This is a genomic window from Brevibacillus sp. FW306-2-1A-C05A (assembly GCF_058781555.1).
This window is the reverse complement of record NZ_JBYSWV010000009.1, coordinates 1-111,163: the sequence shown is the minus strand read 5'-3', so window position 1 is coordinate 111,163 and position 111,163 is coordinate 1. Positions and strand designations below refer to the sequence as shown.

Genomic DNA, 111,163 nt, shown 5'->3' with positions numbered 1-111,163 from the left:
CTCTTTAGCTGCATAATCTAGGCGTCGGCCGCCCGGTCGGCGCTTTTTGCGGTAGACAGACAAAGGTGGCTGAATAGGGAGTTTTCCAAAATATCCAAAAATATGTTGCCATGCCCCACTATGATTCTATAAAATTTTTTTAGACGGAAGTTCATTCGAGCGTGTACAGACAGGAGTGTGTGACGATGGACGAGATTCGCCCTGTTTCTCGAAACGATATTGACGAGGTAGTCAGAATAGCCGCCATGGCCTATCCGGGAAGCAACCTCCTGGGGACGGAAAGCAGACAGCAGTTCGCAGAACGCGTCAAAAGCACGCTGGAAAATGACCCGAATGTCAGCTATCACGGGTGCTATCGGGATGGTCGGCTCGTAGGGATCATGAAGTGGTACGACCTTTCCATGTATGTGTACGGCATCCCGCTGCTGACGGGGGGAATCGGTACGGTGGCCGTGGACCTGCTGCACAAAAAGGAAAAGGTCGCAAAAGTGATGCTGCATGGATTCCTCTCGGCTTATCGGGAGCGGGGGATTCCGCTCGTCTCGCTCTATCCGTTTCGTGTCGATTTTTACAAGCAGATGGGCTTTGGCGCAGGCAGCAAAATCTATCAATACAAATTCAAGCCGGCGAGCCTGCCCTATACAGGCAAGGAACAGATCGTGTACTTAAAAAAAGAAGACAAGGAGCAGGTGCTGGCCTGCTACCAGCGCGTTGCCCGGCAGACGCACGGGATGATCCGGCGGACGGAGCGGGATATCGACAGCCTCTTGAACGTGCCGGAAAAAGTCGTGGTCGGCGTCCAGAAAGAAGGCAAGCTGACAGGCTATATCGCCTTCCAATTTGAAAGCGCTCACGCGGAAAACAAGATTTACAACAACCTCGTGGTCAAGGAGCTTTTGTACGAGTCGCGCGAATCGCTGGCCCAGCTCCTTTCGTTCCTGCACAGTCAGGCAGACCAAATCCAGCGGATCGTCTTGACGACGCCTGACGAAGATTTTCACCTGCTCTTGTCTGACCCGGGAAATGGCACCGACAGGCTTTTGCCCGGCGTCTACCATGAGAGCCATGTCTCGGGAGTCGGGCTGATGTACCGGGTGATTGACGTGCCGGGCTTTTTCCGCCAGCTCGCCGAGCATCGCTTTGGCGCAGAGACAATAAGCTTGCGCCTGACCGTGCGCGATTCGTTCCTGCCGGAAAACGAAGGGACGTGGCTGGTGCAGTTCCAGCACGGACAGGCTCATGTCGCCCGCGATGGACAAGCCGACGTGTCGGTCGAACTGGACATTTCCGATTTCTCCTCGCTCGTGATGGGGGTTGTCCGTTTCAGCAAGTTGTACGAGTACGGAATGGTCGAGCTGGACGATACAGCTTTCTTGCCGCAGTTGGATCGGCTCTTTTCCTCCGCGCAGAAGCCGCAGAGTATGACCGCTTTTTAATTTTGGAATTGTCATTATTTTGCCACGAATGGTAATCTTATTTTGCTCCTCCCCATATCTTGGTAACAAATGGGGAGGGGGCGGAACTTATGATTTATTTTACCATGGTCATCTTTTTTGCTTTTTTGCTGGTTGTCTGGTTTGTGATAAAGCTCCTCTTTCGATTGGAAAAGCGCGACTCGATCGAGTATGACCAAAGAGAGCTGTGGGAACAATTTGGCACAAAGTTGCAGGAAATACGGCACAAGAAGCAGAAAAAATAAGCGAGGCGTCAGCTATAACGACGCTTGTTTTTCTTTTGCGGCATAAGCGCTTCCAGTCGATGGCGACGCTTGCGAATAAGCGGCAGAGGCAAGCTGGTGCCGGACGCGTAAAAGCGCTTCACTTGACTGTTTGGCCGAAGTACAATGTAAAGGAAGATGGGGACAATGGCAGGTAGACCAGAGGGCAATCGACGCGAACATTTCAGACTGAAGCTGGAGTATCCCCTCTGTGCGGACATGACTATTGTCCTGGTAAAAGGAAGAACCATGGAAATTGGTAGTTCGAAGGTATTGGTTCAGGATATCGGGGCAAGAGGATTGTGTTTTTTGTCTCACCTCAAAATGCCTGCCAGCGATCAGCTCGTCCTGCAGTTTGAGATGAAGCTGTGCGCAGTCCCGCTGAAAATATACGGACATGTGGTGCGCTCCCGCTTGTGGGAGCAGGCGTTTTATGAATATGGGGTTTTTTTCACGATGGACGAAATCCGGCATCTGGAGGTCAGTCGATTGGTGAACCGGCTGGCGATTCGCTATCGGCAAAATCGGGGAATAACAGAGGGAAACTATTGGAAGGGTGATCGGCAAGCCTTCCTGCGAGAGCTTGCCCTCGTCAGCCAGACTTTGGAGACGATAAAAGCATAGCGGAGGCGATAGACAAAAAGCTCCCTTGTTTGCGCAGTTGCGCGGCATGGAGCTTTTTTCTTTTGACATAAAACAAACATAGTGTTAAATTGCCTATAATAAAACAAACGAATTGAGGATGTGTTTGATTTGAACGTGATGGAACAGTTTTGGAACGCATCTTTGCAGGAAGCCAAGCAAGGGTTTGTGGAGCGGACGCACGATTACTTGTGCCTGCTGTGTGGGGAGCAAGTGGAAAAAGGCATCATTTACCCGGTCGACGGCGCCCTGTTCGAAGCGTCTCGCTATATGCGCCACCATATCGAGCAAGAGCATGAATCGGTGTTTGCCCATCTGAGCGGGCTGGACAAACGGCTGAGCGGGCTTTCCGACCATCAGGCAAGCCTGCTGCGTCTGTTTTTTGCCGGCAAGTCAGACGCCGAGGTGCAGGCGGAGCTGGGCATTGGCAGCGCTTCTACGATCCGCAACCATCGCTTTGCGCTAAAGGAAAAGGAGCGGCAGGCAAAAGTGTTTTTGACGCTGATGGAGCTGCTGCGCGAAGCGGATCAGGACGGCCCGCCTGCTGCCGCGAAAAAGGGGAAGCCGCAAAAGCAGGAGGAAGTCCAGGTGGAGTCCGGCTCTGCCGAGTATGAAGCGATTTTGCAAAAATATTTTCCGCAAGGGCGAAGCCATGCTCTGGACCGGATTCCGCGCAAGCACAAGCACAGGCTCGTCGTTTGCCGCGAAGTCGCCAAGCACTTTGCGCCGGACAAAATTTACAGCGAGCAGGAAGTCAATGACATTTTGCAAGCTGTCTGCGCCGATTACGTCACGCTGCGGCGGTATTTGATCGATTACGGCTTTTTGACCAGAGAGGCAGATGGCAGTGCCTACTGGCGCACGGATCAGGACAGCGGCGAAGAGGCGCAGGAGGAGAAGTCTGCGAATCGCAAGCAAGCGCTCAAGCAGATGTACAAAGAAGTCAAAAGCGAAGCGGGAGTCTACCAGATTCGCAACAAGGTGAACGGCAAAATTTTGGTGGCGAGCAGCGCGAACTTAAAAACGATCAACGGGAAAAAATTCATGCTGCAGCACGGCTCGCATCCGAACCGCGAACTGCAAAAGGAATGGAACGAGCTGGGGGCGGACGCGTTCGAGTTCGAGGTGCTGGAAGTGCTGAAGCACCAGGACGACCCGAATGTAGATGTCAAGGATGCTTTGGAAAAACTGGAAGAAAAATGGGTGGAGAAGCTCGCTCCGTACAACGAGCGCGGCTACCATCAGGAAAAGCGGATGTAGTGGGGCCGATCAGCAGCAGGCTGCCTTTTTGCGGGCGGCCTGTTTGCCGTTTAGTCGTCCAGCAGGCGAAAGCGCTCCAGATGGTCGCAAAGCCCTGTCCGCTGCAAAATCTCTTTTTGTCTGGGCCCGATCAGGTCAAAGTGGGGAAACGGCTGGCGTTGGTGGATATAGGCGGGATTCAGTCCGTTGGCGGTGCACCAGTCCGCCAGCTTTTGCGTGTCGGCGCAGCCTACCTTTGTCACCGTCTTGATCCCGGGAAAGCGCGGGTCCAGCCAGTAATGAGTCAAAAAAGCGATTTCCCCGCGCAGTACGGCCTGTTTCCATTGGTGCAACTCGGCGCGTGAAATGCCAAATGCCACGAAGGCTCCTCCTCTTCTTTTCCAGCCGGCTCGCCAACTGGTCGTTCCCCCTATTATAACAAAAAGACAGCTTCTGTCCGGCGCGAGACGGAAGCTGTCTTTTTGGGTTTGCAACCAAAGCTTAGCGCACTCCTGGCGGGAGGGAAGGAGGAATGTAGTTCAGTTCTTCATCTGCCGTGATGTAGTCAGTATTGACCATGAGCAGCAAGTAGCGCTTGCCTGTTTGCGGGTCGCTGAGGATGATGTGGTCGCGCCCGGCTGTCTCCAGCACGCCGCGGAAAATTTTGGCGTTCCATTGGCTGTTGTTTTCAAACGTTTGGTAAACCGTAATCACTTTGCCGCGATTCATGCGCAAAATGTTTTCGATGTACGATTCTTCCATGACTTGCCCAGGCGTGTAAGGCGTGCCGGGGATCAGCGCGCCGCTTGGCTGCATAGGAACCAATTGCGGCTGCTGTTGCTGCATCCCGTAGGGAAACTGGGTGGAAGGATACATGTCATACCCGTATGGATAAGGTTGGTAGGGGATTTGCTGACTCATGATGAACTCGCTCCTTTATCTATCTGCTAGTAAACGCGCGGACAATCCTCTCGTGAGGGAACGTAGAAGCAGTGCGCCTTGTAACGCCCGGAATTCGCCTGATTCCACCAGGTAGGGGGGCAGTTTCCGGTCGGGCGGTAAAACCAAAGCGCATTGGTGGCGGGACGGGTTCACTCCCCGTTAATTGTGCGCTGGGCCAAACGTCTTTCCCGATCGCGGGCGCGCTGGTAAAAGTACGGTTTTTGGACGGCTTCATACCCGCCGGGAGATTGGTACACCATATCGCGCATCGTCCGAATGTTTTTAAAATCGAGGCAGTTGGCGAGAATGCGGTTCACGCCGACGTTGCCGACCATGAGCATGCCCAGCTCGCCTTCTCCTTCGGCTTCAGCGCGGATCAATCGGGCAAGCATATCGACGTCATTACTGTTCGCTTTGATGACGGCCATTGCTTCACCTCCTCCTAAAACTCACAATGACAATATATGGGCGTATAACAGATCGGTGAATGTTCCTACGAATTTTTTCGCAGCAAGGAAGCTTCCGTTGACGTTAACGTAAACGGGAGGTAAAATATGGTTAGTCAATTATTTCTGAATATTTAAAAAGTGTCGTGAAGGAGCAGGCGTACATGAACAGAGAAGCCGACGAAAAGCGAACATCATGGTCGATCTCTGATCTTGCCCAAGAATTGGATGTCAGCACGAGAACGATCCGCTACTACGAGGAAGTCGGCTTGATTTTGCCGGCGCGAACGGAGCGGGGAATCAGGTACTACAGCCGCCAGGACCGGGCCAGGCTGCGCTTGATTTTGCGGGGAAAGCGCTTCGGGTTCTCCCTGGAGCAAATTCGCGAGATGATCGAGCTGTTTGGCGAGGACCGCAGCGGACGCGCCCAGCTTTTGCGCGCGATTGAGTACGGCAACCAGAAGCTCGCGGAGATTGATGAAAAAATCAGGGAGCTGGGTCAACTGAGGGAAGACATTCTCGCCTACAAGCGAGGATTCGAACAAAAACTGCTGGAAGAACATGGGGAGGGAAAACGATGAACGTATCAGCTTTGCTTGCTGCCAACGGACGCAAATATCCCGACAAGCCTGCGCTTGTTGCGGGAGAGGTGGAAGTTACTTTTTCCGAGTGGAACGAGATCGCAAGCAGGTGGGCTTACCGCTTGAGACAGCAAGGGGTCGAGCCGGGCGATCGCGTCGTGCTGATGCTGCCGAACTGCCCGGAGTTTGCTTTCTTTTACATAGCCGTCATTCGCTGCCACGCGCTTGTCGTGCCGATCAATGCGCGGTCGACGAAGGAAGAGGTGCGCTATATTTGCGAGCACGCACAGGCAAAAGCGCTGATCGTTCACGAAGCTCTCGTCCATGCCGTCAATGAGTGGATCGAAGAGGAGCCAGGGCTGATCGCGATCAAGACGGGGAACAGCCAGGGAGCGTGGGTAGGGACCGCGGCCTGGGAGACGGAAGAAGACGTCCTGACGCGGCTGGATGAATTTGCGATCAACCCGGACGCTCCCGACCTGACGGAAGACAGCGAAGTCAGCATTTTGTACACGTCAGGCACGACCGGGCGGCCAAAAGGTGTGCTCTATACGCACAGAAGCTTGCTGACCGTCGCCAAGATGATGGCGATCGAGCTGTCGATCCAGCATCGTTCGCGGATTCTCCAGCTCATGCCGCTCAGCCATTCCGCACCGCTGCATCTGTTCTTCATCTCGGGGCTGATGGTGGGAGCGACGCAGGTGATGGCGCTCACCTTTTCTCCGGAGCTGCTTTTGTCGCTCGTGCAAAAACACCGGATTACGCATTTCTTCGGGGCGCCAGTTGCGTACTTGCTGACGATGAAGCATCCCGAGTTTGCCAAGTACGATTTGTCGTCGATCGAATATTGGATGTACGGCGGCGCTCCTTTGTCCAAGGAAATGGCTACGCAGATGGAGCAGGCATACGGGCGGGACAAACTGGCGTGCGTCTACGGCCTGACCGAAGCCGGGCCTACTGGCACGCGCTTGCTGCATCGCGAGCACCCGGACAAGGTGGGCAGTGTCGGGAACCGCGGCGTTTTGTTTGCCGAAGTGGAAGTCGTGGATGAAAACGGCCTTCCCGTCCCGGCGGGTACCCCCGGCGAAGTGCGCGTGCGCGGCGAAGGCTCGATGAAGGGCTACTACAACACCCCCGAAGCGACCATAGAGACGCTGCGCGACGGCTGGATTTACACGGGGGACATCGGGCGCTTCGACGAGGACGGCTTCCTGTGGATCATCGACCGGAAAAAAGACGTCATGATTACGGGCGGGATCAATGTTTACCCGAAGGAAATTGAACAACTGCTGGAGCGCCATCCGGCGATTGCCGAAGTGGCCGTCGTAGGCTTGCCGCATCCGGAGTGGGGCGAGACGGTGACCGCCTATCTGGTGCTGCGCCCGGACGTGGACGCGAACCGCGATTGGCTGGCGGAGGTGCGCGGCTTTTTGAGCGGCCATCTCGCCGATTACAAGCTGCCGCGGCAGGTGGCAGTCATTCCTCAGTTGCCGAGAAATACGAGCGGAAAAGTGCTCAAGCACGTCTTGCGCGATTCGACCTCGGAAAAGGAAGTGGAGCTGACATGAGCGAGCTGCAAGCGAAAATCGACCAGCGCCGGTACAGTGACAACATCCCTCATCCGCGCCCGGGCAGCGAGCAAAACTTTTTCGCCGCCGATCCAAATCTTCATTATTTGCTCCAACGCTATTTGCCTGCCGCCATGCACGAGTGGGCGACACAGCAACTGCATTGGCTGGGAGCACAAGCGGCGGGGCCATTGGAGGAGCGGGCCGCCTATACGGATCGGGAAGGCAAGCCGCGCCTGCGCAAATACAACCGGCTGGGCGAGGACGTCTCGGAGATCATCACGAACGAAGGCTACAAGGAAACGGTGGCGGACGTGTACGGAGCGGGGATTGTCAGCTATTTGTACCACGACATTCCGGAGCTTGGACGCAAGGCGCCCTACAGCTATTCGTTCTTGATGGGCTATCTCGTCAGCCAGACCGAGCCGGGCTTTTATTGCCCTGTCACGCTCACGATGTCGGCGGCGTACTTGATCGACCGCTACGGAAGCGACGCGCAGAAAAAGCAGTATCTCAGCGGACTGACCTCGCGGGATCGCACCCGGTTGTACGAGGGCGCGACCTGGCTGACGGAGCGCCAGGGCGGCTCGGATGTGGGAGCGAATCTCACGGTGGCGAAGCCCGTGGAGGGGCAGTCTGGCGTCTATCGGCTGACAGGCGAAAAGTTTTTCGCGAGCAATGCAGGGGCGATGGTCGCCACCGTGCTGGCGCGAATCGACGAGAGCAAGCCGGGCACAAAAGGGCTGGGACTGTTTCTCGTCCCGTGGCTCAAGCCGGATGGGACGCGCAATCAGATCGAGGTGCGGCGCCTGAAGGATAAGCTCGGCGTGAACGCGGTGCCGTCTGCCGAGATCCTGCTCCATGGAGCGGAAGGCTACTTGATCGGCCAGCCGGAAAACGGCTTCAAATACATGGCGGAGGCGCTTAACCTGTCGCGCATTTGCAACGCGGTGGCATCCATCGGCATTATGCGTCGGGCGCTGTACGAAGCGAAATATTACGCGAGCCAGCGCCGGGCATTCCAAAACCCGATCGACCAATATCCGATGGTCAGAGAGATGCTGGTCAGCCTGCTGCTCGATACGGAAGTGAGCACTGGCGCGGTGTTTGACATGATTGCCGTGTACGACCGCCTGCAGGATGGCTCGGGAAGCCGCGAAGACATGGCGCTCGCCCGGCTGCTGATTCCTTTGCTGAAATACCGGACCGGAGAGGAAGCTGTCGAGGCCGCCCATGCGGCGATCGAGATTCACGGCGGCAACGGTTTTATCGAAGAGTACGTTACGCCGCGCCTGCTGCGTGACGCCCAGGTTTTGACGGTCTGGGAGGGCACGTCCAACATCCTCGCCCTGGACATTTTGCGCGTCATGCAAAAAGAAAACAGCCATGTCGTGTTCGCCCGGCTGCTGCGCTCCCGTAGCGAAGGCTGGCGTCACGCCTTTTCACAGCCGTTTGCCGAGCTATTGCAAGCAGAGCTTGCGGTTTTGGAGGAAAATATCGCCTATCTTTTCCGGCAGTCGCCTGATTATGTGACATATAAATTGAAGGCGCTCGCCGACCACATGATCGACCTGTACGCGCTCTCCTGCATCGTCAGCGAGGCGGAGGACCAGGTGGCCAAAGACAACAACGCGCGCAAATACGTGCTGGCAAAGCTGTATGCGCAAAAGCATTTGACGCCAAAAGCAAAGCGCGGCATTCAAGGCGACGAACTGCTGGACGTCCAGTTTTTCCGCGAGCTGCTGGACTGCGAGCCGATCCCGGTGGAAGCGCTCCAGCAGCAGACGGCCTTTGCTTCCGCTACCTGAAAAAACAAGCGAAAAAACGCCCGGGCAGTTGCACATGGCACGCCCGGGCGTTTTTGGTTGTCACGACAGCTTTTCAGGCATAGCGTTTTCGGCGCTTGTTCCAGATGAACCAGCCGATCGCCACAAGCGCGGCGGCGCCCAGCAGAGTGACCTCCAAGTATTCATCCAGCAGCACTTTGGCATGCTTGCCGTACAGGTGAAACAAGGTTCCGATCAGAAAAAATTTCAAGCCCCGGCCGACGATGGCAAAGAGCATGAGTTTTGTCAGCGAGTAGTTGAACACGCCGCTCAGCACGGTAAACACCTTGAACGGAATCGGAGTAAAAGCGCCGATCAGCACGGCAGCGTCCCCGTTTTTGGCGAATTTCTCGGTGGCGACCACGACCCATTTTTCCGGAAGCAGCTTTTGCAAAATCGGTTTGCCGAGCCATTTGCCGAGCAAAAAGCCGATCGGCGCGCCGAGAATCGAGGCGGTAAAGGCCACGGTCGCAAAGCGGAGCGCTGAACCGGGGTCGAGCAGACTCATCGCAATTTGCATAAAAAAGGGAGGAATCGGACTGATGAACGAATCCAAAAATGCCATGCCAAAGAGTCCCCATATTCCATATTGCATGAACAGTTGTGTGATTTGATCGAGCATGAGCATCTCCTTAGGACGTTTCCTCTCGGGTTTCCATTATACAGGAAAAAATCGCATTTCAGTAGTTAGGATATGCCGCTTTGTCCAAACACAGACCGCCAATTGGCTGATCCAACAGTAGGGAATACGTTTTTCTACGCCGGGGGGTTACGTTTTCCTGGCGTCTTCTCGCTTTGGGGAGATTCGTCCTGCGCGATTCGGCCCGGAAGAAGAGGAGGCGGGTGGTAAAGAAGTCCCTCGCTTTTTCATTGACGATAGGAAAGAATATCCATTAGTATAGAAAAGAAGGACATACAGTATTGGAGGAACCCATGAAGACATTGGGATCGGGGAAAGTCGTTTTTTATGCGCCGGATGGAACCAGCTTGCAGTTGACGGGAGAAATTGACGTGCGCGGAGATCGGGTAGCCGTGACGGAAATCATTTACTTTAACGGCCAGCCGAATGGCGCGCGCGAAACCAATCTGCCACTTTCGCAAACCGTCATTTATTGGGAACCGGAAGTGTATGAGCAGATCGGATATGAATGATACCTATAGCAACAGAAACGGACAGCCCTGCTTTTGGCGGGGCTGTTTTTCGTCGTACCATCGTCGCGCCCTGTTTGTGCCAGCACCCCGAACTATAGCCGTTATGTCCCGATTGTGATATCATGTGGAATGGAATTTACGTAAGGTACGAGGAGTGATCCTTATGATCGATGCTATATTGGAACGTGCCCTTGCCGGAGAACGACTGGGCCTGGAAGACGGCCTCGCTCTGTTTGCCAGCAATGAAATTGAGAAGATCGGACACTACGCCAATCTGGTGATGCAAAAGCACCACCCAGAGCCCATTGCCACGTTTGTCATCAGCCGAAATGTGAACTACACGAACATTTGCGATACGTATTGCCGCTTTTGCGCTTTTTACCGTCGTCCCGGTTCAAGCGAAGGCTATGTATTGCCCAGAGAGACTATTTTCCAAAAGATTCAGGAGACAATTGACGTCGGCGGCACGGAAATCTTGATGCAGGGCGGGACCAACCCGGATCTGAAGATCGACTATTTCACCGACCTGCTGCGCGCGATCAAGCAGCGCTTCCCGCAAATTACGATGCACTCCTTGTCGGTAGCGGAAGTGATTAAAATCGCGGAAGTTTCCAACATGACGGTCGAAGACGTGCTCAAGGAACTGAAGGCCGCAGGGCTGGATTCGTTGCCGGGAGCGGGCGGAGAAATTCTCGACGACCGTACCCGCCGCAAAATTTCCCGCCTGAAAGGCTCGTGGAAAGAGTGGATCGACACGCAAAAAGCTGCTCACCGCATCGGTTTGCCAGGTACGGCGACGATGGTCATCGGCTTCGGCGAGGAAATGGAGGAGCGCGTGCTATCCCTGATGCGCATTCGCGAAGCACAGGACGAGACGCAAGGCTTCAAGGCGTTTATCGTCTGGACGTTCCAGCCGGACAACACGAACATGAAAGCCGTGAACAACACGCCGGAGGAATACCTCAAGACGCTGGCGATCAGCCGACTGATGCTGGACAACTTCGAAAATCTCCAGGCTTCCTGGGTGACGATGGGTCCAGAGTACGGCCAGCTTTCCCTTTCCTACGGGGCAAACGATTTCGGTCAGACGATGATGGAAGAAAACGTCGTCTCGGCAGCCGCATGTACCTACAAGGTGAACACCAACCAGATTCTCGAACTGATCCGCGGCGCAGGCAAAATCCCGGCGCAGCGCAACACCCAGTACGACATCTTGCGCGTGTTCAAGGACGGCGAGATGGCGGAAAGAGATTTTGTGATGCAAAACTAAATGAAAAAACGTTCAGCAACACGCTGCCAGATCGTCTTTTCGCAAGAGCGGAACAGACGATCTGGCAGCGTGTTTTTCTATCCCCACGGACAACTTCCAATCCCCGGTTTCCAATCGTTTAAAAGTATATCGCCCATAAAGGGACATATACTGTAACTACAATTGCGGTTGGGGGGATGAAAATGCAAACGTTTCGCGTCTTGCTGGAGAATGTCCCTGAGCATAGTGGCACGTATCGCGTTATCGTAAATGAGATGATGGAGCGGGTCAATACTGCCCCGGTGCGCATTACATACAAGGAGCAGGAACAGGACGACTACTGCACGTTCCTTTTTCAAAGCTGGTGCGAAGAGGAATACGATGCGCAGACGATAGAGTGGGCGAGAGCTTTTGTGGCATTGACATTGGCGGAGTGGGTGACGCAGGTCAAAGAGCCGGCGATCATGCAGGAAATGGCTGCCGATCTGTTGGCGGCGGAGCAGATGGAAGAAGAATGGCCGGAAATTTTTCCCTACATTGAGCGCATGTGCCGAGAGATCGAGCTGGACGGACGCGAACTGCTGGCCGCCACGACTCGAAAGGCAAACGTCTACCGCAAAGCCTTTTTATACTTGGAGCAGGAGCGAACTATCAACGTATTGGGGTTCGTCAGGTTCCGGCTGCAGGAGCATTGGAATGAACTGTTCGAGCTGGTCGAATCGGGAATCGACGAATATTTGGAAGACAAGCAATACCAGGAATTTGTCGAGCTTCTGCGCTATTTTATCGCCGTACAGGAAGTGAAACAGGAAGTGGTCCATGTTGTTCCTAGTGTGGACAAACCTTTCCATCTTTATGACAAAAAGGGAGACCGCCTTTGGCTGGAACAGCTCGATTCCGTGCTGAGCATGGACGAACAAAAATGCCGCGATGAAGATTACTTGGTCAGCGCGCTGGTTACACTGGCACCGGAGAGCATCGTTCTGCACATGGCCGGGGAGAAGCCGGGGCTTGTGCAAACGATCCGCAGCATTTTTGACAGCAGGCTCATCACCTGCCATTCCTGTTCGTTATGCCTTGGGCAAAGACGTGTACTTGACGGGAACAATCCGACTAAACTATAATTAGCAGCAACAAGAGTGAATATCGCTTACAAATACGATGAGAAGGACATGGACGATATCGAGATCGCTCTAGAGAGGCGGGCCTTGGCTGGAAGCTTGCTGCGAGACGATATGGATCTACCCCCTTCGAGTAGCAGCCGGGAACGAAGCGTACGCTTTTACTAACGGCTTGCCGGTTCCATACCGTTACCATGTCAATGAGGAGTTTGTTTGGGCATCCGTTTTGCACGGCCCGTTTTGTAAAAACAGACTTGAATTAGGGTGGTACCGCGAGAATACACTCGTCCCTTCTGGGATGGGTGTTTTTTATTTTCTCAAAAACAACAAACAGGAAGGAAGAATCCAAGGTGGCACAAATTAACGTAACGTTCCCGGATGGAGCAGTCCGTCAGTACGAAGCTGGGATCACCATCGAAGAGATCGCAGGCTCCATCAGCGCGAGCCTGAAGAAAAAAGCAGTAGCCGGCAAAAAAGACGGCAAAGTCGTGGATCTGTACACGCCGCTTGAGGATGACGCAGCAATTGAAATCGTGACCCTCGATTCGCCGGAAGGCTTGGAAGTTTACCGTCACAGTACCGCTCACTTGCTCGCCCAGGCAGTAAGACGCCTGTACGGCAGCGAAGTCAAATTCGGGATCGGTCCTGTGATCGAAGACGGCTTCTACTACGACATGGACATTCCGGTCTCGCTCTCGCCAGAAGACTTGGGCAAGATTGAGGCGGAAATGGAAAAAATCGTGAAGGAAGACTTGCCGATCCGCCGCAGAGTCGTCAGCCGCGACGAGGCGACAAGAATTTTCCAAAACCTCAACGACCATCTGAAGCTGGAACTGATCCGCGACTTGCCGGCGGATGCGACGATCACCCTGTACGAGCAGGGCGAATTTTTCGACCTCTGTCGCGGCCCGCACTTGCCGTCCACTGGCTACATCAAAGCGTTCAAGCTGATGAGCGTGGCAGGTGCATACTGGCGCGGAAAAGCGGAAAACCAGGTGCTGCAGCGCGTCTACGGTACCGCTTGGCCGAAAAAAGCGGATATGGACGAATATCTGCACTTCATCGAAGAGGCGAAAAAGCGCGACCACCGCAAACTGGGCAAAGAGCTGGAGCTGTTCATGTTCTCCGAGGAAGCGCCTGGCATGCCGTTCTACCTGCCAAACGGCTTCACTGTCCGCAACGAGCTGGAGCAGTTCTCCCGCCGCCTGCAACAGCTTGCCCAATACACAGAGGTGCGCTCGCCGTTCCTCATGAACGAGCGCCTCTGGAAAGAATCCGGTCACTGGGATCACTACAAGGAAAACATGTACTTCTCTGAAGTCGACAACGCGACTTACGCCTTGAAGCCGATGAACTGCCCAGGACACATGCTCATTTACAAAAACGCAATGCATTCCTACCGCGACTTGCCGATTCGCTATGCCGAGTTCGGCCAGGTTCACCGCCACGAATATTCCGGCGCGCTGAACGGCATGCTGCGGGTTCGCACCTTCTGCCAGGATGACGCACACGTATTCGTCCGCCCTGACCAGATCGAGAGCGAAATCAAAAACATGATTAAGCTGATCGACAAAATCTACAAAGTGTTCGGCTTTGAATACAGCGTAGCACTTTCGACTCGCCCGGAAGATTCCATGGGCTCCGACGAGCTGTGGGAAACAGCGGAAAGCTCCTTGAAAAAGGTGCTGGAGCAACTGGAAATGCCGTATGAAATCAAGGAAGGCGACGGTGCGTTCTACGGACCGAAGATCGACTTCCAAATTACCGACGCGCTGAAACGCCGTCACCAATGCGGAACCATCCAGCTCGACTTCCAAATGCCGGAGAAGTTCGACCTGACTTACGTGGGCCAAGACAACGAAAAGCATCGTCCGGTTGTCTTGCACCGTGCGATGTACGGCTCCATGGAGCGTTTCATCGGCATCCTGATCGAGCACTACGCAGGCGCATTCCCTGTCTGGTTGACTCCAATCCAGGCGCGCTTGATGAACATCAGCGAGGTGCACATTCCGTACGCCGAGCAAGTCAAAGAAAAGCTGCAACAAGCTGGCATCCGCGTAGAGCTGGATGCGCGCAACGAAAAAATCGGCTACAAAATCCGTGAAGCGCAAGTGCAAAAAATCCCGTACATGCTGGTTATCGGGGAAAAAGAAGTGACAGACGGCACTCTGTCTGTACGCAGACGGGGAGTAGGCGATGAAGGCGCCATGACCGTTGATGAGTTCGTGGAAAAAATCCGCGCCGAAATCAACGAAATGAAGTAAAGCAAAAAGGGCAGTTCTCACCCGAACGGTGGGAACGGCCCTTTTGTTTTTGGCGAAAACGGTGGCGACAACTGCTACAGCTCATTTTCCAGACGGGTAAGCAGTGTTACGACTTCATGGGACGCCCGTTGAAGCTGCTCGTACGCTTCCTGGGCGCCGGCGAGATCCTCGGCCTGGTATTTTTCCACTGCCTGCTTGGCGTAAAAATGTACTAATTTGTGCGGCTCCTCCAGCTTTTTGAATGTCGGGTTGTTGCGCACAAGCGGCGGCAAGTCGCTGTAGTACCACGTCCCCAGTCGGCAGTGATGGTGCGAGGCCATTTCTGCGGCGACCAGGTTTTCCAAACCAAGGAACATGTTGTAAATTTTCCATTTCCACAGCAAATGATCCGTTTTGGCCACGCGCACGATGTCTTTGTAGCTCAATTTGACATTGATCGTAAAGAACGTCTTGCGGTACTCATCCATTTTCCGGCTCAGTTCGAGAATGATTTGCGCGGTGTCTTTGGCGATTTGCTGCGAATGTGTGCTCAGGTCAAAAATCGTGGAGTTGCGGTGGGCGATATCCGTGACAGAAGAAGCCTGTTCCTCGGTCATGGCGGCAATTTGCGAGGTGGATTGGCTGATTTCCTGCATGGTGGACACAATCTTGTTCAGGGCGACATCGGCGAACTGGGCTTCCCCGACGCTGCGCTCCACCAGCTTGCTCGTGCTGTCCATCTGCTCCGTCACTCGCTTCGAAACTTGTTGCAGCGACTCCATGTTGTCTGTGATCCGGCTGATCTGTTCTTTTGTATGCTCGGCCAGCTTGCGCACCTCAGTGGCTACGACTGCAAAGCCGCGCCCTTGCTCTCCGGCCCGGGCGGCCTCGATACTGGCGTTCAGCGCGAGCAGGTTGGTCTGCTCGGCGATTTCCCGAATGATGCGGATGACGTCCTGTGTCTGATGAATCTCCTGATTGAGCTGGTTTACCCTGCTCATGACCTCGACAAAGACGTGGCCCACCTGGCGGATGTCGCCGAGAGCGGCATTGATGATCTGTTTGCTCTGTTCAGCGGATTGCACCGCTTCGTCTGTCCCTTCCGCGACTTTGACCGCGTGGTTGGCGACTTCCTGAATCGAGGCGCTCATTTCTTCCGTTGCGGCGGTGACGCTGTGGCTTTCCTCGATCTGCTCGTCCATTCCCGAGATAAGCTGCTTCGTCGTGTCGAGCTGGGTCATATGGTTGAGCATGCCGGAGATGCCGAACAAAAACGATTTGAACGTCTCTTCCATATACACTTCCACAATCAGTTGCTGATCGAATGCTGCCAATTTTTGCACAGCGGTGACCATTTTCATCATCTGATGCGGCTGATTGCTCCATTTTTCCATCAAAATCGTGGTCATGATCTGAATCAGCAGATGGTGTGCAGAAATAAAATGATCGGCTGTCAGATGAATGCGGCTGTGAACTTGCCCGATGACAATTCTCGTTTTCACGTACTCATGGTTGACTTCTGCTGTGAGAAACTGCTCCAGGTGGACCTCCAAAGTTTTTTTCAACCGCTCCAGGCTGGAGTTGTCGAGGATGATCTTCTGGAGGTGGGGAACGTTAGTGATCGACTGGTAAAACTTGGATACGATCTCTGCTTTAAAGGGGTAAAGCGTGGTAGCAGCCTCTTTGACGTGCGCCAATGTATCCTGATCCACGCCCAAAAAAGACAGGCGCTCTTTCACGCGTTCGCCCACTTCGGTAATGTCAGTTGCGTGGGAAGCTTTCACATACTCATTCCATGGCTTTGCTTTCTTTGCAAAAAATTGCATGCAGACCTCCGAATTTTACATTTTATTGTTTTACTCAAAAATTGAGAAAGAGGGGGCGATTGCCATTGCTGCAGCTTGCCGTTTCTGAGCAGTGGACAAGGCCTTTGTTCTGGGATAAAATAAACCGACCCTACAACGAAAATAGGGTCGGTTGCACTACTCGCTCCCAGCCATTCAAGTGCCCACATACAAACGGCTGATCTTCGCTTTCCTTATTGAAGAGGAATATATAGAGCATAATATATAGTCATATTATCCTATGTTTATACAAAAGGGAATAGTCAAAAAAAACGGTTTGCACATTGGCGTGCACCGGGTCATTTTTCCGATTTTCATCGGCTTGCGACCGCTTTTGCAACAGCGAAAAGTGCAGGAACAGGAGCCGTTCGCAGGCGGAATATGGTACGCTAATAAAAAGCCGGAATCGCATGTTGGACATCAATACGAGACAAACTGGAGATAGAGTGGCATGCCAGGCTCAGCCAGGAAAAGGAGGGTGACCACCAGTGCTAGAGCAGATGCAAGTACGTGACACACGAAAGCGTCCTCTCCGTGATCTGCGCATTTCCGTGACAGACAAATGCAATTTTCGTTGCCGGTACTGTATGCCGGCTGAAATTTTCGGGCCGGAGTTTGAATTTTTGCCGCAGCACAAACTGCTGTCATTTGAAGAAATTACCCGCTTGACCCAAATATTCACAGCGCTCGGCGTGCGGAAAATCCGGATTACGGGCGGAGAACCGCTCGTGCGCAGGGATTTGCCTGAATTAATACGAATGATTCGAAAAATAGAGGACGTTCACGATATCGCCATGACGACCAATGGCTCGCTGCTCGCCCGCCATGCCCAGGCTTTGAAGGAAGCCGGGCTTGATCGCGTCACCGTCAGCCTCGACAGCCTGGACAACGAGCGGTTTGGCATGTTAAACGGCAGAGGCTATCCGGTGGATGCTGTGCTCGACGGGATTCGCGCGGCGGCGGAAGCGGGACTCGGGGTGAAAATCAACATGGTCGTCCAGCGCGGTGTCAACGACCAGGACATTTTGCCGATGGCCCGTTATTTCCGCGAGCAAGGCCATACGCTGCGCTTCATTGAGTTCATGGACGTAGGCAACAGCAACGGCTGGAAGCTCGATCAGGTCGTGCCTTCCAGCGAAATCGTCCGGATGATCGACGCAGAAATGCCGCTCGTCCCGGTCGAGGCGAACTACTTCGGCGAGGTCGCTTCGCGCTACCGCTACGAGGGGAGCGATCAGGAGATTGGGCTGATCTCGTCGGTGACACAAGCCTTTTGCTCTACCTGTACGCGGGCGCGGCTGTCGGCAGAGGGGAAAATGTACAACTGCCTGTTCGCCTCCGCCGGCTATGACTTGCGCGAGCCGCTGCGCAGCGGGCGAAGCGACGAAGAAATCCAGGAGCAGATTCGCGCGATCTGGGAAAAGCGCGACGAGCGCTATTCGGAAGAACGGCTGGACGAAACGCCGGGGCTGCAAAAGCGTCCGAAGGTGGAAATGTCCCACATCGGAGGATAAAAAGCGATAAGCCTTGACAAAGACAACTCTACCTTGTATTATAAGTTGCGTGTATAAACACTTCATACTTCGAGAACAAGCAGAGGCGCCCAGCTTCTCACCTGGGTCGACGTCCGACACGACTGTTGACAGGTAACTCTTATGCAAAGATCCTTGGATCTGATGAAATTGCTTAGGTGAGATATGTGCGGGCGCAGATGCGTTCGCACATTTTTGTTCCTTCTCGAAATTGACGGAGGTGGCAAGTATTAGCAAGGATCAAATGTTAATCAACGAAGCGATCCGTGCCCGTGAAGTCCGTTTGATCGGCGCTGACGGGAGCCAATTGGGAGTCGTACCCTTCAGGGAAGCGTTGCGCATTGCCCAGGAAGCCGAACTGGATCTGGTAAACGTTGCTCCGACAGCCAAACCGCCTGTATGCCGTATCATGGACTACGGAAAGTTCAAGTACGAGCAGGCGAAAAAGGAGAAAGAAGCACGGAAAAACCAGAAGATCATCGAGCTGAAAGAAGTGCGTTTTTCTTCTAACATCGAAGAACACGATTTTCAAACCAAGCTTCGCAACGTCCGCAAGTTCTTGGAGGATCACCACAAGGTGAAGTGTACGATCCGTTTCCGTGGACGTGAAATCACCCACTCCGAAATCGGGCTTGGCGTTATGGAGCGTGTAGCTGCTCAGTGTGAAGATCTCGCTACGCCTGAGCGTAAACCGAAGATCGAGGGCCGCAGCATGATTATGATTCTGGCTCCGAAAGCGGAAAAGTAAGATAGTAGTTTAGACAGGAGGACTTTTCAGATGCCTAAAATGAAAACCAACAAGGCTGCTGCAAAACGTTTCAAAAAGACTGGAAGCGGCCAATTGAAGCGCGACCGCGCATTTGGTAACCACATGTTCGCCAACAAAACGACTAAGCAAAAGCGCCACCTGCGCAAAGCTGCACTCGTTTCCAAAGGCGATCAAAAACGCATGGAGCAAATGCTCACTTACCTGTAAGTTTTCGCATCATTACACACATTACGCAGCATGAGCTCCCTAAGCGCCTAGCAGTAGGCCGCCATGCTGGAAAGACCAGGAGGAGTTTAGTATGCCAAGAGTAAAAGGTGGCATTGTTACACGCCGTCGTCATAAGAAAATCCTGAAGCTGGCGAAAGGATACTTCGGTTCCAAACATCGCCTGTTTAAATCCGCTAATGCGCAAGTAATGAAATCCCTGCTTTATGCATACCGCGATCGTCGTCAAAAGAAACGCGACTTCCGCAAACTGTGGATCACCCGTATCAACGCGCAAGCTCGCCTGAACGGTCTGTCCTACAGCCGTCTGATGCACGGCCTGAAAGTGGCTGGCATCGAAGTGAACCGCAAAATGCTGGCTGACCTGGCTGTGAACGACAAAGCTGCGTTCAACGAACTGGCAGCAGTTGCAAAAGGCAAACTGAACGCGTAAGCACATACGCAAAAAGCAAAGCCGATCTTTCCTGGTGGGGAAGGTCGGCTTTTTTTGCTTGTCGGAGAGGCTCTCCCCTATGAATGAACATCCGAAAAGCGCAAGGGCAGCAAGGAAACGCCATCGTTTTTTTAAAGAAAATGGACAACGGGCGTAGAGGCGGCTCCGTCTCAGGTTGGAGCAAAAAACAATCTCCCGTCCGTGTCGAGAGGATGGCTCCCTGCCGTACAATAAAAAGCGTCAAAGGAAAACATTGGATAGGAGAGAGTAGAGATGAAAAAACAAAAGTGGATGGTAATGATGGGTGCAACTGCGGTGGTCTGTTCGGCGCTGTTCGTTCCGGGAGCGTTCGCCAAAGAAAAGGATGATGCCTACGTAGCACCCGTCGTCTTCATCACAGGAGCACCGGCGGCACAAAATGTAGACCAGGCGAATCTCAACACGATTCCGACAGGCAGTTCGTTTATTTTCCCGGCAGCAAACAGTGACTCTGACAAAAAATAAGAGGGAGCAATCCGCGAGGAGCGATCGGGCTACAGGTCTGGTCGCTCTTTTCGTTTCTTTCGGTGCCGTCGCGGCAGTTTTGTCAGCAGGACGAATCGCCACTTCCTGCCTCCCGACATATGATGGTGGGGGAATCCTAGCAGGAAAGGAGTTTCGCTGATGAGCAATCGCCAGAGGATGGCGGACGAAGAGCTGCAAGTGTGGGCGTACCGGATGGAAGCCAAATCCCCGCAGGATGTGCTTGTTCTGGCGGTGGAACACTTCGCAGGCAACCTCGTCCTCGCCTCAAGCTTCGGTGCCGAGGATGTCGTGCTGATCGACATGCTGCACAAACTGGCCCCGACGATACCTGTTTTTTATCTCGATACGAACAAACATTTTCCCGAGACGTACGAGACGCGCGACAAGCTGGAGGAGCGGTACCAGACGAAATTTATCCAGGTGCTGCCCCAGATGACTCTGGCTGAGCAGGAGAAGAGCCACGGAGACAAATTGTGGGAGACAGACCCGAATCTGTGCTGCCAAATCCGCAAAGTAGAGCCTTTGACACGGGTGCTGTCCGGCTACGACGCCTGGATTACCGGCATTCGCCGCGATCAGGCGCCTACCCGCGCCAATGCGAAAAAAGTGGAATGGGACGATAAATTCAAGCTGGTGAAGTTCAACCCGCTCGCGGACTGGACGATGGACCAGGTGTGGGCATATATACACGCGAACGATGTCCCCTACAACCCTTTGCATGACCGCAATTATCCAAGTATTGGCTGCAGTGTTTGCACCCGGCCTGTCCAGTCAGGGCAGGACCCGCGCGCGGGCCGCTGGGCCGGCTTTGACAAGACCGAATGCGGCCTGCACAAGTAAGGGAACAAAAGGGAGGACACGCTATGCATACGATCTCGCCACACGGTGGGACGCTGATTGAACGGCTGGAAAGTCAGCCGGAAGCGATAACCAGAGCCGCTGGCAAAAAAGCAATCGTGGTCGATCAATGGACGTTGTCTGACATAGACTGCCTCGCCATTGGCGCCTTTTCCCCGCTGACAGGCTTTCTTTGCGAGGACGACTACCATTCCGTCGTGGAGCGGATGCGGCTCGCAGACGGGACGGTTTGGCCGCTGCCCGTGACGCTGGCAGTCGATGCGGCCGAGCACGCGGACATCGAGCCGGGGGATGCGGTATGGCTGCGCGGCGAAGATGGCGAAGACTACGCCATACTCCAGGTGCAAAGCCTCTACCAGCCCGATAAAGCCCGGGAGGCAAGACAAGTGTTTCGGACAGCGGACCGGGCGCATCCGGGAGTGAAAAAGCTGATGGAAAAACCGGGGCTGTACGTGGGCGGTCCGGTGCATGTGCTCAAGCGGCCGCAGCCCGAGCGGTTTGCCGAATATTATTTGACGCCGCGCGAGACGAGAGAGCTTTTTTCCCAAAACGGCTGGAAGAGCGTCGTCGGCTTCCAGACGCGCAATCCCGTCCACCGGGCGCACGAATACATTCAAAAGGCGGCAATGGAAATCGTCGACGGGCTTTTTCTCAACCCGCTGATGGGGGAAACCAAGTCAGATGACATCCCCGCGCAAGTGCGGATGAAAAGCTACCTCGCCCTGCTGGAAAACTACTACCCGAAAGAGCGCGTGCTGCTCGCGGCCTTCCCGGCGGCGATGCGCTACGCAGGTCCGAGAGAAGCGGTATTCCACGCGCTCGTCCGCAAAAACTACGGCTGCACGCACTTCATCGTAGGCCGCGATCACGCGGGCGTGGGCGATTACTACGGGACATACGACGCGCAGCACATCTTCTCTGCATTTGCGCCAGAGGAGCTGGGCATCCAGTTGCTGTTTTATGAGCACAGCTTTTATTGCACAGCCTGCCAAGGAATGGCGACGGCCAAGACGTGCCCACACGCTGCAAGCGAGCATCTGACGCTGTCCGGGACAAAAGTGCGCGCGCTTTTGCGCAGCGGCCAGACCCCGCCGCCGGAATTTACCCGTCCCGAGGTGGCGCAAATTTTGATCGAGGGACTTCGCGACAATCTGTAAAACAAGTTTGCGAACAAAAGGGAAGGGCGGGCATTGCCGGTCCGTTTCCTTGCCCGAGAAAGGGGACAAGCCGAAAGAAAATGTATCCGCTTTCACGCAAAAACCGCGCCGTTCCGGCATTTTCTACTGAGCATCCGTTCGGACGAAAGTATAGTAAAATCTTTTTGTTTTCGTTGACACCCCCAAAGTGCCTAGCTATAATCAGACGTAACACTTTATTTTCTGACAACAACAATATTAGAAATATTGTTATAATAGCAGGCTATGACGAGGATGGTGCGCGTCTCCCCTTTTACAGAGAGCCCTGGTTGCTGAGAACGGGCATAGGGTACGCTGCATTGCTCACCTCTGAGCTGTTTTGCTGAAATTTGCCTCGTGCAAAAAGTAGGGAAAACCGATTGACACCCGTTAGCGTGTTACAGTCCGCATTTGCTGTGACTGGCTGAGATCGGCTGACCGCGAGGCGCCGATAAAGTTGGGTGGTACCGCGAACCCTTTCGCCCCAAAAGACATGGAAACCGAACCGTGTCGGGGCGAAAGGGTTTTTCTATGTGTCCATAGGTATTTTTTATAGCTGCTTTAAGAAGTGGGAGGAGGAGAGGAAAATGAGTGTTGAAATGGCCGAATTGCAGAAAAAGAACGGCATTCCACCGATTCAGTTCGGGGAGGAAGTGACAGGAGCAGAAACGCTTCTGCGCTGTCTGATCCTGGAGGAAGTCGAATACATTTTCGGCTACCCAGGCGGAGCGGTGCTCCCGATCTACGATTCCTTGTACGGGAGCTACTTCAAGCACATCCTGACTCGCCATGAGCAGGGCGCGATCCACGCAGCAGACGGATACGCCCGCGCTACTGGCAAACCGGGCGTATGCATCGCCACTTCCGGTCCGGGGGCGACCAACCTCGTAACCGGAATTGCGACAGCCCAGATGGACTCGGTTCCGCTGGTGTGCATCACCGGAAACGTAGCCCAGTCGCTGATCGGAACCGACGCGTTCCAGGAAGCGAACATTACCGGAATCACCATCCCGATTACGAAGCACAGCTACTTCGTCCGCGATGTCCGCGAGCTTCCGCGCATCGTGAAGGAAGCGTTCCACATCGCTTCTACAGGTCGTCCGGGCCCGGTCCTCATCGACATTCCAAAAGATGTGGCCAACGCGAAGGCGCCGTTCACTTATCCCGACAAGGTCGAGATTCGCGGCTACCGCGACACGCTCGTGCCGACAGACGAAGAGGTGCAGACATTTGTTGACGCGATTGGCGAAGCGAAGCGCCCGGTCATTTTGGCAGGCGGCGGCATCATCGCCGCAAAAGCCGAAGCAGAGCTGCTCGCTTTTGCGGAGAAGACGCGCATCCCGGTTATCAACACGTTCATGGGGCTGGGCGGTTTCCCGGGCACGCACGAATTGGCGCTCGCCATGCCGGGCATGCACGGCAGCTACACAGCCAACCAGGCGCTGCTCAATGCGGACTGTGTCATCGGCCTCGGCGCTCGCTTCGATGACCGGATCACGATGGGACGCACCAAGGAGTTTGCTCCGAAAGCCCGCATCGTCCACGTCGACATCGACCCTGCCGAGCTGGGGAAAAACGTCGAGACAGCCGTCACTGTGGCAGGCGATGTGAAAAGCACCCTGGCCAAAGCGATTCCGGTTGCCCGCAAATGCGATTCCGAGGCGTGGATCAGCCAGTTGAGGGAATGGCAGGCACAGTATCCGTACAAGTACAAAAAAGACGGCGACGTACTGAAGCCGCAAGCGGTCATTGAGCTTCTGTACAGCTCCACAGATGGGGAAGCGATCGTCACGACAGACGTTGGACAGCACCAGATGTGGACAGCACAATACTACAAGTTCAAGCACCCGCGCTCCTTTATCTCTTCCGGCGGCCTCGGCACGATGGGCTTTGGCTTCCCGGCAGCGATTGGCGCACAGATCGCGCACCCGGATCGCACGGTAATCGCCGTAGTGGGCGACGGCGGCTTCCAGATGACCAACCAGGAGCTGGCGATCGTCTCCCAGTACAACATTCCGGTGAAGGTCGCGATTGTGAACAACCAGTGCCTGGGGATGGTTCGCCAATGGCAGGAGCTGTTCTACGACAATCGCTACAGCCAGATCGACCTGACGTGCAGCCCGGATTTCGTCAAGCTGGCGGAAGCGTACGGCGTCAAAGGCTTGCGGGCCACCACTCCGCAAGAGGCAGAAGCCGTTTGGGCCGAAGCGCTGCGCCATGATGGGCCAGTCGTCGTGGACTTCCGCGTCGCGCAGGAAGAAAACGTGTATCCGATGGTAGCGTCGGGCGACACATTAGATCAGATGGAATTGGGGGACGACTAGGATGCAAACACATACGATCGCCGTACTCGTCAACGATCACCCCGGCGTATTGACCCGAGTCGCGACCTTGTTCGGGCAACGCGGCTTCAACATCGACAGCATCACGGTGGGAGGAACAGAGGAGCAAGGGCTGTCCCGGATGATTATTACCACCGGAGCGGATGACCGCCAGATTCAACAACTGATGAAGCAATTGCAAAAGCTGATCGACGTCATCTCGGTGACGAACCTCAGCGAAAACCCGTACGTTTCCCGGGAGCTGGCGCTTATCAAGGTGAGCGCATCACCGAGCCAGTTGGCCGAGTTGAACGGGATTGTCGAGCCGTTCCGCGCCGCGATCGTCGATGTGGGACCTACCTCGCTGATCGTGCAAGTAACGGGTGACACCGAAAAAATCGACGCGCTGCTTGTGCTTTTGCAAAGCTACGGGGTGCTCGAACTGACGAGAACAGGATCAGTAGCGATGGCGCGCAGTATTGTTCCAGCAACAGCCGCAGCAACGGTTTAAATTGCAAAATTCAGAATAGGAATTCAAACTAAACATAATTTTAGGGAGGCTACACAAATGGTAAAAATGTATTATGAAGCAGACGTAAACAAAGAGGTACTGCGCGGCAAAACAATCGCCATCATCGGCTACGGCAGCCAGGGCCATGCGCAAGCGCAAAACCTGCGCGACAGCGGCTATAAAGTAGTAGTAGGTCTGCGCCCAGGGAAGTCTTGGGACGTAGCGGCAAAAGACGGCTTCGAAGTGTTGACAGTGGCCGAAGCAACCAAACGCGCTGACGTGGTGCAAATCCTCATGCCAGACGAGCGCCAGGCGCAAGTGTACCGCGACGAGATCGCGCCAAACCTGAAATCCGGCGCAGCACTCTGCTTCTCCCACGGCTTCAACATCCACTACGCGCAAATCGTGCCGCCTGCTGACGTAGACGTTATCATGTCTGCGCCAAAAAGCCCGGGTCACCTCGTGCGCCGCGTGTACCAAGAAGGCTTTGGCGTACCTGGCCTGATCGCGATCTACCAGGATGCGACTGGCAATGCAAAAGACCTCGCACTCGCATACTCCAGCGGAATCGGCTGCACAAAAGCAGGCGTGATCGAAACGACTTTCCGCGAAGAGACAGAAACAGACCTGTTCGGGGAGCAAGCAGTATTGTGTGGCGGAGCAAGCGAGCTGGTAAAAGCAGGCTTCGATACGCTGGTAGAAGCAGGATACGCGCCTGAGATCGCCTACTTCGAGTGCCTGCACGAGCTGAAGCTGATCGTCGACCTGATGTACGAAGGCGGTCTGGCTCGCATGCGCTACTCCATCAGTGACACGGCTGAGTACGGTGACTACAGCACAGGCCGCCGCATCATCACAGAAGAAACGCGCAAAGAAATGAAAAAAGTGCTGGCTGAAATCCAAGACGGTACATTCGCTCGCAACTGGATCCTGGAAAACCAGGCAAACCGTCCTGGCTTCACTTCCCGCCGCCGTCTGGAAGCAGAGCACGGCATCGAGGTAGTCGGACAACAACTGCGCGGCATGATGTCCTGGCTGAACAAAGAAACGAAAAAAGAAGAAGCGAAAATCGGGCAATAAGGACCCGTATAGAGAGACATATATAATGTAGGAAAAAAAGTGGAGGTGAAAAGTTCATGCGGACCATTGAGATTTTTGATACGACATTACGCGATGGGGAGCAGTCTCCGGGCGTCAACATCAGCACGAACGAAAAGGTGGAGATCGCCCTTCAACTGGAAAAGCTGGGCGTAAACAGAATTGAGGCTGGCTTTGCGGCTGCTTCCCCAGGCGACCAAAAGTCTGTGGCCGAAGTGGCGAAGCGGGTGAAAAACTCCACCGTCGTAAGTCTCGCACGTGCCGTCAAAGACGACATGGATAAGGCGTACGAAGCGCTGCGCAACGCGCAAAACGCATCCCTCCACGTCTTTCTTGCAACGTCTCCGATCCATCGCCAGTACAAACTGAACATGAGCAAGGAGCAGGTCCTTGCTCGTGCGGTGGAGGCGGTCACCTATGCGAAAAAATACTTCACAGAAGTACAGTTTTCCGCAGAGGATGCGGCGCGGACAGAGATCGACTTTTTGGCCGAGGTAGTGGAAGCGGTCATCAAGGCAGGCGCGACAACCGTGAACATTCCGGACACCGTCGGCTACATGACGCCGTACCAGTACGGCAACATTTTCCGCGAACTGAAAAAGCGCGTGCCAGAGACAGAAGGAATCCGCCTGAGCTGTCATTGCCACGATGACCTGGGCATGGCTGTCGCAAACAGCTTGGCTGCCGTGGAAGGCGGAGCTACACAGGTAGAAGGTACGATCAACGGGATCGGCGAACGCGCAGGCAACGCGGCGCTGGAAGAAGTGGCGCTCGCACTGGAGACACGCAAGGACTATTACCAGGCGACAACCAAGCTTCATCTGAAGGAAATTGCGCGGACCAGCCAGCTCGTAAGCCGTTTGACAGGAATGATCGTGCCGGGCAACAAAGCCGTCGTAGGCGCGAACGCTTTTGCCCACGAGTCCGGCATTCACCAGGACGGCGTCTTGAAGGAAGTCACCACCTACGAAATCATTCGTCCGGAGTCGGTCGGCTTCAAGTCGAACAAACTGGTGCTCGGCAAGCACTCTGGCCGTCACGCGTTCAAGGAAAAGCTGGTGGAACTGGGCTACCACCTCGACCAAGAGGAAGTCAATGCCGCCTTTGCCGCCTTCAAGGCATTGTGCGACAAGAAAAAAGAAATTACGGACGACGACATTCTTGCCCTGATCGATACAAAAATGGTTCGCGGTGCCGAAGCGTTTCAGCTCGAATCGGTGCAGCTCGCCTACGGCAACATTTCCGTGCCGACGGCAAGCGTCCGCCTGAAGCGGGCTGACGACTCGGTCGTCGAGGAAGCGGCGATTGGCAACGGCTCCGTCGATGCGATCTACAAGGCGATTGACCGCGCCACAGGCGAAGAAGTCACCTTGATCGACTACAAAATTCTCTCGGTCACGCACGGACAGGACGCGCTCGGCGAAGTGTTCGTCCGCCTCCAGCAAGGCGAGCTGACCGTCACTGGCCGCGGAGTCAGCACAGACGTGCTGGAAGCGAGCGCGATCGCCTACGTGCGCGCGATCAACAAAATTTTGGAGCGCCGCGGGGAATCCGTGCCAGTCGCTGCAAACTAGAACAAAACGGATTGGATAGGAAAAAAGAAACCAGCAAGGAACGAAAAACCATTACAGAAAAGAAAAGCGGGATAAACGATGAAGAAAAATTATCGCATCGCCGTTCTTCCTGGTGACGGTATCGGACCAGAGATCATGCAGGAAGCAGTCAAAGTCCTTCAGCTTGTAGGAGAGCGCGAAGGCGTCACATTTACGTGCGAGGAAGGCCGGATCGGCGGAATCGCCATCGACACCGACGGAACTCCGCTGCCGGAAGCGACCGTCAAGCTGGCGAAGCAGGCCGATGCGGTGCTGCTCGGTGCAGTAGGCGGCCCGAAGTGGGATCAAAATCCGGGGCACCTTCGCCCGGAGACAGGACTTTTGGGGATTCGCAAGGAGCTTGGGCTGTTTGCCAACATTCGCCCGGCGACGATGCACAGCTCGCTCGTCGAAGCTTCTACGCTCAAGCCGGAAGTGGTGTCCGGCGTAGATTTGATCGTGGTGCGCGAGCTGACCGGAGGCATTTACTTCGGGGAGAAAAAGCGCTACGACGGTCCGAACGGCGAAGTAGCCGAAGACCAATGCATTTACACCGAAGCGGAAGTCGAGCGGATTATCCGTGTAGGCTTTGAGATCGCTCGCAAACGCCAAAAGCGTCTCGTGTCTGTCGACAAGGCGAACGTGCTGGAAAGCTCCCGCCTCTGGCGCAAGGTAGCAGAGCGGGTAGCGGCCGACTACCCGGATGTCGAGCTGTCCCACCAACTGGTCGACTCGTGCGCGATGCAACTCGTGCGCGCTCCGAAGCAGTTTGACGTCATCGTGACGGAAAACATGTTCGGCGACATTTTGAGCGACCAGGCCGCGATGCTGACAGGCTCGATCGGCATGCTGGCCTCGGCAAGTCTGGCAGCGGGAAGCTTCGGGCTGTACGAACCGGTGCACGGCTCCGCTCCTGACATCGCCGGAAAAGGCATTGCCAATCCGCTGGCAACGATCCTCTCTGTCGCGATGATGCTCCGCCTCTCGCTCGGCATGGATGAGGCTGCGGCGGCAGTAGAAAACGCCGTCTGGTCCGTCCTCGAAGCGGGACACCGCACAGGCGATATCGCGGCAGATCCGAGCAAGGCGATTGGCACAGTAGCAATGGGCCAACTCGTGCGCGACGAGCTGTCCCAACAATGGCAGCCTAAGTAAAAAAAGCAAAAAAGAACCCTGCCACGGCGTCCAGATGGACAGCGGCAGGGTTTTTGCGCGTTCAGCCGATGGTGATTGAGCCATTTTGGCGAGCGAAAATACGCCCTCTGCTCTCGCCGGCATACGGGCGTATCGTTGTCTGGCCCCCGATAATATTACCGCAGCAGCGCAGCTCCCAAGCGATGCAGCCAATGCTTCAGCTCCCGTTCCTCCATCGGAGCGAGCGGGAAGCGCACAGCCGGGCGGCGCTTCGTGTCAGCAGGCTCGTCGGCTACGCGGAACGCATGGCCGCAGGTCAGCTCCAGACCTTCTTCGCGCAGGATGGCGACGACTCTTTCTTCCAGCTCGGTCGCGTTTGCGGTCGGCGTGCCCCACTCGATCCACGTGTTGAGCCCGCCCGTGATCGGGTACATGCGCGCGTGGGCCGGGAGAGCGTGGTTCTTTTCCTTCCACAGCCGCAAAAAGCGGGATTGGAACAGTGCGCGGCGGTCCGCCAAATACACCTCGGAAAACCACGGATCGTCGAGCAGCCGGACCGCTGCCTCGACGACGAGCAAGGACGGCTCTGCTCCGGTCATGGACACGATCTGCCTGTAGCGTTCCAGTTCCTCTTCGCTAAAATCGGCAGGCAGCATCAGGACTCCTAGCTGCAGGTCGCGCGCCAATGTTTTCGACAGAGAGTGCAGGTAGTACACCTCGACAGGGCTTTTTTGCTGAAAAGCCATCTCGTAGATCGGCTTGCTCGGCTCCTCGAACCAGAGGTCGCCGTAGTGGTCGTTTTCCACGATGCGCACGCTGTGCCGTTCAGCCCAGGCGAGCAACTCTTCCTTGCGCTTCAACGAGTAGCTGATGCCTGTCGGGAAGTGGTAGTGCGGGTTGATTAACAGCCAGTTGGCCGGGTAGTGCTCCTGTTCGGCATCGAGCGCTTCGATGCTGACTCCTTCTTCGTCCAGGCGGATCGGGCGGACGGTGATCCCGCACTGGCTGAGCAGGCGCAAAAAGACCGGGTAGCTGTATTCCTCTACGTAGACGACATCGCGCGGATTCATGACACGCTGCGCGAGAAAGGCGAAGCCGCTGGTGCTGCGGTTGAACAGCAGCACGCGCTCGGGCGAGTGCGGCAAGCCGCGTCTCTTCAGGTGATCGGCGAATACTTTGGCCGCCTGTGTCCGTCTGATTTTCTTTTGCGCGGAAGGCTCGTCCAGCACGGTCAAACTGTCGTAAAAAGCGCCGCGCAGCCGCTTGACCAGCTCTTCGCCAGGGCGGGGCGAGGAGTCAGCCAGCGAGGCAATCGGGATGTCGGTCAACGGCAAGCGGCTTTCCAGACGAGCTTCCTTTGCGAGCGTCGTCAGGTAGTAGCCTTTGCCGTGCACGGCTTCCAGCCAGCCTTCCAGCGCGAGATGGTCGTACGCCTTTTTCACGGTTTCCAGCGAGCAGCCGCTGACGGTTTTCATGTCCCGCAGCGAGATCAATTGTTGTCCGTCTACAAGAAAGGCCCCGCGCAGAATAGCCGTTTTCAGTTGGTCGGCTAGCTGCACATAAATCGGCGTATGGGATTGCTTGTGAAAATGAAACGAAAAAAATGGGCGTTCTGCCATCCGGGTACGCCTCCTTGTCTGTCAAAAATAACTGTCACCAGCATTATATCGAAAACAGCGTCTTCTAGGGTAGAAGAAGTGAAGAAATCGTTGCAAAAGGACGGTTGGCAAGACCCGTGCCGAGAGAAAATGGTAGAATAAGAGAAACAAGCCAGCAGAAAATGAGGGAGATCACGATATGAGCACACAGGAGCACAAGGCGCTGTCACCAAAACAGGTGACGTGCATGGTCATTACCGTTTCCGATACGCGAACCGAAGAGACGGACAAGAGCGGACAATTAATGAGGCAACTATTAACCGAGGCAGGGCATCACGTCGCCCTCTACCAGATCGTCAAGGACGAGCCTGCCGAGGTGACTGCCGCGATTGAAGCGGGAATCGCGCATCCCGAGGTGCAAGTCATCCTGCTCAACGGCGGGACAGGCATCTCGCCGCGAGACAACACGTTCGAAGCCGTCTCCGGTTTGCTGGAAAAGGAAATGCCCGGCTTCGGCGAGCTGTTTCGGATGCTGAGCTATACGGAGGACATCGGGTCGGCGGCCATGCTCAGCCGCGCTGTGGCGGGCACCAGAGGGGGAAAAATGATCTTTTCCACGCCTGGCTCGACTGGGGCAGTCAAGCTCGCGATGAATCGGCTGATTGTGCCTGAGCTGGGGCATGTCGTGCGCGAACTGAATCGCTGAGCGGGGCCGGGCCGGATTTGCCGTGCTCTGGCCTCGTATGGTACTGTTACGAAAGGAATCGCCCGGTTGGACGCCAGACCATCGTTTGCCTGATGGTTTTTTTCGTCGCCGGATTTTGTGCAAGGAGAGTAGACCCATCCATGAAGATTGTACTATCGACCTTAAATGCCAAGTTCATCCACTCCTCGCTGGCCTTGCGCTATTTGCGCAGCTACGCCCAGAAAGCTTTTCCGGGCATCGAGCTGGTGGAGTACACGATTAACGATGTGACGCTCAACATCGTCGCAGACATCTACAAGCGACAGCCCGATATCGTCGCTTTTTCCTGTTATATCTGGAACATTCGCGAGACGCTCGATGTGATCCGCAATCTGAAAAAAGTATGCCCCGACGTCGCTGTCATTCTCGGCGGGCCGGAAGTGACCTACGACGCGGACGAGTGGATGAAAAAGCATCCGGAGATTGACGTGATCGCCATCGGAGAAGGGGAGCAGACTTTTTTGGAGCTGCTGCAAGCCTATCAGGAGGCGAAAGCCGAGGGCAAGCCTCCTCGCCTGCGGGATGTAGCGGGAATCGCCTATCGCGACGACGAGTACGTTCGTTTTTCGGCACCGAGAGCCCAGATTGAAGAGATGGATACGATTCCGTCGCCCTATGCGGATCATCTCGACGAGCTGAACAACCGCGTCGTCTATTTCGAGGCATCCCGGGGGTGTCCGTTCAAATGCCAGTACTGTCTGTCTTCCATTGAAGACGGGGTGCGCTACTTCAGCCTGGAGCGGGTCAAGGAAGACTTGCTGCGGCTGATTCGCCACGGTGTGAAGACGATTAAATTCGTGGACCGCACGTTTAACATCAATAAAAAGTATGCAATGGAGATTTTCCAGTTCCTCATCGACAACCACAATGGAACGGTGTTTCAATTTGAGATTACGGCCGATATTTTGCGGGCGGACGTGCTCGACTTTTTGACTGAAAACGCACCGCCGGGCATTTTCCGCTTCGAAATCGGCGTCCAATCCACCAACGACGAGACAAACCGCCTCGTACAGCGGATTCAACGCTTCAACCGTCTGGCCAGAACCGTGACGCAGATCAAGGAGTCGGGCAAAATCGACCAGCACCTGGACTTGATCGCAGGCTTGCCGGAGGAAGACTACCAGTCGTTCCGCAAGACGTTCAACGATGTGTTCGCCCTGCGCCCGGAGGAGTTGCAGCTCGGCTTTTTGAAAATGCTGCGCGGGACCGGAGTGCGAGCGCGTGCCGCCAACCACGGCTACGTGTTCATGGATGAAGCGCCGTACGAGATTTTGGGCAACAACGTCCTCTCGTTTGCGGACATGCAAAAGATCAAGCGGGTGGAAGACGTCCTGGAAAAATACTGGAACGCACACCGGATGGACCTCACGCTGGAGTGGCTGTTGGCGAATCAGTTCGAGACGCCGTTTGACTTCTTCCAGACGTTTGGCGACTATTGGGAGCAGCAGGGCTGGAGCCGCATCGGCCATCAGCTTGAAGATTTGTTTTTGCGACTGCAAGCTTTTTTGCAGCACGAGAACGTGGAGGGGCTTCGGCATGTGCAGAGCTTGATGAAGTTCGATTACTTGCGCAACCAGAAGCATCGTCCGCGCAAGCTGTGGTGGGAGGACGTCCTGGACAAAGAGGCGATGCAAAAGACGTACGCCGCCATCTACGAGCAGCGCGACCGGCTGCGCGAAGACTTTGCCGCGCATGCCGCTCTGGAAAAAGACTATTTCAAGCACACGGTAACGGCGAAGGTGACGTTTGACATTGAGACGTGGCTGAGAACCGGGGAAGTTATCGAGGGCGATTTTACGCTGGTCGTGTACTATCCGTATAAAAAGGAAGATAAGAACGATTTTGCAGTCGTGAATCAGGAGGTACATGCTGCCGGCTGATCGCAGGGAAAGCGAAGCAGCACGAGCTTTCACGGGGAAGGAGGGAGCGCGATGACGTGTGCCTTTACGACAGCGGCTATCCGCTTGCTCGCGAGCCATGCGGATGCCAAGAACGCCGGGCCGATGGAGCGGTACATGAAAAATCAGTTTCCTTTTTTGGGGATCAAGGCTCCGCTGCGCCGCGAGCTGTCCAGACAGTTGTTTCGCGAGCACGGCATCCCGCAAGACTGGGAGCAGGTCGTGGCGCGCTTGTGGGCATTGCCTGAGCGCGAGTACCAATACGTGGCAATGGATCTGTTGGCAAAGACGAAAAAGCAACTGACACCCGAGCACCTGCCGCTTGTAGTCAAGTGGATTACAACGAAGTCGTGGTGGGATACGGTCGACTATCTCGCCGCACATACAACAGGCACGCTTTTTTCCCGCTACCCCGAGCTGATCCGCCCGAACACGACTGACTGGGTCAAAGGCGATAATATGTGGCTCGCGCGGACGGCGCTCCTGTTTCAGCTTTCTTACAAGGCCAAGACGGATCGGGAGATGCTTTTCGCCTTGATTGAGTCCTGTGCGGTTTCCAAGGAGTTTTTTATCCAAAAAGCAATCGGCTGGGCTTTGCGGGAGTATGCCAAGACAGAACCGGAAGCAGTGCGTGGCTTTGTGGAAAGGACTGTGCTGTCGAACCTGAGCAGGCGGGAGGCGCTCAAGCATCTTGGCTGATGGACGGGCTGTTTTTGTCCGTGATTTCTTCGCTTGATAAAAATGGTTCATCTATTGCAAAATAGACAAGTACCTTTTTACGTGTTTGTACGTAATAACTAAGAGTCACATACTGCACGAGAGCCGCTGCCAGCCTGCGCAAGATTTTGCCGCCAGTGGCGAAGATAGGGGATTTTGCCTCATGGAAATCAACCTGCTGATGTCAATCATAGAGCAATACGGTTACGTCGCGATTTTTTTCCTGCTCTGGCTGGGAATCGTCGGCTTGCCCATTCCGGATGAGCTGGTCGTGGCGACCGGAGGCTTTCTCGCCTCGATCGGCCTTCTGGACCCGTTTTACTCGTTTTTGGCCGGGTACATGGGCGTTGCCTCCGGATTGACCATCGGTTTTTTGTTGGGAAAATACTTCGGAAAGCCGATCCTGCAATGGCTGTCCAAAAGCGAAAAGATGCGGCACGCCGTCGAGCGGTCCACGGGCCTTTTGGAGAAATACGGGGCGACGGCTTTGTGCATCAGCTACCTGTTCCCGGTTGTTCGCCACGTCGTTCCGTATTTGGTGGCGCTGGGCGGCATGACGTATCGCCGCTACGCGCTGCTTTCGTATCCGATCGGGCTTGTCTGGACCATCGCGTTTTACTTCCTCGGCTACGTGTTCGGAAACAACGTGGAGGCGATTATCGGGATGATTCGCCAGTACGGCTTCTACGCCTTGCTGGTCATCGTAGTCGCGCTGGCCGCCTGGCTGATCGTGCGCAAGGTCATCGTCAGCAACCGGGCGTTTCGGGCAAAAGGAGAGTAGGCGATGAGACATGAGCAGGTGGCAATCCACAGGCGCAATCGCAATCTGGTGCTTGCGGCCGGATGGCTCCTCGTCCTTGCGGGGTATTTCAGCTACGAGGCGATCGTCGTGGCTGCGGGCGCCCTCGTTTTGAGCGGCTATGCCTGGTTTTTGATGCGTGCGGACAAGCGTCTGGCGAAAAAGAAAAGCTGGCGGATTCCCGAGGCCAGTCTCCTTTTGGCCGCTTTTCTCGGCGGAGGGCCAGGCGCATTGGCGGGGATGCTGATTCATCGCCACAAGACCCGGCACGCCTCCTTTTTGTTTTGGGTCCCACTGTTTTGTATGTTGCAAATTGCGCTGGTCGTCTGGATCGGCCGACAATAAAGCAAGAATCTCGTGAGCAACGATGGCGCGAGGTTCTTTTTTTGTTTGGCTGCTTGCAAAAAAAGATTACTGTCAGAAAACTCTGAATTGTATATTGCGCATTTCGGGAATCAAGCCTATAATAAGAAATGTAGTCAACATTATCGAATATCGTTCGATAATATCGAACGAAGAGGAGGAACATGAGCGAGAAGTTTATCCAATCGGTAGATCGAGCCATCGACATCCTGGAGTTGTTTTCTCTCACCGAGCCGGAGCTGAGCGTCAAGGAGATCAGTGATCGCCTGAAGCTGTCGAAAAGCACGGTTCATGGCTTGATGAAAACATTGGAGCACAGGGGGTACCTGGAACAAAAGCCGACCGATCAAAAGTACAAGCTGGGGCTGCGCCTGTTCGAGCTGGGAAATCTGGTCGGCAGCGGAATGGAGCTGCGCAATCTCGCCTATCCGATCATTCAGAGCCTCGTGGCGACGCTGCAAGAGACGGTTCACCTGGTCGTGCTCGACAAAGACGAAGTGGTGTACGTGGAAAAAGTCGAGGCGCCTGCTTCTCTGCGGATGTACTCCATGCTCGGAAAGCGCGCTCCCTTGTACTGTACGGGGGGAGGGAAGGCGTTGTTCGCCTATTTGGACGAGGCGACTGTCGATCGCATCTTGCAACAAGCAGATTTGAAAGCGCTTACCCCTTTTACGCTGACCGACCCGGAGGCGATCAAGCGGGAACTGCAAAAAATTCGCGAGCAAGGGTACGCGATTGACGACGAAGAGATCGAGATCGGCTTGAAATGCGTAGCCGCACCGATTTTCAACCACGAGGGGAAGGTGATCGCCTCCATCAGTTGTGCCGGGCCCAAGCACCGTTTCTCCGACGACAAAATGAAGACGTTCATTCAGCAAGTCAAGCATGCCGCACTGGCGCTTTCCAGGCGGTTTGGGTATCGAGGCTGATGGGCAAAAAAAGAGACTTCCCTCTTGTTGGAGCAGTTTTCAAGCGGCCACCCGAAAACACCACAGGGAGAAGTCTGTACAGAACCATTCGTCAACCATACCCAAACCCCTGCCGCCTGTTCGAAGAAATGTGCCGTTTTGCCAGGGAGAGCTGCTGCTTTTGCCGCCCCCGGCCGACGATGACGTTGTTTTGCAGCAAACCAATCCAAACCAGCCAAAGGAGCGTGTCGTATCATGAGCACCATCACCAAACCGGTCAACATCTGGAAGTTTATCGAGGAAAACAAGGACAGTTTGAAACCGCCAGTGAACAACAAGGTCGTCTGAAAAATGCCGAACTGATGATGATGGTGCTGGGCGGCCCGAACAAGCGCCGCGACTTCCACGTCGACCCGTCCGAAGAAATTTTTTACCAGCTCAAGGGCGATTGCTACGTGGAAATCATCAACGCCGAAGGCAAGCGGGAGGTAGTGACGGTGCGCGAGGGGGAAATGTTTCTCTTTCCAGCGAATGTCCCGCATTCCCCGCATCGCGTGGCAGATACGATCGGCCTGGTCATCGAGCGCAACCGCGATCACGGCGAGCTGGAAGACCTCGTCTGGTTCTGCGAAAAATGCGACCACGAGATGCATCGGACACGCGTGCAGTTGACAGATATCGAAAAGCAAGTAAAAGAAGCGATTCATGCGTTCAATGGCAGTGAAGATTTGCGGACATGCAAAAACTGCGGGCATGTAGCATCCGAGGAAGTGAACGAATGGCAGCCAGAATAGACTTCCACACGCACATCATCCCGGCTGATCTGCCTGACTTTTCGCAAAAATACGGCGGGGACCGCTGGCCGATCCTGCAGCCGACCTGCTCTTGCGGCGCCAACATCATGGTAGGCGGCAAGCTGTTTCGGGAAATTACCGACCAGTGCTGGGACCCGCAAAAGCGGATCGCGGACATGGCAGCGGAAGTCGTCGACATGCAGGTGCTGGACCAAGGCTGGAACGTCTGGCCGCATCTGCGCGTGACAGAGCAGCCGCCAAGCTTCTATACGAAAAACTTTTACTTCGACTCGCTGAGTTACGAGCCGCTGAACATCCGGCTGTTGCTCGAACGGTTCGGCCACGAAATGCGCGACACCGTTTATTGCGAAGTAAAGCAGATGGACGAGGCGGCGATTCGCCAGTCTGTTTTGGAGATCGTCGAGCAGGTGCAAGCGTACGTTCCCGGCTATCGGCTGAAGCAGGAGCCGCTGTTCGAAGAAAATCGCGTGACCGTATTTCTGGAGGTCGAAGGTGCGGGAGACTACTTCCCGCCCTACGCTGGCAATTTGGACATCATGACGGCTGCAGCTGTGCGGGTGGGAGAAGAGGTCGCCCGTCATCTTTTGGATGGGAGAGGGGTAAGCCTTGGAACAAAATAGCGATCGACCAATCAAAATGACAGAAGTTTGCTTGCGCGACGGCAGCCACGTCGTCGCCCACCAGTTCACGCGCGAGCAGGTGCAGGCCGTCGCCCGAGGGCTGGATGAGGCAGGCGTTCCTTACATCGAGGTGAGCCACGGAGACGGTCTGGGCGGCTCGACGATCCAGTACGGTCGCTCGCTCGTCGACGAAATGGAGCTGATCGAAGCGGCGGTCGCTTCGTGCAGGCAAGCAAAAGTCGCGGTGCTGCTCATACCGGGCATCGGCACGGTGCATGAGCTGAAAGAAGCGCAAAAGCGCGGGGCGGGACTTGTCCGGGTAGCCACGCATGTGACCGAAGCGGACGTCTCGGCGCAGGAGCGGGCAACGCGCAGACAGAGGTGTTGATCGCGGTGCTCGATCGCATGGGCGTCGATCTCGGCATCGACCTGTACAAACTGATGGATGTCGCCGAAGACATCGTCGGTCCAATCATGCCGCATCCGCAGGAAATCCGCAAAGGCAGTCTCGTCATGGGCTATGCGGGAGTGTACTCCAGCTTTTTGTTGCATGCAGAGCGGGCGGGCAAACGCTTCGGCGTCGATCCGCGGGATATTTTGCTCGAAGTCGGCAGACGCAAAGCCGTCGGCGGGCAGGAAGACATGATTATTGATGTGGCGGCTGAGCTGGCGAAGCTGCAAAGGGCGGGGAGATGACAAATGGCAGTGACGCAGGAAGTACAGAGAGAGATGGTCGAATATTTACTTGCGGCATACCGCGAGTGGCGCGAGGTGGAGAAGCTGACAGCCCGCTGCCCCGATTTGCCCATTGCGACGGCCTATGAGCTTCAGCAGCAACTGATTGCGCGCATGGAAGCGGATGGCGAGCGCTGCATCGGCTTGAAGCTGGGCTTGACCAGCCGGGCCAAGCAGCAGGTGATGGGCGTGCACGAAGCGATTTACGGCTACTTGACGGACGGGATGCTCGCGCTGGAGTGGGAGCCGCTTTCCTACCGACGCTTCATCCATCCGAAGGCCGAGCCGGAAATCGCGTTTTTGCTCGGGGACGATCTGGCGGGCACAGCCGTTACGAAAACTTCCGCTTCACCCTCCCGGACGTCGTGGCGGACAATTGCTCCTCTTCGGCTTTTCTCGTCGGCAGCAAATGGGTAGCGCCCGACGAATACGATCTCGCCCTGGCCGGTGTGGTCATGAGCAAAAATGGCGTCATACAAACTACAGGCTCTGGAGCGGCCGTGCTCGGTTCGCCCGCAGCGGCGATGGCCTGGGCTGTCAACAAGCTGGGCGAGCGCGGCCTGGGCTTGAAAAAAGGCCAGATCGTCCTGTCCGGCGCGATCACGGAAGCGATTCCGTTCGAGCCGGGGGATGTCATTACGGTCACTGTCGACGGCCTCGGCAGCGTCTCCTTTGGCTGTCAGGCATAGACAGCCAACACGGGCAGCGACTTTTCGGACTGTCGAAAAAGACAGAGGTGGTTTTGATGCCGATTGTACAGGTGTCCATACTGGAAGGGCGAGACAAGGAACAGATCAGGCAAATGATCGAGGGAATTACCCAGGCTGTCACTGCCAGCTTGCAAGTAAAGCCGGACCAGGTCCGCGTGCTGGTAACAGAGCTTCCCCCTTCCCACTGGGGCGTGGGGGGAGTCACAAAAGAACAAACCCGTTTTCTGTAACGGAAATTTCAAGGAGGTTACGATGGCTCAATCATCCATTCCACTCAGCAAAAACTACGCGCAGCAACTGGATGCCCAGGACGAGTTGGCGAAATACCGCGAAGAGTTTTACTTGCTGCCTTCGATGTACCTGGATGGCAATTCCTTGGGACTGATGTCCAAACGAGCGGAGAAAAGCTTGCAGGACATTTTGCAGTCGTGGAAAGAGCTCGGCATTGACGGGTGGACAACCGGCGAGCATCCGTGGTTTTTCCTGCCAGAAAAACTGGGCGAAATGAGCGCATCTCTCGTCGGCGCGGAGCCCGAGGAAGTAATCGTCACAGGCTCGACCACGGTCAACTTGCACCAGCTCGCCGCCACCTTTTATCACCCGGAAGGTAAAAGAACGAAAATCATCGCGACCGAGCTTGATTTTCCGACAGACATTTACGCCTTGCAAAGCCAAATCAAGCTGCACGGCCTGGACCCAGAGAAAGAGCTGATTCGCATCGCTTCGCGGGATGGCCATCTGATCGAGGAGGACGACATCATCGCCGCCATGACCGAGGAAGTCGCGCTCGTCATCTTGCCGACCGTGCTCTATCGCAGCGGACAGTTGCTCGATATCGAACGGCTGACCAAAGCGGCGCACGAAAGAGGCATCCTCATCGGCTTTGACGGCTGCCACTCGGTCGGAGCGATCCCGCACTCCTTCAGCAAATGGGGAGTCGACTTCGCTTACTGGTGCAACTACAAATACGTCAACGGCGGCCCTGGCAGCGTCGGAAGCCTGTATGTCAACCGCAAGCATTTTGGTAGAGTGCCGGGCTTGACTGGCTGGTACAGCTCGAAAAAAGACAAACAGTTCGATATGGAGCACACGCTGGATGTATGCGAGACGGCAGGCGCTTATCAACTGGGCACACCGCATATGCTGAGCGTCGCACCATTAATCGGCTCGCTGGAAATGTTCCAGGAAGTGCCAATCGAGAAGCTGCGGGAAAAATCGTTGAAGCTGACCCGCTACATGATGGACTTGATCGAAGTGGAGCTGGCAGGCATGGGCTTTGCCATTGCCAATCCGCAGGAAGACGAGCGCCGCGGCGGCCACGTCAGCCTGGAGCACGAAGAAGCCGTCCGGATTTGCAAGGCGTTGAAGGAGAGCGGCATCATCCCTGACTTCCGCGCTCCGAACATCATTCGCCTCGCTCCGGTTGCTTTTTACAACACGTACACCGAGGTGTGGGAAAGCGTGCAGGTGCTAAAAGCGATCATGCAAGAAAAACGGTACGAAAAATTCGAGAACAAGCGCGGTGTTGTCGCCTAGTCGCTTGGGCAAAGGAGTGTGCGCAATTGTCAAAGCAAAACCATTTTCAGGACATCATGGAGCGTGAAAAAGGGCTGCAGCGCGGGTTAACCACCCGCCAGCTAGCCATGATTGCCATCGGGGGCGCAATCGGTACCGGGCTGTTTTTGGGAAGCGGGATGGCGATTGGCTTTGCCGGGCCGAGCGTGATCGTCAGCTATTTGATCGGGGCGGTCATCGCGCTTTTGCTGATGGGCTGCCTGGCTGAAATGACCGTCGCGCATCCGACGACAGGATCGTTCGGCGCTCACGCGGAGCGCTACGTCAATCCGTGGGCAGGCTTCTCCGTCCGCTACGCCTATTGGTTCAGCCTGGTCTGCGCAGTCGGCACCGAAGTGTCCGCGATGTCTGTCTACATGAAATACTGGTTCCCTGATGTGCCGGGCATCGTCTGGATCGTCATTTTCTCAGCCGTACTCCTTTATGTAAACGCTACCAGTGTGAACCTGTTCGGTACTGTCGAAGACGAAAAAACAGGCAGGGGGGAATATTCATTGAAAAAGAAACAGACGAAGCGGGTGGTCAGTGCATGGCTTGCCACTGCGCTCGCAGCAGGTGCGCTTTTTCCACTGACGGCAGTGGATGCAGCCGGGGCAACCCAGACCAACAGCTTTGTTGGCAGGCCACGTTTGACCTGAACGGCCGCCGGTATTTGTACGACTACGAGACGACGATGTACAACGTGTACGACATTACTGACCCGCGCAAGAAGGCGGCAAGTACGGGTATGCGGCCATGGGCGGCTACGGCTTCTTGGTGGTTGACATCAGCGACCCGAACAACATGAAAGCCGTGTCCCACATTGACATGCCGATGAGCGTGAGCGGAACCGGAGGCGACAACATCGACGTGACCAAGGTCGAGACGACGGGAATGGTCTACTACAGCGGCTATGCGGCGATTCAGCCGGGCACGCCTAGCCAGACCGTGATGCCGTATGCGTTCTACAACGCGGGTGTGCAAGTGTTTGACCTGAAAGACCCGAACAAACCGACGATTGGCGCTTACTTTGTGCCGAAAATGTCCGGCGAGTATTTGCGCAACGACGGCAGCGGTTTTGAGCAGAGCGAGCATTCCAACCCGGTGCACAGCATTTTCGTCGAGTGGGACCGCAACCTGATCTGGGCCTTCTCCAACCACGGCATTTACGTTCTTTCCACTCCGCTGCTGGGAGAGCCGGTAAAAGGCTTGCCCGCAAGCAAACAATAAGTCGAGCGCAGCTATATGAGAGAGGTCCGACATCTGTCGGGCCTTTTTCGTTTCTTCGCATAAAATGGGTTTTCATTTCCTTTCTTGGGCACACTATCCGTACTCGAAATCGCATGCCCACGATCTAGGAGGGGAAAGCGTTGAGCCAGTTTTGGAAAGCGTGGCAAAAGCGGAAGGAAACCCTTCAGGAGAAGGCGTTACACCATCATGCCGATCGAAGCATGGAAAGTGTCTCGGATATAGAGCTTTCGCTGGATGTGGATGAAAACATCATCATGATCGAGAAAGAGCTGGGAAAATGCGACGACCTGGTCGTCCGCCGCTTTCGCGACAAGCGCGACACCGATTGCGCCATCGTTTTTCTCGACGGGATGGTCGAGCGCAACATCATCAGCGAGTTTATCATTGTGTACATGTCCGATCCGAAAATTCCCGACGACCTCCCGGCATCCAATGAGCTGGAGTCGACGGACGGGCTGAGACAGGTCATTCGCAACATCTTGTCAGGAAGCGCCGTGCTCATGCGCAATGGCGACAACAAAGCGTATTTGAACAACACGCGGGGCTGGGACCGCCGAAGCGTCGACGAGCCGCAGACCGAGTCTGTCGTGCGCGGGCCGCGGGACGGCTTTTGCGAGACGCTCTCCGTCAATTCCGCCTTGATCCGGTTTCGCCTGAAAGACCCGAACCTGAGAGTGCACCATATGGTGATCGGCCAACGGACGCAGACAGATGTTTACGTCATGTACATTGATGGCCTGGCCCATCCGCCGATGGTGCAAGAAATGCTGGCGAGATTGGAGAAAATCAACGTCGATTCAATTCTGGAGAGCGGCTACATCGAGCAACTGATTCAGAACCGCCGCTGGTCGCCCTTTCCGCAGATTCAAAATACGGAGAGGCCGGACAAGGTCGTGGCAAACTTGCTGGAAGGCAAGGTGAGCATTCTGGTGGACGGAACGCCTTTTGCCTTGATTGCCCCGGCGGTTTTTTCCCAGTTTTACCAAAGTCCAGAGGATTATTACGAGCGGTTTTACATCGCGACGTTGCTGCGATTTATCCGCATTATCAGTATTACGATTGCGCTGCTGTTGCCTTCGCTCTACATCGCCTTTAGCTCGTTTCATCCTGAGATGATTCCTTCCCGGCTCGTCATCGCGATGGCGGCAGGGAGATCGACGGTGCCGTTTCCTTCGCTGGTAGAGGCGCTGTTCATGGAGCTGGCGATTGAGATTTTGCGGGAGGCGAGCGTCCGGCTGCCAGGGCCAATCGGACCTACGATCGGGATCGTCGGGGCGCTGGTGGTCGGGGAGGCAGCCGTATCCGCGGGTCTGGTCAGCCCTGTCATGGTTATCATCGTGGCGGTGACGACCATCGGTTCCTTTGCTTCGCCCAGCTACAGTGCGGCGATTGCCATTCGGATGCTGCGCTTCCCGGTCATGCTGCTCGCAGGAATGTTCGGCCTGTACGGAATCATGCTGTTTTTGATCGTCATCCTGATTCATTTGTCATCGCTCAAGTCGTTCGGCGTGCCCTACATGTCGCCGCTTAGCCCGTTGAATCTGAAGGGGATGAAGGATTTGTTCATCCGTGCGCCCCATCACTTGTTGAGAACTCGCCCGACGATGTTTCACATCCAGGATGAAATCCGCATGAGAGAGGATGAAAAACCGTGAGCAGGCAGGACGTGAGCAGCCGACAACAAACGTTTTCCTTGTGGCAGCAGACGTCCTTGATTACCAGTACGCTGATCGGCGTAGGCATTTTGACATTGCCGCGTTCCACCTCAGCCATCTTGTATGAAGCGGGCTGGATGTCGCCTGTATTCGGTTCCGTCATTGCCTTTGTGTCTGTCTGGATGATCGCAAAGCTCAGCCAGCGTTTTCCGGGAATGACCTTCGTCGAGTACAGCACGATCGTCTGGGGGGCCAAAAAAAATTCGCGGCTGGGCAAGTGGCTCAGCTTCCCCTGGATTCTCGCCTATCTCGGCTTCATGTACCTTGCGACCGGGCTTGTCTCCCGCATCTTTGGCGAAGTCGTAGTGACTTCCGTTTTGCTCGACACACCGCTGGAAGTCATCATTATTACCATGTTTGCGCTGGCATTCATCCTCACGTTGCACGATCTGGATGTCGTGGCCCGGATCAATGAGCTGTTGCTGCCGCTCGTTTTGCTCCCTGTGCTGTTCATTGCGCTCGCCTCGTTTCAAAAAGCGGAGTGGAACAATCTGCTGCCGCTTTTTCGAGCGACCGGCCCGTCGCTGCTCAAGGGAGCTTACGAAGCGGTCTACTCTTTTTCCGGCTACGAAATCATGCTCATTTTTTTCGCCTACGCGCACGAAAACAAGAGCAAAGTAAAAGCTGGTTTTTACGGCATCGCGATCACGCTGGTCGTCTACACCTTGATCGTAGTGGCGGGCATCGTCGTCTTCGGCTACGAGGAGCTGCAGCGTGTAGCCTGGCCAACCTTGGAGCTGGTGAAGACCACAAAGGTGCCGGGACTGATTTTGGAAAGGCTGGAATCCGCCTTTCTGGCCGTGTGGGTAACGGCTGTTTTTACTACCGTGGCCAACGCCTACTACGCTTTCATTTACGGCTTGCGCCAGTTGTTCAACAGAGGGATGGGTTTTCAGCGAATCCTCTCGGCAGTCATGTTCATCCCCCTTTACTTTATCGCGCTGTGGCCGCAAAACATCGTAGAACTGTTTCGGATCAGCTCCTATTTGGGCGTTTACAGCCTCATCCTCAATTTGGGGATCCCTATTCTCTATTTGACAATGCTTTTCATCCGGGACCTGGGGCGAAAACAAAAGGAGAGGAATGCAGATGGCTAAAGGATGGCTTGGGCTGGCAGTTCTGTGCGTGTGCGTCTCTCTTTTGACGGGCTGCTGGGACAGAAGGGAGCTGGAGGAGCGCACTTCCGTACTTGCCATTGCGGTAGATATGGTAGAGGGACAAGAAGAGTTGTACAGATTGACTGTGCAAATTCCGATCCCGATCAAGATCGCCGGAAGCAGTGGACAAGGCGGCGGCGGAAATGCCGATGCGGTCAAGATCATGAGCGTGACGGGCCGGACGATTCTCGATGCCAACAACAATCTGCAAATTCGGCTGAACCAGAAGCTGTTTTTGGGCCATACCCGCGTGCTTGCCGTCAGTGAAGAAGTAGCGAGAAAAGGCATCGGCGACATTATGGACAGCTTTCGCCGGGAGCCGCAAATCCGCCGCCTGATGTGGCCGATCGTCGTCAAGGGGGAAGCGGCCACCTTGCTCAAAATCAAGCCGCAGCTCGAGCAAGTCCCCGTCGTGTTTCTGATGGACCTGATCGAAAACGGAGCGAAGATGGGCACGATTCCCGATCAGACGCTGGGAGACTACTTCAACCAGACCTCGAACAAGACGATGGAGCCTTTTCTCAACTACGTTCAGGCGAGCGCGACCGAGGTACGCTGGAGAGGCGTGGCCGTCTTTCGCGGGCACAAAATGGTAGGGACGCTCAACGAAGTGCAGTCGTGGTCGTTTTTGCAACTGCGAAACGAAGAGCGCGGGGGCGATGTCGTCATCCCGCTGCCCGGTACGGACAACGGCTATGTGACATTCCGGCCTCACTTTGTCAAAACGAGACTGGATTTGAAAGGAAGGAACAACAAAGGGGCGCTTGCCGCGATGTTTTCCTGCGAGCTGCAGGGAGATATCGTGGAAGTGACCGCCAATACGAACATGTCCCCGGAAGTTTTCATCCAGAAAATGCAGAGCTTGATTAAAAAGGAGATGGAGGAACGGGCGAAAAAGCTGTTTCACCAGTTGCAAAAGGAGTACAACAGCGACATTTTGAGGCTCGGGCTGGCGCTTCGAGCGCACCACTACCGGGATTACTGGGAGAAGCACGACTGGAAGAAGGATTTTAAAAATTTTCCAATTGGCGTTGACTATACGATCAAAATTCGCCGTTTAGGTATGGAAATGCAATAGGAGCCGATAAAGATGGGAAATCAAAGGGGCAACATCAGTACATGGCAACTAATCGCAATCCTGATTAGCTCGATGATCGGGGTGGGAATCCTTACCTTACCGCGTACCGCCAGCACGGAACTGCAGGAAGTGGGCTGGCTGGGGCCTCTCGTTGGCGGGTTGATTGTGGTTATCCCTCTTATGGCGATCATCTATTTGAGCAGGCAGTATCCAGGACTGACCTTTGTAGAGTACGGCCCGCTCGTCTTTGGCGGCCATCGGCACCCGTGGTTGGGAAAAATTCTCAACATCCCGTGGGTGCTTTTGTACCTCCTGTTTCAATTTTTGAATACGGCGATGGTCGCCCGCGGGTTTGGCGAGGTCATTGTCACGTCTGTCCTGCTGGACACGCCCCTTGAAGTGATTTTGCTGACTTTGCTTTTGATCGTCTTGTACTTGTGCATGCACGAGTTCGAGGTGCTGGTCAGGGTCAACGAGCTGTTGTTTCCGATCATGTTTGTGCCGATCCTCATCATCCCGTACGTGACGATCAACAGTGCGAACTGGTACAATCTGCTGCCGCTGCACATTGATTCATGGCAGGGAGTGGCCAGCACCGCGATTGGAACGTTTACGATGTACACGGGATTTGAGCTGATGATGATCTACTTCGGGCTGGCGATGCCGGGAGCGCGGATTTCGCTGGCGGCCTGGAGCGGGTTTGCCTTCACGATCGTGTCGTATGTGCTGACCGCTGCGGCGGGCATCGTGGTGTTTGGCTACGAGGAGTTGCAGCATCTGATCTGGCCGACGCTGGATATGGTCAAAACCGCGCAACAAACCGGCTGGTTTCTGGAACGGATAGAGTCGGCTTTTCTCACGATCTGGATGGCGTCCGTGTTTACGACGTTCGGCAACATGTACTACTCGATGATTTTCGCCACTCGGCTGTGGTTGAAAAAAGGGATCCGCTTTCAGCGCATCATCGCGCTGATCTTCTTCTTCCCGCTTTTTTACGTCGCGTTGTGGCCGCAAAACATCGTCGAATTTTTTGCCTACGCCCAAAAGCTGACGTATTTCAGCTACTTGCCAACGGTGCTCTTTCCGATTTTGCTGGCTGTGCTTCAGTTGATTCGTTCGCGCTCCTCGCAGCAGGTGGCAGAAGACAAAAAGGGAGAGACGTAGTGGCGTCTCTCCCTTTTGCTCGTGTTCGGTTGGCTTTCCAATTAAATCGGCTTTTCCGCTTGAGCGGGCAGATGGGAAGCGATAGTTTCGACCATCTCCTGGCGGGAGGAAGCATCGCTGTTTTGCCACAGCACTTCAAACAGGACGCCGAGACCAGGCAAGGTTTTTTCCTGGCCGCTTGCGATCGCATCGCTGATCGTTTCTTCTACCGCTCCGGAATCCGAGCCTTGCATTTTGTACATGATCGCTTGACGCAAATTGAGCGAGGCAATGTTCATACCTTAGCCAGCACCTCTCTTGTGAGAATAAATTCATGAGTTAGTATTTGTCTTCGCCGGATTGCTCATACCCCTTTGTCGCGAAGCGATTTCATTGGACACGGGCATCTTTTGGTTTCGCCTGTGCAAAGCTACGCTGTCTAATGCTATAATGCAAGTTATTGGATATAGGATCGAAGGAGAAGATCAGCATGTCAAAACAGTTTGCCATCATCGGAATGGGCCGTTTTGGTTCCAGTGTTGCCAGGACGCTGTACGAGATGGATTACGAAGTCATGGGCATTGATGAAAACGAAGAGCGCATCAATGAAAATATTCAGTATGTCACCCACGCTGTCGCGGCTGATTCGACAGATGAACGCGCCTTGAAGGAAATCGGCATTCGCAACTTCGACGTAGTGGTCGTGGCGATCGGGGTCGACATTCAGGCGAGCATCCTCACTGTCTTGACGCTGAAGGAGCTGGGCGTGAAAAAAATCGTCGCCAAAGCGCAAAATGAGCGGCACGGACAAGTGCTGTACAAAGTAGGGGCCGACCGCGTCGTTTTCCCGGAGCGGGACATGGGCGTGCGTGTGGCGCACAATCTCATCTCCGCAAACGTCCTCGACTTTATCGAGCTGGCGGAGGACTACAGCGTGGCAGAGGTCGTCGTATCGTCCAAGCTGGTCGGGCAAAACTTGAGACAGCTAGACATCCGCAGAAAGTACGAGGTCAACGTCATCGCGATCAAAAGCGGGGACAAATTCAACATCGCTCCAAGCCCGGATGAAGTGATCCAGTACGGAGACGTTCTTGTTGTAATCGGAAACAACAAAGACTTGAAAGCATTTGAGGAGCGGGCATAACGATGGCACATGAAATCATTACTTCAGTTCAAAATCCGCTGGTGAAAAGACTGCACCAGTTGCTCGATAAAAAAGGCCGGGAGGAGCAGGGACGCTACCTCGTCGAAGGCGCGCATCTGGTGGAGGAGGCGCTGAACAGCGGGGCGGAAGTGACGACCATCCTGTACGATCAGGAGCGCAGCCTCGATCCCGCCTGCCAGCGGGCATTGGCGAACCATCCCCAGGCTACGCAAGTAATCGCGGCGTCCGCTGCGGTTTTGGCCAAGCTGTCGGAAACGAAATCGCCGCAAGGAATCGTCGCGGCAGTGAAGAAGACGGCGAGTCAGTGGGACGAATGGGTTGACAAGCTGTCAGCCAAGGAAAATGCCCTGCTTTTGTTCCTCGATGAAATCCAGGACCCGGGCAATTTGGGCACGATTTTGCGAACGGCAGAGGCCGCCGGTGTGGATGGAGTCGTGCTGGGCAAGGGCAGCGTCGACATTTACAACGGAAAAGTCGTGCGGGCCACGATGGGCGCCATGTTCCGCCTGCCTGTCTTTTCGCGGGAGCTCGCTGCCACGGCAAACGAGTGGAAGCAGCAAGGCGGGCGTGTCCTCGTCTCGTCCTTGGCACAAGACAGCGTGTCCTACGATCAGGCGAATTATTGCGGCAAGATCGCGCTCGTCATCGGCAACGAAGGCCGAGGCGTGTCCAAAGAGATGCTGGCCTGCGCCGACCAGCTCGTGCACATTCCGCTGTACGGCAAAGCGGAATCGCTGAATGCCGCCGTCGCGGCGGGCATTTTTGTGTATGAAGCGCAGCGCAACAGAAGACAGTGACAGCAAAGCAGGGATACTGGGGAAAAGAGTCCAGTGTCCCTGTTTTTTTTCGTGTGAATTTTGGGAGGGCGATCAGCAGGGCAAGGTGAAAAGGGGCGTGCTGTAGTTTCTGGATGGTGCGATTTAGCTCGCGTGGCATTACAGTTTGCGCGGTATCCCAGCCCGCACCGCCTCACGCCGCATCAAAGTCCGCACCTCACCACCACCGACACCCTACCTCACCGCGCTTCTCATTCCCCGGTTTCCCCCACTTCTGCAAAGTACCCGATGAGAAAGTCGCGAAACTTACGCGCAGCAAGCGATAAGTACCGCTTCTCGTTCCAGGCAATCTGGAAATTGCGCTGGCACACGGGAAACTCAATCCGCAGCAGGTTCAGCGGGGAGCCCGGGCCTCCGCAGTTGCCTACGAGCGCGACGCCTAGCCCCGCCCGGACGAGGCTGGCAATGGCGGCAGGCTCGTCGACCCGGCAGACGAAGTTAGGCGTGATCCCGGCTTCTCGGAAAAACAAATCGTTCATTTTTTGAAAAGGAAACCCTTCCTTGTACCCGATAAACGGGTCCTCCGCCAGTTCGCTCAAGCGAACGCTTTTCCTCCCCGCAAACCGATGTCCGTGGGGAACGGCCAGGTACACTTCTTCTTTCAGGAGGGACACCGCGCTAATGTCGGGCCGATTGATTGGCAGCGCTGTAAAGCACATGTCGACTTCGCCAGCCTCCACCAACTGCGTCATTTCTTCCATCGAAGCTTGCGTAATCCGAAAGCTGACTTCCGGATACAGCGCGAGAAACTCGCCCAGCGCATCCGTCAACCGATCCAGCGTCGACGTGGCGAGGTGAATGCTCCCTTGTTCAAGTCCGGCCAGCTCGGACACTTCTTTTCTGCCTTCTTCCAGCAGGGTGAGCGCCTTTTCGACTTTGTCCAAAAAAGCTTTGCCGAACGCATTCAGACGAATCCGCCCTCTGTGGCGGTCGAACAAGGGAACCCCCAAGTCTTCCTCCAGCCTCGAAATCGTCTTGCTCAGCGCAGGCTGCGCGATGCACAGCTCCTGGGCTGCCTTCGTCATGTGCTCCGTCCGGGCTACCGTGCGAAAATAGTGCAACTGCAACAACTCCATGCGCATGCTCTCCTTTCCTATATACCTGAGTATATGATCTGTATGATTTAAGATATATTTTTGTTTATATGTAAGTGATTGTAAAATAAAGCATGCAAGGAGCACAACACACTTTGGCTCAACGTCTCCCAAGTGACTCGCTGGGCAGTGTCAGAGTGGAGGCTGAGCGTCCAGAAAGGTGCCGCCCACCAGCAAACAGCCTAGCGAAAATTCGCCCCACACCTGCCTCGCGCGCCCGTTTCCATCCAGCTTTCCTGGTTTTTGGGGCGCTCTGCACGAGCATAGCATGGTTTTGTTATATGCCTATGTGCCGTAGCCGTATGGTGATAGGCAACGAGGAAGGAACAGGAAAGCCGCTCAAAAGGTGGAGGACACGAAGCGAACAAACATCGAATGATGGGAGGATTCTTCATGAAACAATTGCAAATTGGCATTATTTTGGGAAGCACGCGCCAAGGGCGGGTAAGCCCGCAAGTCGCAAACTGGGTGAAAGGCATTGCCGATGACCGCGGAGATGCGACGTATGAAATTGTAGATATCGCCGAGTTTCAATTGCCTTTTTTCGGGGAAGGCACAGGCAATGAGCCTGGCCTGGTCGCTTGGTCCAAAAAGCTTTCCAGCTTGGATGGATTCGTGTTCATCGTCCAGGAGTACAATCACAGCATCACGGGAGCATTGAAAAACGCGCTGGATTCGGCACGCACGGAATGGAACAACAAGGCTGCGGGCATCGTCAGCTACGGATCGACGGGCGGGGCGCGTGCAGCCGAGCATTTGCGCGGAATTTTGGGAGAGCTGCTCGTGGCAGACGTCCGCGCGCACCCGACATTTTCGATCTTTGCCGATTTCGAAAATTTCCAAACATTCAACCCCGCCGAACTGCACGTAGATAAAGTAAACGCCATGCTAGACGAACTGATTGCCTGGAGCGGCGCATTAAAAACATTGCGTTAAACGTTGTTACCCAATCCGGAAAAATATAGGAGAGTTGCACAATGAGAGCAGCAGCATTTCGTTCAATAGGCGGACCAGAGGTCATGGAGGTCATGACGTTTCCCGATCCGCAGGCGGGTCCGGGGCAAGTTAGGGTCCGCGTGAAAACGGCCGGGGTAAAGCATTACGATTGCGCGATCCGAAGCGGCTGGACACCCCAAGGCATTTCCGTAAAGCTTCCGCAAATTCCCGGCAACGAGTTCGCTGGCATCGTGGACCAGGTAGGCGAAGGCGTTAAAAAGTCCGCCTCCCCTTGCTTGGCGAGCTCAGCGCTGACAGCCGCGAACTGATCTGCCGCCCGCTCGCACAAAACAAAAGGCAAAAAGGCGAGAGCCGTTCAGAGAAAACCATTCTCCGGCGCTACCTCTTTCGCTTCTCCCTGCGCCATGCAAAAGAAAAACAAAAAGGCATTCCAACAACAAAGTTGAAATACCTGCATTCATGCCGCTATCAGCCGATCTTTTGCTCGCTTTTTTTCTCTTTAAATTCCTCGCGCGCCAGTTGCCACTGATCCTGCGCCATGCGGATGATACCGCTCTCAATCGTATGGTTGCGAAAAGCGAGCGCCTTGCCGAAATATTTGATCGCCAGTTCGAATTTTTCCAGACGGCGGTACAGCTCGCCGATCAGGTACAGCAGTCTGACCTCGGACATTTCCTTGTCACCGTGGGCATAGTCGGAGTGAATGTACGATTCCTCGTACTCGTCGACCGCCATCGCGATGAAGCGCAGCTCTTCCGGGAGATTGTCCATGTAGCGGTACAGCCAGGCGAGCCGCAAGTACAGGCCCGCTTTGACCGAGTGCGGCTGATCGGTCAGCTCGGCGGCGTAAATCGCCAGCTTGTAGCTGACAATCGCTTCCTGCACCTTGCGAATGGAGCCGAAATCTTTTGGCTGCCACTTCATGGAGATGTGCTCCTCGACGGCCTGTTTTTGCCACGGAGCGAGCTTGCTTGTGAACTGATCGGTGAAGGCGAAGCCGCATACCGGGCAGACGTTGACGGTATATAAAATCGGATTCAGCGACTGCTCCTTGAACGTGGTATAGAAGTCGCTGTCGCGGTGAATCATGGTAAGAGCGCCGGTTCTGATCCGTTTGGTGGAAAAAGTTGCTTGGCAATGCCGACAGACGCATGTCTTATCATAAAGGGCCGTAACCTTCTCGATCATGTCAAAAGTCCCCTTTCGGATTCGCGAAAATCGAACTAGGGAGAACAAGTGATATGTAACATTTGTATAATTGAAAGTTCTCTCTTGTTGCGCTATAATTTTCCTACATCTCGATTATAACGCAAAGCGATGACGGAGACTAGTACGCAGGTCCTATCTGTTTTTCAGGGAGAAGGTGCCACAGACTGCGAGCATCTTTAGCACGATAGCTGCCGAATTCACTCCGAAGCCGCACTCTGAACCGCTTTCGCGCAGTAGGAGCAGCCGGGTCATTCCCGTTACCAATGAGCTGAAGTGAGACAGAAGTCTCGTTCGCTGTTAGTGATATTGTCACAGCTTTGTCACGAAAGCGAGCCGTCTGTCTAACAAGGGTGGTACCGCGAGAAAAAAGTAACTCGTCCCTTTTTGGGGCGGGTTTTTCTTTTTTTATCTACAGAAAAAAGGAGCGATACGAAGTGCAAACTCGGTTGCAAGAAATGAAGGAGTCCGGGCTGGGGCAAATCAGCCAGGTGACGGAAGCTGCACAACTTCAGGAGTTGCGCGTCAAATATTTGGGGAAAAAGGGCGAGCTGACAGAACTGCTGCGCGGGATGGGCAGCCTGTCTCCCGAAGAGCGTCCGGTAGTCGGGCAACTGGTCAACGAAGTGCGGGAAGCGCTGGAGACAGCTTTTTCCAGAAAGCAGCAGGCGATTGAAGAAGCGGCGCTGAACGCGAAGCTGTCGTCCCAGACGGTAGACGTAACCTTGCCAGGGCGTCCGGTGCCTGCCGGAACGATGCACCCGCTCTCCCGCATCATCGAGGAGATCGAAGACATTTTCATCGGTCTGGGCTTCGAGGTGGCAGAAGGACCAGAAGTGGAGATGGACCACTTCAACTTCGAAATGCTCAACCTGCCAAAAGACCATCCGGCGCGCGACATGCAGGATACGTTTTACGTGACGGACGAAATTTTGATGCGCACCCATACGTCTCCGGTGCAGGCGCGGACGATGCTGAAAAAAGAAGGCAAGACGCCTGTGAAGATCATCTGTCCCGGAAAAGTGTATCGCCGCGACGATGACGATGCGACCCACTCTCACCAGTTCACGCAGATCGAGGGCCTCGTGGTTGACAAAGGCATCGGCATGAGCGATCTGAAAGGGATTCTGCTGACGTTTGCCCGCCAAATGTTCGGGGAAAATCAGCAAATTCGCCTGCGTCCGAGCTTCTTCCCGTTCACCGAGCCTAGCGCAGAGGTCGACCTGCAATGCTTCAACTGCGGCGGTCACGGCTGCCGCGTGTGCAAGCAAACGGGCTGGATCGAGATTTTGGGCTCCGGCATGGTGCACCCGCGCGTGCTGGAAATGGCCGGCTACAATCCGCAGGAAGTCAGCGGCTTTGCTTTCGGAATGGGGGTAGAGCGTATCGCGATGCTCAAATACGGCGTGGAGGACATCCGCCATTTTTATACAAACGACGTTCGTTTCCTGCGTCAGTTCAACCGAGGCTAGAGAGGAGAGGCAAAGATGAAGGTATCGTATCAATGGTTATCCGAATACGTCGATCTGAGTGGAACGACGCCCCAGGAGCTGGCTGAGAAGCTGACTCGCAGCGGGATTGAGGTAGACGCAGTAGAATCGCGCAACGCAGGTGTTTCCGGTGTAGTGATCGGGTATGTCAAAGAACGCAGCAAGCACCCGGACGCTGACCGTCTGAGCGTATGCGTGGTCGATGCGGGGCAAGGCGAAGACCTGCAAATCGTCTGCGGAGCGCCAAACGTAGACAAAGGGCAAAAAGTACCCGTCGCGCTGATCGGCGCAAAACTGCCCGGGGGCCTGAACATCAAGCGCTCCAAGTTGCGCGGCGTGGAATCCCAGGGCATGATTTGCTCGGCAAAAGAGTTGGGGCTAAACGACAAGCTGCTGGCAAAAGACCAGCAGGAAGGCATCATGGTGTTGCCGGAGGATGCGGAAATCGGTATGGACGCAGTCTCCTACCTCGGGCTGGACGACTACGTGCTGGAGCTTGGCCTGACGCCAAACCGCTCTGATTGCCTGAGCATGCTCGGCGTTGCCTACGAGGTGGCCGCTATCTTGGGCAAAGAAGTGGTGCTGCCGCAAATCGAGCTGACCGAAGACGGCGGGGAGAACCCGCTGGAAGTTACGATCGCAGCCGAAAACGAATGCTACCAATACCACGGCCGCCACTTCACGAATGCCAAAATTGCGTCTTCCCCGCAATGGATGAAAAATCGCCTGATGGCAGCAGGCATTCGCCCGATCAACAACGTGGTAGACGTCACCAACTACGTTTTGCTGGAGTACGGGCAGCCGCTGCACGCGTTTGACGCGGCGCAGGTTCAGGACCGCAAAATTGTCGTCCGCCTGGCAACCGCAGGGGAAAAGCTCGTTACTTTGGATGACCAGGAGCGCGAACTGGATGAGCAGACTCTCTTGATCGCCGACCCGGCAAAAGGCTTGGCCATCGCAGGCGTGATGGGCGGAGCCAACTCCGAGATTACGAACGAGACGAAGGAAATCATTCTCGAAGCCGCCTGGTTTACGCCAAAAACAGTCCGCCGCACCGCCCGCACACTCGGCATGCGCACAGAAGGCTGCGTCCGTTGGGAAAAAGGCGTCGATCAGGCGCGCGTGCAGGAAGCGGGAGAGCGCGCCGCTGCTTTGATCCAGCAACTGTCGGGGGCCAGCGTGTCCAAAGGCATCCGCTCCGCAGTCGTAAACGAAGCGAAGCCGGCCGTTGTCACCGTGACTTTGGACAAAATCAATCAACATCTGGGAACGAGCCTGTCTGCCGCAGACGTTTCCCCGATTTTTACGCGTTTGCAATTTCCGTTCACAACCGAAGGCGAAAGCTGGACCGTTACCGTGCCGACGAGACGCGGCGACATTACGCTGCCGGAAGATTTGGTGGAGGAAGTGGCGCGTCTGTACGGCTACGATAACATCCCGACCAGCCTGCCGACTGGCTCGACCACGCAAGGCCAACTGACGCACGAGCAAAAGCTGCGCCGCACGATCCGTCACCATCTGATCGGCACGGGCTTGAGCGAGGCGATTTCCTACGCACTGGTGCACCCGGACCGCGTGGAGGCAGTTGCGGGTCTGCATCAGGAAAAAGTAAACCCGGTGTCCCTCTTGATGCCGATGAGCGAGGAGCACAGCACACTGCGCACCAGCCTCGTTCCAAGTCTGTTGGAAACCGTCGCGTACAACAAAAATCGGCAAAATCACGACGTCGCCATTTTTGAGCTGGGCCGCGTGTTTTTGACGCGCGAAGAGTCGCTGACGCAGCTTCCGGAAGAGCGTCTGTACGTGGCAGGTGCGCTGACAGGGCAGCTTTTGCCGCAAAACTGGATGGGCGCGAAACAGCCTGTAGACTTTTATCAGGTCAAAGGGATTGTCGATTCGCTCCTGGCGCGCCTGGGCATCCGCACAGCCCAGTACAAAGCGGCAGCGGACATTGCCGGCATGCACCCAGGCCGTACAGCGGAAGTATGGGCAGGCGACAAACGGTTGGGCTATCTGGGGCAAGTACACCCAGGTACGGAAAAAGCGTACGATCTGTCTGAGACGTACGTGTTCCAGTTCGATGTGGCTGTGCTGATCGAGGCGGCTGCCGAGGTTGGACACTACAGCCAGTTGCCTAAGTTCCCGGCGGTAACGCGCGACCTGGCGCTGGTCGTAGATCGCAGCGTGCCTGCGGGTGCGTTGGAAGCGACTATTCGCGAAGCGGCGGGCGAGCTGCTGGAATCGTTGACCTTGTTCGATGTGTACACAGGCGAGCGGATTGCACAGGACAAGAAGAGCATGGCGTTTGCTCTCGTGTTCCGCCACGCGGAGCGCACTTTGCAGGATGAAGAAATCCAGCAGGTGACAACCGCTGTTGTCGAAGCGCTGAAAAACAATACGGGTGCCGAACTGCGGATGTAAGATGGCTTGACGAACTCTGACATTTTCAGTAACCTAAAAAGGATACAGTAGAGCAAAGGTCGCAGTAGGGAGGAACCCCTCGTGCAAGGTGATGGGAAAAATCGTTTGACGGTGGATATCTTCGGCCAACAATACCGGCTCAGTGGCAAGGCAAGTGTCAATCACATACGCATGGTGGCCGGTTTCGTTGATGACAAGATGAACGAAATCGCGAACGGCAACCATCGACTGGACACCGCTAAAATTGCCGTACTCTCTGCGGTAAACATCGCGGATGAATACTTCCGCTTGCGGCAGGAGTACGAAGAACTGCTGAAGATCCTTCAGGAAGATGCAAATGATAAGCCGATAGATTAAGGAGAAAAGAGGGGCGCTGGCCTCTCTTTTCGCGTTGTGCGGCAAAAGCTTGGACAAAAAGGAGGGGCAACTCATGGAAGTGGGCAACCAACTGACTACAGATAGCGAAGACTGGACGCTGGCAGAAAAAAACGAGAAACTGGGAGCGGTCTTGCGCGAAATGGGGACAGTGCTGGTGGCGTTTTCAGGCGGCGTGGACAGCACGTTTTTGCTGGCGAGGGCGGTTGAGGAACTGGGCGAGGCAGCGATTGCCGTGACTGCCGCTTCGGAAACGTTTCCCACCCGCGAGTTTGAGGCGGCGAAGCGGCTTGCCGCCCAGCTTGGCGCACGGTTTGTCACAACGGAAATTCGCGAGATGGAAAATCCGAATTTTGTGTCCAATCCGGTGAACCGCTGCTTTTATTGCAAAGACGGCCTGTACGAGCATTTGGGCCGGATGGCCGAAGAAAACAAATGGAAGGCAGTCATTTGCGACGGAGCGAACATGGACGATCGCGGCGACTACCGTCCCGGTCGGATGGCTGCCGCCCAGCGCGGTGTGCGCAGCCCGCTGCAAGAGGCCGGGTTTTACAAAGACGAGATCAGGGCGCTGTCCAAGGAAATGGGGCTGCCTACGTGGAACAAACCGTCCTTTGCTTGTCTTTCCTCCAGGATTCCCTACGGCTCGGAGATTACGCTGGAAAAAATCGACCAGATCGACCGGGCGGAAGGCTATCTGCTCAGCCTTGGCTTTCACCAGGTCAGGGTGCGCCACCACGACACGATTGCGCGCATTGAGGTCAGCCCGGCGGATTTCAGCCGCCTGCTCGCACACCACGTCGAGATCAACAGGACGCTGCAGGAGATCGGCTTTTCCTACGTGACGCTCGATTTGTTCGGCTATCAGACGGGCAGCATGAACGCCGTGCTGGGAACGGAAGTGAAAAAACAGCATGGATGACGTCAAACGCATTTTGCAGCAAGTCGCCTCCGGACGGTTGAGCGTGGAGCAGGCCGAGGAGCAGCTTTCCGGGATCAGCCGCCTGGACTACGCCACTCTCGATCTGGCGCGTTCAGCGCGGACGGGATTTCCCGAAGTCGTCTACGGAGAGGGCAAAAGCGCCAGTCAGCTCGTCGGGATTATGGAACGGCTGCGCGAGCATCAAAAGCTCGTTTTGGTCACCAGGGCAAGCGAGCAGCAAGCAGACAAAGTCCGGAAGCGGTGGCCAGACGTCCAGTACATAGCAGAGGCGCGCTTGCTTTTGTCCACAAAAGAGCCGCTCGTGCCGGAGCGTGACGGCTACGTCGCGGTCGTGGCAGCGGGCACGTCAGACTGGCAGGTGGCGCAGGAAGCGGCCTGGACGGCGCGCTGCTTTGGCAGTGAGGTCAAGGTGATTGTCGATGTGGGGGTCGCCGGAATCCATCGGCTGTTCCAGCGCCTGGAGGAGATCAGGGGTGCCAGCGTCATCGTCTGTGTGGCCGGCATGGAGGGGGCGCTCGCCAGCGTACTGGCTGGACTCGTCGACAAGCCGGTTATCGCGGTGCCTACGAGCGTCGGCTACGGCGCCAGCTTTGGCGGCGTTTCGGCGCTGTTGACCATGCTCAACTCGTGTGCTAACGGAGTCGCGGTAGTCAATATCGACAATGGCTTTGGCGCAGGCTACCTGGCTGGGATGATTCATCGCCAGTCTGCACAACCGCAATAGAAGGCCGATCAAACTGAAAAAGAGCCAGCCCGCATGTGACGGGTTGGCTCTTTTCGCGTAAAGCGGATCTTACGTTTCCTGGCGGTTTCCGGCATCCCCATTGCGCATGTCCATATGGGTCTTGATCGGAATGAACAGGTCGATGATCCCGATTACCAAAGACGCCAGAAGCGCTCCGATGACAGTCACATGGAAACCGGAGACGATAAACTGTGTCAGGTAGATCACGACAGCGCTGACGAGGAAGCCGATGATTCCGCGATTGTAGGGGGAAATGCGATCTCCGAACATGGCTTCCACGACCCAGCCCAAGAGGGCGATTACGACAGCGGCAAGAAAAGCAGTCCAGAAGCTGCTTACAGAAAACCCGGGTACCAGAAAGCCGACGAACATCAGGACGACGGAAGCGACGACGAAGCGGACGAGATGACGCATGATCGTCATGTAAACTCCTCCTTTTGGATTGGTTCATTTTCATTCTGGCTATTTCCGAGCCGAACTATGCCAAAGCGGGTGCGTGTAAAATTATCCTTGGAACGGCTGACATGATATAATGAGGAAATCGCAGTGATTGAAGGTTCAGACCGTTGTACTTATCCGCTTAAGTCCGACGGTCGCCGGTGAGGAAATAAGGAGGATACAGTGGAACAACGGGTATTAAAAACTTTGGAATACGATAAAATTATCGCCCTGTTAGTCGACAAGGCATCTTGCACATATGGAAAAGAAAAAGCAGCGGAACTGACCCCCTTCGTGCGGCTGGACGAAGTGAAAATCGCCCAGCAGGGCACCGAAGAGGCTGCCACTGTCCTGCGCCTGAAAGGCAGCGCTCCGCTCGGCGGCATTCGCGATATCCGCGGTTCTGTGCAGCGCGCCAGGCTGAATGCGATGCTCGCGCCGATGGAGCTATTGGACATCGCCAGCACGGTCATGGCGGGGCGCCGTTTGAAGACGTTTTTGCTGGACATGTGCGAGGACCACGAAATGCCGCTCATAAAGCAGCAAGCCGAGCGCATCGAAGGCTTGCGCGAGCTGGAAATGGAAATTCGCCGCTGTATTGACGAAAACGGAGACGTCATGGACAGCGCCAGCATGGAGCTGCGCCAAGTGCGCCAGGAGATCAGGCAGGTGGAGTCGCGCATCCGGGAAAAGCTGGACCAGATGACGCGCTCCTCTTCTTATCAAAAAATGCTGATGGAAAACATCGTCACGATTCGCGGCGATCGCTTTGTCATTCCCGTGAAGCAGGAATACCGCCACGTGTTCGGCGGGATCGTCCACGACCAGTCCGCTTCCGGAGCTACGCTGTTCATCGAGCCGGAAGTGATCGTGTCGATGAACAACAAGCTGCGTGAACTGCGACTGCGGGAAGAGCGCGAGGTAGAGCGGATTTTGTACCTGCTCACCGAGCAAGTCGCTTTTGCCGTGGATGCGCTCGTCGAGAATGTCGATGCGCTGACCGAGCTTGACTTCATGTTCGCCAAAGCCCAGCTTGCCTGGAGCATGAAAGCCGTCTGTCCCAAGCTGAACGACCGCGGCTATTTGAACATGAAAAAAGCGCGCCATCCGCTGATCCCGCGCGAGGTCGTCGTTCCTGTCGACGTCGAGCTGGGCGGCGAGTACCAGGCGATCGTCGTGACGGGTCCGAACACGGGCGGGAAAACCGTCTCGCTTAAAACGATCGGGCTTTTGTCGCTGATGGCGATGGCGGGACTGCACATTCCGGCAGAAGAAGAGAGCGAGATGACGGTGTTTTCTTCCGTGTTTGCCGACATTGGGGATGAACAGTCTATCGAGCAAAGCCTTTCCACCTTTTCCAGCCATATGAAAAACATCATTTCCATTCTGGAAAAGATGGACGCGAAAAGCCTCGTGCTGTTCGACGAGCTGGGAGCGGGTACGGACCCGACAGAAGGGGCGGCGCTCGCCATGTCGATCATCGACCACGTGATTGACTCTGGAGCCAGACTGGTCGCCACTACGCACTACAGCGAGCTGAAGGCGTATGCGTACGACAGGCCCGAGGTCATCAACGCCAGCGTGGAATTTGACGTGCAAACCTTGCGCCCGACGTACCGTTTGCTCGTCGGCGTGCCGGGACGCTCCAACGCTTTTGCCATCGCCAGACGTCTCGGACTGCCCGAGGCGATCATCGAGGTGGCCCGCGGCTCCATCAGTGAGGAAGACAACCAGGTGGAGAGCATGATCGCTTCTCTGGAGCGCAACCGCAAATCCGCCGAGGCTGACCGACTGGCGGCAGCGGCGGCGAGAAAAGAAGCGGAGGAATTGCGCCGTCAGCTCGAGGAAGAACGCGCCCGGTTTGCCGAGGAGAAAAACAAGCTGATGGAACGGGCGGAAGACGAAGCGCGGATCGCCGTTCAATTGGCAAAAGAAGAGGCGGAGACGATCATTCGCGAGCTGCGCGAGATGAGAGACGAAGGCGTGGAGATCAAGGAGCACCGGCTGATCGATGCGAAAAAACGACTCGGCAATGCCGTGCTTGAGCTGGAGAAGGAAAAAGTGAAAAAGCCGGCCAAGGCCGTTCGCGCCACCCAGATCAAGGTGGGCGATGAAGTCATGGTCACCAGCTTCGGCCAAAAAGGAACCGTGCTGGAAAAGGTGAACAACGACGAGTTTCTCGTCCAGATCGGCATTATGAAAATGAAGGTCAGACGCGAAGACATGAACGTGCAAAACTCGATTACGCAAAAGCCGCAAGCCGCGCCGTACACATCCGTCAAGCGCAGAACGGCCAGCATTAAAATGGACCTCGACTTGCGCGGATACAACGTCGAGGACGCCATCCGGGAAATGGACCAGTTTCTCGACGATGCGCTTTTGGCTGGACTGCACTCGGTTTCCATCATTCACGGACACGGTACGGGCGTTTTGCGCAAAGGTGTGCATGAATATTTAAGAAGCCACCGCAACGTCAAATCTTTCCGCCTGGGCGGACAGGGGGAAGGCGGCGTTGGCGCGACCATTGCCGAACTGAAATAGAGATGTCGGGAGGAGATTCCATGGCAGGCCTTCTGCACAATCCATATTTTGCAACTGCTGCTTACTTTACCGTTACCGGACTCGCGATGATTTTGTTTTTGGCGATTTTCGAGCTGGTGACGCGCTATCGTGTATGGGCAGAGCTGAAACGTGGGAACATGGCCGTCGCGATGGCAACGGGCGGAAAAATTTTTGGCATCGCCAATGTTTTCCGCTATTCGATTCAGGCGAATCTTTCTTTAGGGCAGGCTTTGATCTGGGGTTCATTCGGTTTTTGCTTGCTTCTGATCGCTTACTTTATTTTTGAATTTATGACCCCCTCGTTCAAGGTGGATGAGGAAATAGCCAATGACAACAGGGCGATCGGCTTCATCGCGATGGTCCTGTCCATCGGCTTTTCTTATATTATCGGAGCGAGCCTGTCCAAGTAGGGCGCACTGTTTTTCGATCAGAAGCGGGGAGGGAAAGCGTGTGGGGATGGGAAGCAACCGTCCGGAGCAGTTCGCAGCAACCGTATGGGAAGGCGGCAAGGAGCGCAGCATCTCGCTTGCGCGGGGGGAAAACTTGCTGATGGCGCTGGTGCGCGCGCAGCTCCCGATCGATTTTTTCTGCACGACGGGAAAGTGTCGAACTTGTATGGTCAGGATGAATATTCCAGCAGGCTCGGCTCCTCCGCCGTCCGAGACCGAGCAATACCGTCTGGGAGAAGCCGTGCAGCAAGGGTATCGGCTTGCCTGCCAAGTTTATGTGACCGGGCCGCTGACCGTATTTTTGGACACTTCCGGTTCGGCATGAAAACAAACCCTTGTTGAACGATATTTCAATCGAGAGTATAATTAGGATTTGGCAGAGAGTTCCGCACTTTTTTTCCCAGACGGGTGCGGTCCCATGCCCTTTTGGACAGGGCCAAAGCCGACAATATGAATCATGGGGAGGAGCAGCCTTGGAGACGTTGTACAAGGTCCTCATAGGATTGTGCGTGGTTTTTATCGCTGCGGGCATTTACTATCTGTCATAAGCAATTTGCAAGTTGGCCGCGCGACTGTACGGTTGCACGGACCTTACCTTAGAGAACGTGAAAGAGGAGATACGCAATGACTCAGCCTGTGCGCGTAGCTGTAGTGGGATTAGGGTTTGTTGGCTTGCCGCTTGCTCTTACCTATGCCATGAAGGGAGCAAACGTCGTCGGCGTTGACGCCTTGCCTCACGTCGTGGATGAAATTAATGCGGCGCATTCCCACCATTTGGAGTCCTATCAGGGGAAAACCTTGCCGGAGATTCTCAAGGAACAAATTGAAGCAAAGCGTTTCCGCGCTACCACTTCCTACGAGGAAGCGGCTGCGGAAGTCGATCATTATATTGTGACCGTCGGTTTGCCGGTGCATAACGGCGACCCGGATCTCGGACCGTTGAAAAGCTGTGCCCAATCGCTCGGCAGCGTGCTGAAAAAGGGCGATACGATCATGATTCGCAGCACGGTCGTTCCAGGGACCACGGAAGAAGTGCTGAAGCCGATTCTCGAAGAAGTGAGCGGCCTCGTCGCAGGCGTCGACTTTTATTTGACGTACTGCTCCGAGCGGATTGCCGAAGGACGAGCTTTTGAAGAGTTCATCCACATGCCGCTCGTGCTTGGCGGCATCAACGAGCAGAGCGCCAAGAAAGGAAAAGAGCTGCTTTCCTTCATCAGCGAAACAGACATTACGATCTCGGACATCCGCGTGGTCGAAACCGCCAAAGTCATCGAAAACATCCAGCGCGACGTCAATATCGCGATGGTTCAAGAGTTCGCCCGCTTTTCCGAGGCGTTCGGGATCGACACGTTCGAGCTGATTAAGGTTGCCAACACGCACAAGCGCGTGAACCTATTGACGCCTGGTCCTGGCGTTGGCGGCTTCTGCCTGCCGAACGCCCTGTATTACTTGCAGCCAAAAGCTCGCGAGCTGGGCGTGTCGCTGCCGATCTTGCAGCAGGCGCGCATGACTAACGATGCTGTGCCGGAAGTGCTGATCGGCATGCTGGAAAAAGCGTTGCAGCAAAAAGGCAAGACGCTTGCAGGCAGCCGTGTAGCTGTACTGGGGCTTGCGATGAAGGACTTCTCCAACGACGACCGCGTCAGCCCTGTGCACGACATCATCAAGCTGTTGCTCGCCAAAGGAGTCGAGGTGCGCTCGTATGACCCGGCGGTACCGACTGCGTACGAGCACAAGCAAGACAGTCTGGAGGCAGCCGTTCGCGGTGCCGACGCCTTGATTTTGACGGCTGTGCAAAAACAGTTCGCGGACGTAAACTGGGATGAAGTAGCGGCGCAAATGGCCGACTCCGCGATTTTGTTCGATACGAAAAACCGCATTCCGCTCAACTCGGTCAGCAAGGCTACTGTTGTGCGCATTTAATCAAGCGCAAATGACAGCAAGTGGTCGACCGACCGCTCTCCGATAGCGAAATACCGCGTGCTGGGAAGTTGCGCGAGGGTACGGGTGCAACCAAACCGGAAAAAAAGAGCCTCTGTAAACGCCTAGCGAAAGCGTTTATGGAGGCTCTTTCGTCTCGCAATCAGGCAAGTTAGAGAGCTTTTCGACTGTCTTGAACCGGAGTGCTTTTTCGCAGCAAGGAGGGCTGGCAGAGCCGTTTTCGCCGCGCTCTCTTTTTTGGATGTATAACTCGTTTCGTTTATGGCAATAGTAACCAGGTAAGATCATATTTCAATCATGTAAGGGATACATGCTAGGAGGCAAAAATGGAACGTGGTAGAGTAAAATGGTTCAACAGCGAAAAAGGTTTCGGTTTTATCGAACGGGATGGTGCGGATGATGTGTTCGTCCACTTCTCCGCGATTCAGGGAGAAGGCTACAAATCCCTGGATGAAGGGCAAGAGGTCGAGTTTGACGTGGAAAACGGTCAACGCGGCCCACAGGCGACGAACGTTCGCAAACTGTAAAAGCCAAAAACGACAAACAGGCCCACTTGCTGGGCCTGTTTTTTTGCATTCCGGCGCAATCGCCTTTTTTCCCACACCCTTTGTCCGGCGGCTGCATTCCTGGCGCCACGCGGACGCATCGGCCACACAGGTTGCGGGCGGAGGCGGAACCTACAGCACAGGAGGCACCCATGCTGCGCAAAGGAAGGCAGAAAAGCAGCTCATAACGGAGCGCGAAAAAGGCACGGCGCTATGCCCTGCCTATTTCCTTTTGCCACGAGTAAAGTCCTAGAAAAACTCTGCCTCGGAAGCGAGGTTCAGCATCGCCCGCATCGTTTTGTACAAGTCCTGCGGATCGTCCGTGCTGTAATAAACGGTGTTTGTCGCCGTCTCATAGCGGGTGTGAGGGACGATTGCCGCCATTTCGGCTTGGCCGGCATGGGAAAACTCCATGGCCAGCGTAAGCGGACTGTCGTTCGTAAACGGAGCGATGGCGGATACATTGCCAAGCGCAAGCGCCGCCTGCTCCTTCAGTGCGGCGGTCGCGTCCTCGCGCGACAGACAGATAGCGGCTGTGCGCGACACCGCTTCCTTGACGATCGCTGTACGGATGCCAGGAATCAGCTCCCGCGCTTCTTCGGCGATGAGGTTGTCGCCGGACACCATGATGACCGGAACGTTGTACAAGCCCGCGATTGCCGCGTTAAAGCCAAATTCGCCTACGACCCGTCCGTTGATGTACATGTTGCGGACGACGCCGGACATGGTGTGGCTGAGCACGCCAGGGACCCCTTGGCGGGTATGGTAGCCGATAAACATAGCGGCATCGAAGCTCTCATCTAGCCCCTGCATCATCGAGCAATCGCGGGGCGAGCCAGCGAGCAGCCGCGCTTTCGGGTGCAGCTTTTCCCACAAAATGTTGTTCATCGTATTGTGGCTGTCCGCCACGACGATTTCCGTCGCGCCGCTGGCAAGCGCCGCTTCGATCACCGCGTTGGCGTCATCGGTCATGAACTGGCGGCCGCGCTGGTAGTTTACGCCCGAATCAGGATTGATGTAGCTGGTGTCGACGATGCCGGAGATGCCTTCCATGTCTACCGAGAGAAAAAGTTTCATGCTTCGTGTCATCCTTTCACGTGCGATTCATAATTGTTCCAGTTCTATGTAACCAGATTGTCCCTGCGGAGGCAACCATGAATCCAGATTGTTCAAACAGTTTTTACCCGCCAGCGGCAGCGCAAAAAGCACGAGCAGCGTCCATCAGACGGCCAGTCGTGCTTCGCTTATGACAACAGCTTTCGGTACAGAGACAAAATTTGAGCGGTCATCTGCTGAATCGTGAAAGTGGCTTCGACCTTTTCCAAGGCGTTTTGCGCCAGCGTCTCGCGCAGTTGTGGCGAAGTCCAGAGCTGTTCCATTGCTCGCGCCAATGCTGCGGAATCGTTCGGCTCGACAACCAGTCCCGTGCGCTCGTGGAAGACGAATTCCTTCACGCCGCCCACGTTGCTTGCGACGACAGGCACTTTGGCGGCCATCGCCTCGATAATCGTGTAGCCGAGCCCTTCGTACAGGGAGGAGTGAACAAAGCCGTCGATGGCATGCAGGCAAGCCGGAATGTCCTGCCGAAACCCGGCAAAGCGGACGCGCTCCGCAAGGCCCAGCTCCTGCACCTTCGCTTCCAGCGCCGGACGTTCCGAGCCGTCGCCGATCAGCACGAGATAAGGCGACGCTGCTTTGTCCTGCACAAGCGCGTGAAAGGCGTCGAGCAGAATCGGCAAGCCTTTGACTGGAACGAATCGCGCTACGGTTCCGAACAAAAAGGCGTCCTGCGGCACGTTCCACTCCGCGCGAAAACGGCTGCGGTCGCTCTCGCGAAGCTGATCCTGCTGGTAAGGAGACAAATCCATCCCGTTGTAGATCACGCTGATCGCGGAACTTTTCACGCCCTGCTCGCGCAAGACGTCGGCAATGGCGCCGCTGATGGCGATGTAGTGCCGATTCCAGTGGCGGGTGCTCCGTTCCATCATGCAGACGATCGCGTAGGCCAACGCGCCTGCGTAATCGTAGCGCAGCGAGCTGTGTACGGTCGTCAAGAGAGGCACCTTCATGCCGAGCGCGGCCAGCCGGGAAAAAAAGTTGGCCTTGATCCCGTGCGTATGGATGATCGCTGGCCCAAAAGCGAGGAACGTGCGCCGCAAAGCTTGCAGCAGACGAATGTCAAATCGGCCGAACTGGTTCAACGCAATCACCTTGATGCCAGCAGCCCGCAGCTTCTCGGCAAAGAGCGAATCGTAGAAGCAGACGACGGCGACGTCTACTTCCTCCGCAGGAAAAGTCGTAACCAGATTGAGAATATGTTGTTCCGCACCGCCAAATTCCCCCCCGCCAATCACGTGGAGGACGCGTAGTTTGCTCATGTAAATTCACCCGAATCTTATTCAAGAAAACCTCTGTCGAGGCTTGTTCATGGAGGAGCGATTGTTTTTTTAAAAAGAAAAAAAGCTGGCACAGCGCCGCGAAGGGCTGCGAGCCTTCCATGCGTAAACAAAGCCATTCTCACTATAGCAGATGGCTGATAGATTCGCAATAAGACAGCACTTGTGGTATCGTTTAGGATGGAAAACGTAAAAACGAGAAGGACGGTTACAAGATGAAAGCGCACAACGTGTTAATCATATGCTACATATTTCCTCCCATCGGCGGCGGCGGTGTTCCGCGGCCGTTGAAAATGGCCAAATATTTGGGGGAGTTCGGCTGGAACGTCCACGTGCTTACCGTCGATCCAGTCTACCACGCCACGCTTGATCCTTCACTTCTGGCGCAGCTTCCAGGCGAGGTGAACATTCATCGGGCAAAAGAGTGGCAACTGCTGCCGGGGAGAGGACAAGCCGCTGCCGTTGCCGCAGGTAGCTCGACTGACGACGCCCCGCGTGTATCGTTGAAGCAGCGGGTGAAAAAGCAGGTCGTGAACGTCTTGAAAAAGCTCAAGCCGTACTTGTTGATCCCGGACGACCAAATTCTCTGGCTGCCCAATGCGCTCAAGCTCGGGCGGGAAATCATGCGCCAGGAAAAAATCGACGTGATTTTTTCCACCTCTGGCCCTGTTACCAACCACTTGATTGCCGAGAAGCTCGCGGATGAGTTCGGCTGCAAATGGGTAGCGGATTTCCGCGATCCGTGGACGCAAAACATGCACACCTCTGGCATTGCCTGGCGCGAACGGTTGGAGGAGCGGATGGAAGCGAGAGTGATGGCAAAGGCCGATGCGATTACGACCGTCACCGCCACTTTTGCCAAAAACTTCCAAAATAAGCATCAGGAGCGAATCAAGCGGATGGAGCTGATTTACAACGGCTTCGACCAGGCCGACTTTCAGGAGCTGACGCCAAGCTATGCGGCGCCGGGAAAATTCCATGCGGTCTACGCGGGCATTTTGTATCAAAAGCGCAATCCGCGGCTGTTGCTGCAAGCGATCCGCGAGCTGATCGACGAGGGGCAGGTAGACAGGCAGGAACTGCTGCTCAGCTTCGCAGGCGTGTTTGACTATCCCGGGTATTCGGAAAACTGGGATTGTGTGGAAGCGCTGGGGCTTGCTGACATCGTGCGCGTATTGGGCAACCTGCCGCACAAGGAGGCGCTCGGCTTGATGAAAGCAGCCGATGCCCTGCTGCTCATCGGGGACGTGTCCGCTGACGCGGGTGCGTACATTCCGGGCAAGCTGTACGAATACATGGGGATCGGCAATCCGATTCTCGCGCTGAACAAAGCAGGGGAAGCGACAGAGATTATCGAAAACTTCCGTCTGGGCCAGGTGGCTGATCCGGAGCATAAGGATGCGATCAAGCAGGCGTACTTGCAACTGTATCGCGAATGGAAGGAGCAGAGCGGGAAGACGGGCAGCGGCGAGGCGCGCGGGGCAGATTTTGCGGAGCGCGTGAAGCCATACGAGCGCCGCGAGCAGGCGAGACAGCTTGCCGACCTGATGAACGAGCTGGTGAGCGGATAACGGAACAGCGTGCCGAGCCTCGGGCCTTGCAAAAGGCTGCGGGGCTATCTTTCTATGCCAAAACAAGATGAGGTGGAACGTGAATACTGCCATACTGAGCTTGCGGGCGTACAATTTCTTTTATTTTTCCCTGTTGTCCATTTTCATTTCGTTTTTGCCCGTCTATTTGACTTATCGCGGCATCACGCCGGCGCAAATCGGCGTACTGATCGGGGCAGGTTCGTTTATCGGCATATTGTCCCAGCCGTTTTGGGGGATGATGAGCGACCGCTACAAGACGATCAGGCGGATCATCCTGTTGACCTTAGGTCTGTCCATCGCGGCAGGAGTCCTGCTGTTCACCTCGGCTTCGTTTTTCGCGCTGTTTTTGCTGGTCGGCGCGATGTATTTTTTCCTGCTGCCGACCGATCCGTTGACCGAGAGCCTCAACTACCGGATTGCCGAACTGCACGGCACAAGCTTCGGCTCGATCCGCACGTTTGGCGCAGTCGGCTACGCGACGGCGTCGCTGTTCATCGGCTGGACGCTCGATCGGCTGGGGATGGGGCAGCTCGTCTGGCTGTTTGTCGGCTACGGCGTGTTTGCCTACGCATGCGCGCTCGTCATGCAGGATGCGCCTGCCAGCAGCAAGTCGTTGTCCTGGCAGGAGTTGAAGCAGTTTTTCCTCTATCCGCAAACGCAGCGCTTCTTTCTGCTCGTGCTGATTGCGGCGACTCCGCACCGGACGAACGACAGCTTCCTCGGCGTCTATGTGCAGAGCCTGGGCGGCACGACGGGGGATGTCGGGCAAGCGTGGTTTTTGGCGGCGGTGAGCGAGGTCGCGTTTTTCGCGATCAGTGCCAGACTGCTCGCCCGCTGGAGCGAACTCAGGCTGATAATGCTCGCCTCCGCGCTGTATGCGATCCGCTATGTGCTCTGTGCAATCGCCCCTTCGGCGGAGTGGGTCGTTTACTTGCAATTGACGCAAGGCGTCACGTTCGTCCTGTTTTACACAGCTACGATTCAGTACTTGTACAAAATCATCCCGGAAGAGTGGAAGGCGACAGGGCAAACAGTGCTGGCCGTGTTGTTTTTCGGCATTTCCGGCATCATTGGCTCGCTCGTCGGCGGCTGGCTGTTCCAGCAAGGCGGAGGGGCGGCGCTCTACTGGGCGATGGGGATATGCTCGGCAGCCGCCTTCGTCTACAGCCTGATCCTGGCCAGAGCCGGCAAGGCAGCGGGCGGCCTCGGGCTGTAAGAGAGCGACGCCTTGACGAAGCGCAGCAAACAAAAGAGCCTGCCGCGAATTTACTCGCAGCAGGCTCTTTTTTGTTGCCAGCGGCTGTAGCGAAGCCAGCCCCTAGTACAGCAAATATTTTTCCACTTCTTCCGGCTCTTTGATGTTGATGCCGCCTGTGTCGCCGTACTTGTACAGGTTGAACTTCACCTGCTGGTCCATCGTTCCGGCCTCCGGCAGTGGCAAGATGATCCATGTCTCGTACTGGTGGATCAGGCGATCTTCCTTGCCGTACCAAAACGTCGCCTTGATTGTCGATTCTTTCAAAATATATTCGAGGTCAGGGCGGTCGCCGACCAGCTTTTTCAACGGTTCAAACAGCGGGCTTTGGCTGTCTTTTAGCCATTGTGCGCCCGTCATCTTCACCTGGAAAGGCACGCAGACGACGCCGATTACTTTTTCATCCGGCAATTGCACTGCCCGGTCCATGAACGGCAGCCAGTCCTCGAAGCCTTTCAACACGTCAAATTCGAGCGGCTCCTCCGGGGCTGTCACCCAGTAATCATTCGTGCGGATGTAGCGCTTGTCGCCGATGCGATAGTACGTATAAGGCTGTGCGGCGATGCGCGTGCCGACGTTGTACCCTTTGTCGTTGAGGACGGCTCCGTCGAACATGCTGGTCGTCGTCCGGGCGAGGATGCGGTTAAGCACGTGGCCTCTGTACCAGAATGCCTGTGCTTCTTCCGCCGTTTTCCCTTTTTCCAGAGCGGTTTTCAGCCATTCGGCAGCCGATTCGGTTTGGGCCGTAGTCGGCGGCGCGGGCTGCGTATCGAAGTTGGTGGTGGCAAATGCCTTCGTGCCGGACTCATACGTGCAGCCGCCGAGCAGGGAGGCTGTGCAGATGGCAGCGAGCAATGCCCATGCCTTTGTCAGTTTACGCATGGCGAACCCTCCTTACGACTCCGTAAACGAGCAGTCCCGCGAACAGAACGATGGTCAGCCAGAATACAGGGATGCTGTGCTGTTTGAACACGAGAATGCGGTGCGTATTTTCCATGGAGGCGATGATTTCGTTTTGCTTGTCGCCGTCGATGTCTCCAATCTGGACGTTGATGAGCGGCAAGTAAATGCGCCAGTTTTGCTTCAGGCCCTCCGGCGTGTAGTCGTAGCCGGACAAGTAAGGCGCGTCCGTCGTGCTGACCCAGCTTCTCGCCTTGGCGATGATCTCCGGCGTCTGGTCGCTGCCAACCGCGGCGAAGTTGGAGAAGCGGAAGCTTTTGTCGTGAGCGTTGCTCGCCCAGAGAATGTCCCAGGTACCGTCTGGCTTTGGCTTCAGAATGTACGAAGGGCGGCCTGCTACGAGCAGCTCGTCTACTTTGTCGTGGTCGATGTCGGCAGGGATGAACTCGCCTGTTGCAAGCTCAGCCTGCTTGCGGGTCAACTGGTACGCTTCTGTCAGCGTGCCGTCCGGTTCGACAGCCAGCACACTCAAATGCTCGCCAATGACAATCAGACCTTCGCGGCCATCCGGCAGCATCATCGTCGAAAGCAGCTTGGTGGCTTTTGTAGTGCCGCCAAATGGTCTGCCGTCATACGTACCGGTCAGCATGCCGTTTGTGATGTGCAAGTTTTTGTAGTTGCGGCCCAGCTCCTGGCGCACATCCATGCTGCCCTGATTTTGTTCCAGCATGTTGGCGATGTTGTTCAGATCGAGCACAAAGGCGCGGTGAGCCGTTGTGCCCGCCTGCATCATCGCTTCGGAATACGACTGACGCTGCACGTTCGGTACGAGTTGCCCGTCCTTCATGGTGTAATACGGGAAGCCAGGGTAGTCGGTCGGCAGCATTTCCTTGATTCGCGTCATGGCTTCTGCCGGGATTTGCTCGTTTGGCATCCGCACCATTTGTCCGTCTTTCCAGGTCAGGATGTAGAGCGTGAGCGGCTCCGCTTGCAAATGGCGCAGCTTTTCTGCCAACGCCTGTTTCTCTTCCTCTGTCTCCGGCTTTTCTGTCTTTTCGGGCAACGGCAGTTCCTCGGCGTTGCCGTAGGTGACGATCTCCATTTTGCCGTCGCCGTCGACGTCGTACAGCGTCATCGGGAAGTAGTTCACCCAGTCGCCGTTGTACAGCCGGCTGGACTCGTACTGCACGGTAAAATGGCTCAAAGCCGTCAGCGTATAGCGGTTGAATGTGACATTGGCCAGCACGGCGATCAGCACGAGCGAGCCGACTGCGCGCCAGTTCAGGCGGCCGTACCATTTGGCGAGCAGGGCAATGACGATGATGGCAACCGCGCCACCGATCAAAAGAGCCGCTGTCGTTTTGACGTCCACGCGGGTCAGGGCGCGATCCAGCAGCAAAAAGCCGATCGTAAACACGAGCACCTGGCGCCGTTCAGACGGATGAATCACGTAGTAGCAAAAAGCGAGCAACGGCAGGAAAATCAGCAAAGCGATCCACGTCAAGTCAAGAAACGCGGGCTTGACGAGCAAATGGTAGATCAAAAACAGGGCAATGGCGTACAGCGCCCAGCTTATCGTAGAGAGAATAGGATTGCGGCGCATAGGTTCACCACCTTTTGTTTTGTGTTTGGTCGACGTACAGAGCGCAGAGGAAGCCGCCAAACAGCCAGAAATAGAGGGCCATGAACGGCACCTCGAAAATATTTTCCACGAGGTTGTGCGTCGCGACCGCAATCAACCCGCCAAACAGTCCGAGCACCGAGAAAAAGTGCGGCGAGCCTTGCAGCTTGGAAACAAGCCCGGCTCCGTATTTGAGCATGGAGACGACCAGGCCGATCAGCAGGATAATCCCGATCAGGCCGTACTCGGCGAGACTTTTGAAGAAGTAGCTGTCCGAGTAGATCGTGCCAAAATGCCTCGACGCTACGGCTCCCCCGTGATGGCCGAGCCCGACGCCAAACAGCGGCTCGATGCGCATTTTGTCATACGCCTCACCCCAGCGGCCTACACGTCCGCCCTGGCTGCTCGATTCGAAGTATTCAGGGGTAAACAGGGTGAAAATGCGGTTTTTCACCGTACCTACCATCGGAACCGATTCCGGGACGAAGAACAGGGCCACGAGCCCGATGATGCCCGCGAGCACCAAATACCCGGCGATCCGCTTGTTCCATATGTAAAAGCAGACGAACAGAGCGAAAGCCAGCGCAAACCAGGCTCCGCGCGATCCGGTCAACAACAGGGCGAGCAACGTCGTCAGGGTGACGATCGCCCACACCCATTTTTCCTTGCGGCTGGTCGCTTTCATGAACAGTCCGGCGGCCACTGGCGCGATCAAGGCCATGTAGCTTCCGAGCACGTTCGGGCTGGTGACGAACGAAAAGGCGCGTGTCGTGATCGCTTCGCCTTCCTGCACCCACGATTCGGGCGTTTTGACTCCGAGCACGACTTGCATCACCCCGACGACGGCAGCCAAAAAGCCGATCAGGGCGAGTCCTTTCATAAACTTGTCCAGATCATCGGCGGACTTCAGCAAATAAAAGCCCATCAAAAAGGCGATGATGTACTGGTAGACGGAGCGAAAACCCTCCACGCTCGCCTCCCAGTTGGCCATGTCCGTCACCATCAGGGCGAGGCCGAGGACGAAAAACGCACTGAGCAAATGCTTGATTCCAGGCATGGTCCGGTTCGTTTGCAAAAAGGCGCCGAACGTAAACACCATCAGGATGATGAGCAACGCTTCATCCCAAAAAGACGAAACGACTGGAATCGGTAGAATCTTTCGCAAGACATAGTCGATTACCGGATAGGCCAACAGCAGATACAACCACGTGGTTGATTGGCTTCCCCACTTCAACACGGTTTCTCTCATTTTGTTTGTAGTCCTCCTACAGGTAGGGATTAACCTACCCATTATAATGAATCCGGCAACCTGCAAGCAAGCTGGGGCGGAAAGAGGTTGGTAGGAACGCTAGAAATAAGATATGATAACAGGTGTGTTTGAGACGGAACAAGCTGGGAACCAGACGTCTCGATCTTGCTACGAACGAAGAAACAGGCTGTGCCCGATTGCTGTCGATGCGACGGACACCGTAGTTTTGAACGAGAGATAGGAGAATTGGGTCATGAGTTTGTTGAGGATTGCTTCCATGATTGTCGTGCTGACTCTCGTGGGAAGATTGCTGGGCTTTTTTCGCAGCGTGTACGTATCCAGTCTGTACGGCACAGGGATGGAGGCGGATGCGTTCAACATCGCCGCCACGATTCCGCTGACGCTGTTTCTGGTCGTGCCCGGCGCGATCAACGCGGTGCTGATCCCGACGATGCGCGGACTGATTGAAAAAAAAGAGCCGACTGGCGAGCTGTATCACAAAATGCTTGCGATCATTCTGGGAATATTCGCACTGCTGTCTGTGCTGGGCATCGTCTTTTCCCACCAGCTTGCCGCGATGTTCGGCCTGTCCGGGGAAAAGCTGGCGCTGACCGCCGAGATGCTGCAATGGATGTGGCCTTCCGCCGTCTTCATCGGGCTGACTGGCTTGTGGTCGAGCCTGTGCAATGCGCACCAGCATTTTTTTACCCCGACATTGGGGACGGTAGCAAACGGAGCGCTCGTGATCGCCGGCATGTATGTGCTCGTGCCGCTGTACGGAGCGGTGGGCCTAGCGATTGCGACGAGCATCGGCTATTTGGCGGCGATGCTTGTAATGCTGCCGACCTTGCGCGGCTTCGGCTATCGGCACCGCTTGTCGCTCGCCTGGCGTGACGACGCTTCCTTAAAAGGAATGGGGGAGCGCGTCATCCCGATTTTGATCGGCGCTGTCGTGGCACAAGCGACGACCTTTATGGAAAGAGGCTTCGCAGAAGGGGTAGGAACGGGCGTCGTCTCGGCGCTTGCCAACGCGAACCAGATCGTGCAAATGCCGATGGCGATTTTTGTCGGCGCGTTTACGTTGCCGCTGTTCCCGTTGTTGGCCAGCCACGTGAAACGGGGAGAGATGGCCGAGATGAAGCAAATCCTGCAAAAAGGACTTGCCTATCTGTTCATCCTGCTCGTCCCCGTCACGGTCGGACTTGCCCTGTACGCAGAGCCAGTCGTGCGGCTCGCCTTTGAGCGCGGCGCATTCGATGAGCACTCGGTTGCCTTGACGGCCTGGGCGTTGCCGTTTTACGGCCTGGGGCTGTACTTCCTGGCAGCGCGCGATTTGCTCACCCGCGCTTTTTACGCTCTGGAAAACACCAAGACGCCCGTCATTATCGGGGCGATCGGAATTGGTGTGTACGTGCTGGCCAACTGGCTGTTGATCCCGCTCTTGGGACACGGCGGCATCGCGCTGGCGAATGCGGTATCCGCCATCTGTCAGGCGCTCTTGCTGTTCGTCCTGCTCTGGAGGGCGGTAGGCAGCCCTGTCCGGGCGAGTTTTCTCAAAACGGCAGCCAGGACGCTTTTGGCCTGCGCGATCATGGGCGCGGCGATTGTGCTCGTCGACCCGTGGCTGTCGCTTCTGTCCGTCTGGCTGTATTTGCCGATCGGCATTGCAGGCGGCGCATTAGTCTACGTGGCCGTGATGGCGCTCCTGCGCGAGCCGCTCGTCTCCGAGCTGTTGCAAAAGGTCAGGAAGCGCTCTACTCCGGCGGCAGGACGCTCGTAAGCGGACATTCGCGGATCGCGTAGCGAATTTTTCCCGAGCCGGTAGGCGGGATGTGGTCGACGTATGACACCTGCACGCTCACTTCGCCCAGCGCGGAGCGGATTCCCGCCAAAAGCTTCGCTTCATCGGCGGGCAAAAAGCGGTCCGGCTCCTTCACGAGTTTCAGGCTCAGCCGCTGCGGCTCGTGCTGGACGATCTGGAAGGTGCGAAAGCTGTCCAGGTTGCGGACGATGTGGTTGAAGTAGTGGCCGTGCACGTACTGCCCGTGCTGGGAGATGAACATGTCGTCCTCCCTGCCGTCGATCGCTTCGAGCAGCGGAAACGAAATGTCGCACGAGCACGTTTTCGCAGAGAGCGCGACGACATCGCCCAGTTGATAGCGCAGGCGCGGCATCGCTTTGTTGTGCAAATCCGTGACGAGCAGGGCGCCGGGAACACCGGGAAACACGGGAATGTGCGTGAGCGGATCGACCACTTCCAAATAGCTGTTTTCGGAAAAGGCGTGCATGTTTCCGGCAGGGCATTGGTAGGCGATAATCCCGCCGTCGCGCGCGCCGTACTCGTTGACGACAGGCGCTGCGAAGGCGGCTGCGATCGCCTGGCGCTGATGCTCGTGCAAGCTCTCCGCCGTGGAGACGACCGCTTTGAGCGGGATGCCGAGCGTCGTGCCTCTTTGCAGCATCATTTGCGCGAGCGTGTACAGAGCCGAGGCGTAGCCGTACAAATAGGCGGGGCGGAACCGTCTGATGAGCTTCAATTGCGTATCCAGACGGCGTTCGTCCAATTCGTAGGCGGAGAGCAGCAAGCGGTTTTTCAGCCAGCGCTCCTTCCAGCGATATTGCCTGACCTGCTGCTGGTTAAGCTCCAGCGGCGAGCCCCAGAGCATGACACACGGGTCGCCGATCTGGATGCCGTGCCACGAGAGGCCCAGCCAGCGTGCCGCCTCGTAATGTTCGACAGCCAGACGGTCGAGGTAGAAGCGGGTCGGTTCCCCGGTAGAGCCGCCCGTGCGGTTTTGGATCAGCTTGTCGGTGCGAATCCCGCTGCTCAAGTACGCGTCGGGATTGCGCCGAAAACGCGTCTTGTCGAGGGGCGCAAGCTTTTGCAAAAAGCGTTCCGGCGCTTCCCGATACTCGCTCCAGACCTCAGTGTAGTCGGCGTAGGCCGGCACGTGCCGGACAGCGTGATCGAGCAGCCTTTGCAGCTTTTCGCGCTGGCGGCTTGCCAGCACCTCCCTGGACAAATGCTGGGCGGCTTGCAGCTTTCGCATGTACGGGCGCGTGCGGTTTTCCTTCAGTACCTCCATCAAGGGCCACTGTACTTGGCGAATCAAAAAACCCGTTAGGGCCATCCTTATTCCTCCTACGCTTCCCATCAGACGATTCGAAGAAGTCAATGGAATCTGTTTTTCACCAGTATTCCAGCCAAATTCCATCGATATACCTGTTTGCTGGAAGGAGGAAATGATAGTAGGATAGAGGGTGGGTTCATGGCGATAGCCAGCCCCCAAGTCAAAGCGACGCAAAAAGGAGTTACCCATGTTGAAAAAAAGTCACTTTCTCGCAGGGGCGCTGATTCTGGCCATCGCGGGAATTTTGTCAAAAGTAATCGGGATGTTTTACCGCATCCCTCTGCAGGAGATCGTCGGGGACAACGGTCTTGGACTCTATCAGGAGGTGTACCCGCTCTACCTGACTTTCCTCATTTTGGCGACGGCAGGTGTGCCAGTCGCGCTGTCGCGGGTCATTGCCGAGGCGCTCGCCGAGGGCAAGCAAGGCTCTGTCGGGCAGATTTTGGCGCGGAGCATGGTGATGATGGGCGGGATCGGGATTGTACTGTTCGCGATTTTGTACGTCAGCTCGCCGCTGATTGCCAAGCTGATGGGCAACCCGCATCTGATCGAGCCGATCCGGGCCATTTCGCTGTCCTTGCTGTTCGTGCCGCTGATTGCCGTCATTCGCGGCTTCTTTTACGGCCATCAAAAAATGCTGTACGTCGGTCTGTCGCAGATCGTGGAGCAGACGTTGCGGGTGATTTTCATTCTGGTCGCTTCGCTCTACCTGGTCAGGCTGGGAGAGGACACCGATACGGTCATTACGGGCGTCAACTTCGGGACGATGATTAGCACGCTGCTCAGCCTCGGCTTTCTCGCGCTGCTCATGTGGCTGCACAACCGGAAAAACTCCGTGTTTGCACACGCAAAGTGGGGACGTCTTGACTGGTGGTACGATCGCGCGTTTTTCGGCTCCATGTGGCGAATCGCCTGGCCGATCTGCGTCAGCGCGCTCGTCATTCCGATTTTCAGCTTGACCGATTCGTTTCTGGCGATCAATATTTTCCGCTACATATGGAATGTAGACGGCTTGACGGCGGATACGTGGTTCGGCATTTACAGCCGGGGCGGCCCGCTTTTGCAAATGGCGAGTTTGTTCGGCTCCTCCATTGCGCTCTCGATCGTTCCTGCGATTGCGGAAGCCAAGCGGCAAAAAGACCAGGAGCGCGTCACGACCTTGACCAAGCTGTCGCTGCGCTTCGCCTGGCTGATCGGCCTGCCGGCTGGGCTTGGACTGACAGCCGTAGCCGAAGGGGCCAACCTGGCGCTCTACGGCGACATGGAAGGGACGCGGGCGATGGCGATTCTGGGCATCAGCGCGATTCCGCTCTCGCTGCTACTTGCGACCAACGGCATTTTGCAAGGGATCGGCAAAGAGAAAATTCCTGCGCGCCATCTGTTGTACGGCGTGATCGTCAAGGTCGCAACGACACTCGTGTTCACCTCCATGTTCGGCATGGACGGGCTGTCCTTGTCGTGGCTGTGCGCGACCGCGTTTGTCTGCATTCTCAACATGCGGGTCATCAGCAAGCTCGTGCAGGTGCCGATCCACTGGCGCTTTGATACGATTTATCCGCTGCTCGTCGCCAACCTGATGCTGCTGCTCGCATGGGGCGCGACCGAAGCCGTTGGCCTGCTGCTCGCGGGCAAGGAAAAAGTTCGCCTGCTTGGCGCCATCGAAACGGTTACGGGCGTAGGCGTGGGACTGGTCGTCTATTTGGGCCTGCTGCTGTTGATCCCGCTGATCGAGGACAAGGAGCTGGACTGGCTGCCTGGCGGGGCCAAGCTGCGCGCCTTTATCAACCTCATCCGCAAGAAACAGGCGTCGTCGAAGGCGCAATAACGCAAGTTTGGCTGGGCAAAAGAAAATCCCCTTTCTCCACATCAGGAGGAAGGGGATTTTTGATACACGCAGACGACCATTTTGACGAAAAACTCGCGGAAGCCAGGCACGTTTGCCAAGCCCTTAAGCTGGTTGCGCAGCGGAATCTCGCGCTCGTAGACGGCAGGATGCTTCACGCCTTTTTGAATGTTGCGGAAACGCTTGATCGTCATCCGGTTGATGTAGGAGATCGTCTCGCTGCCATCTGGCCGTTTGTCAAAGCGGAACGAGATGCGGTCAGAACCGTCCGGCAAATCGCGCACCAGCTTTTTGTAGGCGTCGATCAGCGCCTGTTCGGAAAAGAGGGCGTGCACCCACGGAATGCCGATCGCGTCTGACAAATGCGCACCGTACGGGTGATAGTACGGCGGGAAGTTGATGTACAAGTGTCCGCCGGGCTTTAAGATGCGGAAGCACTCTTCCAGCGTCTTTTCCGGCTCGGCCACGTGCTCCATCGCGTCGTTCATGATGATCGTGTCAAACGTGTTGTCGGCAAAATCCGTGCGGGCAGCGTCGCCTGTCATGAAGGAAACGACGTCAGCGAGCCCCTTTTCCCGGGCAAAGGCATTGCCTTCCTCGGCGTAGTGCGGAACGATGTCAATCCCGATCATCTTTTTCGGGCCGAAGGTGGCGTAGTAACATGTTTTGCCGCCGCCGCCACAGCCGATGTCCAGCACGGTTTTGTCGCTGAACATTTGCTCTTGGGAGTGGAAGGGGAGGAAAAACTGAATCGTCTGGTCCCCTTTTTGAAACTGCCATTCGGTATAGCTCATCTCCCCGTTGTTCGCCAGGTTGAACGGGTGAACGGGGAGCGGGAAAAGCCGGTTTAATCCGAGCAATACTTGCGAAGAAAAGGACATAAGCGCGTCCTCCTTTCCTGTAAAGCCTTATTTTCGCAGCGCCTGAAGCACCAGCTCGCTGCTTTTGGCCGCTTCTACCGCAAGCGTGCGGGAATGCGCGGTCACGACCTCAATCTCGGCGTCGAGCTTGTCGATTTTCTCGGCCAGCAGCGCGAGAAGCTGAGTCTCGTCCAGCTTCGTGATGTGGCCTGCATTCGGCATCCCGGCGCGCTCGACAAAGCGGTCGATTTTCGGATCGTAGGAGATGCCGATAAACGGAATGCGCAGCATGCAGGCGAGAATGAGCGAGTGCAGGCGCATGCCGACGACGTAGTCGCACTGTTTCAAAACAGACATGATATCGTGAAAAGTAACGGGCGCATCGAGTAGACGTGCTCCTGTCTGGGTCATCTGTGCCATGATTTCTTTGGATGGCGCCAAATCGCTGGGAACGTGCATCGGGAGAAACAGGACATTCCAGCCGCGCAAGACAAACCAGTCCGCCGCTTTGGCGATGGTCCGCTTGAACGCCTGTTCCTGCTTCCAGTCCCGCACGGAGATCGCTACCAAAGGCTTGGCAGGGTCGGCGAACATGCCTTGAAGCAGTTCTTTTCCGCGCGCATCCGGTATATCGTCAGGGGAGATCGTCAGGGCAGGATCTGCTGTGACATGGATCGGCGCTTTTTTGACGCCGCACGCCTTGAAGTCTTCTCCCGATTCATAGTCTCGCACGGTAATGACATCAACCCGGTTCACTACGCGTTTGATGACCTGGCGGCTGAGTGATTTGAGAATAGGGCCAAACCCTTGAGCGTAAAAGACCACGGGCTTGCGGAGAAGCTTGGCGATGGTGACGATGCCCAAATAGTAGAGAACACTGCGCGGACTGGTCACGTCCTGCATCAGCGTTCCGCCGCCCATCACTAGCATGTCGCTGCGCGAAAGCTCACGGACGATGGTTCCAAAGCTCCAGCGGTCATAAGCTTCAATCCCGAACAATTCCGCAGTCCGATCAGGTTGATTGGACAGAACGGCGAGAGAGATATTTGGTTGTTCCCGCGTAAGAGAGCTGATGATGCCGTACAGGACCACATCGTCTCCGGCATTGTTAAAGCCGTAGTACCCGGAGATGAGAATTCGCGACATGGAGTGAACCTTCTTTCTATATCAAACGTACAGGAAAAATACATTCTCAAGTATAATCGAGTAAACAAGAGGAAGTAAAGCGACCCCGGCACAAAACTTGGCGTCCCGGCTTTTCGCGATAGACCTTGGGCTAGCTGGTTTTCATAGGGTATAATGAAAGCGCGCGCGAACAATCGGGATGGGCGCCTTACGCGAACAGATAAAAGAACCCCATCGCAAACATGCCGATGCCGAGCAGGATCAAGGCAATCATCACGACGAGCAATCCTTTGTTTTTCCGGCGTCGGTAAAAAAATTCGTCAAACATGGCAAGCCTCCCTGCAGTAAAATAGTCCATTCTACTATCATACCATGTTCCCTAGCAAACTTGCCAACAGCAGATACAATAGCGGTACGGCGTTGCCGGGAACGGGCAAGTCAACTGCCATGTGGCGAAAGCAACCTGGAAGGAGCAAGATTCATCATGGAAAGCATGTGGTTGAAATACACCTTGTTGGTAGAGCAAATGACAGAGGATTTATTTGTGGCGGAAGTGTTGGGCAGCCCGTACACGCTCGGCTGGGTCGAGCCGCAGATCGAAATTTTGACGACGGAAAACGGCTATGATTACGCGGAAAATACGGAAGGGCCTGTCGTGGCGTACTTGTTTGAGCCGAAGCAGGATAGCGAAGAGGAGCATGTCGCGCGGCTTCAGGCGTACATTTCCCGCTGGAACGGCCAGGTGCAGGTCAAGGAAGTCGAGCAGGTAGCCGAAGAAAACGAGTCGTGGAAGGACGAGTTTCGTGAGGTGCGGGTCGGCAACTGGTGGGTGGCGCCTAGCTGGACGGACCCGCAGTTGCTGGCCGACGCCGAGCATGTGCTGTGGATTGATCCGGGGGCGGCGTTTGGCACCGGCTATCACGGGACGACGCAGGATATTCTTTTGCTATTGCAAGAGATGGATCTGACGGGCAAAGTCGTTTTCGACATCGGGACAGGCTCGGGCATCCTCTCCCTGTTCAGTGCGCGCAACGGTGCGCAGCATCCGGTCTGGGCCGTTGATATCAACCCGGAGAGCGAGTATCAGGTGCAAGTCAACGCGGCGAACAACGAGCTGCCAGAGGACGCGGTTCGCATCGTGATCGGCGACGCTTCCGACGCAGAGGTCGCGGCCCAGCTCCCGCCGCAGGCTGATCTGATTTTGGTCAACATCGGAGGGGACGAGAACGTCTCCATGCTTCCGCTGATTCGCGAACGAATCGCACCGGGCGGGCAAATTATTCTCTCCGGGATCGTAGACTGGAATCGGGAGGCCGTGCTCGCGGCATTCGAGGAGGCGGGCTTTCAGAAGGAAACCGAGCGCCATTCGGACGAGTGGGTGACGGTGTTGATGAAGAATACGGCTGTGAACCATTTTGTAACTACTGTGTGAGAACATAAAAAACAATCATGACAGTGGAGGGGAAAGAAATGGAGCATGTCGTCATTGCTGCTGCCGGACGTACGCCAATCGGTACGTTTGGCGGTGTCTTAAAAGATGTAAGCGCTCGCAAGCTGGCGGAGGTGGCCATTCGCGGCGTCATGGCGAGAGCGGGCCTGGAAGCATCACAGATCGACGAGGTTATTTTGGGCAACTGCATCCAGCGCACAGATGAACCGAACATCGCCAGAGTCGCGGCTATTGACGCGGGGCTGGGCAAGGAAGTGACGGGCTTTACTGTGCAGCGTCAGTGCGCGTCCGGGATGCAGGCGATTGCCAGCGGCGCGTCGCAAATTTTGCTCGGCGAAAACGAAGTGGTGATCGCAGGCGGCACAGAGAGCATGAGCAACGCTCCTTACGTGTTGAAAAACGCCAGATGGGGCCGCAGGCTCATGCACGGGGAAATGACTGATGCGATGTGGGAGCTTTTGACGGACCCGCATCACCAGATTTTGATGGGCGAGACAGCCGAGCGTCTGGCCGACTTGTACAACATCAGCCGCGAGGAGCAGGACGAAATCGCCATGCGCAGCCAGCACAACGCGATCCGGGCAATCGACAATGGGCTGTTTGCGGAGGAAATCATCGGCGTGCCGATCAAAAAACGCACCGGAGAGGTCGTCGTCACGGAAGACGAGTTCCCGAGACGCGGCGTGACGATGGAGAGCCTCGCCAAGCTGAAGCCAGGCTTTCGCGAGGATGGCACCGTGACGGCGGGCAACGCTTCCGGGCTGAACGATGGAGCTTCCGCTGTCGTGCTGATGCGGGAAGCCAAAGCGAAGGAGCTTGGTATCGAGTCGCTCGGCAGAATCGTCTCGTGGGCGACAGCCGGAGTAGAGCCGGACCTGATGGGCTACGGCCCGGTGCCCGCTGTGAAAAAGGCGTTGGCGAAGGCGGGCATGACGCTGGCCGACATGGAGCTGATCGAGGTGAACGAGGCGTTCGCCGCCCAATACCTCGCTGTCGAAAAGCTGCTCGAGCTGCCGCGCGAGATCACCAACGTAAACGGCAGCGGAATCTCGCTCGGCCATCCTGTCGGCTCCACCGGATGCCGGATCGTCGTGACCTTGCTGCACGAACTGAAGCGCCGCCAGCTCAAGCGCGGATTGGCGACACTGTGTGTTGGCGGCGGCATGGGCATGGCGATGGTCGTCGAGCGGGCGTAGCAGCAAAAGCGTTTTCTGTTGCCGCGCGCACGAAGCACGTTTAAATCAAGTCTCCCCTGTTAAAAATGGAAGCAAGCCCTGCCTCTTGAAGCAGTAGAAAAAGGCAGCGGCTGTGCTTGCAAAGGGGGAGGCTTTTTTTATGGCATTTTTTTCATTTTTGAAGCAATACAAAAAACAGATCGCGTTTCACCTGTTTTCCTGCCTGCTGGCCGGAGCGCTCGTTGCGATCGGCTACAGTGCCTATCAATATAAGCAGATGACGGAAAAATGGTACGCGCCCCTCGACGGACAGGCAAAAGGCGGGGCCAAGCAGGCGGCTGCCACTTTGCCGCCGCCGCGCGACCTGTTGACGGGCAGCGAGCCGTTGAAGCCGTTCGTCGTCATGCTGCTCGGTGTGGACAGCCGGGACGGGGAAAAAGCGCGGTCTGACACGCTGATGCTCGCCGCCGTTCATCCCGCGAAGCAGTCCGCCTACCTCATCTCGATTCCGCGGGACAGCTACATGGAGCTGCCCGGCAAAGGCCATGACAAAGTGAATCATGCGATGGCTTTTGGCGGACCGAAGCTGGTCAAGGAGACGCTGGAAACATTTCTCGATATCAAGATCGACCGCTACGTCTCTGTGGACTTCGAAGGCTTCCGCAAAATCGTCGACGAGTTGGGCGGCGTCTCGATCGACGTCAAAAAGCGGATGAAGTACAGCGACCCGAGCGACGACACGTACATTGACCTGATGCCAGGCTTGCAGGTGCTGTCCGGCGAACAGGCGCTGGGTTACGCGCGCTACCGCAAAAGCGATCTGGGCAAAGAAGACAGCGACTACCAGCGGATCAACCGCCAGCAGGAGATTTTGGCCGCCCTGGCGCAAAAGGGCACTTCGGCGCAAATGTACACGAAGGCGTTCAAGCTGATGGAGATTTTGGGCCAGCACGTCAAAACCGATCTGACCGATCAGGAAATCGCTTCGCTGCTGTTGAGCTACGGCGACGGGACGCGGAACAAAATCAAGACCGATACGCTGGTCGGGCAGGACGAGCGCATCTGGCACAACGGCATCGTAGGCTGGTATCATCTCGTGCCGACAGCGGAGCGCGAGCGGGTTCGCCAGCAGGTGCTCGCGGCGCTGCAGCCGTGACGAACGAGGGAAGGCGCTGAAAACAGACATACTCCGCTTGAACGGGACGACGAAGGCTTCGCCAATCTATTTGGCGAAGCCACGTTTTCTTATCCAAAAACATTTTTAATTGGAAAATTAACTATCTTTCGAATACAATAGCAATAAGGAAGAGATTATGAATGACGATCATAGGGGAGGGGCAAGGCCATTGAAGGGATGGAGGGAATGACTATGTCAAATGCCAAGCCTTGGATTGCCAATTACCCGTCCGAAACTGCACCGTCACTGGATTACCCCCGTATTCCGCTGACGCAATTTCTCGTGCAGTCGGCTGCATCGTACCCGGACAACAACGCGATTTACTTCATGGGCAAGACGATTTCGTACCGGGAGCTTTTGGAACTGTCTTACCGATTTGCCAACGCGCTGGTCAAACGGGGCGTGCAAAAAGGCGACCGTGTGGCGATCATGCTGCCGAATACCCCGCAAGCCGTCATCAGCTATTACGGCGCGCTGTTTGCAGGCGCGATCGTAGTGATGACGAACCCGCTCTACACGGAGCGCGAGCTGATTCACCAACTGGAAGACTCCGGCGCAGAGACGATCATCACGCTGGATTTGCTGTACAAGCGCGTAGCGCAAGTCCGCTCGTCCACACCACTCAAACGTATTTTTGTGACAAGTGTTGGCGATTTTCTTCCCTTATTGAAAAAATGGCTGTATCCGCTGGTTCAGAAAAAACAGGGGCAAACTCCGCAGGTTACATACAGCGCAGATGTTGAGCCTTTTCTTTCCGCCGTAAAAGAAAGCGCTGTCACCCCTGTCCATGTGCCAATCGACCCGGAACAGGACATCGCCCTGCTCCAGTACACGGGCGGCACGACAGGGGTAGCCAAAGGCGTCATGCTGACGCATGCCAATCTGATCGCCAATGCGATGCAGTGCCAGGCTGTCCTCTACAAGCTGCGCAGAGGCGGCGAGCGAATTTTGGGCGTGCTTCCGCTCTTTCACGTCTACGGCATGACGACAGTGATGAACAAAGGCATTTGCATTGCCGCAGAAATCATCCTCGTGCCGAAGTTCGAGGTCAAACAAATTTTCGAGATGATCGACAAGCGCAAGCCGACCTTGTTCCCCGGCGCGCCGACGATGTACATCGCCCTGATTAATCACCCCGACCGGAAAAACCACGACCTGTCTTCGATCGAGGCGTGTGTCAGCGGTTCGGCGCCGCTTCCCGTCGAGGTCAAGGTCAAGTTCGAGGAACTGACAGGAGGCAAGCTCGTGGAAGGCTACGGCCTGACGGAAGCATCGCCAGTGACCCACTCCAACCCGATCTGGGAAAAAAGCATTACCGGCAGCATCGGCATGCCTTGGCCGGATACGGACTGTCGCATCCTCGACACGGTCACAGGAGAAGAGCTGCCGCAGGGCGAGGTCGGCGAGCTGGCGGTCAAAGGGCCGCAGGTCATGCTCGGCTACTGGAACCGCCCGGAGGAGACAGCCGCGGTCTTGAAGGATGGCTGGCTGCTGACGGGTGACGTAGGGTACATGGACGAAAACGGCTACTTCTACATCGTCGACCGCAAAAAGGACATGATAATCGCAGGAGGCTTCAACATTTATCCGCGCGAGGTGGAGGAAGTGCTGTTCGAGCATCCGTCCATCCAGGAGGCGGCTGTCATCGGCGTTCCGGACCCGTATCGCGGCGAGACGGTAAAGGCGTTCATCGTCTTCAAGGACGGCAAGCAGGCGAGCGAGGAAGAACTCGAAGCGCATTGCCGCAAGAAGCTCGCCGCCTACAAAATTCCGCGAAAGTACGAGTTTCGCACAGAACTGCCCAAGACGATGGTGGGCAAAGTGCTGCGCAGGCAGTTGCAGGAAGAAGACAAAGCTCGCCAGGAAGCACAGGACGAGATCAAAACAAGCTGACGCACAGATGCTGCCGTTCGGCTCGCGTCCCTTTGAGGAAGCGGCCATTTTTGTGAGCTTGCACGGGACAGGCTGTCGCCGTCATTCATGTTCACGCCGGGCAATTGACAGCGCCGGGTTCCTGTATTAAACTGATTTTATGAATGAATAATCATTCATTTCGGAAATTGTCTTATCATCATTGCGAGTAAAGATGGAGGTTATTATGGCAAAAAAAACGGGGGAAAAGTATCAAGCCATTATTGATGCTGCTGTACGGGTAATCGCCAGACAAGGCTATTACAGCGCCCAGGTATCCAAGATTGCAAAAGAGGCGAAGGTAGCAGACGGCACCATATACCTCTATTTTGAAAACAAGGATGATATCCTGATTTCGTTGTTCAACGAGAAGATGGGTCAGTTCGTGGACAAAAACCGCAAACGGATTTTCGAAGCGACATCCATCGAGCAAAAATTGTACGTCCTCGTGCATGCCCACTTGAGCCAGTTGGCCAAAGACCACGATTTGGCAAAAGTTACGCAGATTGAGCTGCGCCAGGCCAATCCGGTCATCAGCGAAGGCATCGGCAACGTGATGAAGCAATATTTCAACCTGATCGAAGAAATCATCCGGGAAGGGATAGAGCAAGCGGTGTTCCGGCCGGATCTGGACGTCAGGATGACGAGGAAAATGATTTTTGGCACGCTGGATGAAGTGACGACATCTTGGGTCATGAAGCAGTGCAAGTACGATCTTGTCTCTCATGTTGATTCCATTCATAACCTCTTCCTGTTCGGTATGAAGGGAAAAGAATGAAAGAAAAGCTTTTTTTGTGCGAAAACGTTTGTTACAATGGAAACAGCAAGACTGAGCGTTCGCTCAGAAGGGATAAATAGCCTGTTTGTTCATAGGGATTAGTTTGGGGGGAGAGGCATGGATTCGCATTGGAATGTAGAGATCGCTGATCGCGTCGCTGTCGTGACGATCAGCAACCCGCCCGCTAACGCACTGGGTAGAGCGGTGCTCGATGAATTGAGTGAACTTTTGAACCAGTTGGAAAACAACGCGGAAGTCAAAGCGATTGTCTTGACTGGAGAAGGCCGGTTTTTCATTGCGGGAGCCGATATCAAGGAATTTACCCAATTGGCCCCTGCTGAAGCGGAAGCGATGGCGAGGAGAGGCCAAGCGTTGTTCGACCGACTGGAGACATTCCCGAAGCCCATTATCGCAGCCATTAACGGCGCTTGCCTGGGTGGCGGACTGGAACTTGCGATGGCTTGCCATATACGCTTTGCCGCAGTCGAAGCGAAGCTGGGACTGCCGGAGCTGAATCTGGGACTCATCCCTGGCTACGGCGGAACGCAGCGCTTGCCGCGACTGGTCGGCAGAGGAAAAGCGACCCAACTGATTCTCACCTCTGAGATGATCGGCGGCGAGGAAGCTTTGCGCATCGGACTCGTGGAAGCGGTATATCCAGCCGAACAGTTGCTCGCGGAAGCGAAGAAGCTGGCCTACGCCATCACCCAAAAAAGCTCTGTCACGCTCAGGCTCGCCCTGGAATCTGTCCACAACACCGTGCAGCTTGGCTCGGCGGAAGGACTGGAGCAGGAAGCGAAAAAATTCGGCGAGGCATTTGCGTCAGAAGATATGAAGGAAGGCGTGGCAGCGTTTTTGGAAAAGCGCGCGCCGCAGTTTACAGACAAGTAACCCGATGATTGCAGCATCACCAGTACGAGGAACCATTAAGGAGGAGGCATCCTGATGAATATCGTGGTTGTGTTGAAGCAGACGTTTGACACAGAAGAAAAAATCGTCATCCAAAACGGGCAAATTTCCGAGGATGGCGTGGAGTTCATCATCAATCCATACGATGAGTACGCGGTAGAAGAAGCGATCAAGCTCAAGGAGGAGCACGGCGGCGAAGTGACAGTGGTAAGCGTAGGGCCGGACCGCGTGGAAAGCTCTTTGCGCACTGCGCTCGCGATGGGAGCGGACAAAGCTGTGCTCGTGGATGACGAGTCTTTGTTTGGCGACGAATACACAACGGCAAAAGTGCTTGCTGCGGTTGCGAAAAAAGTCGGGTTTGACATCATCATCGGTGGACAGATGGCGGTAGACTCCGGCGCAGGCCAGGGCGGCCCGCGTCTTGCAGAAGAGCTGGGCATCAACCACGTATCCACCGCTGTGAAGCTGGAAGTAGACGGCACCACTGTTCGCGTAGAGCGCGACGTGGAAGGCGATCTGGAAGTCGTGGAAACAAGCCTGCCGGTGCTGATTACCGCACAGCAAGGGCTGAACGAGCCGCGCTATCCTTCTCTCCCCGGAATCATGAAAGCGAAGAAAAAGCCGCTGGAGCGACTCAGCGCAGACGATTTGGGCCTGACTGCCGAAGCAGTGAAGGCAAAAACCGAGATCGTCGACCAGACCTTGCCAGCGAAAAAGCAGGCGGGCCGCATTCTCACTGGCGATTTGGCAGCCCAGACGTCGGAATTGGTGCAACTGTTGCGCAATGAAGCGAAAGTGATCTAAGCGAGAGGGAGAGGATATCCATGAAAAAAGTACTTGTACTCACAGAAGTACGTGACGGACAACTTCGCAACGTGTCGCTGGAAGCGTTGGCTGCAGCACAAGCATTGGCCGAGGGTGGCGAAATCGTCGCGGGAGTATTCGGGGCAGACGCGGCAGCGCATGCGCCAGTATTGGCACAGCATGGAGCAAGCACGGTTTACACGGCGGATCACGAGGCACTCGCCCAGTACACGCCTGACGCCTATACACAAGCACTTGTGCAGTTGATCGAGCTGGCCTCTCCTGATGCCGTTATTTTGGGGCATACGGCAATCGGCCGCGACGTCGCGCCGCGGGTGGCGGCGAAGCTCGGCTACGGCCTGGTCTCCGATGTGACGAGCATCGAAGCGGGTCCTGTGTTCGTTCGTCCGATTTATGCGGGCAAAGCTTTCCAACAACGCAAATTCGTAGACGGGAAAATTTTCATCACCATCCGTCCAAACAATATCGCTATCGGCACGCCGGACGCTGCGAAAAAGGCGATTGTCGTTCCGGTTGACCTGGAAATCAAAGATTTGCGCACGATTGTCAAAGAAGTCGTGCGCAAAACAAGCGGCAAAGTGGACTTGTCCGAAGCGAAAGTTGTCATCTCCGGCGGCCGCGGCGTGAAGAGCGCGGAAGGCTTCCAGCCGCTGTATGAGCTGGCAGACGTGCTCGGTGCGGCTGTAGGCGCGTCCCGTGGCGCGTGCGACGCCGACTACTGCGACTACTCGATGCAAATCGGGCAGACGGGAAAAGTCGTAACGCCTGACCTGTACATTGCGTGCGGCATTTCCGGGGCGATCCAGCACTTGGCGGGCATGTCCAGCTCCAAGGTGATCGTCGCGATCAACAAAGACCCGGAAGCGCCGATCTTCCAGGTGGCGGATTACGGCATCGTAGGCGATCTGTTCGAAGTGTTGCCACTGCTTACTGCCGAGTTCAAAAAAGTGTTGGTCTAAGGCTGAGCAGGCCGTTGAAAATGTCAAGAAGCGTCCCGCAAGAGGGGACGCTTTTTTTGTCTCAAGCCCTTACGTTACACTGTTCTTGCTTGTTATAATAAACCCAAGGAGAGGTGAGCGGCATGAGTGAAGAGCTGTTGCAACAACTGATTCACATGGTGGGGGAGAACAACCGGATCGTCAAAGAGGTTCAGCAGGAGCTGCGGGAGTTCAAGGCAGAGATGTACGAGTTCAGGGCGGAAATGTACGCGTTTCGCGACGAGATGTACGCGTTTCGTGAAGAGATGTACGCGTTTCGTGAAGAGATGTACGCGTTTCGTGAAGAGATGTACGCATTTCGTGAAGAGATGTACGACTTCCGCGACGACGCGATTCAGCGGCTGGAGCGTTTGGAGCGCCAAGACAAGCTGATCGAGGCCGATATCGACCTGCTGCACAAAAAGGTGAGCGATCATGAGCGGGAAATCAATCGCATCAAGCAAGTAGGGCAATAAAGCAAAAAGCAACCGATAAGGGAAGAAGCGACTGGATAGACTATAGCGTGAAGTGCGCACAAAGTGCGGGGCGCCATAGTCATTTTTGTTTTTGGATGATATACTGAAGTAGCATTTGACCCTTTTTTAGTAATTGACTTTTCGAGGAGGTAACTTTCCATGGCAATTGTTAATGCAACTGACAACACCTTTTCCCAGGAAGTAGAGCAAGGCGGTACGGTCCTGGTTGACTTCTGGGCTCCTTGGTGCGGCCCTTGCAAAATGATCGCTCCTGTGCTGGAGCAAATCGACGGCGAAGTCGGCTCCAAGCTCAAAATCGTCAAAGTAAACGTTGACGACAATCCGGATTCTGCAGGCCGTTTTGGCGTTATGTCCATCCCGACCTTGATCGTCTTCAAGGATGGCCAGCCTGTCGATAAAGTAATCGGTTTCCAACCAAAAGAAGCTCTCATGGCAACCGTAGGCAAACACCTGTAAACAAGCAAACAGACAGCATGAGAAAGCGGCGAGAACAAGCCGCTTTTCTCATTCCCGAAACGCTGCCGCACCCGTTTTTGGACGAGCATAATTGTAAGCGCATTCAACGTGATGGTACATAATGGTTGCGGCTTCCAACCGAGCGATCGTTTGTCAAAAAATTAAGTTTACTCAGAGAAAATTATTTGCCTTTTTTGAATGCTTTTATTAAACTTCATATATTCAGTCTATTTAGAAAGATTAAGGGAGGCTTTTCGATGAAGGTGAAGGGGTTTCAGTTGTGGCGATCTCTGGCAACGATTTCGTTAGGCGCAGTGTTGATGGCGGGATGTGGAAGCGGGGGAGGAACTTCCAGCACGCCAGCAGCAGGGAACAGCGATTCGCAGCCGGCAGCCAGTGCAGACGGGCAAGAATTTACGGCTAAAATCGGTGTGGTCAGCTTTCTCTCCGGTTCTGGCGCAGCATACGGGGAAGCGCAAAAGGCAGGCTTGGAACTGGCATTGGGCGAGCTGAATGAAGCGAATAAAGGCAAGCTCAAGATCGAGCTTAAGTTCGAGGATTCGGCGGGGGAAAAAGACGGAGCGATCAACGCCGTAAATAAACTGATTAATCAGGATAATGTCGTCGCGATCATCGGGCCGACGCTCTCGGGCGAAATGTTCGCTGCCGGACCAGTCGCGAACGAATCGGAAACGCCGATCTTCGGTATTTCCAACACATCCGAGGGCATCAACGACATCGGCGAATACGTCTTCCGCAACTCGCTGCCTGAATCGATTGCGATTCCGACAGCAATGAAAGCGGCAGTCGAGAAAAACGGCCTGAAAAAAGTGGCGCTCATTTACGCTTCCAACGACGATTTCTCTGTGAATGGCTACAAGGTCATGAAAGCTACGGCTGAAAAAATGGGCCTGGAAATTACCGGGGAAGCTACTTTTGCTAACGGAGACGTCGACTTTTCCGCCCAACTGACCAAGCTGAAACAAGGCAACCCGGACGCGCTGCTCGTATCTGCGCTGTACAAAGAAGGCTCCATGGTTGTGAAAAAAGCGCGCGAGCTCGGCATCACCGGAACGATCCTTGGCGGAAATGGTTTCAATAATCCGAAAGTTTTTGAAATTGCAGGCCCGGCAGCCGAAGGGTTGATTGTGGCGACTCCGTTCAGCCCTGAGAAGCAGGACGAAAAGGTACAAGCCTTTGTCAAGGCGTTCGAAGCCAAATACAACAAGAAGCCTGACCAATTCGCAGCGCAAGCGTACGATTCGCTGTACATCATGTCGCAGTCTCTGCTTGCAGCAGGCAAAGCCGAGCGTGAAGCGTTGCGCGAACAGCTTGCCCAGTTGAAAGACTTTACGGGTGTATCCGGCAAGCTTTCCTTCGATGAGAAGCGCAACCCGATCGGAGACGCAGTAGTCGTTGTCGCGAAAGATGGAAAATTCGTCCCGTTTGAATAGGATGATGCCCGGGGCAACCCGGGCTCTTCTTTCCCATCGGCAATGACGTTTTCTCGCTGGATCAGAAAGGACGAGGCGTGCGCTTTCGCTTGCTGATCCAGCGAGAATAACGGCTGGTTTTCGCGTGGCAGGCAACCATTTTACAGTGAGGTGAGGCAGTTGTTTTGGCAGCAATTAGTCAATGGCTTGACAGTAGGTAGCACTTATTCCTTGATTGCGCTGGGCTACACGCTCATTTTCGGCGTGCTCGGAATCATCAATATGGCTCATGGACAAATTTTCATTTTTGGCTCGCTCGTTGGCCTCGTGCTGATGACAAGCATGAACATGCCGCTTGGCGTCGCGCTGCTCGCGGCAGTGGTCATCTCGGCGGCTCTCGGACTGGTGCTGGAGTACACAGCGCTGCGGCCGCTGCGCAAGAAAAACGTTCCCCACCTGGCTTCGCTCATCAGTACGATCGGGTTTGCCATTTTGGTGGAGGAAGCGATGCACAAGTTTTTTGGCGCGGACTCGCGGGCGTTCCCGCAATCGTTTGGAAGTCAGCCGCTTGATCTGGGCATCATTCAAATTCGCAGCGTGGATCTTGTCATTTTGGGAATCTCCATCCTTCTCATGTTTGTCCTGCACTTCTGGATTCAAAAGACGAAGATGGGTAAAGCGATCCGGGCGACGGCGGAAAATACGGATACGGCAAACCTTTTGGGCATCAACACCAACATGGTGATCGTCGTCACGGTCATCATCGCCTCTGCTCTCGGCGGTGTGGCGGGCATTTTGATCGGCATGGCGTATTCCGCCCTCATTCCTACGATGGGGATGACGCTCGGGTTCAAGGGGCTGGCGGTGTTGATTCTGGGCGGCGTCGGCAGCATTCCCGGAGCGATGGTGTGCGGCGTTTTGCTCGGAATCATCGAGGTGTTTACCGTTGCCTACGGAGACTCGTCTTATCGCGATGCCGTGGCGTTCGGCCTCATCATCGTGATTTTGTTGCTGAAGCCGGAAGGACTATTTGGACGCAAAGCGTAAAGGAGGTGCAAACATTGGACATTCTCAATCCGTATAACTTACAGGTGTTTACCTTTATTTTGCTGAACAGCATCTTGGCGATCAGCATTTACATCACGCTCTCCACCGGACAGCTCTCGCTGGGGCATGCCGGATTCATGAGCATCGGCGCCTTCACGGCGAGTATTTTGACCAAGCAGGCGGACATGCCGCTGTTTGTTGCCATCCTCATCGGCGGTTTGGCGGCAGGCTTGATCGCTCTGCTCATCGGCGCGCCAACCTTGAAGCTGCACGGCTTGTACCTGGCGATTGCCACTCTCGGCTTTGGCGAGGTCATTCGCGTCATTTTGCTTAATCTGGAGATTACGAACGGGGCGTTGGGGCTGACCGGCCTGCAATCCATCGGCAATTATTTGTACGATTTTGAGAAAGCGATCGGGCTGAAAGCGACGACATTGGGCGTCTCCGTCATGCAAATGAAAGCTTTGTCTACGTGCCTGTTCATGCTGTTGTTGTTCGCTGTCATTCTCTTTTTGACGCTGCGTCTGAACAAGTCCAGGCTCGGCCGGGCGTTCGAAGCGATCAAGGCGGACGAGACAGCGGCGCGGGCGATGGGCCTGCAAGTGGCGTACTACAAAATGCTCGCCTTCGTCATCGGATCGGTGCTCGCCGGCGTGTGCGGCGGCTTGTTCGCGCACATTACGACGACGATTACGCCGGACGATTTCAACTACCACAAAGTCGTGGAAATTCTCTCCTTTGCCGTGATCGGGGGAAGCGAGGTCGTGTGGGGACCATTGTTTGGCGCGCTCGTGCTGACGGCGCTGCCGGAAGTTTTGCGCGGCCTGGCCGAATACAAAATGCTCATGTACGGTCTGATTATGGTCGGCGTGATGGCTTTCCGTCCACACGGTCTGATCGGTACCGATACTTTCAAAAAATGGTTCAAAAAAGACAAAAGCAAGGCGAAGGGGGGACTGTGAGATGTTGCTGGAACTGGCGAACGTAGGAAAAAGCTTTGGCGGCATCACGGCCCTGCGCGATGTGTCCTTTTCCGTGCGCGAAGGGGAGATTGTCGGCCTGATCGGCCCGAACGGCGCCGGAAAGACGACGATCTTCAATATGGCCACCGGAATTTTTGCGCCGACGACAGGCACCTTTTCCTTTGCCGGACAGACGCTGAACGGGATGCCGCCGAACAAAATCACGGAAATGGGGATTGCCCGCACGTTTCAAAATATTCGCCTCTTTGGTCACATGAGCGCATTCGACAACGTCAAGGTAGGTTGCCATGCGCGGATGAAGGCGGGGTTTTGGGCTTCGCTTTTGCGCACGCCTGGCCAGCGGTCCGAGGAGAAGGCGGTTGCGAAAAAAGCGGAACAATTGCTGGAGTTTGTCGGGCTGTCCGACGTGGCAGACGTCCGCTCGGATACGCTCGCGTACGGGCAGCAGCGCCGTCTGGAAATCGCCAGGGCGCTCGCGACCGAGCCGAAGCTATTGCTTTTGGACGAGCCTGCTGCCGGGATGATCGAGACAGAGACGAAAGCGCTGATGGAACTGGTGCGCAAAATTCGCGATGACGGCACGACCGTCTTGCTGGTCGAGCACGACATGGGGCTGGTCATGAACTTGTGCGAGAAAGTCGTCTGCATCAATTTCGGCGTGAAAATTGCGGACGGAACGCCGGAAGAGGTACAAAACAACCCCGATGTGATCGAGGCATACTTGGGCAAGGAGGAAGAATAGCATGCTGCACGTACAAAACCTTTCGACCTCCTACGGTCAAATCAAGGCGATTCGCGGCATTACGCTGGAAGTGCCGGAAGGAAAGATCGTCTCTCTCATCGGCGCCAACGGAGCAGGCAAAACGACGACGATGCGCACGATCGCCGGCCAACTAAAGCCGGAGGCAGGCAGCATTACGTTTTGCGGGGAGCGCATGGACGGCAAAAAGCCGCACCAGATCGTGAAAAGCGGACTGGCGCTCGTGCCGGAAGGGCGGGCGATCCTCGGCAAAATGACCGTGCTGGAAAACCTCGAAATGGGCGCTTTCCAACGCAACGACACCCAAGGCATCAAGGACGACATGGAAAAAATGATGACCTGGTTTCCGATTTTGAAAGAACGGCTGACCCAGTTGGGCGGTACGATGTCTGGCGGGCAGCAGCAAATGCTGGCGATTGCCAGAGCTTTGATGTCGCGCCCCAAGCTGCTGCTTTTGGACGAGCCGTCCATGGGACTGGCCCCGATTGTGGTGGCAGACATTTTCAAAGTCATCAAGCAGATTAATGCGGAAGGCACGACGGTGCTGATCGTCGAGCAAAACGTCAAGCAGGCACTGAAAATCGCCGATTACGGCTATGTGCTGGAAGCCGGCCAGATTGTTCTCGACGGGGCGGCTGACGCGCTGTTGAACGATGAGCGCGTCAAAGAAGCGTACTTGGGCGGACGCAAGCATTAAAAGCTGGCTGTCAGAGGAAAACTGTCGCTTTCAGATCGAAGCGGCAGTTTTTTTGCTGCCCGATCCGTGGTACTATGGGAGTAGAACGTATATTCTTATCAGAAGAAAACCATGGAAGGAAGCCAGATGCGGATGCCAACCAAACTGACGAGAGAGCAAACGGAATATCTCGTGTTGCAAGTGCAACGGTATTTTCACGCAGAACACGGCGAGGAGCTGGGCAACCTGGAGACGGAAGAGCTGATCGCCTTCTTTTCCAGAGAGCTCGGGCCGTTTTACTATAACCAGGGCGTACAGGACAGCCGCAAGCTGTTGCTGGAGCGGATGAACGCCCTGGAGGATGAGCTGTACGTCCTGGAACAGCCCGTCATGAAAAAACGCTAAAGCGAAAGCCGTTAAAAGGAAAAAGGAGGTGCAGCCATGAACCGTACCTTGAAAGACAAGCTGGCTGTGCTGCCAGAAAAGCCCGGCTGCTACCTGATGAAAAATGCAAACGGGGAAATTATATACGTCGGAAAAGCCAAGGTGCTGAAAAACCGCGTGCGCTCGTACTTCACCGGAAGCCATAACGGGAAGACGCAGCTTCTGGTCAGCGAGATCGCGGACTTTGAGTATATCGTGGTGTCGTCTGCGATCGAGGCGTTATTGCTGGAGTGCAACCTCATCAAAAAGCACGACCCGCGCTATAACGTCATGCTTCGCGACGACAAAACCTACCCATACATCAAAATTACGAACGAAGCGCAGCCGCGGCTGGAAATTACCCGCAAGGTGCTGAAAGACAAGGCGAAATACTTCGGGCCGTACCCGAATGCAGGCGACGCGTCCGAGGTGAAAAAGCTGCTCGACCGGCTCTATCCTTTGCGCAAATGCCGCAACATGCCTAAGCAGGTATGTTTGTACTACCATTTGGGCCAATGTCTCGCCCCCTGTGTGTACGAGGTTTCGGCTGAAGAAAACCAGCGACTGGTAGATGAGATCAGCCGCTTCCTCGACGGCGGACACGAGCAGATGAAGCAGCAGCTCACGGAAAAAATGCTCCAGGCCGCAGAGGCGATGGAGTTTGAGCGGGCCAAGGAGTTCCGCGATCAGATCAAGAGCATCGAAGCGGTGATGGAGAAGCAGAAAATTACGTTCACCGATACGGTTGACCGCGACATTATCGGCTTTGCCGTGGAAAAAGGCTGGATGTGCATTCAAATTTTTTACATGCGCCAGGGCAAGATGATCGAGCGGCAGACGACCTCCTTCCCTTACTACGGAAACGAGAGCGAGGACTTCATGTCGTACGTCACCCAGTTTTACTACGACAAGCAAAACGCGCTGCCCAAAGAAATTTTGCTGCCGGAGGAAAGCGAGCCGGAGCTGTTGAGTGAATGGCTGGGAGTCAAGGTGTTGACGCCCAAGCGCAGCAAAAAGCGCGAACTGGTGCAGATGGCTTGTGAAAACGCGCGGATCGCCCTGCAGGAAAAGTTCGCCCTGATGTCCAAGGACGACGCGCGGACCGTTCAGGCGGTGCACAACCTGGGGCATGTGCTGGGGATCGGCGTCCCGCACCGGATCGAGGCGTTCGACAACTCCAACATCCAAGGAACCGAGCCTGTGTCGGCGATGATTGTCTTTACGGACGGCCGTCCGGACAAAAAGGAATACCGCAAGTTCAAGATCAAGACAGTCGAAGGGCCGGACGATTACGGCTCCATGCGCGAGGTAATCCGCAGACGGTATTCGCGCTTGCTGAAGGAAAACCAGCCGCTGCCCGATCTGATCGTCATCGACGGGGGCAAAGGGCAGATCAGCGCCGCCATGGACGTGCTGGAAAACGAGCTGGGGCTGTACATCCCGGTCTGCGGCCTGGCCAAAGACGAAAAGCACAAAACCGCGCAGTTGATGTACGGCGATCCGCCGGAGCCGGTGAATCTGAAGCGGGACAGCTACGAATTTTACTTGCTGCAGCGCATTCAGGACGAGGTGCACCGGTTTGCGATTACGTTTCACCGACAATCCCGGACGAAGACGATGCTCTCCTCCCAGCTCGACGAAATACCGGGCATCGGCGAAAAGCGGCGCAAGCTGTTGTTTACCCATTTTGGCTCGCTGAAAAAAATGCGCGAGGCGACGGTGGAGGATTTCCGGCAGTTGGGGATCGGCGACAAGCTGGCGAAGCAGATTATCGCCCATTTGCGCAAGCTGGAATCGTAACGTTTTTTTCAAAAAGCGATTGAACCGTTCGGATTCCCGTGATATAATGCGTTTCAAACAGAATAGTTAGCCTCACTTCCCTTATGAAGTGAGGTAGAGGCGCGAAAACCAAGAGTACCACCCTGAGATCGGGTATCTGTGAAGGGAGCGGGAAAGGGGAATTCGCCGAAGTGTGGAGGAAAACCCGTAGTTCTCCATGCTGGGTCTGCATTGAACAAGTGCAGGACTGTCATCTGGCTCTTAACCGGCGTCAGATGGAGTGCTATCTCACGGTGTGTCAATGTGAGCGGTGATAGGTGTTGTCCTGTCATGTGCTGCATTGTCCGCGTGTATTGGGAGGGAGGAACCGGTATGTCGAAACAGTAGGCAGCGGCAGGTACTTATTCCTTGTCGGTGCCTTTTTTATAAAGTGACAGGTAAAATTTTCCATAAACGAGTAAGCGAAAACAAGCTAATAAAACGAGAGAAAACGATACATTCTACAAACATTGGATATGAGAAAAGGGAGAGAAGCCGCATGGGGTTGATCGTGCAGAAATACGGAGGCACCTCTGTAGGGACTATTGAGCGAATTTTACGAGTTGCGGACCGAATTATCAGCTACAAAGAAGAAGGGCATGACCTGGTAGTCGTCGTGTCTGCGATGGGCAAATCTACCGACGTCCTGGTAGATATGGCCAAACAGATCAGCGCCTACCCTTCCGAGCGTGAAATGGATATGCTGCTGACCACGGGGGAGCAAGTATCGATCGCATTGCTCGCGATGGCCTTGCATTCCAAAGGCTACGATGCCATTTCTTTGACTGGCTGGCAGGCCGGAGTGACGACAGAAGCGATCCACGGCCGGGCGCGGATCAAGCAAATTGATCCACAGCGCATTCAGGCGGAGCTCGGTCGAGGCCGCGTCGTGATTGTGGCAGGGTTCCAAGGTCTTAGCGACGAAGGAGAAATTACAACGCTCGGCCGCGGTGGATCGGATACATCGGCGGTTACGCTGGCAGCCAGCCTGAATGCTGACAAATGCGAGATTTTTACAGACGTTTCTGGCGTTTACACGGCCGACCCGCGCATGGTGCCGGCAGCAAGCAAGCTGAATACGATCTCGTATGATGAAATGCTGGAGCTTGCCAATCTCGGCGCAGGCGTCCTGCATCCGCGTTCGGTGGAGGCTGCGAAAAAATACAAGGTACGGCTGGTGGTCCGCTCCAGCTTTACTGCCGAAGAGGGTACGTACGTTGAGGAGGTTGCCAACATGGAAACAGGAAGAGTAGTAAGTGGAGTCGCGCATGACGAAGATGTCGCCAAAGTTACGGTTGTCGGGATGCCTGCAAAGGTGGGGACTCTTTCCCGCCTGTTCAATACACTCGCAGACAACCAGGTGAACGTCGACATCATCATTCAAAGCTCCTACGATGCCGCTGTCACGAACATTTCGTTTACGGTCGCGGCAGATGACTTGAAAAAGGCGCTGGATACGCTGGAAAACAACAAAGCGGAGCTGGGCTTCGAAAAAGTCGACTTCGAGCAAAACTTGACCAAAGTGTCCATCGTCGGCTCCGGCATGGTGAACAATCCGGGGGTTGCCGCTGAGATGTTCCGCGTTTTGGCTGAAAAAGAAATTTCTATTAAAATGGTTTCGACGTCGGACATCAAAGTGTCCTGCGTTATTCCTGCTGGCCAAACCGAGCTTGCCGTTCGCAGCCTGCATACGGCATACGGACTTGATGTGGCGGAAACAGCAGTCGTGCACGGCTTATAAGAAGCAAATGCTCCCTCGCCCGCTGGCAGAGGGGGCATCTTTTTGAATGATTCGCGAGTGCGGGTTCCCGCTGCCTTTTGCAATGACAAAAGTATGGCAGTATCCCGCACAAAGGCGAACGGCTTGTTTATTTTTGCGTCCGCACCTTGATAAGAATGCGGGACGAGCTTTCGATCTCCAGTTGTGCGGACGTGTCCTTGCCCTTCCACTGCTCGATGCTGCCGGCGATGATTCCGGCTTCTAGTGACAAGGCGCGGCTGAGCCGCTCGGGCGTTTGGTAGTTGTAGATAGTGTGCGAGAGCTTGTAGACGATCGCGTCTGCCGTTTCTTCCACGAGATCGAGCTGTCCCAGCCCAAGGCGGATAAAAGGGAGAATCGGGCCCGTGGAAGACTGAACCGGAATTTTCCGGCCGATGTCTTTGCCCAGCCAGTACAATATCGGGCTTTCGCTGTCTCCCAATAAGGCGTTCGTCAATGTTTCGCGGAGCAGATGGTAGCCGAGATAAGGCATGTGCATGCGTTCGGCCACCGGAATCGTGTGGGGCGGCAACAGGGCTGCCAACTGATCGGTATCTTTCATCTCGCTTCCCTCCTGTCTGTACTAGATTATGAGAGGGAGGCTTGCTTCATGACCGATTAAGAGAAAAAATAGTGAAACTAAACAAAGTTATTCTATCAATGTATTTAGTCTACTGATTGTCTTGACGCTATGTGTCGACAAGAGTACAATTGGATTTGGTCAAAGTTTTGCCCAACTTTTTTTCGTATTTTGACACATTCCGACAAAGTTAGGCGGGGAGAGAGCTAACGGTTTTTTGGCATGTCTAATGGGTCAGGCAATGGGTTAGGATATGGGAGAAAGGTCCATAAAAGAGCGCTACATACACTGAAAGGGGGACCATTGTATGGCGAAAGGCCATAGCTTTCTCAGTCACAAGCTGCACTCACTTCTTGGTTTGTTTCCGATCGGGCTCTTCCTGCTGTTCCACTTGACAGCCAACTACCAGGCGACCCGTGGAGCAGAAGCTTTCAACCAGACGGTAGGTCTGATTGAAAACGTTCCACTTCTGCTTGTAGTTGAATTTGTCTTCATCTACATCCCGATCCTGTTTCACGCTGTTTACGGTCTCTACATCGCGTTCCAAGCGAAACAAAACGTAGGGAACTTCGGTTACTTCAGAAACCACATGTTTCTGTGGCAACGGGTAACAGGTATCATTACCCTCATTTTCATTGTTTGGCACGTATGGGAAACTCGCATTCAGAAGGCATTGGGTGCACATGTTGACTTCGACATGGTCGCAAACATTTTCAGCAGCCCAGCAATGATCGTATTCTACACAATCGGGATTATCAGCACGGTTTTCCACTTCTCCAACGGACTCTGGTCGTTCCTGGTTCACTGGGGAATTACGGTTGGACCACGTTCCCAACGAATTGCAACATACTTCACTATGGTCGTATTCGTAGTTGTAACCTTCATCGGATTGCGTGCGATGTCGGCTTTCATTCTGTAGGGATAGGGGGACTAAATCATGGCAAAAGGTAAACTTATCATTGTCGGTGGTGGATTGGCCGGCTTGATGGCTACTATCAAAGCTGCAGAAAAAGGCGTTCCCGTTCAGTTGTTCTCCCTGGTTCCGGTAAAACGTTCCCACTCTGTTTGTGCACAGGGCGGTATCAACGGTGCGGTAAATACCAAAGGGGAAGGCGACTCCACATGGGAGCACTTCGACGATACAGTTTACGGTGGAGACTTCTTGGCAAACCAACCACCAGTAAAAGCAATGTGCGATGCAGCACCTGGAATTATCTATATGCTTGACCGGATGGGCGTCATGTTCAACCGCACACCAGAAGGTCTGTTGGACTTCCGCCGTTTCGGGGGAACAAAACATCACCGTACTGCGTTTGCAGGTGCGACAACCGGACAACAACTGCTGTACGCGCTGGACGAGCAAGTACGCCGCTACGAAGCAGAAGGTCTGGTTACCAAGTACGAATATTGGGATTTCCTCGGAGCCGTTTTGGACGAGACAGGAACCTGTCGCGGGATTACCGCGCAAAACATGCGTTCCGGTGAAATTCAATCCTTCCGTGCAGATGCCGTTATTTTGGCAACAGGCGGCCCTGGTATCATCTTCGGTAAATCGACCAACTCGATCATCAACACAGGTACAGCAGCGTCTGCCGCTTACCAGCAAGGCGTAATCTACGCCAACGGTGAGATGATCCAGATTCACCCGACTGCGATTCCGGGCGACGACAAGCTGCGTCTGATGTCTGAATCCGCGCGCGGTGAGGGCGGTCGCGTATGGACGTACAAAGACGGTAAGCCTTGGTACTTCCTGGAGGAAAAATATCCTGCCTACGGAAACCTGGTACCGCGTGATATTGCGACTCGCGAAATCTTCTCTGTCTGCGTAGACATGAAACTGGGCGTCAACGGCGAAAACATGGTGTACCTCGATCTGTCCCACAAAGATCCGAAAGAGCTGGATGTAAAACTGGGCGGTATTATCGAGATTTACGAAAAATTCGTAGGGGATGACCCGCGCAAAGTGCCGATGAAGATTTTCCCTGCCGTTCACTACTCCATGGGCGGAATGTGGGTAGACTACAACCAAATGACCAACATCCCTGGTCTGTTTGCAGCGGGTGAGTGCGATTACTCCCAGCACGGCGCGAACCGTTTGGGTGCAAACTCCCTGTTGTCCGCGATCTACGGCGGTATGGTTGCCGGTCCAAAAGCGATCGAGTACATCAAAGGCTTGAATCAATCTTCGGATGATCTGTCTTCTACTCTCTTTGACAGCTACACGAGCAAAGAACAGGCGAAATACGACAGCATTTTGAAAATGGACGGAACGGAAAATGCTTACCTGATCCACAAGGAGCTGGGTGAGTGGATGACAGACAACGTAACGGTAGTTCGTTACAACGACCGTCTGCAAAAAACAGATGAAAAGATTCAAGAGTTGATGGAGCGCTACAAAAAAATCAACATCAACGATACAAGCAAATGGAGCAACGCAGGTGCTTCCTTCACTCGTCACTTGTGGAACATGCTCGTCCTCTCCCGTGCGATCACAATCGGTGCGCTCATGCGTAACGAGAGCCGCGGCGCTCACTACAAACCGGAATTCCCTGAGCGTGATGACGAGAACTTCATGAAGACAACTATGGCGAAGTTCAATCCGGAAACAACCGCGCCAGAAATCTACTACGAAGACATCGATGTTTCGTTGATCCCGCCACGGAAACGTGACTATACGTCTGACAAGAAGCATTAAGAGAGGAGGAAACGGATCATGGCAGAAAAATTGATTCACCTGATTATTACTCGCCAAGACAGCCCTGACAGCACTCCATACAAGGAAGAGTTCAAAATCCCGTACCGTCCTGGTATGAACGTCATTGGTGCGCTGATGGAGATTCAACGCAATCCGCTCAACGCGCAAGGCCAAAAAACTTCTCCGGTCAACTGGGAATCGAACTGCTTGGAAGAAGTATGCGGCGCGTGCTCGATGGTCATCAACGGAAGACCGCGCCAGGCTTGCTCGGCGCTGATCGATAAACTGGAACAGCCAATTCGTCTGGAGCCAATGAGCACGTTCCCTGTACAACGCGACTTGTCGATTGACCGTAGCCGCATGTTCGATGCGTTGAAACGTGTAAAAGCATGGATTCCAATCGATGGTACGCATGATCTGGGACCAGGTCCGCGCATGCCGGAAGTAGAGCGTCAATGGGCGTACGAGCTGTCCAAGTGCATGACGTGCGGGGTATGCTTGGAGGCTTGCCCGAACGTGAACGCGAAGTCCGAGTTCATTGGACCGTTTGCGATTTCCCAGGTTCGCCTGTTCAACCAGCATCCAACTGGTATGATGAACAAGCATGAGCGTCTGGAAGCTCTGATGGAAGACGGCGGTATCGGCGATTGCGGTAACTCGCAAAACTGCGTGCAAGCTTGTCCAAAAGGCATCCCGCTCACGACCTCGATTGCTCACATGAACAAAGAAACGACCAAACATGCGGTGAAGAAATTCTTCTTCTCCTAATCGTTTGGCAAAAGAAAAAGGCGTGCGCCGGTTTAACCGGAATGCACGCCTTTTTTTCTTGCGTCAGCGACAGCGGCGACTGCCAGTTTTTCGAACATGCGAACGAACTGCTCCCACTCTTCTTCGGTGAGGTGGGAAAACAGTTGCCGGAGCGTTTCCAGCCGCGTCTGCTTCGCCTGGGCCAAAATGTGTTTTCCGGCTTCCAGCAGACTGATATGGACGACGCGCCGATCTTCCTCATCGCGCTCCCGGCTGACGTAGCCGTGCTTGTCCAGCCGGTCGATCATCGCGGTAATCGCGCTGGGCTTGACCATCATCGAATCGGCCAGTTCGCCGACGGTACATCTTTGGCGTTGCTCCAATTGATGAAGGATGTAAAATTGCGGACCTGTCAATCCGGGAACAGGCTCGGCCATATGCGTCCCCAACGTGCGCATGATGGTGCGAAAAGCTTCTTGCAGGCGGTCAATGGACTCGGGGGAAGGGGAGGACATGCTGGTTTCAGCTCCTTGCAGCTTAATAACAATACATTTCGGACAGGAAATATTTAACGGTATTAAATATAGGCTGATTCACCTGTTTTGTCAACCTTAGGGCAAAAGACGAGAATACCCGAGCGGCTCCCAGTGAAAACTGATACATAATGGGTGTACTTCCAACAAGGGGGCAAACGATGAAAAAACAGGTGATGAGCTTAGGGTTAGTGTTGGTTTTGCTTCCCGTAACGACAGTGGGCCATACACGCGCGGATGTCTTTGCATACGGCGACGCCATCAGCTTGCGCAGTGTGGTCATGCACGATTTGGCGGAAATGAAGGAGCAATCACATACAAGCCACGCGCCGGGCGAGGCCGGAAATCATGTCCGCGCCGAGCGGGCCAACGAGTGGCAGCGTTCCGAGCATGTCGTCCTGGGCGAACAGGCTGTCAGCGCACAAGCCTCTACGCTGGAGATGATCGAAGCGAACCGCGCCTGGCGGGAGGCAGGGGTTAAAGGAGAAGGAATGCTCATCTCGGTCATTGATACAGGCGTAAACCCGCGGCATCCTGATTTGCCACCGCCGCACGACAAGCGGCTGGCTGTGCAGAAGTCAGGCTCGCCGCAAAAAGTAATTCCGGGCTTCAACTGGGCAGACCGCAATCAGACGACCGAGGACGTAGCCGAATCGCAGCACGGCATCCATGTCGCCGGGATCATTGCCGCCAACGGCAAAGTCAAAGGAGTCGCGCCGGAATCGCAAATCATGAGCCAAAAAGTATTTTCCAACTACCAGGGGGAAGTGCCAGGCTTGAGCGAGTCGATCTTGTTTGCGATTAACGATTCGATCGCCAAAAAAGCCGATGTCATCAACCTCAGCCTCGGCTCCTCCGCCGGTTATGTGGACGAGTCGAACGTCGAGCAAATGGCCGTGAAAAAGGCGGTGGACAACGGCGTCATCGTCGTGGCGGCAGCGGGGAACGACTCGTACTTCGGCAGCGATAAGGTGCGGGCGCAAAATCCGGACGTGGCCATGATCGGCTCCCCCGGCCTCAGCCCTGATGCGTTTTCCGTCGCATCCGTCAACGCGACGACGCTTGCGGGCAACAGCTTCAGCGTCCAGGGAGTGCCAGGGCTGGAACGCGTCGTCTACTTGCCTGGGCACGTGGAGAGCGGGTCGGCGCTCAATCCGATAGCTTCTCTGGTGAAGCCGTATCCGCTCGTTTACATGGGAAAAGGGAAAAAAGAAGACTACAACGTATCGGTCAAGGAAAAAATCGTGCTCTTGGAGCGGGGGGATACTTCTTTTGATGAAAAGCTCCGCCTTGCCAAAGAAGCGGGTGCCGTCGGCGCGATTATTTACAACAACGAACCCGGGCCGCTCATCATCAGCGCGGAGCATTTGAAGCAAATTCCGGCGGTGGCGGTGCTGAAGCAGATGGGCGAGCAGTTGGCGCAGGCGGTGAAAAAAGGGAAAAAAGTGACGGTCGCCTTCAATGGCGAGTACGCGCAAAACCCGATGCCTTATCCGGACGGCGGAACGATTTCCGGCTTTTCCTCCTGGGGACCGACTCCTGACCTGCAGTTCAAGCCGGAAATTTCGGCGCCGGGCGGAGGGATTTTGTCGCTCGTCCGCGATTCGGAGTACGCAGTCAAAAGCGGAACGTCCATGGCGACGCCACACGTAGCAGGCGGGATGGCGCTGCTCAAGCAAGCCTACCAAAAGCAGGGGCGCAACTTGCAAGGCCGGGCCTTGGTCGAAACGTTGAAGGCAGCGGCGATGAACACAGCCGAGCCGATTTTGGACCCGCGGGTGAGCGTGGCTGCTTCCGACAAGGCCAAAGTGAAAAAATATCCGTACAGCCCGCGCGTTCAAGGAGCAGGCTTGATGCAAATCGCCAAAGCGATCCAGACGCCTGCCGTGGTGGTCGATGCCAAAGGCAAGGCTGGCGTCTCGCTGGGAGAGATCGGGAACACGACAACGTTTTCCTTGTTTGTCGATAACAAGTTCGGGAAAAAGCCGATAACGTACCAGCTCCACGACGAGTTCGGCGTCATGACCGACTTGCGCAAGGACGGCTTGAACATGCTGACGGCAACCGCGCTGGAAGGGGCGCAACTCCGCTTTTCCGCTCCGAAGGTAACCGTGGAGCCTGGCAAGCGCGCCGAGGTCAAGGTGACGCTCGCCATCCCGCAGGGAGCAGCCCGCAACCAGTTTGCCGAAGGCTTTATCTCCTTTGCGCCGGATGACAAGTCGCTGCCTGCCTTGCGCGTCCCTTACTTCGGCTTTTTCGGCGACTGGGACGAGCCGCGCATTATGGACCAGCCTGTATGGGAGGCTGGCAGTCAGGAAAAGCGGACGGGCGTCAAGACGAGCTGGTACCACGACAAGCGCAACGACAAATGGCGCTACCGCGATTATTTGGGCGTGACCGGGGTCAAAGAGGACGGAACCGTACAGATTGATCCAGGCCAGATTGCGTTTTCTCCCAACGGAGACGGCCATTACGACATCGCGGCTCCTTCGATTACGTTTTTGCGCAACGCCCGGCAAGTGGTCGTGGAAGTAACGGATCAGTCCGGAAAGCCGATACGCGCGCTGGTGCGGGATGAAAAAGTCAGCAAGTACGACCAGTCCAAGCTGGGAACGCCTTATTACTACACCGAGCGCGAGGCGTGGAGCTGGGATGGCAAAATTTTTTCGCCGCAAAAAGGCAGCTATGTGCAAGCGCCGGATGGAGCGTACCAGTTTTTAATCAAGGCGAAAATCGACGGCCGCGATGCCAATTGGCAAACGATGACGCTGCCGATCCGGGTCGACACGAAGCCGCCAGTCCTCAACGCTTCTCTGTCCGGAAACAAGGTGCAGTGGAGCAGCCGCGACAAAGACGTGCAAGGCTATCTGCTCTACGTCAACGGGAAAAAAGTAGGCGGCCCGTATTCGCCGAAAATCACCAGCACGATCATCAATCAGCCGGAGAAAAAAATAAGCGTAGTCGCCTTCGATTACGCCGGAAACATCAGCGTGGCAAACATTAACGGGAAAAGCGACACCGTCCCGCCGTTCGTGGAATTTCCCGACGATCTGTTCAGCTATCTGAAAATATCCAAACAGCCGGATGTCGCCTTGCGCGGGAAGGTCACAGGCGAGGAGCTGCTGGATCGGGTCCGGCTCTCGATCAACAAAACGCCTGTCAAGCTGGAGGCAGACGGTTCGTTCGAGACGATTCTCCGGCTGCAGGAAGGGCTGAACTACGTCGTGTACAGTACTGCCGACATGTACGGCAACACGCGGCAGTTTACGCAACGGGTCATCGTCGACACAAGCCCGCCGATGCTCCAGCTCCAAAACGACGGGACCGAAGACATTCAGTTTGATCCAGCGACGAAAACGATGCTGCTGCCGATCCGCTTTCTGTACCGCGACCAGACGTACAAAGGGCAGGCCAGCGTCAACGGCCAGATCGTCGCCAACTTCGAGGAAGACCAGTTGGAAATTCCTGTGCATAAAAATTTGACGCACATTTTGCCGATGAAACAAGGAGAAAACCGCGTCTTGATCGAAGGAAAAGATGGAGCAGGCAACCAGAGCACGCTGCTATTGTACGCGTACGTAGATGCGAGCGCAGGCACGGTCGTGCTCAGCCAGGGGGAACAGCGGTTGAACTACCGGGCGAGGACGATCGCGGCTCCCACGATCAAGCTGATGAACAATCAGGTGGAAGGCCAGGAAGGCGAGCTCCTGCCGATTGAGGGCAAGGTGACGGGAGCCGGGCCGGTCAGCTTGCGAATTACGTACGGCGATCATCATGTGCCTGTCGACGTCAACGACCGGGGAGGGTTTCGCCTGGTGCTGGACCGGATTGAGGAAGGCAAGCAAAAACTGACGGTTGTCGCGACTGATTCGCTGGGGCGGGAAGCTCGTGCCGAGATGAATGTGATCGGGAAAAAGAAGCAATAGGGATGGCCCGGCAACAGCGGATAATCGCTAGAGCCGGGCCTGCTCCTTTGGGGGGAAGCAAATTCGATGTTTTACCACGGGATAAAGTGGGAATATGTTACGAGAGAGTTTCCGCTGCTGTCGCCGAGAAGAATTGCCGGGAAACACGGCAAGGAGCAGTGCATGGATCGGCTGCACCTGCTTCAGCAGTTTGGCCTGGAGCCTGTCCATCTGCTCGAATCCGATGAGAGCTATCCGGACGAGCGGTGCATCAGGGAATGCTTGGCGTTTGGCGATACGGTGTTTGCGTTTGAGCAGCTCAGTTTGCCGATGTGGCAGCTAAGCAGGCATGAGGTCGGGGTAGAAGTGCTCGATTTGCGCACGTGCTCGGCCATTTATACCAAAAGGAATGATACCAAAGTAGAGGATTGGTTTCCGAAAATTCGCAGAACAAGTGACCTTTTGCCTATAAAGTTTTTGTGATAGTCTTGCATCTGCCAAATATCGACATTATGATAGTCCTATAGCAGAGATAATTGCCCGGGAAAGGAAGAGATCGCAAATGATAGTCCAATACCTAGATCCGTTTCTTGAATCAGCCTCCTCCGTGATTCAACAAGTGTGCAATGTAGACATTTCGCGTGGGGAATTAGCTGAAAAAGAATGGAGCAATTCGGAAGGTCACACCTGGATTCGTATCGGGATGACAGGTCAATTGCAAGGAGACGTGTTTTTTGGTCTGCAAGAGGAGTTGGCTTTGCGCATCGTCTCTGCCATGATGGGCGGTTTTCCTGTACAGGAGATGGATGAGCTCGGGAAAAGTGCGATTTCCGAGTTGGGGAACATGATCTCTGGCAACGCCAGTACGCTTTTGTCCAATCGCGGTGTGATCGTCGACATTACGCCGCCGCTGTTTGTGCAGCACCACGATTTGAAGGACGTGACAGGGACAGCCTTGACTGCTCCGCTCGACCTGCACGACATGGGACGGATGGAAATTCAAATTATCGTCATTCGGTAAGAGACGGCTGCGGCCGTCTTTTTTTTGTGCAGGTAAGAATGGGAAAGAGCGGTTTTCGCCAGAAGAAGGGCACCGTAGCGAGAGTTCGAAGCAGGGGGAGAAAGCAAGTTTTGTATCCGCTGGCTGCGAAGAGTCTGGCAATGGCTTCGCGCCATCGGGTTTTCTAATGCGCACAGCTTTGAATCTATTTGCACCTGCGGGTTGTATTGTCTGAAATATAAAAAAACATAAAATATTTTTTGATTGTATAGATGATTTTTTTTAGATGGTGTATTGTTGGAATTAGTAAGGGGGTAGGAGTGCTTGGCATATGTGAAACAACTGCTTGGGATGTTCTTCCTAGTGATCGTCGTCTGCGGCGGGCCGTTTATGCTATACACGGTCAAGGACGAAATCGTCTTCGCGCCGGAAGAGATCGTCGTTCACACCGTATTCTTGATCCAGCAGATCGCGAGTGGTTCTCTCGGCACGTACTATTTGGGCGAAAATGAGAGAAGCATTGCAGAAGATATCGTACCGTTTGCCATGAACACGTTCAAGCTGCTGTTTGCCAGCGTCAGCATCGCGGTCGTAGCCAGTCTCGTATTCGGCTTGTTTTTGCAGCGCTTCCGTGCGGTTCGTCAACTGCAAAAGGTTTTGAACCTCGTTGCCACGATTCCTGATTTTATTCTGATTTTTATGTCGATTCTGGCAGCCGTTGCCTTTTACAAGCTGACGAATATTCGCATCATCACGCTGTCGCCTACCAGCGACTCCGCCAACGACTGGTTCCCGATGACGCTTCTGGCGATCGGACCGACGATTTTCCTGATGAAAGTAGTCAGCCTCAAGTACGCGCAGATCGGCGGCGAGGACTACATCAAGACAGCGCTTGCAAAAGGAATGGGCATCTGGCACGTGCTCACCCATCACGTGTACAAAAACATCAAGCCGTTTCTCGTGGCGGATTTGAAAAAGACGATCGCGATTACGGTAGCAAACTTGTTCATCGTGGAGTACCTGCTCAACGTCGTCGGCCTGACCCGCTTTATTTTCAGCAAAGATGGCGGCTACCAGTTCAACGCGGCGGTGATGGGGCTGCTCGGGATCATTTTGCTCTCGATTTTGGTCTACGTGCTCATCCGCGCGGTTCTGTATTTGTTTGAACGGGTGGTCGTTTACAAATAACGCGATTTTTATTCGGAACGAGTGAGGTTTTTCTATGCAAAAACGATTCAACTGGTCATTGTGGATCGGCGGCATCCTGGTGGCGCTGCTTGTGCTCATCGGCGTGATCGGGCCGTATATCGCCCCGTATGAGCTGGACTTTCAGGAAAAGCTGCGCAACGAGGTCGTCAACGGCAAAACGATCATTGTCGCACCGCCGCTGCCTCCATCCGCGGAGCATTGGCTGGGAACGGATAAATGGGGCTACGACCTGCTGACCTTGCTGCTTCACGGCGCGCCTTACACCGTGTTCGTCACGCTGGCAGTGGCCGCCGTGCGATTGTTGATCGGGATTTTTCTCGGCCTGTACATTGGCGTGCAGGACAAGCCCCAGCGCTGGTGGCTGGCGATTGAAAATGCCTGGAGCTACATGCCGATCTTCATCCCTGTCTATTTCTTGCTGAAAGGGATCAGCATCAACCCGCTGATGCCGACATCCACGCTTGTGTTGTTTTTCATCGTGGTCGTCGGCGTGCTGGGAGCGCCCTCTGTCGCTTCCTCGATCCGGCAAAAGACGGAGCAGATCAAGGAGTCGCAGTACGTCCTGGCTGCCGTCTCGCTCGGGGCGGGCCGCGAGCAGATCATTTTCCGGCATATCTTGCCGCATCTGAAGGAGCAGATCATCATTATATTGGTCACGGAAATGGTCGCGATCATGACCTTGATGGGGCTTCTCGGGATGTTCGACCTTTTCGTGGGCGGGACAAAAATGACGATGGACCCGGTTCTTTTCCACTCGATCACGCACGAGTGGGCAGGGCTGCTCGGTTCGTACCGGGGCTTCGTGTACAGCAATTACACCTGGATTTTCCTCACGCCGCTGGTTGCCTTCGTGATCGCGGTCGGCTCGTTTACGCTGCTGGCAAAGGGACTGCGTGAGAAGTTTGAGCAGACGTATCATCGGACGCCGTTTATTTAAAGGATGGAAGCTTAGCGCATGCAGCCCCGCTCTTGAATGGATCGGGGCTTTTTGCTTGCGGCGTTTGCTCCAAGGGAAGGGAACCAAGCATGCAAAGAAGCTGGAAAAAGGAACCGGAAAGAAGGGAGCAGCAAGCGCGCTACTTGAATAGACTGAAGTGTCGGGGGCGGTGTTGGCCTTTGGGTTCCGACGCCAGCCTCCCCAAGCGGGCATTACGAAGCCTGTTTGGCCAAAGAGACGCCAGGCAGCCCGTCGACTCAACAAAATTTTTTCGCCACGGCGGCAAAGCCAAAAATGTTTCTTGTGTGGTGTTTCGGAACCCATTGCCCATTTTCTGAATAGGATGTAAGGCAAAAGCCTAAAATCCTTGAAATTCCGGCACCATCACCCACCCCCCATCATAGGATAAGGTGACTCTGTAATCCCTCAACCTTGTTCCTGTAGAGCCCACAAGGAGGGGTGGCACGATTGAAGGGTAGCGACCAAACCAAGCCGTTGTTAACGAATCGCGAAAGAGAAGTGTTTGAACTCTTGGTCCAAGATAAGACAACCAAAGAGATTGCCGGACAACTCTTCATCAGCGAAAAGACTGTGCGCAATCACATCAGTAATGTCATGCAAAAATTAGGTGTCAAAGGTCGATCTCAGGCAGTAGTCGAACTCGTTCGACTTGGTGAACTAGAGATTTGAACCCAGTCCACCCAGCCTCCCTTTTCTTCCCATGGTCGGAAGGGAGGGTTTTTTTATTTTGGGGGAGCGGGGGAGATAGGCAATACATAATATTGATTCATCACCATAACCCGTGCTAGACATTG

At 55.2% G+C, this 111,163-nt stretch carries 98 protein-coding genes, 7 pseudogenes, 2 riboswitches and 1 other annotated feature; of the genes and pseudogenes, 85 read left to right on the top strand and 20 right to left on the bottom strand.

The window, feature by feature from the left end; translation table 11 throughout:
- The first annotated feature begins 185 nt into the window (after positions 1-185).
- From AC3WJN_RS08955 to AC3WJN_RS08945, 3 genes are all read left to right on the top strand, one after another.
- Entirely contained in the window at positions 186-1,436 is a 1,251-nt protein-coding gene (locus tag AC3WJN_RS08955) for a GNAT family N-acetyltransferase (RefSeq protein ID WP_007776511.1), read from the top strand.
- A 419-nt stretch (positions 1,437-1,855) separates the two neighbouring features.
- A complete protein-coding gene (locus AC3WJN_RS08950; RefSeq protein WP_307723507.1) occupies positions 1,856-2,341 on the top strand; it encodes a PilZ domain-containing protein in 486 nt (161 codons plus the stop codon).
- Positions 2,342-2,470: 129 nt separating this feature from the next.
- A complete protein-coding gene (locus AC3WJN_RS08945; RefSeq protein ID WP_005836149.1) occupies positions 2,471-3,619 on the top strand; it encodes a DUF2087 domain-containing protein in 1,149 nt (382 codons plus the stop codon).
- A 50-nt stretch (positions 3,620-3,669) separates the two neighbouring features.
- Here AC3WJN_RS08945 and AC3WJN_RS08940 read toward each other — a convergent pair whose 3' ends face one another.
- The 3 genes and pseudogenes from AC3WJN_RS08940 to AC3WJN_RS08930 all read right to left on the bottom strand — a co-directional run bounded on the left by AC3WJN_RS08940 (position 3,670) and on the right by AC3WJN_RS08930 (position 4,968).
- Positions 3,670-3,978, bottom strand: a complete 309-nt coding sequence (locus AC3WJN_RS08940; RefSeq protein WP_005836148.1) for a hypothetical protein — start codon at positions 3,976-3,978, stop codon at positions 3,670-3,672.
- Between the two features lie 121 nt (positions 3,979-4,099).
- Positions 4,100-4,519: a spore coat protein GerQ gene (gene gerQ, locus AC3WJN_RS08935; RefSeq protein WP_007776523.1), complete on the bottom strand. Its 420-nt coding sequence runs from the start codon at positions 4,517-4,519 to the stop codon at positions 4,100-4,102.
- 26 nt (positions 4,520-4,545) lie between these two features.
- Positions 4,546-4,968, bottom strand: a pseudogene (locus AC3WJN_RS08930) (cell wall hydrolase).
- A 182-nt stretch (positions 4,969-5,150) separates the two neighbouring features.
- On the opposite strand from AC3WJN_RS08930, the gene AC3WJN_RS08925 reads away from it, so the two are divergent.
- Genes AC3WJN_RS08925 through AC3WJN_RS08915 form a run of 3 tightly spaced genes read left to right on the top strand, consistent with a single transcriptional unit; the run spans position 5,151 to position 8,943 of the window.
- Entirely contained in the window at positions 5,151-5,567 is a 417-nt protein-coding gene (locus tag AC3WJN_RS08925; RefSeq protein WP_007776524.1) for a MerR family transcriptional regulator, read from the top strand.
- The gene (locus AC3WJN_RS08920; RefSeq protein WP_005836141.1) at positions 5,564-7,135 is read left to right on the top strand and encodes a class I adenylate-forming enzyme family protein; all 1,572 of its coding nucleotides are present in this window, start codon (positions 5,564-5,566) and stop codon (positions 7,133-7,135) included. Before AC3WJN_RS08925 ends, AC3WJN_RS08920 begins: the two co-directional genes overlap by 4 nt.
- Complete coding sequence (locus tag AC3WJN_RS08915) at positions 7,132-8,943, top strand: acyl-CoA dehydrogenase family protein (protein WP_005836140.1); 1,812 nt, start codon at positions 7,132-7,134, stop codon at positions 8,941-8,943. The genes AC3WJN_RS08920 and AC3WJN_RS08915 overlap by 4 nt, the downstream gene beginning before the upstream one ends.
- Positions 8,944-9,016: 73 nt before the next feature.
- Here the strand turns inward: AC3WJN_RS08915 and AC3WJN_RS08910 are convergent, their stop codons facing one another.
- Positions 9,017-9,583, bottom strand: a complete 567-nt coding sequence (locus AC3WJN_RS08910) for a YqaA family protein (RefSeq protein ID WP_005836138.1) — start codon at positions 9,581-9,583, stop codon at positions 9,017-9,019.
- Positions 9,584-9,894: 311 nt separating this feature from the next.
- On the opposite strand from AC3WJN_RS08910, the gene AC3WJN_RS08905 reads away from it, so the two are divergent.
- The 4 genes from AC3WJN_RS08905 to thrS all read left to right on the top strand — a co-directional run bounded on the left by AC3WJN_RS08905 (position 9,895) and on the right by thrS (position 14,747).
- Positions 9,895-10,113, top strand: a complete 219-nt coding sequence (locus AC3WJN_RS08905) for a hypothetical protein (protein WP_005836136.1) — start codon at positions 9,895-9,897, stop codon at positions 10,111-10,113.
- A gap of 163 nt (positions 10,114-10,276) precedes the next feature.
- Entirely contained in the window at positions 10,277-11,383 is a 1,107-nt protein-coding gene (gene mqnC, locus AC3WJN_RS08900) for a cyclic dehypoxanthinyl futalosine synthase (protein WP_007776530.1), read from the top strand.
- A 182-nt stretch (positions 11,384-11,565) separates the two neighbouring features.
- A complete protein-coding gene (gene ytxC / locus AC3WJN_RS08895; RefSeq protein ID WP_007776531.1) occupies positions 11,566-12,486 on the top strand; it encodes a putative sporulation protein YtxC in 921 nt (306 codons plus the stop codon).
- Positions 12,487-12,514: 28 nt separating this feature from the next.
- Positions 12,515-12,778 (top strand) — a binding site (T-box leader).
- A gap of 55 nt (positions 12,779-12,833) precedes the next feature.
- Positions 12,834-14,747 (top strand): threonine--tRNA ligase, encoded by a 1,914-nt coding sequence (gene thrS / locus AC3WJN_RS08890; protein WP_007776535.1) that lies wholly within the window; start codon positions 12,834-12,836, stop codon positions 14,745-14,747.
- Between the two features lie 74 nt (positions 14,748-14,821).
- Here thrS and AC3WJN_RS08885 read toward each other — a convergent pair whose 3' ends face one another.
- Complete coding sequence (locus tag AC3WJN_RS08885; RefSeq protein ID WP_007776536.1) at positions 14,822-16,552, bottom strand: methyl-accepting chemotaxis protein; 1,731 nt, start codon at positions 16,550-16,552, stop codon at positions 14,822-14,824.
- 136 nt (positions 16,553-16,688) lie between these two features.
- Positions 16,689-16,772, bottom strand: a riboswitch (cyclic di-GMP riboswitch).
- Positions 16,773-17,070: 298 nt separating this feature from the next.
- Here AC3WJN_RS08885 and moaA point away from each other — a divergent pair.
- From moaA to leuB, 12 genes are all read left to right on the top strand, one after another.
- A complete protein-coding gene (gene moaA, locus AC3WJN_RS08880) occupies positions 17,071-18,084 on the top strand; it encodes a GTP 3',8-cyclase MoaA (protein WP_193373869.1) in 1,014 nt (337 codons plus the stop codon).
- A 262-nt stretch (positions 18,085-18,346) separates the two neighbouring features.
- Entirely contained in the window at positions 18,347-18,850 is a 504-nt protein-coding gene (infC, locus tag AC3WJN_RS08875) for a translation initiation factor IF-3 (protein ID WP_005829338.1), read from the top strand.
- Between the two features lie 30 nt (positions 18,851-18,880).
- Positions 18,881-19,078, top strand: coding sequence for a 50S ribosomal protein L35 (rpmI, locus tag AC3WJN_RS08870; protein WP_005829336.1), 198 nt, complete (start codon positions 18,881-18,883; stop codon positions 19,076-19,078).
- A 91-nt stretch (positions 19,079-19,169) separates the two neighbouring features.
- Complete coding sequence (gene rplT / locus AC3WJN_RS08865) at positions 19,170-19,529, top strand: 50S ribosomal protein L20 (RefSeq protein WP_005829335.1); 360 nt, start codon at positions 19,170-19,172, stop codon at positions 19,527-19,529.
- Positions 19,530-19,802: 273 nt separating this feature from the next.
- Complete coding sequence (locus AC3WJN_RS08860; RefSeq protein WP_007776543.1) at positions 19,803-20,033, top strand: hypothetical protein; 231 nt, start codon at positions 19,803-19,805, stop codon at positions 20,031-20,033.
- A gap of 159 nt (positions 20,034-20,192) precedes the next feature.
- Positions 20,193-20,894: a phosphoadenylyl-sulfate reductase gene (locus tag AC3WJN_RS08855; protein WP_005829332.1), complete on the top strand. Its 702-nt coding sequence runs from the start codon at positions 20,193-20,195 to the stop codon at positions 20,892-20,894.
- Positions 20,895-20,917: 23 nt separating this feature from the next.
- A complete protein-coding gene (gene sat, locus AC3WJN_RS08850) occupies positions 20,918-22,069 on the top strand; it encodes a sulfate adenylyltransferase (RefSeq protein ID WP_007776549.1) in 1,152 nt (383 codons plus the stop codon).
- Positions 22,070-22,674: 605 nt separating this feature from the next.
- Positions 22,675-24,411: a biosynthetic-type acetolactate synthase large subunit gene (gene ilvB, locus AC3WJN_RS08845; RefSeq protein WP_005829328.1), complete on the top strand. Its 1,737-nt coding sequence runs from the start codon at positions 22,675-22,677 to the stop codon at positions 24,409-24,411.
- A gap of 1 nt (position 24,412) precedes the next feature.
- On the top strand, positions 24,413-24,919 hold the full coding sequence (gene ilvN / locus AC3WJN_RS08840) for an acetolactate synthase small subunit (RefSeq protein WP_005829326.1): 507 nt from the start codon (positions 24,413-24,415) through the stop codon (positions 24,917-24,919).
- Between the two features lie 57 nt (positions 24,920-24,976).
- The gene (gene ilvC, locus AC3WJN_RS08835) at positions 24,977-25,999 is read left to right on the top strand and encodes a ketol-acid reductoisomerase (RefSeq protein ID WP_005829324.1); all 1,023 of its coding nucleotides are present in this window, start codon (positions 24,977-24,979) and stop codon (positions 25,997-25,999) included.
- A 56-nt stretch (positions 26,000-26,055) separates the two neighbouring features.
- Entirely contained in the window at positions 26,056-27,591 is a 1,536-nt protein-coding gene (locus AC3WJN_RS08830; RefSeq protein ID WP_005829322.1) for a 2-isopropylmalate synthase, read from the top strand.
- A 78-nt stretch (positions 27,592-27,669) separates the two neighbouring features.
- The gene (leuB, locus tag AC3WJN_RS08825; RefSeq protein ID WP_005829320.1) at positions 27,670-28,764 is read left to right on the top strand and encodes a 3-isopropylmalate dehydrogenase; all 1,095 of its coding nucleotides are present in this window, start codon (positions 27,670-27,672) and stop codon (positions 28,762-28,764) included.
- Between the two features lie 155 nt (positions 28,765-28,919).
- Here the strand turns inward: leuB and AC3WJN_RS08820 are convergent, their stop codons facing one another.
- A complete protein-coding gene (locus AC3WJN_RS08820; RefSeq protein ID WP_005829318.1) occupies positions 28,920-30,362 on the bottom strand; it encodes an aminotransferase-like domain-containing protein in 1,443 nt (480 codons plus the stop codon).
- Positions 30,363-30,540: 178 nt separating this feature from the next.
- On the opposite strand from AC3WJN_RS08820, the gene AC3WJN_RS08815 reads away from it, so the two are divergent.
- The 18 genes and pseudogenes from AC3WJN_RS08815 to AC3WJN_RS08730 all read left to right on the top strand — a co-directional run bounded on the left by AC3WJN_RS08815 (position 30,541) and on the right by AC3WJN_RS08730 (position 46,570).
- Positions 30,541-31,047, top strand: a complete 507-nt coding sequence (locus AC3WJN_RS08815; protein ID WP_005829317.1) for a MogA/MoaB family molybdenum cofactor biosynthesis protein — start codon at positions 30,541-30,543, stop codon at positions 31,045-31,047.
- Between the two features lie 140 nt (positions 31,048-31,187).
- Positions 31,188-32,966 (top strand): B12-binding domain-containing radical SAM protein, encoded by a 1,779-nt coding sequence (locus AC3WJN_RS08810; RefSeq protein ID WP_007776557.1) that lies wholly within the window; start codon positions 31,188-31,190, stop codon positions 32,964-32,966.
- Between the two features lie 51 nt (positions 32,967-33,017).
- Positions 33,018-33,683 carry a DNA alkylation repair protein gene (locus tag AC3WJN_RS08805; RefSeq protein WP_007776558.1) on the top strand — a complete coding sequence of 222 codons (666 nt, stop codon included), beginning with the start codon at positions 33,018-33,020 and terminating at the stop codon, positions 33,681-33,683.
- 181 nt (positions 33,684-33,864) lie between these two features.
- A complete protein-coding gene (locus tag AC3WJN_RS08800; protein ID WP_007776559.1) occupies positions 33,865-34,482 on the top strand; it encodes a DedA family protein in 618 nt (205 codons plus the stop codon).
- A gap of 3 nt (positions 34,483-34,485) precedes the next feature.
- Positions 34,486-34,845 carry a DUF1294 domain-containing protein gene (locus tag AC3WJN_RS08795; protein WP_007776561.1) on the top strand — a complete coding sequence of 120 codons (360 nt, stop codon included), beginning with the start codon at positions 34,486-34,488 and terminating at the stop codon, positions 34,843-34,845.
- A 182-nt stretch (positions 34,846-35,027) separates the two neighbouring features.
- Entirely contained in the window at positions 35,028-35,792 is a 765-nt protein-coding gene (locus AC3WJN_RS08790; RefSeq protein ID WP_007776562.1) for an IclR family transcriptional regulator, read from the top strand.
- 234 nt (positions 35,793-36,026) lie between these two features.
- Positions 36,027-36,565 (top strand): annotated as a pseudogene (locus AC3WJN_RS08785) (3-hydroxyanthranilate 3,4-dioxygenase).
- Complete coding sequence (locus tag AC3WJN_RS08780) at positions 36,550-37,206, top strand: hypothetical protein (protein ID WP_025844153.1); 657 nt, start codon at positions 36,550-36,552, stop codon at positions 37,204-37,206. The pseudogene AC3WJN_RS08785 and the gene AC3WJN_RS08780 overlap by 16 nt, the downstream one beginning before the upstream one ends.
- Before the next feature lie 16 nt (positions 37,207-37,222).
- Positions 37,223-37,902: pseudogene (locus tag AC3WJN_RS08775) on the top strand (hydroxymethylglutaryl-CoA lyase-like TIM-barrel protein).
- Positions 37,903-37,905: 3 nt separating this feature from the next.
- Positions 37,906-38,630 (top strand): annotated as a pseudogene (locus tag AC3WJN_RS08770) (2-keto-4-pentenoate hydratase).
- 56 nt (positions 38,631-38,686) lie between these two features.
- A complete protein-coding gene (locus AC3WJN_RS08765) occupies positions 38,687-38,881 on the top strand; it encodes a 4-oxalocrotonate tautomerase (protein ID WP_007776590.1) in 195 nt (64 codons plus the stop codon).
- 22 nt (positions 38,882-38,903) lie between these two features.
- Positions 38,904-40,187, top strand: a complete 1,284-nt coding sequence (kynU, locus tag AC3WJN_RS08760) for a kynureninase (RefSeq protein WP_007776592.1) — start codon at positions 38,904-38,906, stop codon at positions 40,185-40,187.
- Positions 40,188-40,243: 56 nt separating this feature from the next.
- Positions 40,244-40,690 (top strand): annotated as a pseudogene (locus tag AC3WJN_RS08755) (amino acid permease); the annotation flags it as partial.
- 262 nt (positions 40,691-40,952) lie between these two features.
- A pseudogene (locus tag AC3WJN_RS08750) lies at positions 40,953-41,435 on the top strand (LVIVD repeat-containing protein); the annotation flags it as partial.
- A 140-nt stretch (positions 41,436-41,575) separates the two neighbouring features.
- Positions 41,576-43,111: a spore germination protein gene (locus tag AC3WJN_RS08745; protein WP_007776599.1), complete on the top strand. Its 1,536-nt coding sequence runs from the start codon at positions 41,576-41,578 to the stop codon at positions 43,109-43,111.
- A gap of 11 nt (positions 43,112-43,122) precedes the next feature.
- On the top strand, positions 43,123-44,268 hold the full coding sequence (locus AC3WJN_RS08740; protein WP_007776601.1) for a GerAB/ArcD/ProY family transporter: 1,146 nt from the start codon (positions 43,123-43,125) through the stop codon (positions 44,266-44,268).
- Complete coding sequence (locus AC3WJN_RS08735) at positions 44,261-45,406, top strand: Ger(x)C family spore germination protein (RefSeq protein WP_007776603.1); 1,146 nt, start codon at positions 44,261-44,263, stop codon at positions 45,404-45,406. Before AC3WJN_RS08740 ends, AC3WJN_RS08735 begins: the two co-directional genes overlap by 8 nt.
- A 12-nt stretch (positions 45,407-45,418) precedes the next feature.
- Positions 45,419-46,570 (top strand): GerAB/ArcD/ProY family transporter, encoded by a 1,152-nt coding sequence (locus tag AC3WJN_RS08730; protein WP_005829292.1) that lies wholly within the window; start codon positions 45,419-45,421, stop codon positions 46,568-46,570.
- 41 nt (positions 46,571-46,611) lie between these two features.
- On the opposite strand, the gene sspI is transcribed toward AC3WJN_RS08730, so the two are convergent.
- Positions 46,612-46,848, bottom strand: coding sequence for a small acid-soluble spore protein SspI (gene sspI, locus AC3WJN_RS08725; RefSeq protein ID WP_005829290.1), 237 nt, complete (start codon positions 46,846-46,848; stop codon positions 46,612-46,614).
- A gap of 191 nt (positions 46,849-47,039) precedes the next feature.
- Between sspI and AC3WJN_RS08720 the strand changes: the two genes are divergently transcribed.
- Both AC3WJN_RS08720 and rlmB read left to right on the top strand, forming a co-directional pair.
- Positions 47,040-47,693, top strand: a complete 654-nt coding sequence (locus tag AC3WJN_RS08720) for a potassium channel family protein (protein WP_005829288.1) — start codon at positions 47,040-47,042, stop codon at positions 47,691-47,693.
- Positions 47,694-47,695: 2 nt separating this feature from the next.
- Entirely contained in the window at positions 47,696-48,511 is an 816-nt protein-coding gene (gene rlmB, locus AC3WJN_RS08715; protein WP_005829286.1) for a 23S rRNA (guanosine(2251)-2'-O)-methyltransferase RlmB, read from the top strand.
- A 230-nt stretch (positions 48,512-48,741) separates the two neighbouring features.
- Here rlmB and AC3WJN_RS08710 read toward each other — a convergent pair whose 3' ends face one another.
- Positions 48,742-49,626: a LysR family transcriptional regulator gene (locus tag AC3WJN_RS08710; RefSeq protein ID WP_007776612.1), complete on the bottom strand. Its 885-nt coding sequence runs from the start codon at positions 49,624-49,626 to the stop codon at positions 48,742-48,744.
- A gap of 411 nt (positions 49,627-50,037) precedes the next feature.
- On the opposite strand from AC3WJN_RS08710, the gene AC3WJN_RS08705 reads away from it, so the two are divergent.
- Positions 50,038-50,580 carry an NADPH-dependent FMN reductase gene (locus AC3WJN_RS08705; protein ID WP_007776613.1) on the top strand — a complete coding sequence of 181 codons (543 nt, stop codon included), beginning with the start codon at positions 50,038-50,040 and terminating at the stop codon, positions 50,578-50,580.
- A 41-nt stretch (positions 50,581-50,621) separates the two neighbouring features.
- A pseudogene (locus AC3WJN_RS08700) lies at positions 50,622-50,855 on the top strand (alcohol dehydrogenase catalytic domain-containing protein); the annotation flags it as partial.
- A 214-nt stretch (positions 50,856-51,069) separates the two neighbouring features.
- Here the strand turns inward: AC3WJN_RS08700 and AC3WJN_RS08695 are convergent.
- Positions 51,070-51,789: a DUF2225 domain-containing protein gene (locus AC3WJN_RS08695; protein WP_007776620.1), complete on the bottom strand. Its 720-nt coding sequence runs from the start codon at positions 51,787-51,789 to the stop codon at positions 51,070-51,072.
- 455 nt (positions 51,790-52,244) lie between these two features.
- On the opposite strand from AC3WJN_RS08695, the gene pheS reads away from it, so the two are divergent.
- The 5 genes from pheS to larB all read left to right on the top strand — a co-directional run bounded on the left by pheS (position 52,245) and on the right by larB (position 57,760).
- On the top strand, positions 52,245-53,279 hold the full coding sequence (pheS, locus tag AC3WJN_RS08690) for a phenylalanine--tRNA ligase subunit alpha (protein WP_007776621.1): 1,035 nt from the start codon (positions 52,245-52,247) through the stop codon (positions 53,277-53,279).
- 15 nt (positions 53,280-53,294) lie between these two features.
- Positions 53,295-55,718 (top strand): phenylalanine--tRNA ligase subunit beta, encoded by a 2,424-nt coding sequence (pheT, locus tag AC3WJN_RS08685; protein ID WP_007776624.1) that lies wholly within the window; start codon positions 53,295-53,297, stop codon positions 55,716-55,718.
- 81 nt (positions 55,719-55,799) lie between these two features.
- Complete coding sequence (gene zapA, locus AC3WJN_RS08680) at positions 55,800-56,075, top strand: cell division protein ZapA (RefSeq protein ID WP_005829271.1); 276 nt, start codon at positions 55,800-55,802, stop codon at positions 56,073-56,075.
- Positions 56,076-56,148: 73 nt separating this feature from the next.
- Positions 56,149-57,015, top strand: a complete 867-nt coding sequence (gene larE / locus AC3WJN_RS08675; protein ID WP_122952554.1) for an ATP-dependent sacrificial sulfur transferase LarE — start codon at positions 56,149-56,151, stop codon at positions 57,013-57,015.
- Complete coding sequence (larB, locus tag AC3WJN_RS08670) at positions 57,008-57,760, top strand: nickel pincer cofactor biosynthesis protein LarB (protein WP_005829268.1); 753 nt, start codon at positions 57,008-57,010, stop codon at positions 57,758-57,760. The genes larE and larB overlap by 8 nt, the downstream gene beginning before the upstream one ends.
- Before the next feature lie 69 nt (positions 57,761-57,829).
- On the opposite strand, the gene AC3WJN_RS08665 is transcribed toward larB, so the two are convergent.
- Positions 57,830-58,204: a phage holin family protein gene (locus AC3WJN_RS08665; RefSeq protein ID WP_005829266.1), complete on the bottom strand. Its 375-nt coding sequence runs from the start codon at positions 58,202-58,204 to the stop codon at positions 57,830-57,832.
- Between the two features lie 198 nt (positions 58,205-58,402).
- Here AC3WJN_RS08665 and AC3WJN_RS08660 point away from each other — a divergent pair, with 198 nt between their 5' ends.
- The 5 genes from AC3WJN_RS08660 (at position 58,403) to AC3WJN_RS08640 (ending at position 63,698) form a co-directional block, all read left to right on the top strand.
- Complete coding sequence (locus AC3WJN_RS08660; RefSeq protein ID WP_005829265.1) at positions 58,403-60,760, top strand: endonuclease MutS2; 2,358 nt, start codon at positions 58,403-58,405, stop codon at positions 60,758-60,760.
- A gap of 20 nt (positions 60,761-60,780) precedes the next feature.
- Positions 60,781-61,191, top strand: a complete 411-nt coding sequence (locus AC3WJN_RS08655) for a DUF350 domain-containing protein (protein ID WP_005829263.1) — start codon at positions 60,781-60,783, stop codon at positions 61,189-61,191.
- A gap of 46 nt (positions 61,192-61,237) precedes the next feature.
- Complete coding sequence (locus tag AC3WJN_RS08650; RefSeq protein WP_005829262.1) at positions 61,238-61,555, top strand: 2Fe-2S iron-sulfur cluster-binding protein; 318 nt, start codon at positions 61,238-61,240, stop codon at positions 61,553-61,555.
- A 299-nt stretch (positions 61,556-61,854) separates the two neighbouring features.
- Positions 61,855-63,153: a nucleotide sugar dehydrogenase gene (locus AC3WJN_RS08645; RefSeq protein WP_007776639.1), complete on the top strand. Its 1,299-nt coding sequence runs from the start codon at positions 61,855-61,857 to the stop codon at positions 63,151-63,153.
- Between the two features lie 344 nt (positions 63,154-63,497).
- Complete coding sequence (locus AC3WJN_RS08640) at positions 63,498-63,698, top strand: cold-shock protein (RefSeq protein WP_005829259.1); 201 nt, start codon at positions 63,498-63,500, stop codon at positions 63,696-63,698.
- A 267-nt stretch (positions 63,699-63,965) separates the two neighbouring features.
- Here AC3WJN_RS08640 and AC3WJN_RS08635 read toward each other — a convergent pair whose 3' ends face one another.
- Both AC3WJN_RS08635 and AC3WJN_RS08630 read right to left on the bottom strand, forming a co-directional pair.
- Positions 63,966-64,793 (bottom strand): M55 family metallopeptidase, encoded by an 828-nt coding sequence (locus tag AC3WJN_RS08635; RefSeq protein WP_007776642.1) that lies wholly within the window; start codon positions 64,791-64,793, stop codon positions 63,966-63,968.
- 167 nt (positions 64,794-64,960) lie between these two features.
- Entirely contained in the window at positions 64,961-66,094 is a 1,134-nt protein-coding gene (locus AC3WJN_RS08630) for a glycosyltransferase (RefSeq protein ID WP_005829255.1), read from the bottom strand.
- Between the two features lie 233 nt (positions 66,095-66,327).
- Here AC3WJN_RS08630 and AC3WJN_RS08625 point away from each other — a divergent pair, with 233 nt between their 5' ends.
- Both AC3WJN_RS08625 and AC3WJN_RS08620 read left to right on the top strand, forming a co-directional pair.
- A complete protein-coding gene (locus AC3WJN_RS08625) occupies positions 66,328-67,683 on the top strand; it encodes a glycosyltransferase family 4 protein (protein WP_492329244.1) in 1,356 nt (451 codons plus the stop codon).
- Positions 67,684-67,762: 79 nt separating this feature from the next.
- Entirely contained in the window at positions 67,763-68,920 is a 1,158-nt protein-coding gene (locus tag AC3WJN_RS08620) for an MFS transporter (RefSeq protein ID WP_007776646.1), read from the top strand.
- Positions 68,921-69,022: 102 nt separating this feature from the next.
- Here AC3WJN_RS08620 and AC3WJN_RS08615 read toward each other — a convergent pair whose 3' ends face one another.
- Genes AC3WJN_RS08615 through AC3WJN_RS08605 form a run of 3 tightly spaced genes read right to left on the bottom strand, consistent with a single transcriptional unit; the run spans position 69,023 to position 72,729 of the window.
- On the bottom strand, positions 69,023-69,841 hold the full coding sequence (locus tag AC3WJN_RS08615) for a hypothetical protein (RefSeq protein WP_005829251.1): 819 nt from the start codon (positions 69,839-69,841) through the stop codon (positions 69,023-69,025).
- Complete coding sequence (locus tag AC3WJN_RS08610) at positions 69,834-71,462, bottom strand: DMT family transporter (RefSeq protein WP_005829249.1); 1,629 nt, start codon at positions 71,460-71,462, stop codon at positions 69,834-69,836. Before AC3WJN_RS08610 ends, AC3WJN_RS08615 begins: the two co-directional genes overlap by 8 nt.
- A gap of 4 nt (positions 71,463-71,466) precedes the next feature.
- Positions 71,467-72,729, bottom strand: coding sequence for an O-antigen ligase family protein (locus AC3WJN_RS08605; protein ID WP_005829248.1), 1,263 nt, complete (start codon positions 72,727-72,729; stop codon positions 71,467-71,469).
- Between the two features lie 253 nt (positions 72,730-72,982).
- On the opposite strand from AC3WJN_RS08605, the gene murJ reads away from it, so the two are divergent.
- The gene (gene murJ / locus AC3WJN_RS08600; protein WP_007776648.1) at positions 72,983-74,509 is read left to right on the top strand and encodes a murein biosynthesis integral membrane protein MurJ; all 1,527 of its coding nucleotides are present in this window, start codon (positions 72,983-72,985) and stop codon (positions 74,507-74,509) included.
- On the opposite strand, the gene AC3WJN_RS08595 is transcribed toward murJ, so the two are convergent.
- Positions 74,484-75,860, bottom strand: coding sequence for a phenylacetate--CoA ligase family protein (locus tag AC3WJN_RS08595; RefSeq protein WP_007776651.1), 1,377 nt, complete (start codon positions 75,858-75,860; stop codon positions 74,484-74,486). The genes murJ and AC3WJN_RS08595 overlap by 26 nt on opposite strands.
- Positions 75,861-76,047: 187 nt before the next feature.
- Between AC3WJN_RS08595 and AC3WJN_RS08590 the strand changes: the two genes are divergently transcribed.
- A complete protein-coding gene (locus AC3WJN_RS08590; protein ID WP_005829244.1) occupies positions 76,048-77,685 on the top strand; it encodes a polysaccharide biosynthesis protein in 1,638 nt (545 codons plus the stop codon).
- A 41-nt stretch (positions 77,686-77,726) separates the two neighbouring features.
- Here the strand turns inward: AC3WJN_RS08590 and AC3WJN_RS08585 are convergent, their stop codons facing one another.
- Both AC3WJN_RS08585 and csaB read right to left on the bottom strand, forming a co-directional pair.
- Positions 77,727-78,584, bottom strand: coding sequence for a class I SAM-dependent methyltransferase (locus tag AC3WJN_RS08585; RefSeq protein ID WP_007776660.1), 858 nt, complete (start codon positions 78,582-78,584; stop codon positions 77,727-77,729).
- Positions 78,585-78,611: 27 nt separating this feature from the next.
- Positions 78,612-79,709: a polysaccharide pyruvyl transferase CsaB gene (gene csaB, locus AC3WJN_RS08580; protein WP_005829241.1), complete on the bottom strand. Its 1,098-nt coding sequence runs from the start codon at positions 79,707-79,709 to the stop codon at positions 78,612-78,614.
- A 463-nt stretch (positions 79,710-80,172) separates the two neighbouring features.
- Between csaB and AC3WJN_RS08575 the strand changes: the two genes are divergently transcribed.
- The 18 genes from AC3WJN_RS08575 to AC3WJN_RS08490 all read left to right on the top strand — a co-directional run bounded on the left by AC3WJN_RS08575 (position 80,173) and on the right by AC3WJN_RS08490 (position 98,724).
- Positions 80,173-81,120, top strand: a complete 948-nt coding sequence (locus tag AC3WJN_RS08575; RefSeq protein ID WP_492329243.1) for a 50S ribosomal protein L11 methyltransferase — start codon at positions 80,173-80,175, stop codon at positions 81,118-81,120.
- Between the two features lie 38 nt (positions 81,121-81,158).
- Positions 81,159-82,334, top strand: coding sequence for a thiolase family protein (locus AC3WJN_RS08570; RefSeq protein WP_005829238.1), 1,176 nt, complete (start codon positions 81,159-81,161; stop codon positions 82,332-82,334).
- 139 nt (positions 82,335-82,473) lie between these two features.
- Positions 82,474-83,469, top strand: a complete 996-nt coding sequence (locus tag AC3WJN_RS08565; RefSeq protein ID WP_005829236.1) for an LCP family protein — start codon at positions 82,474-82,476, stop codon at positions 83,467-83,469.
- A gap of 213 nt (positions 83,470-83,682) precedes the next feature.
- Positions 83,683-85,383, top strand: coding sequence for an AMP-binding protein (locus AC3WJN_RS08560; protein ID WP_007776675.1), 1,701 nt, complete (start codon positions 83,683-83,685; stop codon positions 85,381-85,383).
- A 205-nt stretch (positions 85,384-85,588) separates the two neighbouring features.
- A complete protein-coding gene (gene fadR, locus AC3WJN_RS08555) occupies positions 85,589-86,179 on the top strand; it encodes a fatty acid metabolism transcriptional regulator FadR (protein ID WP_005829233.1) in 591 nt (196 codons plus the stop codon).
- A gap of 117 nt (positions 86,180-86,296) precedes the next feature.
- Positions 86,297-87,070, top strand: coding sequence for an enoyl-CoA hydratase (locus AC3WJN_RS08550; protein ID WP_005829231.1), 774 nt, complete (start codon positions 86,297-86,299; stop codon positions 87,068-87,070).
- Between the two features lie 54 nt (positions 87,071-87,124).
- Positions 87,125-87,892, top strand: coding sequence for an electron transfer flavoprotein subunit beta/FixA family protein (locus AC3WJN_RS08545; RefSeq protein WP_005829229.1), 768 nt, complete (start codon positions 87,125-87,127; stop codon positions 87,890-87,892).
- Positions 87,893-87,912: 20 nt separating this feature from the next.
- Positions 87,913-88,872 (top strand): electron transfer flavoprotein subunit alpha/FixB family protein, encoded by a 960-nt coding sequence (locus AC3WJN_RS08540; RefSeq protein ID WP_005829227.1) that lies wholly within the window; start codon positions 87,913-87,915, stop codon positions 88,870-88,872.
- A 122-nt stretch (positions 88,873-88,994) separates the two neighbouring features.
- Entirely contained in the window at positions 88,995-89,366 is a 372-nt protein-coding gene (locus tag AC3WJN_RS08535; RefSeq protein WP_007776683.1) for a hypothetical protein, read from the top strand.
- A 159-nt stretch (positions 89,367-89,525) separates the two neighbouring features.
- A complete protein-coding gene (gene trxA, locus AC3WJN_RS08530; protein WP_005834940.1) occupies positions 89,526-89,843 on the top strand; it encodes a thioredoxin in 318 nt (105 codons plus the stop codon).
- 257 nt (positions 89,844-90,100) lie between these two features.
- The gene (locus AC3WJN_RS08525; RefSeq protein WP_005834938.1) at positions 90,101-91,297 is read left to right on the top strand and encodes an ABC transporter substrate-binding protein; all 1,197 of its coding nucleotides are present in this window, start codon (positions 90,101-90,103) and stop codon (positions 91,295-91,297) included.
- Positions 91,298-91,456: 159 nt separating this feature from the next.
- On the top strand, positions 91,457-92,323 hold the full coding sequence (locus AC3WJN_RS08520) for a branched-chain amino acid ABC transporter permease (protein ID WP_007776691.1): 867 nt from the start codon (positions 91,457-91,459) through the stop codon (positions 92,321-92,323).
- A gap of 5 nt (positions 92,324-92,328) precedes the next feature.
- Entirely contained in the window at positions 92,329-93,285 is a 957-nt protein-coding gene (locus AC3WJN_RS08515; RefSeq protein WP_035316637.1) for a branched-chain amino acid ABC transporter permease, read from the top strand.
- 1 nt (position 93,286) lies between these two features.
- Positions 93,287-94,048: an ABC transporter ATP-binding protein gene (locus AC3WJN_RS08510; protein ID WP_005834932.1), complete on the top strand. Its 762-nt coding sequence runs from the start codon at positions 93,287-93,289 to the stop codon at positions 94,046-94,048.
- A gap of 1 nt (position 94,049) precedes the next feature.
- A complete protein-coding gene (locus AC3WJN_RS08505; protein ID WP_005834930.1) occupies positions 94,050-94,763 on the top strand; it encodes an ABC transporter ATP-binding protein in 714 nt (237 codons plus the stop codon).
- Positions 94,764-94,895: 132 nt separating this feature from the next.
- Positions 94,896-95,147: a DUF2164 domain-containing protein gene (locus AC3WJN_RS08500; RefSeq protein WP_005834928.1), complete on the top strand. Its 252-nt coding sequence runs from the start codon at positions 94,896-94,898 to the stop codon at positions 95,145-95,147.
- A 36-nt stretch (positions 95,148-95,183) separates the two neighbouring features.
- Complete coding sequence (uvrC, locus tag AC3WJN_RS08495; protein ID WP_005834926.1) at positions 95,184-96,965, top strand: excinuclease ABC subunit UvrC; 1,782 nt, start codon at positions 95,184-95,186, stop codon at positions 96,963-96,965.
- A gap of 86 nt (positions 96,966-97,051) precedes the next feature.
- Positions 97,052-97,238, top strand: a riboswitch (Lysine riboswitch).
- Between the two features lie 244 nt (positions 97,239-97,482).
- A complete protein-coding gene (locus AC3WJN_RS08490) occupies positions 97,483-98,724 on the top strand; it encodes an aspartate kinase (RefSeq protein WP_005834924.1) in 1,242 nt (413 codons plus the stop codon).
- 127 nt (positions 98,725-98,851) lie between these two features.
- Here the strand turns inward: AC3WJN_RS08490 and AC3WJN_RS08485 are convergent, their stop codons facing one another.
- Positions 98,852-99,304 (bottom strand): DUF2507 domain-containing protein, encoded by a 453-nt coding sequence (locus tag AC3WJN_RS08485; protein WP_005834922.1) that lies wholly within the window; start codon positions 99,302-99,304, stop codon positions 98,852-98,854.
- Between the two features lie 325 nt (positions 99,305-99,629).
- Between AC3WJN_RS08485 and AC3WJN_RS08480 the strand changes: the two genes are divergently transcribed.
- The 3 genes from AC3WJN_RS08480 to sdhB are packed head-to-tail and all read left to right on the top strand — an operon-like array spanning position 99,630 to position 102,785.
- Complete coding sequence (locus tag AC3WJN_RS08480; RefSeq protein WP_005834920.1) at positions 99,630-100,241, top strand: succinate dehydrogenase cytochrome b558 subunit; 612 nt, start codon at positions 99,630-99,632, stop codon at positions 100,239-100,241.
- Positions 100,242-100,259: 18 nt separating this feature from the next.
- The gene (gene sdhA, locus AC3WJN_RS08475) at positions 100,260-102,017 is read left to right on the top strand and encodes a succinate dehydrogenase flavoprotein subunit (RefSeq protein WP_005834917.1); all 1,758 of its coding nucleotides are present in this window, start codon (positions 100,260-100,262) and stop codon (positions 102,015-102,017) included.
- An 18-nt stretch (positions 102,018-102,035) separates the two neighbouring features.
- Entirely contained in the window at positions 102,036-102,785 is a 750-nt protein-coding gene (gene sdhB, locus AC3WJN_RS08470; protein ID WP_005834915.1) for a succinate dehydrogenase iron-sulfur subunit, read from the top strand.
- A gap of 32 nt (positions 102,786-102,817) precedes the next feature.
- Here the strand turns inward: sdhB and AC3WJN_RS08465 are convergent, their stop codons facing one another.
- Positions 102,818-103,279: a MarR family winged helix-turn-helix transcriptional regulator gene (locus tag AC3WJN_RS08465; RefSeq protein WP_005834913.1), complete on the bottom strand. Its 462-nt coding sequence runs from the start codon at positions 103,277-103,279 to the stop codon at positions 102,818-102,820.
- 179 nt (positions 103,280-103,458) lie between these two features.
- On the opposite strand from AC3WJN_RS08465, the gene AC3WJN_RS08460 reads away from it, so the two are divergent.
- The 6 genes from AC3WJN_RS08460 to AC3WJN_RS08435 all read left to right on the top strand — a co-directional run bounded on the left by AC3WJN_RS08460 (position 103,459) and on the right by AC3WJN_RS08435 (position 111,038).
- Positions 103,459-107,223, top strand: coding sequence for a S8 family serine peptidase (locus AC3WJN_RS08460; RefSeq protein WP_005834911.1), 3,765 nt, complete (start codon positions 103,459-103,461; stop codon positions 107,221-107,223).
- A gap of 66 nt (positions 107,224-107,289) precedes the next feature.
- Entirely contained in the window at positions 107,290-107,685 is a 396-nt protein-coding gene (locus tag AC3WJN_RS08455; RefSeq protein ID WP_005834909.1) for a hypothetical protein, read from the top strand.
- A 79-nt stretch (positions 107,686-107,764) separates the two neighbouring features.
- Complete coding sequence (locus AC3WJN_RS08450; RefSeq protein WP_005834907.1) at positions 107,765-108,223, top strand: chemotaxis protein CheX; 459 nt, start codon at positions 107,765-107,767, stop codon at positions 108,221-108,223.
- A gap of 303 nt (positions 108,224-108,526) precedes the next feature.
- On the top strand, positions 108,527-109,390 hold the full coding sequence (locus AC3WJN_RS08445; RefSeq protein ID WP_025844125.1) for an ABC transporter permease subunit: 864 nt from the start codon (positions 108,527-108,529) through the stop codon (positions 109,388-109,390).
- 34 nt (positions 109,391-109,424) lie between these two features.
- A complete protein-coding gene (locus AC3WJN_RS08440; RefSeq protein WP_005834904.1) occupies positions 109,425-110,348 on the top strand; it encodes an ABC transporter permease in 924 nt (307 codons plus the stop codon).
- Between the two features lie 468 nt (positions 110,349-110,816).
- The gene (locus AC3WJN_RS08435; protein WP_003387736.1) at positions 110,817-111,038 is read left to right on the top strand and encodes a helix-turn-helix domain-containing protein; all 222 of its coding nucleotides are present in this window, start codon (positions 110,817-110,819) and stop codon (positions 111,036-111,038) included.
- Positions 111,039-111,163: the final 125 nt, after the last annotated feature.

Excerpts from the sequence above, each read along its gene's own strand:
- AC3WJN_RS08955 (WP_007776511.1), top strand. The coding sequence starts at position 186 with ATGGACGAGATTCGCCCTGTTTCTCGAAACGATATTGACGAGGTAGTC.
- AC3WJN_RS08950 (WP_307723507.1), top strand. The coding sequence starts at position 1,856 with ATGGGGACAATGGCAGGTAGACCAGAGGGCAATCGACGCGAACATTTC.
- gerQ (WP_007776523.1), bottom strand. The coding sequence starts at position 4,519 with ATGAGTCAGCAAATCCCCTACCAACCTTATCCATACGGGTATGACATG.
- AC3WJN_RS08925 (WP_007776524.1), top strand. The coding sequence starts at position 5,151 with ATGAACAGAGAAGCCGACGAAAAGCGAACATCATGGTCGATCTCTGAT.
- AC3WJN_RS08920 (WP_005836141.1), top strand. The coding sequence starts at position 5,564 with ATGAACGTATCAGCTTTGCTTGCTGCCAACGGACGCAAATATCCCGAC.
- AC3WJN_RS08915 (WP_005836140.1), top strand. The coding sequence starts at position 7,132 with ATGAGCGAGCTGCAAGCGAAAATCGACCAGCGCCGGTACAGTGACAAC.
- AC3WJN_RS08910 (WP_005836138.1), bottom strand. The coding sequence starts at position 9,583 with ATGCTCGATCAAATCACACAACTGTTCATGCAATATGGAATATGGGGA.
- AC3WJN_RS08905 (WP_005836136.1), top strand. The coding sequence starts at position 9,895 with ATGAAGACATTGGGATCGGGGAAAGTCGTTTTTTATGCGCCGGATGGA.
- mqnC (WP_007776530.1), top strand. The coding sequence starts at position 10,277 with ATGATCGATGCTATATTGGAACGTGCCCTTGCCGGAGAACGACTGGGC.
- ytxC (WP_007776531.1), top strand. The coding sequence starts at position 11,566 with ATGCAAACGTTTCGCGTCTTGCTGGAGAATGTCCCTGAGCATAGTGGC.
- AC3WJN_RS08885 (WP_007776536.1), bottom strand. The coding sequence starts at position 16,552 with ATGCAATTTTTTGCAAAGAAAGCAAAGCCATGGAATGAGTATGTGAAA.
- moaA (WP_193373869.1), top strand. The coding sequence starts at position 17,071 with ATGCAAGTACGTGACACACGAAAGCGTCCTCTCCGTGATCTGCGCATT.
- infC (WP_005829338.1), top strand. The coding sequence starts at position 18,347 with ATGTTAATCAACGAAGCGATCCGTGCCCGTGAAGTCCGTTTGATCGGC.
- rpmI (WP_005829336.1), top strand. The coding sequence starts at position 18,881 with ATGCCTAAAATGAAAACCAACAAGGCTGCTGCAAAACGTTTCAAAAAG.
- rplT (WP_005829335.1), top strand. The coding sequence starts at position 19,170 with ATGCCAAGAGTAAAAGGTGGCATTGTTACACGCCGTCGTCATAAGAAA.
- AC3WJN_RS08860 (WP_007776543.1), top strand. The coding sequence starts at position 19,803 with ATGAAAAAACAAAAGTGGATGGTAATGATGGGTGCAACTGCGGTGGTC.
- AC3WJN_RS08855 (WP_005829332.1), top strand. The coding sequence starts at position 20,193 with ATGAGCAATCGCCAGAGGATGGCGGACGAAGAGCTGCAAGTGTGGGCG.
- sat (WP_007776549.1), top strand. The coding sequence starts at position 20,918 with ATGCATACGATCTCGCCACACGGTGGGACGCTGATTGAACGGCTGGAA.
- ilvB (WP_005829328.1), top strand. The coding sequence starts at position 22,675 with ATGAGTGTTGAAATGGCCGAATTGCAGAAAAAGAACGGCATTCCACCG.
- ilvN (WP_005829326.1), top strand. The coding sequence starts at position 24,413 with ATGCAAACACATACGATCGCCGTACTCGTCAACGATCACCCCGGCGTA.
- ilvC (WP_005829324.1), top strand. The coding sequence starts at position 24,977 with ATGGTAAAAATGTATTATGAAGCAGACGTAAACAAAGAGGTACTGCGC.
- AC3WJN_RS08830 (WP_005829322.1), top strand. The coding sequence starts at position 26,056 with ATGCGGACCATTGAGATTTTTGATACGACATTACGCGATGGGGAGCAG.
- leuB (WP_005829320.1), top strand. The coding sequence starts at position 27,670 with ATGAAGAAAAATTATCGCATCGCCGTTCTTCCTGGTGACGGTATCGGA.
- AC3WJN_RS08820 (WP_005829318.1), bottom strand. The coding sequence starts at position 30,362 with ATGGCAGAACGCCCATTTTTTTCGTTTCATTTTCACAAGCAATCCCAT.
- AC3WJN_RS08815 (WP_005829317.1), top strand. The coding sequence starts at position 30,541 with ATGAGCACACAGGAGCACAAGGCGCTGTCACCAAAACAGGTGACGTGC.
- AC3WJN_RS08810 (WP_007776557.1), top strand. The coding sequence starts at position 31,188 with ATGAAGATTGTACTATCGACCTTAAATGCCAAGTTCATCCACTCCTCG.
- AC3WJN_RS08805 (WP_007776558.1), top strand. The coding sequence starts at position 33,018 with ATGACGTGTGCCTTTACGACAGCGGCTATCCGCTTGCTCGCGAGCCAT.
- AC3WJN_RS08800 (WP_007776559.1), top strand. The coding sequence starts at position 33,865 with ATGGAAATCAACCTGCTGATGTCAATCATAGAGCAATACGGTTACGTC.
- AC3WJN_RS08795 (WP_007776561.1), top strand. The coding sequence starts at position 34,486 with ATGAGACATGAGCAGGTGGCAATCCACAGGCGCAATCGCAATCTGGTG.
- AC3WJN_RS08790 (WP_007776562.1), top strand. The coding sequence starts at position 35,028 with ATGAGCGAGAAGTTTATCCAATCGGTAGATCGAGCCATCGACATCCTG.
- AC3WJN_RS08780 (WP_025844153.1), top strand. The coding sequence starts at position 36,550 with ATGGCAGCCAGAATAGACTTCCACACGCACATCATCCCGGCTGATCTG.
- AC3WJN_RS08765 (WP_007776590.1), top strand. The coding sequence starts at position 38,687 with ATGCCGATTGTACAGGTGTCCATACTGGAAGGGCGAGACAAGGAACAG.
- kynU (WP_007776592.1), top strand. The coding sequence starts at position 38,904 with ATGGCTCAATCATCCATTCCACTCAGCAAAAACTACGCGCAGCAACTG.
- AC3WJN_RS08735 (WP_007776603.1), top strand. The coding sequence starts at position 44,261 with ATGGCTAAAGGATGGCTTGGGCTGGCAGTTCTGTGCGTGTGCGTCTCT.
- AC3WJN_RS08730 (WP_005829292.1), top strand. The coding sequence starts at position 45,419 with ATGGGAAATCAAAGGGGCAACATCAGTACATGGCAACTAATCGCAATC.
- sspI (WP_005829290.1), bottom strand. The coding sequence starts at position 46,848 with ATGAACATTGCCTCGCTCAATTTGCGTCAAGCGATCATGTACAAAATG.
- AC3WJN_RS08720 (WP_005829288.1), top strand. The coding sequence starts at position 47,040 with ATGTCAAAACAGTTTGCCATCATCGGAATGGGCCGTTTTGGTTCCAGT.
- rlmB (WP_005829286.1), top strand. The coding sequence starts at position 47,696 with ATGGCACATGAAATCATTACTTCAGTTCAAAATCCGCTGGTGAAAAGA.
- AC3WJN_RS08710 (WP_007776612.1), bottom strand. The coding sequence starts at position 49,626 with ATGGAGTTGTTGCAGTTGCACTATTTTCGCACGGTAGCCCGGACGGAG.
- AC3WJN_RS08705 (WP_007776613.1), top strand. The coding sequence starts at position 50,038 with ATGAAACAATTGCAAATTGGCATTATTTTGGGAAGCACGCGCCAAGGG.
- AC3WJN_RS08695 (WP_007776620.1), bottom strand. The coding sequence starts at position 51,789 with ATGATCGAGAAGGTTACGGCCCTTTATGATAAGACATGCGTCTGTCGG.
- pheT (WP_007776624.1), top strand. The coding sequence starts at position 53,295 with ATGAAGGTATCGTATCAATGGTTATCCGAATACGTCGATCTGAGTGGA.
- larE (WP_122952554.1), top strand. The coding sequence starts at position 56,149 with ATGGAAGTGGGCAACCAACTGACTACAGATAGCGAAGACTGGACGCTG.
- larB (WP_005829268.1), top strand. The coding sequence starts at position 57,008 with ATGGATGACGTCAAACGCATTTTGCAGCAAGTCGCCTCCGGACGGTTG.
- AC3WJN_RS08665 (WP_005829266.1), bottom strand. The coding sequence starts at position 58,204 with ATGACGATCATGCGTCATCTCGTCCGCTTCGTCGTCGCTTCCGTCGTC.
- AC3WJN_RS08655 (WP_005829263.1), top strand. The coding sequence starts at position 60,781 with ATGGCAGGCCTTCTGCACAATCCATATTTTGCAACTGCTGCTTACTTT.
- AC3WJN_RS08650 (WP_005829262.1), top strand. The coding sequence starts at position 61,238 with ATGGGAAGCAACCGTCCGGAGCAGTTCGCAGCAACCGTATGGGAAGGC.
- AC3WJN_RS08645 (WP_007776639.1), top strand. The coding sequence starts at position 61,855 with ATGACTCAGCCTGTGCGCGTAGCTGTAGTGGGATTAGGGTTTGTTGGC.
- AC3WJN_RS08640 (WP_005829259.1), top strand. The coding sequence starts at position 63,498 with ATGGAACGTGGTAGAGTAAAATGGTTCAACAGCGAAAAAGGTTTCGGT.
- AC3WJN_RS08635 (WP_007776642.1), bottom strand. The coding sequence starts at position 64,793 with ATGAAACTTTTTCTCTCGGTAGACATGGAAGGCATCTCCGGCATCGTC.
- AC3WJN_RS08630 (WP_005829255.1), bottom strand. The coding sequence starts at position 66,094 with ATGAGCAAACTACGCGTCCTCCACGTGATTGGCGGGGGGGAATTTGGC.
- AC3WJN_RS08625 (WP_492329244.1), top strand. The coding sequence starts at position 66,328 with ATGAAAGCGCACAACGTGTTAATCATATGCTACATATTTCCTCCCATC.
- AC3WJN_RS08615 (WP_005829251.1), bottom strand. The coding sequence starts at position 69,841 with ATGCGTAAACTGACAAAGGCATGGGCATTGCTCGCTGCCATCTGCACA.
- AC3WJN_RS08610 (WP_005829249.1), bottom strand. The coding sequence starts at position 71,462 with ATGCGCCGCAATCCTATTCTCTCTACGATAAGCTGGGCGCTGTACGCC.
- AC3WJN_RS08605 (WP_005829248.1), bottom strand. The coding sequence starts at position 72,729 with ATGAGAGAAACCGTGTTGAAGTGGGGAAGCCAATCAACCACGTGGTTG.
- murJ (WP_007776648.1), top strand. The coding sequence starts at position 72,983 with ATGAGTTTGTTGAGGATTGCTTCCATGATTGTCGTGCTGACTCTCGTG.
- AC3WJN_RS08595 (WP_007776651.1), bottom strand. The coding sequence starts at position 75,860 with ATGGCCCTAACGGGTTTTTTGATTCGCCAAGTACAGTGGCCCTTGATG.
- AC3WJN_RS08590 (WP_005829244.1), top strand. The coding sequence starts at position 76,048 with ATGTTGAAAAAAAGTCACTTTCTCGCAGGGGCGCTGATTCTGGCCATC.
- AC3WJN_RS08585 (WP_007776660.1), bottom strand. The coding sequence starts at position 78,584 with ATGTCCTTTTCTTCGCAAGTATTGCTCGGATTAAACCGGCTTTTCCCG.
- csaB (WP_005829241.1), bottom strand. The coding sequence starts at position 79,709 with ATGTCGCGAATTCTCATCTCCGGGTACTACGGCTTTAACAATGCCGGA.
- AC3WJN_RS08575 (WP_492329243.1), top strand. The coding sequence starts at position 80,173 with ATGGAAAGCATGTGGTTGAAATACACCTTGTTGGTAGAGCAAATGACA.
- AC3WJN_RS08570 (WP_005829238.1), top strand. The coding sequence starts at position 81,159 with ATGGAGCATGTCGTCATTGCTGCTGCCGGACGTACGCCAATCGGTACG.
- AC3WJN_RS08565 (WP_005829236.1), top strand. The coding sequence starts at position 82,474 with ATGGCATTTTTTTCATTTTTGAAGCAATACAAAAAACAGATCGCGTTT.
- AC3WJN_RS08560 (WP_007776675.1), top strand. The coding sequence starts at position 83,683 with ATGTCAAATGCCAAGCCTTGGATTGCCAATTACCCGTCCGAAACTGCA.
- fadR (WP_005829233.1), top strand. The coding sequence starts at position 85,589 with ATGGCAAAAAAAACGGGGGAAAAGTATCAAGCCATTATTGATGCTGCT.
- AC3WJN_RS08550 (WP_005829231.1), top strand. The coding sequence starts at position 86,297 with ATGGATTCGCATTGGAATGTAGAGATCGCTGATCGCGTCGCTGTCGTG.
- AC3WJN_RS08545 (WP_005829229.1), top strand. The coding sequence starts at position 87,125 with ATGAATATCGTGGTTGTGTTGAAGCAGACGTTTGACACAGAAGAAAAA.
- AC3WJN_RS08540 (WP_005829227.1), top strand. The coding sequence starts at position 87,913 with ATGAAAAAAGTACTTGTACTCACAGAAGTACGTGACGGACAACTTCGC.
- AC3WJN_RS08535 (WP_007776683.1), top strand. The coding sequence starts at position 88,995 with ATGAGTGAAGAGCTGTTGCAACAACTGATTCACATGGTGGGGGAGAAC.
- trxA (WP_005834940.1), top strand. The coding sequence starts at position 89,526 with ATGGCAATTGTTAATGCAACTGACAACACCTTTTCCCAGGAAGTAGAG.
- AC3WJN_RS08525 (WP_005834938.1), top strand. The coding sequence starts at position 90,101 with ATGAAGGTGAAGGGGTTTCAGTTGTGGCGATCTCTGGCAACGATTTCG.
- AC3WJN_RS08510 (WP_005834932.1), top strand. The coding sequence starts at position 93,287 with ATGTTGCTGGAACTGGCGAACGTAGGAAAAAGCTTTGGCGGCATCACG.
- AC3WJN_RS08505 (WP_005834930.1), top strand. The coding sequence starts at position 94,050 with ATGCTGCACGTACAAAACCTTTCGACCTCCTACGGTCAAATCAAGGCG.
- AC3WJN_RS08500 (WP_005834928.1), top strand. The coding sequence starts at position 94,896 with ATGCCAACCAAACTGACGAGAGAGCAAACGGAATATCTCGTGTTGCAA.
- uvrC (WP_005834926.1), top strand. The coding sequence starts at position 95,184 with ATGAACCGTACCTTGAAAGACAAGCTGGCTGTGCTGCCAGAAAAGCCC.
- AC3WJN_RS08490 (WP_005834924.1), top strand. The coding sequence starts at position 97,483 with ATGGGGTTGATCGTGCAGAAATACGGAGGCACCTCTGTAGGGACTATT.
- AC3WJN_RS08485 (WP_005834922.1), bottom strand. The coding sequence starts at position 99,304 with ATGAAAGATACCGATCAGTTGGCAGCCCTGTTGCCGCCCCACACGATT.
- AC3WJN_RS08480 (WP_005834920.1), top strand. The coding sequence starts at position 99,630 with ATGGCGAAAGGCCATAGCTTTCTCAGTCACAAGCTGCACTCACTTCTT.
- sdhA (WP_005834917.1), top strand. The coding sequence starts at position 100,260 with ATGGCAAAAGGTAAACTTATCATTGTCGGTGGTGGATTGGCCGGCTTG.
- sdhB (WP_005834915.1), top strand. The coding sequence starts at position 102,036 with ATGGCAGAAAAATTGATTCACCTGATTATTACTCGCCAAGACAGCCCT.
- AC3WJN_RS08465 (WP_005834913.1), bottom strand. The coding sequence starts at position 103,279 with ATGTCCTCCCCTTCCCCCGAGTCCATTGACCGCCTGCAAGAAGCTTTT.
- AC3WJN_RS08460 (WP_005834911.1), top strand. The coding sequence starts at position 103,459 with ATGAAAAAACAGGTGATGAGCTTAGGGTTAGTGTTGGTTTTGCTTCCC.
- AC3WJN_RS08455 (WP_005834909.1), top strand. The coding sequence starts at position 107,290 with ATGTTTTACCACGGGATAAAGTGGGAATATGTTACGAGAGAGTTTCCG.
- AC3WJN_RS08450 (WP_005834907.1), top strand. The coding sequence starts at position 107,765 with ATGATAGTCCAATACCTAGATCCGTTTCTTGAATCAGCCTCCTCCGTG.
- AC3WJN_RS08440 (WP_005834904.1), top strand. The coding sequence starts at position 109,425 with ATGCAAAAACGATTCAACTGGTCATTGTGGATCGGCGGCATCCTGGTG.